The organism is Marinibacterium profundimaris, assembly GCF_002210095.1.
GTDB classification, from domain to species: domain Bacteria; phylum Pseudomonadota; class Alphaproteobacteria; order Rhodobacterales; family Rhodobacteraceae; genus Marinibacterium; species Marinibacterium profundimaris.
In genome coordinates, this window is record NZ_AQQR01000001.1 from 166532 (window position 1) to 281874 (window position 115343).

Here is a 115343-nt window from a genome sequence, read left to right on the forward strand (position 1 = left end):
CGCCCCGGCCAGGAACTCACGCCCCTCCATATGCGCCTCCACCGCCGTCAGCATCTGGCCCAAAAGCTTCACCGCGCGCTTCGCATGCACCTCGCTGCGCCGGTCCTCGGGCAGCAGCCGCGTCTCGACGACGATCTGGTTCATCGGCGGCATGATCATGCCCTCGGCATAGTGGAACCACTGCAGGTAGGGCCCGAACTCCGGATCCTCCACCGACGGCTGCAGCCGCCCATCGCCATACCGCGCCAGAAGGTACTGAATGATCGCCCCGGATTCGAACAGCACCTGGCCGCCGTCCTCCAGCACCGGCACCCGGCCCATCGGGTGGGTGCGGCGGAATTCCGGGTTGCGCATCTCGGGGCTGCCAAGCGCATACCGCGCGACGTCGTAGTCCAGCCCCAGCTCTTCCAGGGCCCAGGCCACGCGCACGGCCCGGCTGCCCGGTGCATAATGCAGTTTCACGATGATCTCTCCTCCACCCCCGGACCCGGTCCGGCGTCGTCCTGACATCTGTCCGGGCTTTCTGAGCAGACGCTATCCCGCTGCGTCCGCACCTGTCAAACCGGCTGGGAACACTCGACATTCGTCCCAATTCGCGGTCTCATCGGCCGAAAGGACAAAGACCGGGAGGGCAGATCATGGACATCGCGCAGCCATCGACATTGGGCTTCGATCAGGACCGGCTGGACCGGCTGGGGCGCTGGATGGACAGCTACGTGGACCGGCGCCGCTATCCCGGCGCTTCGGTGGTGGTGGCCCGCCACGGGCGCGAGGCGTACTTCCACAGCTGCGGACAGCGCAACATCGACGCCGGGCTTGCCTTCGACCGCGACACGATGGTGCGGATCTATTCCATGACGAAGCCGGTCACCTCGGTCGCGATCATGACGCTGGTCGAACAGGGGCTCTTTCCGCTGGACGCGCCGCTGTCGGATTTCATCCCCGCTTTCACGGAGATGCAGGCGCTCGTTCCGGGTGCCGAGCGGCTCGACCAGGTCGCGCCCTGCGCCACGCCGACGATCCACCAGCTGCTGACCCATACCTCGGGCCTGACCTACAGCTTCAACACCAACCCGGTGTCCGAGGCGATGAAGGAGCAGGAGCTGGACTTCAGCCCCGGCAACCGCACGATCGCAACGGTGGCCGACCAGCTTGCCGCGCTGCCGCTGGTCTTCGCGCCGGGCACGCGCTGGGAATATTCCGTGGCCATCGACGTGCTGGGCCGCGTGGTCGAGGTCGTCTCGGGCCGGTCGCTGGACCGGTACTTCGCGGATGAGATCTTCGCCCCCCTCGGCATGACCCAGACCGCCTTTCGCGTGCCAGAGGGCACCGGCGACCGCTTCGCCGCGCTCTACACCCCGCTGGAGGGCGATCCGATGTCCGTCGCGGCCCCCGACCGCGGCGCCGATCCGCTGCGGCTGTCCGATGCGCCGGACGAAAGCCGCTATCACACGACGCAGTGCTTTTCGGGCGGCGGCGGTCTTGTCAGCACGATCGACGACTACATGCGCTTCGCCGAGATGCTGCGCCGGGGCGGCGAGGGCAACGGCGCGCGCATCCTGTCGCCCAGAACGCTGGACTTCATGATGCGCAACCACCTGAAGGGCGAGATCGCCGACATGGGCCCCACAAGCTTTGCCGAACAGCCCATGCAGGGCACCGGTTTCGGTCTGGGCGGCGCCGTGGTGCTGGACCCGGGCCGCGCCCGCAGCCCCGGCACGGTGGGCGATTTCGGCTGGGGCGGCATGGCGTCGACCTATTTCTGGGTGGACAGGGTCAATAACCTGTCGGTGGTGTTCTTCACACAGCTAGCCCCGTCCAGCTCCTACCCGTCGCGCCCGGAACTGAAGGCACTGGTCCAGGCGGCGATGGTCGCATGAGCCAAAATCCCGTCCTCTGGACCCCGACCGAGGAGCGCGCGCAATCCAGCCGGATGGCCGCCTTCATCCGCTTTCTCGAGGCGCGCGGGCACCGGTTCGACGACTACCAGGCGCTCTGGCGCTGGAGCGTCACGGATCTCGACGCCTTCTGGGCCGCGATCTGGGATTTCGCCGACATCCGCGCGACGACACCTTACGACCGGGTGCTGGCAAAGCGCGTCATGCCCGGCGCCGAATGGTGCCCGGGCGCCACGCTGAACTTTGCCGACCAGGTGCTGCGCCACGCCGAAACCACGCCGGACAAGACCGCGATCCGCGTGCAGTCAGAGACCTTTCGGGACTGCGAGATGACATTTGCCGAGCTGCGCGACGCCGTGGCGAGCGTGGCGGGCGAGCTGCGGAAGATGGGTGTGGGGCAGGGGGACCGCGTCGTGGCGATCCTGCCCAATTCCGAGGTCGCGATCATCGCCATGCTGGCCACTGTGTCCATCGGCGCGATCTGGTCTCTCTGCGCGCCCGACATGGGGCATGTGGCGATCCTGGACCGGTTCCGCCAGATCGAACCGAAGGTGCTGATCGCTCAGGACGGCTATACCCATACCGGCAAGCCGGTGGACCGGCGAGATCTTGTGTCCCATATCAAAGACAACCTCCCGGAGTTAAGACACACCGTCTGGATTCCCGTCGCCGGCCCGCTGCCCGACGGCGCCCTCGCCTGGGACAGTCTTCTGGGCCATGACACGCCCCTGGATGTCACGCCGGTGCCCTTCGATCACCCGATCTGGGTGGTCTATTCCTCTGGCACCACGGGCAATCCCAAGCCCATCGTCCATGGCCACGGCGGCATCCTGCTGGAAGGCGCCAAGACCGCGCTGCACCTGGACATCGGCCCCGAAGACCGCTTCTGCTGGCTGACGTCCTCGGGCTGGATCATGTGGAACATCCAGTCCACGGCCCTGGCCCAGGGCGCCACGCTATCGGTCTTCGATGCGGCGCCGAACCATCCGGACATGATGGCGCTCTGGCGCTTTGCCGAAGGGCAGGGGCTGACCTACCTTGGCGCCGGCGCGGCCTTCTTCGATGCCTGCCGCAAGTCCGGGATCCGCCCGGTGGACGAGCTTGACCTTTCGGCGCTGCGCTCCATCGGATCCACCGGTTCGCCGCTGTCGTCGGACGCCTACGACTGGATCTACACCGCCGCGCGCCCCGATGTCTGGCTGGCCCCGATCTCGGGCGGCACCGACCTCGCCGGCGCCTTCGTCGGCGGCAACCCGATGCTGCCGGTCCGCGCGGGCGAGATGCAGTGCCGGTTTCTCGGCAATGCCGTCCGCAGCTTCGACGAGGCGGGCCAGGAGCTGATCGGCGCGGTCGGAGAACTGGTCTGTACCGAGCCGCTGCCGTCTATGCCACTGTTCTTCTGGGGCGATGATACCGGCGCGCGCCTGCACGAGAGCTATTTCGACACCTACCCCGGCATCTGGCGCCACGGCGACTGGATCGAGATTACCCAGGACGGCGGCACGATCATCTACGGCCGCTCGGACGCCACGATCAACCGCAAGGGCCTGCGCCTCGGCTCCTCCGAAATCTACCGCGCGGTCGAGGCGCTGCCAGAGGTCATGGACAGCCTGGTGGTCGATCTGGAATTCCTCGGCAAGGAGAGCTTCATGCCGCTCTTCGTGGTGCTGGCCGAGGGCGCGACGCTGGACGACGCGCTGACCGACCGGATCAATGCCGCGATCCGAGCCGAGGTATCGCCGCGCTTCGTTCCGAACGAGATCGTCGCGATCGCGGAGGTGCCGCGCACGCTGTCGGGCAAGAAGCTGGAAGTGCCGGTGAAGAAGCTGTTGCTGGGCGGCGATCCGGACACCGTGGTCAACCGCGATTCCATGGCCAACCCGGTGGCCTTCGACACGTTCATCGCCTATGCCGCTGACCGACGGGACAATTGAAGACGGGACCTGACATGATCGACGCGGCAAACCGGGATCTGCTGAACCTCCTCGACATAGAACAGCTTGAGGTCGATCTGTTCCGGGGGACGGGCGCCGGCGGCGAGACGCCCAAGCGCATCTTTGGCGGGCAGGTGATCGCGCAGGCGCTGATGGCGGCCTATCGCACGGTCGAGGACCGCCTGTGCCATTCGCTGCATGCCTATTTCATCCGGCCGGGCGATCCATCGATCCCCGTGATCTACCAGGTCGACCGTGCCCGCGACGGCGGATCCTTCACCACCCGCCGCGTCGTGGCGATCCAGCACGGCCGGCAGATCCTGAACCTGTCGGCGTCCTTCCAGGTGGAAGAGGACGGCTGGACCCACCAGCACGCCATGCCCGACGTGCCCGCGCCCGAAGAGCTGACCCCGGTGCAGGCGCGCCGCGAGGAAGCCGCCGCGCGGATCCCTGAAAAATACCGCGAGGAATTCCTGCGCCTGCGCCCGATCGAGATCTGCGAGGTCGATCCTCAGGATTTCTTTACGCCAGAGCCGGCGGATGACCGCAACCAGGTCTGGTTCCGCGTGCCGGGTGCTGCCGGAACATCGCCGGTGATGCAGCATTGCCTGCTGGCCTATGCCTCGGATCTCTACCTGCTGGGCTCGTCGCTGCGGCCCCACGGGCTGACCTGGCTGCAACCGCGGGTGATGACGGCCAGCCTGGACCACGCCATGTGGTTTCACGCGCCGATCGCCTTCGAGAACTGGCATCTCTACGTGATGGACAGCCCCAAGGCCGCCGGCGGGCGCGGGTTCAACCGGGGCTCGATCTACACCCGTGACGGCAACCTCGTGGCCAGCACCGCGCAGGAGGGGCTGGTGCGCCCCGTCGCCCCGCGCGGCTGAGCCGTCACGAGAGACCAGGCGGTTACCGCCAGCCCAGCTCGGGCGCGATCTCTTTCAGGATCGTCTCGATCACGTGGACGTTGTAATCGACGCCCAGCATGTTCGGCACGGTCAGCAGCAGCGTGTCGGCCTCGGCGATCGCCTCGTCGGCCTTCAGCTGCTCGATCAGCCTTTCCGGCTCGTCCGCGTAGCCGCGGCCGAAGACCGCGCGCTGATCGTCGATCACGCCGACCTGGTCGCTTTCCTTGCCGCCACGGCCGAAATACTGCCGGTCCATGTCGGTCTTCAGCGCAAAGATCGACCGGCTGACCGACACCCGCGGTTCGTGCGCATGCCCGGCCTCGGCCCAGGCCGCACGGAAGGCGCGGATCTGGTTGGCCTGCTGGACATGGAACGGCTCACCCGTCTCGTCCCATTTCAGGGTCGAGCTTTGCAGGTTCATGCCCATCTGCGCGGCCCAGCGGGCCGTCGCGTCCGAGGCGGCGCCCCACCAGATCCGGTTGCGCAACCCCTCGGAATGCGGCTCCAGCCGCAGCAGCCCCGGCGGATTGGGGAACATCGGGCGCGGATGCGGCTCGGCAAAGCCTTCACCCTTCAACAGTTCAATGAAGACCAGCGCGTGCCGCCGCGCCATCTCTGCGCTGTCCTCGCCTTCGGCCGGCGCGTATCCGAAATGCTTCCAGCCATCGACCACCTGTTCGGGCGAGCCGCGCGAGATGCCCAGCTGCAGCCGTCCGCCCGAGATAAGGTCGGCGGATCCCGCGTCCTCGGCCATGTAGAAGGGGTTTTCATAGCGCATGTCTATCACGCCGGTGCCGATCTCGATCGTCGAGGTTCGCGCGCCGACGGCGGCCAGCAACGGGAATGGCGAGGCCAGCTGCCGCGCGAAGTGATGCACCCGGTAATAGGCGCCATCCAGCCCCAGCTCCTCGGCGGCAACCGCCAGGTCGATGGATTGCGACAGCACCTCGGCGGCCGTCTTCACCCGCGATCCATGCGTGGGCGCCCAATGGCCGAAGGAAAGAAAACCGATCTTTTTCATGGGATTGCTCTTGTATCTGAAACCTTGTTACCGAGCAGATAGGCAGCACATCCCCCGTGCCACAAGCCCGGCCTCAGTTCATCAGGGCGCAAGTCCTGTGCAACCGGCGGCACCGTGTAAGGACAAACAGAGGGGCAGGGCGCGCCCTCCTCCCTTCTTCTTGGGCAAAATACTCCAGACTACCGCAGCCGACCGAATGACCGCCGGACAGCGCGGCATCACGTCAGCTTGTCCCCGTAAACCCTGTTGAGCTTGCGCATTCCGCCGATCCAGCGGTCGTAATTCTCGGTCTTGTTGCGCATGTAGCCCAGAACTTCCTCGTGCGGGAGCACCAGGAACGTCTCGTCCCGGATCGCCTGCACACAGGCCTCGGCGACCGGTTCCGGCTCAAGCATGCCATCCTGCGCGGCGACACCATCCTCGTGGCCTCTGGTCATCTCGGTGCGCACGGCCTGCGGGCACAGGACGCTCACCTTGATGCCATCGTCGCCATGGGTCATCGCCAGCCACTCCGCAAGCCCCACGGCGGCGTGTTTCGTCACGCCATAGGGCGCCGAGCCGACCTGGTTCAGCAGCCCCGCGGCCGAGGCGGTGTTCAGCAGGTAGCCGCCGCCGCGTTCCTTCATCAAGGGCACCAGGTGACGCGCGGCCCAGACATGGGCCATCACGTTGACCTCCCAGATCCGCTGCCAATCCTCGTCCGGCACCTCGGCGCCGCCGGGCGTCAGGATGCCGGCGTTCGAGCAGAACAGGTCGATCGGCCCGATGGCGCTTTCGACCTTTTCGATCATGCCCGCGATCTCGACCTCGCGCGCGACATTGACCTCGAACCCCGTGCCGTTCACCAGTTTCGCGGTTTCCGCGGCGCCCGAGCCGTTGAGGTCGGCGCAGACGATATGCGCGGGGCCGTCCTGCGCGAACCGAAGCGCCATCGCGCGTCCGATCCCGCTGGCCGCGCCGGTGATGACGATGATCTTGTCCTTCAATTCCATGGTCTTGCATCCGCCTCTTGAAACCAGCACCCGAAAGCACCGGGGGCCGCCAATGCTTGCCGGGGCCCCGGATCGCGGCCAAGGTCGCGCACAAGAAAGCGGAGTGCAAGCAGTCCGGTGGCTGTCGGCGGACATACGATATTTACATAATACTGATTACCGGCATTACGTATGGAAGCCTCGCGGCTGTCGAGAACCGCCTGAACCCGTACCCCGGCCGATGAGATCGCTCCCGCTCACCGGTCAGAGCTTTGGATGCTTCGGATACGCCAGAGCCTCGCACACCGACCCCGACACAAGACCACCGTTCCACCGGACAGTCCCCCGGGCGGATCGGTATCGCAATACAGGCCCCGCGCCGACCAGCGGGCGCGAGGCGTCAATCCGTTGGGACGCTGCTCAGAAGAACGCCTGCAGCCCGGTCTGCGCCCGGCCGAGGATCAGCGCATGCACGTCATGGGTGCCCTCGTACGTGTTGACCGTCTCCAGGTTCATCACGTGGCGGATCACCTGGAATTCCAGGCTGATGCCGTTGCCGCCATGCATGTCGCGGGCCATCCGCGCGATATCCAGGGCCTTGCCGCAATTGTTGCGCTTCACGATCGACACCATCTCGGGCGCGGCATTGGCCTCGTCCATCAGACGGCCGACGCGCAGCGCACCCTGCAGGCCAAGCGCGATCTCGGTCTGCATGTCGGCCAGCTTCTTCTGGAAGAGCTGCGTCTGCGCGATCGGCTTGTTGAACTGCTTGCGGTCCAGACCGTATTGCCGTGCCGCATGCCAGCAGAACTCGGCCGCGCCCATCGCACCCCAGGCGATGCCGTAGCGCGCGCGGTTAAGGCAACCGAACGGCCCCTTCAGCCCCTGCACATTGGGCAGCAGCGCATCCTCGCCGACCTCGACACCGTCCATCACCACCTCGCCGGTGACCGAGGCGCGCAGCGACATCTTGTTGGCGATCTTCGGCGCCGAAAGCCCCTTCATGCCCTTTTCCAGGATGAAGCCGCGGATCTTGCCGTCATGGGCGTCGGACTTGGCCCAGACCACGAAGACATCCGCGATCGGCGCGTTCGAGATCCACATCTTCGCGCCGGTGATCCGGTAGCCGCCGTCGATCTTCTCGGCGCGGGTCTTCATGCCCGCCGGGTCCGAACCCGCGTCGGGCTCGGTCAGGCCGAAACAGCCGATCCATTCGCCAGAGGCCAGCTTCGGCAGGTATTTCTCGCGCTGCTCTTCCGAGCCATAGGCATAGATCGGGTAGATCACGAGGCTGGATTGCACGGACATCATCGACCGATAGCCGGAATCCACGCGCTCGACCTCACGTGCGACCAGGCCATAGCTGACATAGCCCGATCCCAGCCCGCCGTATTGCTCGGGCAGCGACACGCCCAGAAGGCCCATCTCGCCCATCTCGGCAAAGATTTCGGGTTCGACCTTCTCGGAGGCATATGCCTCGGTGACGCGGGATTGCAGCTTTTCCTGCGCATAGGACCGCGCGCTGGCGGCGATCATGCGTTCGTCTTCGCTCAGCTGGTCGTCCAGGCGGAACGGATCGGCCCAGTCGAAGGATCCCAGGTCCGGGGCGTCCTTGGCCCGCAGCGACGGTTTCGGCGTGGATGGCGCGTTCATGGCATGGCTCCTGCGTGGATTTGCCCCCGATGTAGCGCAGCGGGCGGCGCGAAAACAGCGAGACTTTGTCAATCGCTTATGACATTCACTCATACATGGCCTATGCACGCAAGCTTTTGCCCTCGATGTCGGCGCTGAGGATGATCGAGGCGCTCGACCGGCTTGGCAGCGCCTCGGCGGCTGCCGAGGACCTGTCGCTGACACAGGGCGCGATCAGCCGGCAGCTGCAGGCGCTGGAGGCGCAGCTGGGCATCGAACTGGCGCGGCGCGAGGGCCGCAAGCTGGTGCTGACCGCGCAGGCCCGGGCCTATGCGGCCGAGGTGCGGACAGCTTTGGCACGGGTGGCGGAGGCCACGATGCGCCTGCAGGTGGCGCCACCGGGCGGCACGCTGAGCCTGGCGATCCTGCCGGCCTTCGGGATGCGCTGGCTGATGCCGCGGCTGCCGGATTTCTCAAGGCTGCACCCGGATATCACGATCAACATGACCACACGGCTGGAGGATTTCTCGTTTGAAATGGAGACCTTCGACGCCGCGATCCGCCACGGCACCGGCGCCTGGCCCGGCACGCGGCATCTGCTGCTGAAGCCGGAACAGCTGCTGCCTGTGGCCGCGCCCGGGCTGGTACCCGGGCACACACGCCCTGCCCGCGCGCTGGCGCAGCTGCCGCTGCTGCATATCCGCACGCGGCCCGACGCCTGGAAGGCCTGGTTCGCGCAGGATGGCATGTCGCCGCCGGAGCTGGAGGGCACGGTGCATGACCAGTTCTCGACCATCGTGCAGGCCGCCTGCCACGGGCTGGGTGCGGCGCTGGTGCCGACCTACATCGTGGAGCAGGAGCTGGCGACCGGGCAATTGCTGGCGCTGGCGCCGCGGCCGATGGAAACCGGGAGCGCCTATTATCTGGTCTGGCCCGAACAGAAGGCCCAGGACCCGGACCTGAAACGGTTCCGCGACTGGCTGGCGGACCAGGCCGAGCCGGAAGACCCCCTGCCCCGCTGACCCGCAGTTCAGAACCGCGCTGCCGGCTTTCCGAGACCAGGGGGTTGGGCACGATTTTCTTCGGCGAAGAAAATCCCCGCCCCGATATCACCCCAGCGCATATCCCGCGCCACGCACGGTGCGCACCGGATCGGCGCCGCCATGCATCGTGAGCGCCTTGCGCAGCCGGCCGATATGGACATCGACGGTGCGCGTATCGACATAGATGTCGCGGCCCCAGACCCGGTCCAGAAGCTGTTCGCGCGACCAGACGCGGCCGGGCTTTTCCATGAAGGTCGAGAGCAGCCGGAATTCCGTCGGGCCCAGCTTCAGCGGCTTCTCGGAGCGGCTGACCTTGTGGGTTTCGGCATCCAGCACGATATCGTCGAATTCCAGCCTGAGCCCAACGGTCGAGGGCCGCACGCGCCGCAGCTGCGAGCGGACTCGTGCCATCAGCTCGATCACAGAATACGGCTTGACCACGTAATCATCCGCCCCGGTTTCCAGCCCGCGCACCTTGTCGATCTCCTCGGACCGGGCCGAGAGCATGATGATCGGGATCGAGCGGGTCTCGGGCCGGGTTTTCAGCTGGCGGCAGACCTCGATCCCCGACACGTTCGGCATCATCCAGTCGAGCACGATGATGTCGGGAACGTCCTCTTCGACATGGAGCAGGGCCTCGTCACCGTTTCCGGCCTTGACCACGCGGAAGCCCTCGGCCTCCAGGTTGTAGGCGAGCACTTCTCGCTGCGCCAACTCGTCCTCAACAACAAGAACCGTGGGCTGGTCCGCGGACATCTTCGTCTTCTCCTAGTTCACGTTCGAGGTCGTGTCGGCCTTGGGCCGGGCCTCGTCGGGGCGTTCGCCGGACACCAGATACACGACACATTCGGCGATCGCGGTCGCGTGGTCGCCCATCCGTTCCACATTCTTCGCAATGAAGTGCATGTGCATGAAGGGCGTGATCGTGCGCGGGTCTTCCATCATGAAGGTCAGGAATTCCCGGAACAGCGCGTTGTAGATCTGGTCCACCTCGCGGTCGCGGTCGATGACGTTGCGGGCCAGTTCCTCGTCACGCTGGATATAGGCATCGAGCGCGTCGTTGAGCATGCGTTCCACCTCGCGCGCCATGCGGCGCAGCGATGAGGTGCCCGAGGGCATCGGCGGAAGTTCGGCCAGCACATGGGTGCGCTTGGCCATGTTCTTGGCGTAATCGCCGATCCGTTCAAGGCTGGACGAGACCTTCATCACCGTCAGGATCAGGCGCAGATCGACCGCGGTGGGCGCGCGCAGGGCGATCAGCCGCGCGACCTCCTGGTTGATCAGTTCGTCAAGCTCGTCGATCGTCAGATCGCGTTCGACGGTGGAATTCGCAAGCTCGATGTCCAGCTCTTCGAGCGCGGCGGCCGCGTTGCGGATCGCCTCTTCGACAAGGCCGCCCATGCGCATGATCTGCGCCTGGATGGACTCCAGCTCGCGGTCGTAGGCGGTCTGAATATGCTGTGATTGCATGATGTTGGATACCGATGACTGGGCAGATCAGGTCCCCTTACCCGATGCGGCCTGTAATGTAACTTTCGGTGCGCGGATCTTCGGGGTTGGTGAAGATCTGGCCCGTCTCGCCGAACTCGACCAGATTGCCGAGGTGGAAGAAAGCGGTTTTCTGGCTGACCCGTGCGGCCTGCTGCATCGAGTGGGTCACGATGACGACCGAATAATTCCCGCGCAGCTCGTCGATCAGCTCCTCGACCTGGGCGGTCGCGATCGGATCGAGCGCCGAGCAGGGTTCGTCCATCAGCAGGACTTCCGGCTCGGTCGCCACGGCGCGGGCAATGCACAGCCGCTGCTGCTGACCGCCCGACAGGCCGGTGCCGGGGGCGTGCAGGCGGTCCTTCACCTCGTCCCAGATGGCACCGCGGCGCAGGGACTTTTCAACGATCTCGTCCAGATCCGCCTTGTTCTTGGCCAGCCCGTGGATGCGGGGGCCGTAGGCGATGTTGTCGTAGATCGACTTGGGGAACGGATTGGGCTTCTGGAACACCATGCCGACCTTGGCGCGCAGCTGCACCGGATCGACCTTGGCATCGTAGATGTTCTCGCCGTCGAGGTTGATGTTGCCCTCGACCCGGCAGATGTCGATCGTGTCGTTCATCCGGTTGAGGCAGCGCAGGAAGGTGGACTTGCCGCAGCCCGACGGGCCGATGAAAGCGGTGACCATCTTGTCCTGGATCTCGACGTCGACATCCTTGATGGCGTGGGTGTCACCATAGAAAACCTGCACGCCGCGGGCCGAGATCTTCACTTCCCTGGCGTCGACATCCACGCCGGACTTCGGGGTATCATACATAGGTTCGGTCCTCATTTGCATCTTACCAGCGGCGTTCGAAGCGGCGGCGGAGGATGATGGCGATGATGTTCATGGTCATCAGGAACAGGAGCAGGATGATGATGCCGCCCCAGGCGCGTTCATAATAGGCCGGGTCGGCGCGTTTCGACCATTCGTAGATCTGCGCCGGCATCGACGAGTTCGGATCGAGAAAGCCGGAGGCGATCCCTTCGGGATAGTTGGTCGCAATATAACCCACCATGCCGATCAGAAGAAGGGGTGCGGTTTCCCCCAGCGCCTGGGCCAGGCCGATGATCGTGCCGGTCAGGATGCCGGGCGCGGCAAGGGGGAGCACATGGTGAAACACCGCCTGCATCTTCGAGGCGCCGACACCCAGCGCGGCATCGCGGATCGACGGCGGCACCGCCTTCAGCGAGGCCCGCGTCGAGATGATGATCGTCGGCAGGGTCATCAGCGTCAGCACCAGGCCGCCGACCAGCGGCGCGGATTGCGGCAGATGCGCGAACTGGATGAACACCGCCAGGCCCAGGATACCGAAGACGATCGACGGCACCGCGGCCAGGTTCGAGATGTTGACCTCGATCAGGTCGGTGAAGCGGTTCTTCGGCGCGAATTCCTCGAGGTAGATCGAGGCGGCGACACCGATCGGCAGCGACAGCACCAGCACCACCAGCATCATGAAGAACGACCCGATCATCGCAACGCCGATCCCGGCCTGCTCGGGCCGGTTCTCCGAGGCATCGGCGCCGGTGATGAAGTCCCAGTTGAACTCGCGCTTGATGGTGCCGGCCTCGACCAGCTGATCCACCAGATCCAGATGCGCGGCGTCGATGTTCTTGTCGCGCGCCACGCTTTCGCGGGTCACCCGGTCCTTCATGTAGCCATCCACCCGCGAGGCGGCGAGGATGCGGAAATCCACCGTCTCGCCGATCTCGTCGGGGTTGGCCAGCACGTAGTCGCGCAGGATCGCGGGCGCCGAGGCCGAAACCATCTTGCGCATGTCCGAGGCGTCCTCGAGCGTGGTGGTCAGCCCTTCGGTCTGCTGCACCTGGTTGAAAATCGCCTGATCGATCAGCGGTGCATAGCCGAAGGTCGAGACCCGGCGCAGGTCGTCGGGATCGCGGTTGCCGTTGGGGTCCAGCACCTCTTCGTTCAGGTAGACCGGGACCTCGATGAAGGTCTGGGTGAAGGCCGGCACGCCCGAGCGCACGATCGAGACCAGCAGGATCACCAGGAAGAAGATGCCGATCCCGATGGCGGCGATGCCGTACATCTGGAACCGTTTCTCGGCGGCGTTGCGCTTCTTGGTGCGGTCGTCCGTGCCATACAGGGAGGACTTGCGCGCCTTCTTGGGGACATCTGCCCCCATGGGTGCGGTTGCGTCGGTCATTAGTCGTACTGCTCCCGGTATTTCTGCACGATGTGCAGGGCGAGAATGTTCATGCCAAGCGTGATCACGAAGAGGGACATGCCGAGGGCGAAGGCCACCAGCGCCTCGGGCGAGGAGAAATCGCTGTCACCGGTCAGCTGGCTGACGATCTTGGCGGTCACCGTGGTCATCGCCTCGAACGGGTTGAGCGACAGCCGTGCCGCGGCCCCTGCCCCCATGACCACGATCATGGTCTCGCCGATGGCGCGCGAGGCGGCCAGCAGGATGGCGCCGACGATGCCCGGCAGGGCGGCCGGCAGGATCACCTGCTTGATGGTTTCGGATTTCGTGGCGCCCAGCCCCAGCGAGCCGTCGCGCATCGCCTGCGGCACGGCGTTGATGATGTCGTCCGACAGCGACGACACGAAGGGGATCAGCATGATGCCCATCACCAGCCCGGCGGTCATGACCGACGAGGCGCCGCCCATCCAGCCCAGCCCGTCGCGGCCGAAGACCGTCGTCAGCATGGGCCCGATCGTCAGCAACGCGAAGAGACCGTAGACAATGGTCGGGATCCCGGCCAGCACCTCGAGCGCGGGCTTGGCGACCGAGCGCACGCGCGGCGAGGCATATTCCGAGAGATAGACGGCGGCGAACAGCCCGATCGGCACGGCCACGGACAGCGCGATGAACGAGATGTAGAGCGTCCCCCACAGCAGCGGGACGAAGCCCAGCTCGGACGAGCCGCCGCGGCCGGAGAAGCTGGGTGACCAGTTCAGGCCGAAGAAGAACTCGGTGAAGGGATAGATGCGGAAGAATTCGATCGTGTTGAAGATCAGCGACAGGATGATGCCGATCGTGGTCAGGATCGCGACCGAGGCGGCGGCGATCAGGATCGCGAGAATCACACGCTCCACCACGTTGCGGGCGCGGAAGTCCTTTTCGGTGCGCCGGTAGCCGAAGGCGAAGCCGCCAAGCGCGATCACCAGGGCCATCACGATCATGCCGACGTGCAGGATCTTCGAGGTGGCGCGGTATTCCTGCGCGGCGGCCAGGATGTTGCCGGTCACCTCGCCGGTGATCACCTGGCCCGCGTCGCGGAGGCGCTGTGCCATGTCGCTGGCGTTGGCGCCGGCATTGCGGGCCATCTCGTCCGAGATCGCGCCCATCGCGACCGCATTGTCGAGACCCTCTGCCACGCGGCGGACTTCGGCCATCACCAGGCCAAGGCTGGACCCTTCGCCGATGTCGGCCTCGGTGATCATCGCCGAAACATGGGTGTCGATATAAAGCGGAATGACGATCAGAGCGATGATGATGAAGGCGAAGGCCGGCACCAGCACCGAGAGAAGAACGTTGGAGCCATAATAGACAGGCAGGGAATGCAGACCGCGGCTGTCACCGCCGGCCGAAGCCATGGCGCGCCGGCGGCCAAGGACATAGCCCACGACGCCAATGATCAGGATGATTGCAATAAGCAACGACAGGGGCATAGTCCACCGCCTTTGATCTGTCGGAATGGAATGGGGGCGGCGCGATCCGCACCGCCCCCCACAAGGTCAGGCGATCAGGAGCCCGAGCCCATGGTGGTCAGGTTCGACACCTTCTCCTGGGTCTCTGCCAGTTCCGGGTCGGACACCAGGCCGTAGTTCGACAGCGGGCCGTTCGGGCCTGCGATCTCGTTCGACACGAAGAACTCTGCATATTCCTGCAGGCCGGGGATGACGCCGACATGTGCCTTCTTGATGTAGAAGTACAGCGGGCGCGACACCGGGTATTCACCGGAGGCGATCGACTCCGTGGTCGGCTCGACGCCGGACATGGTGGCGACCTTCAGCGTGTCGGTGTTGTTCTCGTAGAACGCCAGGCCGAAGACGCCGATGCCGTTGCGGTTGCCGTCGATGCGGGCCAGCGTCTCGGTGTAGTCGCCGTCGATGTCGACCGAACGGCCATCGGTGCGGACTGCGAGGCAGGCGTCCTCGGCTTCGTCTTCCGACATGCCGCCTTCGATCATGGCTTCCATGGCGCCGGTGGCTTCACAGCCGGCCGCGACCACTTTTTCCTCGAACACTTCACGGGTGCCGTGCTTGGTGCCCGGGATGAAGGCCAGGATTTCGGCGTCCGGCAGGTCGGCGTTGAAATCGGACCACTTGGTGTGCGGGTTGTCGACCAGCTCGCCGTCGACCATGACCTTCGGCGCCAGGGCGTTGAAGATGTCGGCGGGTTCGAAGGCCGTGAAGTCGGGGCCGTCCAGCTGGCTGGCGAAGACGATGCCGTCATAGCCGATGCGGACTTCGACGATGTCGGTGACACCGGCGTCGGCACAGGCCTTGATCTCTTTTTCGCGAATGGCGCGCGATGCGTTCGCGATGTCGATGGTGTTCTCGCCCACGCCTTCGCAGAAGCGCTTCAGACCGGCCGAGGAGCCGCCGGATTCGACAACCGGCGTCGGGAAGTCAAAGTTCTCACCGAAAGCTTCGGCAACGATCGAGGCATAGGGCAGGACGGTCGAGGAACCGGCGACCTGCACATTGTCACGTGCAGCGGCAGCAGTGGCCGACACGGCTGCGATAGCCAGTGTGGAAGCCGTCAGTTTCACAAAGGACATGTGAGTCTCCTAAAGGGTATCAAGTCTGGTCCCCTGCGTTGAGGACCTTGGCGCCCTCCCTAGGGATGGCACGTGTGGCTTTTGTGAAAGAAACGTAACAGCTGGATGACACTCGGCCCGGTATCGGGGAATTTCGACAAATTCTTTTTCGCGCCCTGTTTGGCGGGCCGGCGCCCTGCCCCCGAAATCCTGGTTTATCCCGCTGTTTCCAAACAGATTTCGGCCGGAAATCCAGTCGCATGACGCCTGACCGTCGGTAAAGCTGGACAACCCGACAACTTGGTAAATTCTCCGGACACCGAACCGAGTCACCCACTCACGGCCGGGAATCACCCCGGTCCGGCCGGCTGCGCGCGCCGAATGTCATGAGCGCGGCAGAATCACCGTGAAGACCGACCCCTCGCCCAGCTCGCTGTCCAGCCGCAGACGCCCTCGGTGCCGGTTCACGATATGCTTGACGATCGCCAGCCCCAGCCCAGTGCCGCCCAGCTCGCGCGAGCGGTGGCTGTCGGCCCGGTAGAAGCGTTCGGTCAGGCGCGGCAGGTGCACCGGGTCGATCCCCGGCCCCTTGTCGATCACCCGCACCCGCGCCGCCGGGGCCCGCACCGCCGGGTCGCGTTCAGAAGTGGTCAGCTCCAGGTGCACGCTCTTGCCCGAAGAGGCATAGGTGATCGCGTTGACGATCAGGTTGGTGAAAACCTGCTGCAACTGATCCGCATCTCCGGTCACGATCACCGGGTCGTCAGGGGCGGACATGGTCAGCTCCATCCCCGCATCCTCGGCCAGCGGCCGGACCGAGCGCAACGTGCTGTCGAGGATGCCGGTGAGGTCCACCGTCTCGCGCGGGCGGATCCGTTCCTCGTCCTCGACGCGGCTGAGCGAGAGCAGGTCGCCCACCAGCCGGTTCATCCGCGCCGCCTCGCCCTCCATGATCTGCAGGAACCGGTCGCGGGCCGCGGCATCGTCCCGGGCCGGTCCGCGCAGGGTCTCAATGAAGCCCATGATCGCGGTCAGCGGCGTGCGCAGCTCGTGGCTGACATTGGCGACGAAATCGCGCCGCATCTTGCCGGCCTGTTCCAGGTGGGTGATGTCCTGAAAGCAGATCAGCAGGGCGCCGGCATTCACCGCGCCGATGCCGTTCACATAGCGGCATGTGACCTCGTACTCGATGTCGCGCACGCCATCGTTCGCCAGGTGCCGCGCGCTGCGCGGAAGCCTGTCGCGCAGGCTGTCCTCGACCACCTGAAGCACCTGCGGCTGGCGCAGGATGGTCGCAAAGTGCCGCCCCACGATCTGCTGACCGAGGAGCGACAGCGCCCCCGTGTTGGCCGCGATGATCCGTTCGGACTGGTCGATCACCACACCGGGCAGCGGCACCGCCGCCAGCGTGTCACCGATCAGGTCGGCCGTACTCATCGTCGTCTCTCCCCGTAGTTGCAACGTCCCGAGCCGGTCTGACCGATGATTGTAACCGTTATGCTGTGGCCGCGGCGATTGCGCGGGTAAAGACCGCCAGAAGCGCCTCGGGCTCCTCGAGCCCGACGGAGACGCGGAAGAAGCCCTCGGACATCCCCAGCGCCTCGCGCGCCTCGGCCGTCAGGCCTCGGTGCGAGGAGGAGGCGGGATGCGACAGCGTGGTGCCCGCATCGCCCAGCGTTGGCGCAAAGCTGAGCCCCTCGGCCGCGCGGGCAAAGGCATTGGCCGCCGCCCGTCCGGCCCGGGCACCGCCCTCGCCGAAGTCGAGCTCGAAGCTGACCATGTTGCAGCCGTGGCTATCCAGAAGCGCCATCGCGCCGGCATGATCGGGGTGATCGGCCCGACCGGGGTACAGTACGCGCTTCACCCCCGCCTGCGCCGCAAGGTGATCGGCCAGACGCGCGGCCGTCGCCTCGGCCCGGTCGAAGCGCAGGTCGAAGCTGAGCATCCCGCGCTCGGCCAGCCAGCAATCGAAGGGGCTGGGCGTCATGCCCGTGGTGACGGAAAAGATCCGCATCCGCTCGGTCAGCGCGGGATCCTTCGCCACGACATAGCCCAGCATCGCATCGGAATGGCCCGCCAGAAGCTTGGTGATCGAATGCAGCACGATATCGGCGCCATGGTCGAACGGCCTGAAGGCGCGCGGCGTGGTGAAGGTGTTGTCCACCACCAGCAGCAGCCCCTTCGCCTTGCAGAGCGCGGCCAGCCCGTCGATATCGGCCAGCCGCAGCGTCGGGTTCGACAGCACCTCGACCAGCACCATCTTCGTCTCGGGCCGGATCGCCGCCTCGACCGAGGCGACATCGCCGGGATCGGCCAGCGTCGTGGCGATGCCCAGCCGCGGCAGGTCCTCGGCCATCAGCCGCAGAGACCGGCCGTACAGCTGGTTGCCCCCGATCACGTGATCGCCCGTCTTCAGCAGCCCCATCAGAACGGCCGAAACCGCCCCCATGCCCGAGCCGGTGACAACCCCGCCCTCGGCGCCTTCCATGGCATCCAGCCGCGCGGCCACGACCTGCGCGTTGGGATGGCCCTCGCGCGAATAGGTAAAGCCCTGGGCGCGGCCCTCGTACTGGTCGTCCAGCGCGTCGGGGCTTTGAGAGGAATAGACCACCGACGGGCTCAGCGGTGTCACCACCGGCCAGCTGGAGCTTTCCGGCAGGCCCTCGGGCCGCATCAGCGACCCCTTCACGTTTCGTCTCATGCAACCCTCGTCAGTCCGCTGCGGAAGCGGCGCATGTTCTTCCGATACCCTTCGGCGGTCTTCGACAGCCGCGCGATCGCCTCGCCGTCCAGCTGGCGGACCACCTTGCCCGGCGCGCCCATCACCAGCGATCCCGGCGGGATCTCCTTTCCTTCCGTGATCAGGGCCCCTGCCCCGATCAGGCAATTGTCGCCGATCACCGCGTGGTTGAGGATGATCGCGCCCATGCCCACCAGGGTGTTGTTGCCGATGGTGCAGCCATGCAGCATCGCCTTGTGCCCGATCGAGCAATCGCGCCCGATGGTCAGCGGCGCGCCCATGTCGGTGTGGCAGACCACGTTTTCCTGCAGGTTCGATCCGGCGCCGACAATGATCGGCTCGTTGTCGCCGCGCAGGGTGCAGCCGAACCAGACCGAGGCCGCCTCTTCCAGCACCACGCGGCCGATCAGGTTGGCGTCGGGCGCCACCCAGCTGTCTTGGTGGAGGTCCGGGTGGATCCCGTCCAGGGCATAGATGGTCATGGCAGCTCCTCGAATTCCAGTTGCAGGGCGCGGACGTGGTCGGTCAGGTCGGGCCGCTGGATCCGGCGCAGGCGCGTGGCTTCGATGATGGTTTTCAGCCGCGCCTCGGTCGCGTCCAGGTCGTCGTTGACCAGAACGAAATCATAGCCGTCCCAGTGGCTGATCTCGTCCCAGCTTTTCTGCATGCGGCGCTTGATCACCTCGTCATCGTCCTGGCCGCGCGCCTCGAGCCGGCGGCGCAGTTCGGCGATGGAGGGCGGCAGCAGGAAGATCGACAGCGTGTGCTGGCCCAGGGCCGAGTTCCGGATCTGCTGGGCGCCCTGCCAGTCGATGTCGAACAGCACGTCCTGCCCGGCGTCGATCGCCACCTGCACGGGCTGGCGGGGCGAGCCGTAGAAATTGCCGAAGACATGGGCGTGTTCCAGCATGCCACCATCGGCGACCTGCGTCTTGAAGGCATGTTCCGTCAGGAAATGGTAATCCTGCCCGTCCACCTCTCCCGGGCGCGGCGGGCGCGTGGTGGCCGACACGGAAAAGACGATGCTGTCGTCCCAGTCGCGCAGACGCCGCGCGAGGGTGGATTTGCCCGCGCCCGAGGGCGAGGACAGGATGACAAGCAGGCCTCGGCGGCTGATCTTCGGGGGGGTCTGGGGCATGTCGCGCATTGTCATTCCACGTTCTGTACCTGTTCGCGGATCTGGTCGATCACCGCCTTGAGCTCCAGCCCCACCGCGGTCAGCTCGCTCGACTGCGACTTGGCGCAGAGCGTGTTGGCCTCGCGGTTGAACTCCTGCATGAGGAAATCAAGCTTGCGCCCCACCGGCCCGCCCTTGTCGAGCAGGTCGCGCGCGGCGGTCACATGGGCCGCGAGGCGGTCGATTTCCTCTGTCACGTCGGCCTTCACCGCCAGAAGCGCCAGTTCCTGCGCAATACGGTCGGGATCGGCGGCATCGGCGCTTTCCATCACCCGGGCGAGATTGCCGCGCAGGGCCTCGGCCATCAGCGACTTGCGCGCCTCGGCCAGGCCGGCGGCCTCGCGGGCCAGCGTTTCGACCCGGTCCAGCTGCTCCAGAAGCACCTTCTGCAGCGCGTTGCCCTCGGATTTGCGCATGGCCAGGAAATCGGCCAGCACGTCGGGGAATTCGGCCTTCAGCGCGGCGGCCAGCGGCGCGGCCTCGTCCTCGCCGCCGGCAGCTTCCCAGACGCCGCGCAGCGACAGCAGGTCGGACGCGCGCGAGGGCTGGAGAACCAGGCCCCGGTCCTCGGCGCGTCGTTCGGTTTCGGCCAAAGCCTCGATCACGGTGTCCAGCACCGCCATGTTCAGCTGCAGCGCCGCGCCGTCATCGCCGCGCTGCAGGCGCAGCGACAGGGCGATGTTGCCCCGCTTGACCGCTTTACCCAGGTCCGCGCGCAGGGCGGTTTCCAGCCCATCCAGCCAGTCCGGCACGCGCAGCCGCAGGTCGAGCCCCTTGGCATTGACGCTGCGCAGCTCCCACGCCCAGGTGAAGGCCCCCAGGGCGCCGCGCGCCGCGGCGAAACCGGTCATCGACATGATCATGGGGCGCATTTCCTTCACCTAGAATTGGGAGGCAGCTAAAGCAAAGCCTCCCCAAAGGGCAAGCCCCCCGCCCCGGCCCAGCCCTGTCTCGCCCCGGCGCCCACGTCTTGCGAGGCAGAGTGATTAACCAACCCTGAAGGAAACACTGAAAACTTTCCGCAACTCGTGGCACGTTAACACTTGGGTAATCATTTCGCCGGTAAGCTCTTGGGGGGCATCCTCCGGCGGGATGCACATGTGGTGGAAATCGAGGTAATAGAAGTGTTTAGACGCAATTCCGTGCCGCCGGGCAATGGAAAGGTGATTCAGTTGGATCGGTTCCTGGACGGGGTCAGCCTGTCACCCATTCGACAAATCGAAGCTTATTGGACAGCGCTTCGCGAGGATGGCGGGATCCCTATGCGCTCGCAGATCGATCCGCGAGGTATGAGCGATACGCTGGAATTCACTTTCATACTGGAACGCATCGCGCCGGGCATGGCCCGGTTTCGCATCGCCGGGCAGCACCTGTGCGGCCTTGCAGGGATGGAGGTGCGCGGCATGCCTCTGACGGCCTTCTTCACACCCGTTTCTCGGCCCGAGATCGCGGCCACGCTGGAGCATGTCTTCGATACTCCGGCTGTCGCGGAACTCGACCTGCGGGGCGAGGTCGCGCGCACCGGCGCGCCCTCGACCTCGGCGCGGATGCTGATGATGCCGCTGAAAAGCGATTTCGGCCGCGTGGACCGGATCCTGGGCGCATTGATGTCGACCGAAGGCCGACGGCCCACCCGCGCGCCGATCCGCTTCGAGGTGGCCTCGGTCCAGCTGCGCGAGCTTGACGGGATGCCGGCCGATACCTCCGGCCCGAAAACGCCAAACGGGTTCGACCCTTCGAAAGTGCCGCCGGGCTTCGGCGAGGCGACCGAGGAATTCGCCACCGCGCCGCGCCCCGAGATCGTGCATGACGCGGAGCCCGAGGTCGTGCATGAGGTGGACGCCTGTGCCACGCCGCAGGACCGCCCGGAGTTGCGCCCCGAGACGCTGAGCAAGCCCGCCGACAAGGATGAGACCGCCGCGCCGCGGCCCGCTCGCCCGGCCTGGGAAGATCCCGCGCTGCGCGCCGAGCGCCCCGTCGACCGTTTCGGCACCCCGCGTCAGCCGCGAAACGAGGCTGGCAAGGACGCAGGGGCAGAGCGTCCCGCCTCCTCCCCGCGCCGTGCCGGAAACGTGCCCTATCTGCGCCTGGTTAAGTCCGACGACTGAACGCCGCGACCCGGAAAGCGCCGGGTCCGGGCCATCGGGCACGCCGACCGACCCGCGAGAATGAAAAAACGCCGCGCATCCCTGCGCGGCGTTTTTCTCTTTTGTCTCGCCTGATTGCGACCTGCGCTCAGACTGCGGCGCGGGTCTGCCCGTCCTGCCGGCGCGAGGTCAGTTCCTCGGCCACGAGGAAGGCCAGTTCCAGCGACTGGCTGGCGTTCAGACGCGGGTCGCAGGCGGTGTGATAACGATCCGAAAGGGTGTCGTCGGTCACCGCATGCACGCCGCCGGTGCATTCGGTCACGTCCTGGCCGGTCATCTCGAAATGCACGCCGCCGGGGATCGTGCCCTCGGAGGAATGCACCTCGAAGAATTCCCGCACCTCGCGCAGCACGCTGTCGAAGGGCCGGGTCTTGTAGCCCGAGGACGACTTGATCGTGTTGCCGTGCATCGGGTCGCAGACCCAGACCACGTTGGCGCCCTCTTCCTCGACCGTCTTGATCAGGCGCGGCAGGTGATCGCCCACCGACCCTGCGCCGAAGCGCGAGATCAGCGTCAGCCGGCCGGCTTCGTTGTTCGGGTTCAGCGTGGCCATCAGGCGCTTGAGATCGTCCGAGGTCATCGACGGGCCGCACTTCAGGCCGATCGGGTTCATCACGCCGCGGCAATATTCCACATGCGCGCCGTCGGGCTGGCGCGTGCGGTCGCCGATCCAGATCAGGTGGCCCGACCCCGCCAGCCAGCGGCCGGAAGTCGAATCCTGGCGTGTCAGCGCCTCTTCGTACTCCAGCAGAAGGCTTTCGTGGCTGGTGTAGAAATCCACGGTCGAGAATTCATGGCTGGTCGCCTGGTCGATACCGGCGGCGGCCATGAAGTCGATGGAATCCTGGATCCGCGAGGCCATCTCGCGGTACCGCTCGGCCTCGGGGCCGTCGGTGAAGCCCAGCGTCCAGGCGTGGACACGGTGCATGTCCGCGAAACCGCCCGAGGAGAACGCCCGGATCAGGTTCAGCGTCGCGGCGGCCTGGGTGTAGGCCTGCAGCATCTTCGCCGGGTCCGGGATCCGGGATTCCGGCGTGAAGGCCAGGTCGTTGATGATGTCACCGCGGTAGCTGGGCAGCTCGACGCCGTTCACCGTCTCGGTCGGGGCCGAGCGCGGCTTGGCGAATTGCCCGGCCATGCGGCCGACCTTGATCACCGGCACCTTGGCGCCATAGGTCAGCACCATGGCCATCTGCAGCATCACGCGGAACGTGTCGCGGATGCCGTCGGCGCTGAATTGTTCGAAGCTCTCAGCGCAATCGCCGCCCTGCAGCAGGAATGCCTCGCCCCGGGCGGCCTTGCCCAGTTCGTCGCGCAGTTTGCGTGCCTCGCCGGCAAAGACCAGCGGGGGATATTTCGAGAGCTGTGCCTCGACCGCGTTCAACGCGGCGGCATCGGTATAATCCGGCATCTGCACGCGCGGTTTGTTGCGCCAGCTGCTCTTGAGCCAATCCGTCATGTCGTCCCCTCCGTCAGGTCCATGGCGCATCCCTATACAAAAGCTGTCCACAGGTTGCCATAACCGATTTGCGACACTTGACGCAGGCCAACAACCCGAAGCACCCTTGCCGCCATCCCGTTGACAGCGACGATCGCGGGGCGCGAATCAAGGACCAGCCGATGTCGAACGATCACCTGCAAAGCCTCGCATCCGGTACCGCGCCGCGCCCGGTCCCCACTGCACCGGACAAGCCGCGCCGCTTCGTCTTCCTGCTGCTGGACAGGTTCAGCATGCTGTCGTTCTCGTCGGCCGTGGAATGCCTGCGCATCGCCAACCGCATGAGCGAGCGCAATCTTTATGCCTGGACCCTCATCGGAGAAGGCGGAAACCTCGTCAGCTGCTCGGCCGGGACGACCTTCAAGCTGGACGACGACCTGATCGAGCTGACGCGCGACGACACCGTCCTGGTCTGCGCCGGGCTGGACGTGCAGACGGCCACGACGAAGAAGGTGCTGAACTGGCTGCGGCGCGAGGCGCGCAAGGGTCTGCCGATGGGCGGGCTGTGCACGGCGGCGCATTCGCTGGCCATGGCCGGGCTGCTGGACGGCAAGCGCGCGACGATCCACTGGGAAAATCAGGACAGTTTCGGAGAGGCCTTCGACGCGGTCGAGCTGACGAAGTCGGTCTTCGTGGTCGACGGCAACCGGATGACCACCGCCGGGGGGACCTCGTCGATCGATCTGATGCTGAAGCTGATCGCGGACGATCACGGAGAGGAGCTTGCCAATGCGGTGGCGGACCAGCTGATCTATTCCTCGATCCGCACCGACCAGGATACGCAGCGCCTGTCGGTCCCGACCCGCATCGGCGTGCGCCATCCCAAGCTGAGCCAGGTGATCCAGGTGATGGAACGCAACATCGAGGAGCCGATCAGCCCCGCGGTGCTGGCGCGCGAGGTCGGCATGTCCACGCGGCAGCTGGAACGGCTCTTCCGCCGCTACCTGAACCGCTCGCCCAAGCGTTACTACATGGAACTGCGCCTGCAGAAGGCGCGCAACCTGCTGATGCAGACCGACATGAGCGTGATCAACGTCGCGCTGGCCTGCGGCTTTGCCTCGCCCTCGCATTTCTCGAAATGCTACCGGTCGCATTACGACACCACGCCCTACCGCGAACGCGGTACCCGAGGCACGCGGCTGTCGGTCTGACATGGTCCGGACCGCGCGGCTGCTGCTGCGCCCGCCCGTTCCCGAAGACCTTGACCGGCTGCATGCGATCTACAGCGATACGGCCGCCATGAGACACTGGTCCTGCGCGCCCCACACGACACTGGATCAGACCGCCGGGCTCCTCGAGGACCTGATCGCCAACGAACGCGACCTCGGCCCGGAATGGGTGATCGAACGCGAGGGCGCGCTGATCGGTCGGATCGGGCTCTGGCAGCGGTGGGAATTCGGCTACATCCTGCATCCCGATCACTGGGGCCAGGGGCTGGCCACCGAGGCGGTCCGCGCCTTCCTGCCCCAGGCCTTCGCGCGCCACCCCGAGATGGAGACGCTGACCGCCGACATCGACCCGGTCAACATCGGATCGGCCCGGGTGCTGGAAAAGGCGGGCTTTGCCGTGACGGGCCATGCAACAGACACCTATTGCATCGACGGCGTCTGGTCCGACAGCACCTATTACGCGCTGCCGCGCAGCGCATGCTCATTGCCCTGACCTGTGCGTCTCAGCCCGGCGTCATCCGGTAGACCGCGCCGTCCATGACCGAGATGAACCAGATCGCGCCGTCGGGGCCTTCGACGATGTCGCGCACGCGGCCTGTCGTCTCGCCCTCGATCTGTTCGCGTTCGTCCAGCGGCGTGCCGTCCAGCCGCGAGATGTAATCGAACTTCAGCGAGCCCACGAAGAGATCGCCGCGCCAGTCCGGCCAGAGCGCGCCGGAATAGACCAAGAGCCCCGAGGGCGCCATGGAAGGATCCCAGTAATGCATCGGCTGCTCCATGCCCGGCTTCGACGTGCCCTCGCCGATCTTGGTGCCGTTGTAGTTCACCCCGTAGGAGATCACCGGCCATCCGTAATTGGCGCCCTTCTCAATCAGGTTGACCTCGTCGCCGCCGCGCGCCCCGTGTTCCGAAACCCAAAGCCGCCCCTGCGCGTCCAGCCCCGCGCCCTGCGGGTTGCGGTGGCCATAGCTCCAGATTTCCGGGCGCACGCCCTCCTGCCCGACAAAGGGGTTGTCCGAGGGCACGGTGCCGTCGCGGTTCACCCGGATGACCGACCCGTTGTAGGCCGAGCGGTCCTGCGCCAGCTGGCCCTGTCCGCGATCTCCGATGGTGACAAAGAGCCTGCCATCCGGCGCCTCGACCACGCGCGATCCGAAGTGGCGGCCGGCGGAACTGGCCGGGGTCATTTCGAAGATCGTGCGGACGTCGGTGAGGCGGCTTCCGTCCTCGCTTAGCCGTGCGACGGCAAGCGCGGTGCCGGCGCCGCCGCGCATGGGGCGGGAATAGGTCAGGAAGATTTCGCGGCTGGTGGCGAAGTCGCGGGCGACGGTGACATCGAGCAACCCGCCCTGCCCGCTGGCCCGCACATCCGGCACGCCCGAGACGCGGCGGCTTTGGCCATCCGCGATCAGCAGCAGGTCACCGCCGCGTTCCGTGACCAGCACGCCGCCCCCGGGCAGCAGGCCGATGGCCCAGGGCGTCTCCAGCCCCTCGACCATCGGATCGATCCGGACGGGACCGGCCGAGGTCTGCAGGGTTTCGGCCGCGGCCGGCAGGCCGAACGTGACCAGGGATAGAAGAGTGAGCGCGCGGCGCATGGCTTGGCCTCCTGCGGTCTGGGAACGGAATGTGCTTCGGGTCACGTGCAAGACTAGTGTCTTTCGCCTGCCCGTCTGCCGGGCTCGCGCCATTGTCATCCCCCCGTCATCCCCACGTCATCGCCCGTCATTGCGCCGGACCCTGCGTGAGGGGGCTTTTCTTTTGCAAACGGCTTGTTACGGTCTTCAGCGAACATCTGTTCCAACACGGGAGACAAAACAATGAAAAAGCTGCTTGCCGCCACTGCGGCTGCCGCTCTGACGGCCGGGGCTGCCCAGGCCGAGGACATCAAGATCGGCATCATCCTGGGCTTCACCGGCCCGATTGAATCGCTGACGCCGTCCATGGCCGACGGCGCCGAGCTGGCCATCAAGGAAGTGTCGGACAGCGGGCTGCTGCTGGATGGCTCCACCGTGACCCCGGTCCGCGCCGACAGCACCTGTGTCGATGCCGGCGCCGCGACGGCCGCGGCCGAACGCCTGATCACCTCGGACGGGGTCAAGGGCATCATGGGCGCGGATTGCTCGGGCGTGACCAGCGCGATCCTGTCGAATGCCGCGGTGCCGAACGGCGTCGTGATGATCTCGCCCTCCGCCACCTCGCCGGCGCTTTCGACCGCCGACGACAACGGCCTGTTCTTCCGCACCGCGCCGTCGGATGCCCGCCAGGGCGTCGTGATGACCGAGGTGCTGATGGAACAGGGGATCGAGGAAGTCGCGGTCACCTATACCAACAACGATTACGGCAAGGGCCTGGCCGACAGCTTCCAGGCAGCCTTCGAAGAGGCCGGCGGCACGGTGACGATCAACGCCGCGCATGAAGACGGCAAGGCGGATTACTCGGCCGAAGTCGGCGCGCTGGCATCCGCCGGCGGTGACCGGCTGGTGGTCGCGGGCTACGTCGACCAGGGCGGATCGGGCATCGTGCGCGCGGCTCTCGACACCGGCGCCTTCGACACGTTCCACTTCCCCGACGGCATGATCGGCACGCAGCTGGAGGCCAATTTCGGCGACGAGATCGAGGGATCGACCGGACAGCACCCAGGCACCGACAGCGAGGGCGCCACGGTCTTCGCCGAGATCGTCGGTGACGCCTTCGACAGCACATCGCCCTTCACGCCGGAAAGCTATGACGCCGCGGCGCTGATGCTTCTGGCGATGCAGGCGGCGGGATCGTCGGATCCGTCGGTCTACAAGGACAAGGTCATGGAGGTCGCCAACGCCCCCGGTGAGCCGATCCTGCCCGGCGAGCTGGGCAAGGCGCTGGAGATCCTCGCCGAGGGCGGCGATGTCGACTACGTCGGCGCCACCGCGGTCGAGCTGATCGGCCCTGGCGAAAGCGCCGGCAACTACCGCGAGATCGTGGTCGAGGATGGCGTCATCTCGACCGTGAAGTACCGCTGACCCGAGGTTACGGCCTCTGACCGCCGGCCCGGGTCTTGCGCCCGGGCCGGATTGATACGTAGACGCCGGAAAACGGCGCGGGGGATGGACGCATGATCGTCGTCGAGGATCTGCACAAGCATTTCGGGGGGTTCCACGCGGTGGATGGCGCCTCGCTGGAGATTTCCGGGGGCTCGATCACCGGGCTGATCGGGCCCAATGGCGCGGGCAAGACCACGCTGTTCAACGTGATCGCGGGCGTGCTGGAGCCGACCTCCGGCAGGGTGACGATGGATGGCGAGGACATCACCGGGCTGCCACCGCATGACCTGTTTCACAAGGGGCTGCTGCGCACGTTCCAGATCGCGCACGAGTTCTCCTCGATGACCTGCCGCGAGAACCTGATGATGGTGCCGGGCGGACAATCGGGCGAAACGCTGTGGAACACCTGGTTCGGACGGAAGCGTATCGCCGACGAGGAACGCGCGCTGGCCGCCAAGGCCGACGAAGTGCTGGAGTTTCTCACCATCGAGCACCTGGCCGATCACAAGGCGGGCCAGGTTTCGGGCGGTCAGAAGAAGCTGCTGGAGCTGGGGCGCACCATGATGGTCGACGCGCGGATCGTCTTTCTGGACGAGGTCGGCGCGGGCGTGAACCGCACGCTGCTGAACACGATCGGCGACGCGATCGTCCGACTGAACAAGGAGCGCGGCTATACCTTCGTGGTGATCGAGCATGACATGGATTTCATCGGCCGGCTTTGCGACCCGGTGATCTGCATGGCCGAGGGCAAGGTGCTGGCCGAGGGGACGCTGGACGAGATCAAGGCCAACGAGCAGGTGATCGAGGCCTATCTGGGCACCGGGCTGAAGAACAAGGCCGCCGCGGGCGCGGGCTGAGGGGGCGGGATTGGGTATTTCTGCAAAGATGAAGAATGGACGTGGCGCGTGAGCGGCGGGGCCTATGATGATCGCGGCAACCGGGATCGCTCGATTGCCAACCCGGACGGCGTGGGCACTCTGGTGGCGCGGCCGGGGACGAAGGGTGCGCGGCAGACGGCGGAGGCGTTCCTGATCGGGGACAGCATGACGGGCGGATATGGGGCTGGGCCCGACATCCTGCATGACTGCACGGTGGCGGTGAACCGGGGCGAGATCGCAGTGATCGTGGGCCCCAATGGCGCGGGCAAGTCAACGGCGATGAAGGCGATCTTCGGCATGCTGGACCTGCGGCAGGGGTCGGTGCGGCTCGACGGTCAGGACATCACCGATCTCAGCCCGCAGGACCGGGTGGTGAACGGGATGGGCTTCGTGCCTCAGACCTCGAACATTTTCACCTCGCTCACGGTTGAGGAGAACCTTGAGATGGGCGCCTTCATCCGGCGCGACGATTTTTCCGGAACCATGGCGCAGATCTATGACCTGTTTCCGATCCTGAAGGAAAAGCGCAATCAGCCGGCCGGAGAGCTTTCGGGCGGGCAGCGCCAGCAGGTGGCGGTGGGCCGCGCGCTTATGACGGAGCCCAAGGTACTGATGCTGGATGAGCCCACCGCCGGGGTCAGCCCCATCGTGATGGATGAACTTTTCGACCGGATCATCGAGGTGGCGCGGACGGGGATCCCAATCCTGATGGTGGAACAGAACGCGCGCCAGGCGCTGGAGATCGCGGACAAGGGATACGTGCTGGTGCAGGGGCGGAACGCTTACACGGGCACCGGCAAGGAGCTGCTGGAGGACCCCGAGGTGCGGCGGAGTTTCCTGGGCGGATGAGCGGTGCGGAACAGCGACGCGGTGGGGTGAACCCCACCCTACACAGCAAGGATGCGGTTGGGACTGACCGGCTGGGACGGGGCGCCTGCGTCCGGAGACCCCGGGGGACCACCGGGACAATGCGAGGCTTTCGAATGATGGCGTTCGACCAAATGACCGGCGACGGCGCCGCACGGGGACCGCGCTGATGGATCTGCTGAACGCGCTGGTGGCCTTCGCCAATTTCGTCTTTATCCCTGCCGTCGCCTATGGCTCGCAGCTGGCGCTGGGGGCGCTGGGGGTGACGCTGATCTACGGGATCCTGCGGTTTTCCAACTTTGCCCATGGCGACACGATGGCGATCGGGACCATGGTGACCGTGCTGGTGACCTGGTGGATGCAATCGGTGGGGATCTCCTTCGGGCCGCTGCCGACCGCGCTGCTGGCCCTGCCCTTCGGGATCCTGGGTTGCATGGCGCTGGTGCTGGTGACCGACCGGATGGTCTATCGCTTCTACCGGGCGCAGAAGGCCAAGCCCGTGATACTGGTGATCGTTTCGATGGGCGTCATGTTCATCTACAACGGGCTGACGCGCTTCATCATCGGGCCAGATGACCAGAGGTTCTCGGACGGGGAACGCTTCATCATCTCGGCCCGGACCTTCAAGGAGATGACCGGGCTGGACGAGGGGCTGGCCTTCAAGACCACGCAAGGCATCACCATCGTCACGGCGGTGATTGTCGTGGCGCTGCTGTTCTGGTTCCTGAACCGCACGCGCACCGGCAAGTCGATGCGCGCCTATTCCGACAACGAGGATCTCGCGCTGCTCTCGGGCATCAACCCCGAACGGGTCGTCATGTACACTTGGCTGATCGTGGCGGCGCTGGCGACGGTGGCGGGCGTGCTTTACGGGCTCGACAAGTCGTTCAAGCCCTTCGTCTACTTCCAGCTGCTGTTGCCGATCTTCGCCTCGGCCATCGTCGGCGGGCTGGGCTCGCCCATCGGGGCGATTGCCGGGGGCTTCATCATCGCCTTTTCCGAGGTCACGATCACCTATGCCTGGAAAAAGGTTCTGGGCTACACCCTGCCCGAAAGCCTTGAGCCCGACGGGCTCGTGCAGCTGCTGAGCACGGATTACAAGTTCGCGGTGAGCTTCATCATCCTGCTGATCGTGCTTCTGTTCCGTCCGACGGGCCTTTTCCGGGGGAAATCGGTATGAGCGCACCTGTGAAGAATACGCTGCTTTTCGCCCTGGTCGGCCTGCTGATCCTGCTGACCGGGGTGATGCAAAGCTGGAACTCGGCCCTGCTGATCCTGAACATGGGGCTGGTTTCGGCGGTGATGGCGATCGGGGTGAACCTGCAATGGGGCTTTGCCGGGCTCTTCAACGTCGGTGTCATGGGCTTTGTGGCCCTTGGCGGGCTGGGCGCGGTCCTGGTGTCGATGCCGCCCGTGGGTGAGGCCTGGGCCGCCGGGGGGCTGGGCGTGCTGGCCGGACTGCTGCTGGGCGCGGGGACCATCGTTGCCGCGATCATCGCCTACCGGCGCCTGCCGCGGGGCCGCGGACGGGCGCTGGCGATGGCGGGGATCCTTGTGGTGGGGTTCTTCGTCTATCGCGCGGTCCTCGATCCGTCGGTCGAGGCGGTCGAGGCGGTGAACCCGGCCGCCACCGGCTATCTTGGCGGGCTGGGCCTGCCGGTGCTGCTGGCCTGGCCGGTCGGTGGGCTTCTTGCGGCCGGGGCGGCCTGGCTGATCGGCAAGACGGCCCTGGGTCTGCGCTCGGACTATCTGGCGATTGCCACGCTGGGGATCGCCGAGATCATCATCGCCGTGCTGAAGAACGAGGACTGGCTGGCGCGCGGCGTGAAGAACGTGGTCGGCCTGCCCCGCCCCGTCCCGTACGAGATCGACCTGCAGAACGATCCGGGCTTTGTCGAACGCGCCGCTGGGCTTGGCATCGACCCGGTCACGGCCTCGACGCTTTACGTAAAGGTCGGCTATTCGATCCTGTTCCTTGTGGTGCTGCTTGTCCTGCTCTGGATGGCGCAGATGGCGCTCAAGAGTCCCTGGGGCCGGATGATGCGCGCGATCCGCGACAACGAGGTCGCGGCCGAGGCGATGGGCAAGGATGTCACCGGGCGGCACCTGCAGATCTTCATCCTGGGCTCGGCCGTCTGCGGGCTGGCCGGTGCGATGATGACGACGCTGGACGGCCAGCTGACGCCGGGCACCTACCAGCCGCTGCGCTTCACCTTCCTGGTCTGGGTGATGGTGATCGTCGGCGGCTCGGGCAACAATTTCGGCGCGGTGCTGGGGGCCTTGCTGATCTGGTTCCTCTGGGTGCAGGTGGAGCCGATCGGGCTGTTCCTGATCCAGGTCGTGACATCCGGCATGGCCGAAGACAGCGCCCTGCGTCTGCACCTGCTGGACAGTGCGGCGCATATGCGGCTGCTGACCATGGGTGTGGTGCTGCTCGTGGTGCTGCGGTTCAGTCCGCGGGGGCTGATCCCCGAGGCCTGAGAAAGCCCCCGCTGGCATCTGCCGAGCGCGTCCCACCGGCGGCGTGCCGGACGTCTTGCACGGGGTTGAAATCTTCCGCGCAAGCCAAAACCATGGTCCTTGCCTTCGGCCGGGCGCGCTGGGCGGCGGGCCAGGCAAGGTCCTCCTTCAATCTTGATGCAGGGTACGGGGCAGACCACGGAAAGTTAACCTTTGACTGCAATAGTGGCACCTGTTCGCGGTTGCGCTTGTCGTGGTCGCGGACGAACTTCCTCCCTGTCAGACTGGCCGTGCCTTCGGGCACGGCTTTTTTTCGCCCGGCACAGGGCGCGATGTCTAACGGGGAAATTGCGCTCACGGGACGGACCGCGCCACCCTTCAGCCTGCCTCCGTGTCACGCCACGTAGTCTGATGCTGATCGGAGCGCCCCTTTCGGGCCGTGATGCCGCGCAATATCCGCCTGTGCGAGGCGCACGAAGCACCCGAAGCGCGGTCGGCTTTATACGCTCCAAGAACAGATTTAAGCCACGAACTCGACCGGCGACGCCTTTCGCGAGCAAAGCCCTGCCGCCCTTGAAACAGGCCCGGACGTGCCGCCCGTTGCGTCCCGCGGGATGTGCCTGAAAGTTTGGCGGCGTCAGTATGGCAAGGGGATTGCCGCGGGGCGACAGGTCTTGTGTATTGACCGGCGTCACAGCCTTTCGTAACCTCCCCGACATAACTAAGTCGGCCGGTCCGACGGGGAGAAACTATAATGAAAAGGGGACCTTTGCGGTTCCCTTTTCGAATTTCGGGACCTTCCCATCCCCTTCCGCAACGGCAGGTTGCGTTCCGGATCGGCAAAGGCCAGGGCCATGAAATCGGCGCATTGACGGGCCGCGTTCGATAACCAGCCCAGGGGCATGCGCCGCCTTTCCTCCTTTGGTTGAGTTACGCAGGTCGCGCGCCAGCCCAGAGGGCGAGTGCCACCAACTCCTGCCTCTTTCCGGACAGCTGCCGCCCACAGCGGCCTCCGGCGCCAAAAATCGCGGCCGAGGGGCGCTTTCCGACGCTGACACGTCCCAGAGGGCGTGCTAGGTCATCGCCAAGCTCAAAACAGTTAACGCGAGGCTAGTATGTCGAGATCCCTGACCGCCCTGTCGCTGACCGCCCTGATGTTCGTGGCTGGCATGGCCACGGCGCAGCAGAGCGACGAGGCACCCGACCAGACCGAAGAGGCCGGCCAGACCACCCAAGAGACCGGCCAGGCCGCGCCGCAGTCGCCCGAACTGGACATGGGGCAACCTGTCCAGCAGGGCCCGGCCGTGGGCCAGCGCTATGTCAAGGAAACCCATGGCGACTGGAACCTCGCCTGCATCCGGACCGATACGGACAACGACCCCTGCTCTCTGGTGCAGGTGCTGCTTGACGACACCGACAACGCGGTCGCCGAGGTGTCGCTGTTCCGGCTTGAAGGCGCGCAGGCCGTGGCCGGCGCCACGGTGATCGTGCCGCTGGAAACCTTCCTGCCCGGGCAGCTGACGATCTCGGTCGATGGTGGCGCGGCAAAGCGCTACAACTACCAGTTCTGCAACCAAGTCGGCTGCATCGCGCAGATCGGCCTGACCCAGGCGGATGTCGATGCGTTCAAGGCCGGCCGCTCCGCCACCGTGACGCTGGTGCCCGCCCCGGCGCCGGACCAGCCGATCAACCTGACCATGTCCCTGTCGGGCTTCACCGCAGGGTTCGACGTGGTCGACGTGGTCAGCAACCAGTAAGAACGGACAGGCCGGGGGAAACCCCGGCCACCTTGCCCTGACACTCGCGTCGCCGGTCAGACCCGGCGCACCGCCAGAACCGCGTTCAGCCCGCCGAAGGCGAAGGCATTCGAAAGCGCGTAGTCGACCTTGACCTCCTGCGCCTCATTCGGGATCACGTCGAGCGCGCATTCCGGATCGGCCTCTTCATAGCCGATCGTGGGGGCCAGGACCCCGTCGCGCACGGCCATGATGCAGGCCAGAAGTTCCACCGCGCCGGTGCCGCCGATCAGGTGGCCGTGCATCGACTTCGTCGACGAGATCTTCAGGCAATCCGCATGGGGCCCGAAGACATCGGCGACCGCGGCGCATTCGGTCTTGTCATTGGCGGCCGTCCCCGTGCCGTGGGCATTGATATAGCCGATGCTGTCGCCTGAAATCCCCGCATCCTTCAGCGCCCCGGACATCGCCCGCGCCGCCCCCTGTTTCGACGGCATGACGATATCGGCCGCGTCCGAAGACATGGCCTGGCCCACCACCTCGCAGAGGATCTCGGCCCCCCGGGCGCGCGCGTGCTCGTATTCCTCGAAGACGAAGATGCCCGCGCCCTCGCCCTGGACCATGCCGTTGCGGTTGGCGCTGAACGGGCGGCAGGCATCCTTGGACATGACCCGCAGCCCTTCCCAGGCCTTGACCCCGCCGAAGCACAGCATGCTTTCGGCGCCGCCCGTGATCATCGCCGGGGCCATGCCGCGCCGGACCATGTCGAAGGCCAGCGCCATGGCGTGGTTCGACGAGGCACAGGCGGTGGAGACGGTGAAGGACGGGCCCTTGAGGTTGTATTCCATCGAGACATGGCTCGCGGCCGCATTGTTCATCAGCTTCGGCACGACGAAGGGATGCACGCGGTTCTTGCCGTCCTCGTAGACCGACCGGTAATTGTCGTCCCAGGTGCTGACGCCGCCGCCGGCGGTGCCCAGCACCACGCCCGACCGCGCCGCATCGTCGCCCACGAACTCGATCCCGGACTGCGAGATCGCCTCTTGCGCGGCGAAAAGCGTGAATTGCGTGAACCGATCGTAGAGCGTCATCTGCTGGCGGTTGAAGCGGCCCTCGGCCTCGAACCCGCGCACCTGCCCGCCGATCTGGATCGCCAGGCGTTCGACATCGCGGAATTCCAGCTTGCCGATGCCGCAGCGCCCTTCGCGCATCGCCTCGAGCGTGTCATCCACGGAATGGCCGAGCGCATTGATCGTGCCCGCACCGGTGATCACCACCCGTTTCATGCCTGTTCCCCGTCGCCTGCCCGGACCGTTTCACACCCCGGGGGACCCTGCACGGCCCCCGCTGCGGATGCGCACCCTGCCCCGGGTCTCGTCATTTCTGCTGCGCGATCAGCGCCTCGACCCCGGATATGATCGACGCAACGTTCGAGATGTCGAAATCGCTTTGCGAGGGTTCGTTGGCATTGAAGGGCACGTTGATGTCGAACTCTTCCTCGATGGCGAAGATGCTCTCGACCAGGCCCAGACTGTCGATGCCCAGGTCCTCCAGCGTGCTGTCGGGCGTGACGTCCGACGGTTCCAATACCGCCTGCTCCGCGATGATGCGGATGACCCGATCCTTGATGTTCATGCCCGTCCCCTGATTTCCGGTCCGGCCCCTGGCTGGGGGCGCCCCTGTCTCGAGGCGTGACTTAATCATTCGACGGTGACTTGAAAACCGCCTTTTGCAGCCTGGCAATTTCGTCCAACAGACGCGGCAGCCGGCGCATCGCCTTGTACATGGCGACCTGGGTTTCCATTTTCGTCGCCGGGTAGCCCATGATGACGCGGCCCGCCGGCACGTTTCCGGTGATCTTGGTGGCCCCGGCCGCGACAACGCCGTCGCCGATGAAGATATTGTCAGCCGCGCCCACCTGGCCGCCCAGAACCACGTTGTTGCCGACCCGGCAGGACCCGGCAAGCCCCACCTGACCGCACAGCAGCGTATCGTGCCCGACCGTGACGTTGTGTCCGACCTGGACCATGTTGTCGAGCTTGGTGCCGTTTCCGATCCTGGTGGGCCGGATCGTGCCGCTGTCGATCGTGGTATTGGCGCCAACCTCGACATCGTCGCCGATCTCGACCCCGCCCAGGGAATGGATCCGCAGATAGGCCTGGCCAGCGCTTCCCTCGGCTTCGGAGGTACCGAACTCTTCGCGCGCGGCCTCGACGCTGGATTTCTCGGGCGTAACGAAGGAGAACCCGTCGCTGCCGATCCGCGCGCCGGGCTGGACGACGAGGCGCGCGCCGGTGCGGACCCGTGCGCCGATGCTGACATGTTCGCGCAGGAAGCTGTCGGCGCCGATCACGCTGCCGGTTCCCACGTAGCAGAGCGGGCCGATCGTGGTGCGGTCGCCGATCCGGGCCCCGGCGGCGATGACGCTGAAGGGTCCGATCGAGACATCGGCGCCAATTTCCGCACCGGGATCGACCAGTGCCTGGGGATGGATGCCGGGGGCGAACCCCTGGCCCGGGTCGAAGATCCGCGTCAGCCCGGCCATGGTCACCCGCGCGCGCGGCGCGATGATCGCGGCCTCAAGCCCCATGGCTTGCCAGTCGGCGCCGGGCCAGACGATGGCGGCCCGCGCCTCGCCCTTCGACAGGGCCTCGGCATATTTGGGCGACATGGCCAGTGCCAGCGCGTCGGGACCCGCGGCATCGGGTTCCGCCGCGTGGGTGATGGTGATATCGCCGTCACCCTCGAGCGTCGCGCCAATGGCGGCGGCAATGTCTCCGACTCTGTGTGTCATCTGGAACCTCACCCGATCCTTGATCAGGTGCGGTCTTAGCTGCCCTGCGCCTGCAGAACCACCCCTCGCGCCGCCAGAGCCTCCCAGATCGCGGCGTCGCGGCCATAGATATCGCGGCGGTATTCGATCTGACCGCGGTCGTCGGCCAGGGCCGTGCGGTACACGATATGCACCGGCACCTTCTGGTCCAACTCGACCTTGGTCTCGCGCCCGGTGTCCAGGATCGAGTGGAACGTCGCCTTGGGGTCGTCGCTTTGCCGCGCAAGCAGCGTGTAGGCGAATTCGAACGGCTGGGCGAGGCGGATGCAGCCATGGCTGAAGGCCCGCACCTCGCGATCAAAGAGCGCCTTCTGCGGCGTGTCGTGCAGGTAGATGTTGTACTTGTTCGGGAACATGAACTTCACCAGCCCCAGCGCGTTGCGCCGCGATGGCGGCTGGCGCATCGAAAACGGGAAGGAGCGGGCCGAGTACGCGGCGAAGTTCACGGCGTTCCGGTTCACCCGGCGGCCCCGGCTGTCGGTGATCTCGATATGGCTCACCGCGTTGGGGTTGCGCTTCAGCTTGGGCAGGTATTCCTTGGTGACGATCGAGCGCGGGACATACCAGCTGGGGTTGATGACCATGTGCTCCATCTCGTCCGAGAATTCCGGGCTGCGCCGGTCCCCCCGGTCGGCGCCGATCACCGAGCGTGTCTCGAACGTCACCTTGCCGTCATCGATCACCTTCGCGCTGAAATCGGTCAGGTTCACCCAGATGTGGCGGTCGCCCCGGTCCATGTTGGTCCAGCGCTCACGCTCCATGGCCACGAGAACCGACTTCAGGCGCGCCTCCATCGAGACGTTGATTTCCTTCATCGTGTCAGCGCCGGCGACGCCGTCGACCGTCAGCCCGTGATCGGCCTGAAAGCGCTCCACCGCGCTGCGCATCTTCTGGTCATAGTCGCGCGACAGGCTGCGATCGAGGTAGCCCATGCGCACCAGCCGGTCGCGCAGCGCCACGACGCCATTGCCGCTATCGCCGGGCTCCAGCACCGAGGCATTGACCGTGGCGCCCCACCCGCCTTCGAGCATCTGCTGTTCAAAGATCAGCTTCTGCTTCATCAGCGCGCGGTATTCCGAGGTCTGCGGCGGCAGCGCGCGGAAGAAGGCAGCCGGCGTCATCTGCGCGAACTGCGACAGATAAAGCGTGCGATCGGTATAAGGCACCTCGCGCCGGATGTCCGGGACAACCCGCCCCGGGGTCAGCGCCCCGAACTGCAGGTTGGCGGCGAATTCGACGAGGGTCTCGCTCAGCTCCGCCTCGACCCGCGCCACATCGGCCATGGTGCGCGCCGAGGCCATGCGCGCGCGAAGGCCCGGCACGTCGTAGCGCGAGACCGGAAGCCCGTGCAGCGCGGCCTGGTCAAGCGCGTCGAAGAGCGCTGCACGCCGTTCGCGGGCCTCCTCGGACGGGCCGGTCCAGATCGGCTGATAGCCATTCGTGCGATAAAATGTCCCGACAGCGCTCTCTTCCGCGGAGGCAGCGGCAAGAACCTGCTGAAAGGCGGTAATCTGCTGAGCGGAAACGGATCCCGCGCAGATCGCCAGGGCAGCAACAGCCCCGAGCGTGCGGCAGGCAGAGAGAAAGCGGTTGGGTTTCATGCGTGAGACTCGACTGGAAACATCTGAATAAACTGTCAAAAGCGTGGGATATGCCGGGCGGCCTTGTCCACTCACTTTTAGGCCAGTGTAAGACCCGTCGCGGCAGGGCAACAAATCGGGGCATTGCTGTGACAATAGGGCAACTGAGCTCTTTTACTGCGCGAGAACTTGCCGAAAATCAGTGACACATAAACTTCAAAACAGTCGCGGCTTGGTCAAAACGCACGAGCGTGCCATAAGTTCCACGTCACTTGTGGGGATGAGTGAAAACAAAGCTCGCGTAACATCGCGGGCAGGCAGAAAAAGCGTACGGGACGACGCAGGTAATGAAACAAAGCAGCTCAGCGGGTTTCACCCGCCGCGCCCTTCTGGGTGCATTCGCGGCATCGGCCATCACGGTCGCGCCCACCTACTCCAGCGCAGCAGGCTTCCTTCGCGGAGGCGGGGACATCAGGCGCCTGCGCATGTATTCCGGCCGAACCGGCGAACGGATCGACATGGTGTACTGGATCGAAGGCAACTACATCAAGGATGCCCTCGAAGAGATCACGCATTTCATGCGTGACTGGCGGAACGACCAGCGCCTGACCATCGACAGCAGGACTGTCGACATCATGGCCGCCGCCCACAATCTCATGGATGTCAGCGAACCCTACATGCTTCTCTCGGGCTACCGCAGCCCCGAGACGAACGCGATGCTGCGCCGCCGGTCCTCCGGTGTCGCCAAGAATTCGCTTCACATGAAGGGCCAGGCCGCCGATCTTCGGCTTGCCTCGCGTTCGGTCAGCCAGATGGCCCGCGCGGCACAGGCATGCCATGGCGGCGGCGTCGGACGCTACTCGCGCTCGGACTTCGTGCATATGGACTGCGGACCGGTGCGCACCTGGGGCGGCTGACGCCCCGGACCTTCATCGGACTTTCCTTGTAGAACAAGGTTCTGTCAGGCTGACCCGGTCGGCCTGACCAGGATCCGCGTACCCTGTGTCCACTGGCCCCGGCACGACCGCGCGTTGTCCCGATCACGCGGTGTCGGGGCCATTTTTTCGCCAGACTGATCGGCGCGCCGTCAAAGGCGCTGCAAGCGGGGTCCCTTTGGGGCGCCGTTGCGCGTTTCAGGGCCCGGGACCTTCAGCCCTTGCCGGCGAGCGTAATGGCGTCGGCGGCCAGTTTCTCGATCTGGTCCCATTCCCCCGCATCGACCAGGGAGGCCGGGGCGACCCAGCTGCCGCCAGCGCAGAGAACGTTCGGCAAGCTTAGATAATCGTTGAGATTTCCGGTCGACACGCCCCCCGTCGGGCAGAACGAGATCTGCGGCAGCGGACCGCCGATCGCCTTCAACGCCGGGGCCCCGCCCGAGGCCTCGGCCGGAAAGAACTTCATCACGTCGTAGCCACGTTCCAGCAGCTTCATCGCCTCGGACGCGGTGGCGGCACCGGGCAGAAGCGGCAGGTCCTCGTCCTCGCAGGCCTTCAGCAGCGCGTCGGTCGCCCCGGGAGAAACCCCGAATTTCGCGCCGGCCGCCTTGGCCGCGCGCACGTCCGCGGGCGTCACCAGAGTGCCCGCGCCAACCACGCCGCCCTCGACATCGGCCATGGCCCGGATCGCGTCGAGCGCGGCCGGGGTGCGCAGCGTCACCTCCAGCGCGGGCAGGCCGCCCGCGACAAGCGCCTTTGCCAGCGACGCGGCAGAGCCCGCATCGTCGACGACAAGCACGGGGATGACGGGGGCGAGCAGACAGATCTCGCGGCTTTTCGCGCTGGCCTCTTGCGGGGTCATGCTGGGATCTCCGTGAAGATGGTGGCACCGCTGTCGGCGGTGCTGACAGTGTTGCGGAACATGGCGAACAATTCGCGGCCCGTTCCGGCCTGGACCGACGACAGGTCGGCCACGACATTCTCGCGGGCAAGCACGCCCTCGGTCAGGATCTCGATCGTGCCGGCCTTGGCGTCGACCCGAACGAGATCGCCATCCTGAAGCCGCGCGATCGGGCCGCCGTCCAGCGCCTCGGGCGAGACATGGATCGCGGCGGGCACCTTGCCGGAGGCGCCGGACATGCGGCCATCGGTGACCAGGGCCACTTTCTGTCCCCTGCCCTGCAGGATAGACAGCAGCGGCGTCAGCGAATGCAGCTCGGGCATGCCGTTGGCCTTGGGGCCCTGGAACCGGACGACGACGATCACGTCATCGGTGAACTCGCCCGCCTTGAACGCGGCCTTGACCTCGTCCTGGTCGTGGAAGACGCGCACCGGCGCTTCGACCACCTGGTGTTCATCGGCCACGGCAGAGACCTTCATCACCGCCACGCCCAGCGATCCCGCCAGACGCTTCAGCCCGCCGGTCGCCTGGAACGGATCGGCGGCAGAGCGCAGGATCTTCTCGTTCAGGCTTTCGCCGGACCCCGGCTCCCATGTCAGGGCGCCATCGACCAGCTTCGGCTCGGCCGTGTAGTTGTTCAGCCCGTCGCCCGCCACGGTGCGGGTGTCTTCATGCAGCAGCCCCTCGGTCAGGAGCGAGCCGATCATGTAGCCAAGGCCGCCTGCGGCATGGAAATGGTTCACGTCCGCGAGGCCATTGGGATAGACGCGCGCCATCAGCGGCACGGTTTCCGACAGCTCGGCGAAATCCTCCCAGTCCAGCACGATGCCCCCGGCCCGCGCCATGGCGACCATGTGGATCACCAGGTTGGTAGAGCCGCCCGTCGCATGCAGCCCGACGATCCCGTTGACCCAGGCGCGTTCGTCCAGGATCTCGCCCACCGGGGTGTAATCGTTGCCAAGCGCCGAGAGCGACAGCGCGCGCTTGGCGCCCTCGCGGGTCAGCGCGTCGCGCAGCGGCGTGTTCGGGTTGACGAAGCTGGCGCCCGGCAGGTGCAGGCCCATGAATTCCATCAGCATCTGGTTGGTGTTGGCCGTGCCGTAGAAGGTGCAGGTGCCCGGGCCGTGATAGGCGGCCATCTCGGCGCGCATGAGCTCCTCGCGCCCGACCTCGCCAGAGGCGAATTTCTTGCGCACCTCGGACTTCTCGTCATTGGGCAAGCCGCTGGTCATCGGGCCGGCCGGCAGGAAGACCGCCGGCAGGTGGCCAAAGGCCTGCGCCCCGATCACCAGCCCCGGCACGATCTTGTCGCAGACGCCCAGGAAGACCGCCGCGTCGAAGGTGTTGTGCGACAGCGCCACGCCGGTCGCCAGAGCGATCACGTCGCGGGAAAACAGCGACAGCTCCATCCCCGCCTCGCCCTGGGTGACCCCGTCGCACATGGCCGGCACGCCGCCGGCGACCTGCGCGGTGCCGCCCGCCTCGCGCGCGGCCTCGCGGATCAGTTCGGGAAAACGCTCGAACGGCTGGTGGGCAGAAAGCATGTCATTGTACGAGGTGACGATGCCGAGGTTGCCGGCGCTTTCCATCGCCAGCGCTTGTTGGTCGGCACCGGCCCCGGCATAGGCATGGGCCTGGCCCGAGCAGGACAGGTGCGCGCGCGCAGGCCCCTTGTCACGGGCGGCGCCGATACGCTGCAGATAGGCCTCGCGGCTCGGACGGCTGCGCGTCCGGATCCGGTCCGTCACCTTGTCTATCGTGGAATTCAGAGTCATGGTCCGGTTCCTTTCCGCTTTCCTGGCAAGCCGTCGGTCCCTGCCGGGCCGCTCCCGGGCCCTGTCGTGGAAGCCCTGTCAGGGCTCATGATTGCGCTAACATCGTTTCCTCGGAATTTCCAGAGGAAACACGCCCCAGCAGGTTCTGTTTCCCTCCGGGCCGGTTCGGGGATCTGCCACGTGGTCACGAGAGGCACTATGCCACGGCCACGTCCCGGGCGACAGGCTTCAAGCGCCGGGCCGGGCCGGTTAGGGATGCGCCCGTTGATCCTGATCACGGAGAATGCCGGGATGCCACGTATCGTGCAACTCACCGACAGCCATGTCACCGCCCGTGGAACGCTTTGGAAAGGACAGGTCGACTCCGCCGCGCGACTGCGCCGGCAGGTCGATGCAGTCAACGCACTGGCGCCCGACCTGGTGATCCACACCGGGGACGTGGTGGAGCTGGGCCCGCTGGCCGAAGGGCCCGCCGAATACGCCGCCGCGGCCGAGGTCCTGGCCGGTCTGACAGCGCCGCTGCGGATCCTGCCGGGCAATCACGATGGGCGCACCGCCCTGGCCTGCGCCTTCCCCGACCAGCGTTGGCAGGGTGCGCCCTGGCTCAATTTCTCCATGGACGTCGACGGGTTGCATGTCATTGGGCTCGACAGCATCGTCGAGCATGAGACCGGCGGCGCTTTCCCCGAGGATCAGGCAGACTGGCTGCGGTCGGTGCTGGACGACCGACCCACGCTAATCTTCCTGCACCATCCGCCCTGCCCCATGGGCCTGCCCTTCATGGACGGCTTCGGCTTTGACGGGGCAGACCGGCTGGCGGAGGTGCTGCGGGGCCACGACGTGCTGCGGCTGGCCTGTGGTCACGTGCACAGCGACACCGCCGTTCACTGGGCAGGTACGATCGTCGCGGCGGCCGAGGCAAGCTGTGTCTTCATCGATCCTGACATGCCGGCCTTCGATGCCCTGCCCGAGGGCAAACCGCGCACGGCCGGGATCGTTCCGCTGAAGCTGCGGTTGCACGATTGGGACGGCAGCCGGCTTTCCGTGAAGACGGTGCCGACCGATCCCCCTGCCGAGCAGGTGGTGATCTGAGCGCGAGCGCGATCGCAGCTCAGCAGATTGGCGTGCACCGCCCGACGTTCAGTCGATGTAGCGGGACACGTTGAACAGCGCCGCCTGGCTGGTGGTGCGGTCGATGGTAAAGCGCGGCCCGACCGGCAGCGCGGCCAGCCCCAGCCGCCGCAGCCAGCGCGAAAAGACGTAAGGCACAATGCCGATGACGTAGCGCGCGCCGGCATCGGCGGCGGTTCGGGCCATGGTATGCATCAGCAGCCCCTGCACGTCATGCCGGCGGTTGGCAGGCACCCCATCGGTCACGAAGAGGCGCGAGGCCTCCCACACCATGGGCAGCACAGGGGCGTCGAGGAACAGGCAATCGGACGGAATGCTGTCCAGCAACCCCTTCTGCGCGTCGCGCAGCATGTAGCTGTAGACCCCGCAGGCCGCCGTGGTCGGCAGCAGGCGGACACCGCCCAGGATCTCTCCGAATTCGTGGAGGATGATCCAGCGGCATTGCGGCGTGTCGTATTGGTCGAACTCCATCCCGTCCGCATGGGGCAGCTTCCAGTGCAGACGGTCGATGAACGTGGCCTTGCGCGCCCGCAGGTAGTTCACCAGCAGGTCGCCATGGTCGCCGACGGTTTCAAAGGACAGCACCGTCGCCTTGAGATGTCCCTGAGGCGCACGCCCGTTCAACCGGGCGAGGCTCGGCTGTACATCGGGCTGGGAATCTTGCTCCGGCGCATGTGCCGGAACAAGCTCGGGAAAGGTATCCGAGGACGATGCTGCCGCAAGTGTTTTGCGGGTATGTTTCAATTAGGTGGCTCTTTTCTCGTTTTTGGAACAAGAGTGGCGGTTTGCCCGCCGTCATGTCCACCCAATTTTGACTAATTTTCGCCTCATTCAATCATTCGTAGGCGAACCGTGTGCCTCGCGACACCAATAACCCTCACCTCACCCCAGGATGTGCGATTATTCGACAAGAACCCTTAATTTGTTAAGGGTCTATTCGTTAACGAATGTAACGATTTCAACAAAGTAGGGAGAATCAGTCGTCCTGAATATCGAGATCGATATAGAAGGTCGTTCCCTCGCCCAGGGCGCTGTCGTAATCGATGACCCCACCGTGGTGTTCGATGATCTGCTGCGAGATGCTCATGCCCAGGCCGGTGCCGCCGACCTTGCGCTGGTCCGAACTGTCGAGCTGGCTGAACTTGTCGAAAACCTTGTCGCGTGAATCCGCGGGGATCCCGACCCCCTGGTCGCGCACGAACAGCCGAACGCGGGTGCCGACGACGTCGTAGCCGGCCTGCACCTCGCCTCCCTCGTGAGAGAACTTGATCGCGTTGGACAACATGTTGGTCAGGACCTGCATCAGCCGGACCTCGTCACCGCGCACGTAAAGCGGTGCATCGGTCCCGGCCAGCAGCGTCAGCTGGATGTCGTAATTCTCGGCAAAGCCCTGGTTGGCCTCCACCGCCTCTTCCATCAGCGCGCGCACGTCGAGCGGTTCGAACCGATAGTTCATCTCGCCGGACTCGATCTTCTGCAGGTCGAGGATGTCGTTGATCAGCGCCGCCAGACGGCCCGAATTGCGCCCGGCGATGGCCAGGATCGGGGCCATCTTTTCGGGGATCTCCCCCAGCATGCCGGTGTTGATCAGGTCCAGCGAGCCCTTGATCGAGGTCAGCGGCGTGCGCAGCTCGTGGCTCACGGTCGAGACGAAGTCCGACTTCACCTTGTAGGCCGCCTTGGTGCGGCTGTGTTCCTGCGTGATCTTGTCGAGATGGGTCAGGTTCGCCCGGTAGAGCTGCAGGAAGACATAGGAACAATCGATGATGAAGTAGAGAACGAAAAGCGTCGTGAAGAAATGCAGCCACAGGATCGAATCCAGCGGTGGCCGCACCCGGATCAGGTCCAGGATCCCAATCGCCAGGAAGGTGACCCCGTAGATCAGCAGCCGCAGGATCAGCGCCTGGATCAGCTGGTGATTGTTCATCGCGGCAAAGAGGGCCGCGGCGAAGAGGAAGAAGAGAGGGGTGAAATGTTCGCCCGGCGGTTGCTGCATCGCCAGCGAGAACACGAAGGTGCAGATCGCCAGCGCGCTGAGCACCGTGTTCGCCAGCAGCCAGCGCAGGAAACTGCGGGCGCGCTCGGGGCCGATGGTGCCGTCGGAACAGGCCTCGACCTTGTAGGCCAGCACGTGGTCGACGATCTCGGTCGCCAGCACCGCCGCATATGTCGTGAAGGCGATCGAGGCGTCGTAATACGACGCGGCGAGGATGGTCGCCGCGAAGAAGATCGCCTGGCGTTGCCACACCAGCTTGCGCGTGATCGTCACGTAATCGCGAAGCTGGCGTTCCTGTTTCCGTTCCTGTGCCCGATCCCGAAGGCCCGGTTCTCTTTCAGTCTGCTCGATGAGGGCCATCGAAGTCTCCCCCTCTGGTGGGACCCGGGCCAGACTGCCTTTGCGAAAAGGTTACAATTCGCCCGAATTGGGGCAAATTTTGGTCCTTTCGTACCGGCGCTGGTGAAGGCGCGCCGGCCTCAGTAGCGGTTCAGCGACGGCTCCTCCGCAAGGAGATCCTGCAGGATCGCCTCATAGGCAAGACGGTCGTTACGCTGGCTCTGAGACTGTTTTGCCTGTCCACGACCCAGCCGCATCAGCTTGCTGCTGACGACACCGGGCGTCGCGTCGAGCGCCGTTGCCGCCTTGGCCAGCGAATAGAGCGCGCCGGACCGGGTGGTCAGCCGCAGCGAGACCGGCGGGCCGAATTCCAGCTCGAAGGTCACGTCGAACCGGCGGCTGGACATCATCGTCGCCAGCATGCGGTTCAGCGGCTCGTTCTGCTCGGGCGTCAGGACGGACGCCTTGCCGTGGCAGACACACAGGAACACACCGTTGCCTCGGTAGGACAGGATGTTGCCCATCTTGCGCGTGAATTTCGACAGCGCCCGGCCCGTCTCCTGGATCGCCTCGCGGAAATCGGCATTCGACATCTGGTCGAAGTGCTGTTCCACGTCGCGCACCCGGATCGCCATCACATGCGAGGTGAAGCGCTTGGTGCGGTTCAGCTGCATGATGTAGTTCTCGAATTCGGTAAAGCCGAGCATCCGGTCGATGCCATTCATCGCGATCGGGTCCGACAGGGCGATGGCCAGGTTGCTGTCCAGGTCCTGCTTCAGCTTGCGCGCGACCTCGACACTGTCATTGGCGCGGGCATGTTCCTGCAGGATCCGCTGGGCGGCGGACAGGCGGCTGCGAAGTTCGTAGAAGTCGAAAGGCTTGGTGACGTAATCCGTGGCGCCGGCGACGAAGCTCTCGTCGATGTACTTGCGTTCGGACATCGCCGTCAGCATCACGATCGGGGTCTTGTGATGGGCGCGCATGGCGCGGATCTCGCGGCAAAGCTCGATCCCGTTCATATGCGGCATCTGGATGTCCAGAAGGAAACAGTCGAACGGTTTCTCGGCACGCTCGATCTGGCGCAACGCTTCTTCGCCCGAATCTGCGATGCTCACCTCGAACAGACCCAGCGCCGACAACGCGGTCTGAAGCAATGCCAGGATGCTCTGATCGTCGTCCACGGCCAGGACACGCATCTTAGGAGCATTCCGGCGGGGCCTGCGCGCCCGCGTCGCGGACGGTTGGCCCGACATGTCATCGGTTAACGTCATCATTCACGCCCATTCGTTTACCATTGCCAGAGCAGGCTAGTTAAGGAATGCGACCGGAAAGGGGCGGGAAACGGACCGCCAAACGGCGATAGTTGGTAAATGATGTGTTAACGCTTCGGGAAACTGGTTAATTCAAACCCTACATTGGAGCGGGAAGCGGGCCGCACAAGCCGGCCTGCAAGGCTTATAAGGCCTTGACGCTATTGATGCTTCGGCGTCACCTAGCCAGCACAGGAGGAAGCAGATGCGCGTTGTCACGGTCATTTCGGCCGGCCTGACGGGAGTAATAACGGGATTGTTACCGCCCCTCCCCGCCACGGCGGATGTCCCGGCAGCCTGCGGCGATTCCGAACTGCGCGGCGCCTGCCTGAAAAGCTGCGCGGTTGCCTGCGAGGATCCCGGTTTCCTGCAGGAGAACGTGGGCTACTGCCTCGACAATGCCCTGGTTGGCCGGACGCCCGACATGGCGCCGCTGACCGATGCGCCGCACTGCGCGGCCCATTTCGACACCGCTGCGGCAGAGCCGGACGCCGCGGAATCCGACGCCGCCGACATCCCCGAGGAAACCGATTGCAGCACGCTCGACCGCCTGTCGGAGCGGCGCAAATGCGAGCTTGCGAAGGTCGCCCCGGCCTGCTCGTCCACCGTTTCTCAGCTGGTCGGCGAGGCGCAGCTTCTGGTGCGCGTGATTGACGACGAGGTTTCGCAATACGGCGATCTTCTGACGCGCGACTGGACCGACGTGACCAACCAGGAACTGCTCTGTTCGTTTACCATCGACGAACTGGACGAGAATTACGTCATCGCCACGGAAAACCCGGCGAAACTTCTGTCGATGAAGTCCCGCGCCACCGATATCCAGGCCTGCCAGACGGAATGGGAGGTCTTCGTACGTGACAATGCCGCCACAACGGGTTCGGACCGGTTGGTCGACCAGGTGACGCGCGACGCCGAGGACCGGCTGGACGCGCTGCAGGGCCAGATCGAGACGATCTCGACCTCGGTGGCGACGCTGGAGAACGCGGCCGAGATCATCGTCGGCATCGTCGATCTTCACATTATCTACTGCAACCCTGACGGCCCGACGCCGCCGGACTAAGTCAAGACCACCCTCAAGGAGAACGACCCAAATGCCCAGACGCTTCCTTTCCCGCCTCCTCACCGTGACGGCCCTGGGGCTATGGTCCGGCCTTGCCTCGGCACAGCCCACACCCAGCGAAAAGGCCCGTGTCGCCGAGATGGCCGGCGCGATCAACGAGCTGATGACCTCGCTTGAGCAGCGCGCCGAGGATTACCCGGCCTTCCTCGACCAGCTCGAACAGGGGTTGGTGAGCATCGACGAGGCCGACGCCACGGTGGCCGAGCTGATCGAGAACCTCAGCAACGCGACCGCTCAGATGGAGGACGGATCGGAGTTCGACACCGCCATCGACGATTACAAGACCCAGACGACCGAGCTGATCGCCGAGGCTGAGGCGTCGAACAATTCCATCATCAAGGCCGAGGTGCCGAACCTGCAGGCCGTGCTGGAAGGGCTCGAGGAAGACGACGAAGCCCGCGCCCGCACGGTGATCGAGGCGCGAAACCTGATCCGCACGCTGGAAGAGAACCGCGAGGCGATCGCCTTCTTCATCAAGGCCGACAGCGTGCAGCGCGCCGCCGAGCTGATCCGCGCCAACGTGGTCGATTTCTCCGAGATCATCGACAGCGGCAAGATGGTCGCCTCCAACCTCCTGGACGAAACCTCGCCCTGAGCCCGGAGCACAGAAGATGACCCGACCCGTATCCGAGGCACGGCTGGCGCTGGCCGGGCTGGGCGCGCTGCTGGTGGCATGCGGAGTGCTCTCGCTCGGCCTCGTGCTGGGCTGGTGGCAGGGGCTGCCCGCGGATGAGACGGCGGTGCTGGGCTACCTGCCCGGCCTGCTCGCGCGCAGCCTCGGGTCGGCCTATTCATTCGCGCTGCTGGCCGGGCTTTGTGCAGTGCCGCTGCACGGGCTTTTTACCGCGCTGCGCTATGGCGGCGCGGCGGCGCCAGCCTATGAACGCTTTGCCACCTGGGCGCAGACGCTTTTCACCTCGCTGGGGTTTCTCGGCACGATCATCGGGATTTCGCGGGCCGTGGCTGGCCTCGCCCCCGCCATGGCCGCCGGAGAGCCCGGGGACCTGATCGCGGGCCTGTCCACCGCGTTCGACACGACCTTCCTCGGCCTGACGGCGGCGATCCTGCTGCTGGTCCTGCGCAAGCTTTTCGGGTTGTCAGCCCCATGATGCGGTCGGGCGCCATCGGGATCGCGCTGACCGATCTTTTCGTGTCGGCCAGCGCCGCGCTGATGCTTGTGCTGGCCGTACTGCGCCCCGATCCGCCGGTCACCACGCCGCTGCAGGCCGACATCACCGCCCATTGCACCGAAACCGGCGGACTGCCCGCACTTGAGATCCCCGGCGATCCGCCGATCCTTGTCGAAAGCCCCGCCGACCTCGCCGCCCTGCCCGCCCGCCTCGACCTGCCGCCGCGGATGTTCTACGCGCTGGCGCTGGCCGGCGGGCCGGGCCGGACGGTGCCGGCCAGCTGCCTCGCCTGGGCCTCGGCCGATCTGGTGCGCGCGCTGAACCGTCAGGTCGCCAGCCCCGGCTACGACGGCCCGCCGGCGATCTTCTCCCTCGGTCCGCTGGCGCTTGATCCATGAGAGGCCAGCTGCAGGATCCGATGCCCGAGGAGGACGACACCGCCGCGCTCGACCTCTCCATCGCCTTCTTCAGCGCGGTGCTGATGCTCTTCGCCTTCGTCGCCTTCCAGCTCGCGCGCACCCCGCAGCCCGATCCGCCCGCCACCCTGGCCCAGCCCGACACCGCCCGCCCGGTTCTGCCGCCGACCTGGAGCGCCGTGGCCGAGCGCGGATCCTGGGCGGTCTATGACGGAGAGCGGCTGACGATCCTCGACATGGACGCCATCGCCGCCGGCATGCGCGACGTGCTTGAAGCCTATGACGGCGAGGACGGCTATCAGGCCCTGACCCTGCTCTCCGGCCCTGATCCCCGTGCCTTCGCCCTGCGGCTCAGCTTTCGGCCCGACGCCCTGCCCGCCCCCTGGCGGCGCGAGGTGACGCGGCCCGCGCCCGAGGCGCCCTGCCCCGAGACCAGCCGCCGCCTGCTGCGCACCTATGTCGCCGCCGATGTGGCCGACGTGACGCCGCTGGCCCGCTACCTGGACGCTTGCGGGGCGCAATTCGCCCCGCTGGTGCTGCGAGAGCCGGGCGACAGCGGCCGGGTCAGCGTGCAGATCGGCCTCGGGCCCGGCTCCTACTCGGAGGAGGCGATGTTTCGATGAGGCTGCTGGTGATCCTCCTTCTGCTGCTGCCGGGGCTGGCGCAGGCGCAATGGATGCGCACGGGGCTTGAATTCCACGGCCAACCGCCGCAGCCCGACCCGGTGGTCGACCGCGCCCGGGTCGAGGCGCAGCAGGCGCGCCGCTGCGAGGCCAGCGCGATCCGGTTCGGCGATACCGCCGCCATGCGCGGCGCGGTTGCGCCCCCGGACTGGGACGACCCCACCCGCACCAGCGCCGCCATCGCCGCCATTGCCGACCGGCCGGACACCGCGCTGCAGGCGCTGGACGCGGCGGCGCTGACCGCCACCACGGACGAGGCTGCCACGGTGCTGGAGGCACAGGCTGTTCTGACCGCGCTGCAATTCGGCCAGTCACCGACTGTGCCCACCAATGACCTGTCCGGCCCGCACCTGTCGGACCGGCTGTTCTGGCAGGCCCTGGCCCGGGCGCCCACGGCCACCCCGGGCCAATGGACGGATCAGATCCTGCCCGCGCTCGACGCGGCCTTCGCCGCCGATCCGACCAGCTTCCAGGTCCGCGCCTGGCGCGTCATCGCCTGGCTCGAGGCCCGACCGCCCGCCGCCGGCCAATGCGCGGCCCGGATCGCGGCCTTCTCGGACCGGCTGCTGGACCTGTCGGAGGCCAGCGCCTGCCCGCTGATGCTGGGCCACGTGACCCATGCGATCGACCGTGCCCTGGGTTCGCGGCCCGGAACCGACAGCGACCGCGCCCGCGCCACCTGGCGCCGCTTTGGCGAGGCGCTGCTCGCGCTGGTGGCCGGCGCCCCGGAGGTCGCCGCGCATCGCCGGGCCGAGCTGACGGGCGCGGGAGGCTGCGCCGCGATGATGGGCGCAGAACTGGATGCGCTGGCGCGGGAGGGCGAGCGATGATCACACCCTCGCTTCTGCCGGCCGGGGTTGCCGCTCTGGGTCTTGCGCTGCTCGACGGGCGGATCGCGCCCGCGCTGTGGCTTAGCCTGCGCGTCGGGCTGGGCATCGCGATGTGGCTGGTGCTGTGGCAGGCCGGCGGGGCCTGGATCGCCGCGTCCGGGCGGCTTTCGGGGCTGACCGCCGACGCCGGACATGCGCTTGCGCTGAATGCGGGGCTGGGGCTGATCGCGTCGCTGCCTTGCGTGCTGGCCCTGCGCCTGACGGCACGGGCGGCACCCTTGGGCGGCTTGCATGGGCTGGCCTGGTTCGGCGGGCTGATCCTGCCGCAGCTGGGTCAGGCCGGCGCCTGGCCACCGGCATCGCTGACCCTTGCCGTGGCGGGCGCGGGCCTTGCCATGGGGCTTGGCCGGCTTGCTGGCGGAGGATCCCCGTGATGTTCCGGCTGCGTCAACTCTCCTACCACCATTCCGCGCAAAGCGCCGATGGTCCGGTGCGCGGGATCGAGGTCTCTGACCTGGAGATCCCCGCCACCGGGGTCACCGCCATCATCGGCCCCTCCGGCTCTGGCAAGACCACGCTGCTGTCCGTCCTTGCCGGGTTCCTGCGCCCGGATATCGCCCCGGACGGCGGCGCGCTGGAGTTCGACGGCCAACCGATGACCGCCGAGGGGCACCCGCCCGGACGGGTCGCCTTCGTCTTCCAATCCTCCCTGCTGCTGGGCGCCGCCACCGGGCTGACCAACGCGCTGCAGGGCCATGTCGCCGCCCGCGCCGCCGACCCCGACCGCCGTCTGGATCCGGCCGAGATGCGCCACCTGCTGCGCCGGCTGGGCCTGTCGGACACGGGCAAGAGCCTGATCGCCCGCCGCGCCCGGCAGCTGTCGGGCGGCGAAGCGCAGCGGGTGGCGATCCTGCGCGCGCTGCTGACCGATCCGCAGGCCATCCTCTGCGACGAGCCGACCTCGTCGCTGGACAGTGCCAATGCCGATGCGGCGCTGGGGGCGCTGCGCGACTGGGCCGAACGGCGCCAGCGGCCGGTGGTCTGGGTGACGCACAACCTTCAACAGGCGGCGGCCTATGCCGATCACCACGTCTTTGTCGCCGGGGGCCGCATCGTGCCGGCGCCCGCCGAGGTGACCGAGGCGCTGGCCTCGTCCGACACCGGCCTGCGTCTGGCCGCGCTGCAGGCGATGACCGACGCGCTGAGCCCGCCGCCACGCGCGGCAGAGGACGCTGGCGCGGTTCCTGACACCGCCGAGGATCCCGGCCCCGGCACCTATGCCCACTGGATCGCCGCCGCGCTGTCGGCCGATGGCGCCACGGCCGAGGCGCTGGAACGCGACCGCGCCGCCGGGCTGGCGCCCGCGCGGGAACGCCACTGGCTGGCCGCCCTGTCGCCGGGCCTGCCCGAGCCGCCGCCGCGCATCACCCGGCTGCTGGGCCGCGTGGTCGCCTACAGCCGGCATGCGCTGATGCTGATCCTGCTGGTGCTGATGGCGCAGATCTTCGCCGCCGGCTTCTTCGGCGCGCTGGCCCAACGCTACAGCCGCGAACGGCTGGAGGACCCGTCCGTCGCGCGCATCGTCTTCGAACACGTGGTGGGCAGCAGCAGCCTGAGCGGCCGGGAGCCGGACCCGCTGTATCCCGGCCGCGGCATGACTGCGGTGCTGGAGGCGCTGGAGGGCGCGCTGCGGGCCGAAGGGCTCGACACCTCGCGGGCCTTCGTGTTCGGGCGGCGCACGATCCCAAACTCGGCGCTGCGCTTTCCGGATGCCTCCGACGCCTGTCAGGGCTGGCAGGGGTTCGAAACGGTGGCGCTGGACCGCGCCGATCCTCTGCTGGGACAGACCGTGCTGCGCCCCGAAACGCCGGGGCTGTCGGGTGACATCGGGGCCGTGCTGGCGCCTTCGGCCGATGCCCCGCGCAACGCCCTGCTGGACGGCCGCATCGTGGATCTGCTGCGCGACCGCTGCGGCCTGCCCGAGGGGCCGATCCTGGCCGACTGGGCCGCCGGTCAGGCCGGCACGCTGGAGCCGGTGCGCCTGCGTATCGCCGGCGCCATCGCCGAGCCGCCGCCGCTGTATCCGGTCTCCGCCGACCTGCTGGTCTTCGAAGAGGATTACCAGTTCGCCGCCAACCTCCAGGACGGCGCCGCGCCCGATCCGTTCCGCATCGCCACGGCCTATTTCCCGATCGACGGCTTCGACGCGGCGCGGGGCGCGATCGACGGGCTGGGCTACCGCATCCGCGACGACAGTGCCGCGGCCGTGGAAACGCTGCGCCGGGTCGCGCGCGCGGCGCGCGAGGTGCCGCGCGCGGTGATGATCCTGAACGCGACGGGCTGCGTCGTGGTGCTGATCCTGGTGATCGGCAATATCCTGGAGCTCAACAAGCGCGTCTTCGCGCTGTTCCAGGCGCATGGCTTCCGGCTGCGCGACATTCTCGCGGTCCTGGCGCTGCACCTGGCGCCCGCGCTGGCCTATGCGGTGGTGCTTCTGGGGCTGGCGCTGCTGCTGCTCTGGCCGCTGCTGATCCGGGCGCTGCCCGCCGATCTGGGCAACCTGGCGCTGCTGCGCAACGCCGCCTTCCTTGAAACCCTCGCCATTGCCATACTGGCGATGGCGGCCACAACGCTCGTGGTCGTGACGCTCTGGTGGCACCAGACCCGGGCACGGCTGACCCGCTACCTGCAGGAGTGAGACGCATGAGAGCACATCCGATCCGGACAGGCCCCCGCATCGCCGTCCTGGCGCTGGCGCTGCTGGCCGGCCCCGCACTGGCGCAGGACCCATCCGCCGCAAGTGGCGAGACCAGCCTGCAAGGGCTGGGCGAGCGCGCCGCCCCGACCGCTGCCCAGGACGATGGCCTCGCGGCCTGCATCGCCAACCGCGACCGGCTCGCCCGCTTCACGACCGACCTCTCCGCCCGCCTGGCCGACACACAGGCCGGCTGCGCGGCGCGCGTGACCGAGGAAACCGAACCGCTGACCCGCGCGTTGTCGATCTGCGAGGAAGAGGTCGACCAGCATCAGCGTACCAACATCACCCTCAACGACCGCCTGCTCGCCTGCGAGACCGCGCCCCGCACCGACCCGGACCGCATCGCCGCGCTCGAGGCCGAGGTGGCGCGCCTGACCGAACGGCTGGCCAATGCGGGCCTCGGGGCCGAGCCGGGCTATGGCTATGCCGGGGGCAGCGTCTGGTCCTCCTTCGTGGCCGGGGACGAGCTTGACCGGGTGCAGGGCAGCCTGCCCAGACTGCCGGTGGAGGATTGCCCCGCCGCGCTCGACTGGCTGGCCGCGCAGGACGGCGCCGACCGGGCCGTGCGGACCGAGGTCTGGGTCTGGGACGGCGAGACGCCGCAGATCTGCCGGCGTGGCGCAGATGAAACCCCCGGCCTGGCCCCGGCCCGGCCCCAGGATGAAGCCCACGTGGTGATCTTCAGGTGACAGGAGCCCGAACGACGTGATGCCCAGACCCGCCATTCGCCGGATTCCGATCGGCACCGATGCCCCTGCGCGCCGGATCGCCCGCCTGCCCGTCCTGCTGGTGGCGCTCCTGCTGACGCCGATGGCCGCGCGGGCCCAGCAGGACCTGCCGACCTTCGACTGTGCCGCGCTGCTCTCCGACACCGGGGCCGGAGAGGCCTCGGCCAAGACGCGCCAGCGGCTCAGCGCCGCGCCCCTGCGCTTCACCTGGGACGGAGAGACCACGCGCCCCGACCGCGCGGATCCGATCGTGCTGGTCCCGATGCGATCCGGCATCACCGCGCGGCTGGCCCGGTCCGAACCCGTACCGCTGGACGACGGCGTGATGAGCTGCACGCTGATCGGCATCTCCTTCCGCCCGGCGCTGGACGAGCCCGATCCCTACATGGTCCAGGATCTGCGCGAGGGCCCCCGCCCGGCCGAGCTGCCGCTGCTGCTGGTCGGCCGCCACGACACCGCCGCCGCCGCCGATGCCGCCTTTTCCGCCTGGGTGAACCGGGCCTATCCGATCCCGGTCGCGTTTCCCGAACCGATGCGCAATGCCACCGGCGCCGGCGTGACCGTCATCGGCGATCACCGCGCCTTCCTGCCCACGCCGCTTCTGGGTAACACCGACTGGAACGAGACCAACGTGCTGGCGCTGAACCCCGAACGCGCGCCGCAGGACACGCGGGTCTTCCTGCGCGCCGCCGGGCTGGACCGGGCCGGCGTGATCCTGGCGCTGTGCGGCAGCGCCGACTGCACCGATTTCCGCGCGGCACGGCCCGGCGTGGCGCCGGTGGCCGGGCCCGAGGTCGTCGCCCAGGGCAGTGACCAGCCGGAGGGCGACGATGCGCTCTGGCGCGACGACGACGCCGAGGCTCCGCGGCCGCCCTCCGCCCCCGCGACGAGCCCCCGCCCGGCCGACCGCGCGCTGCCACCCGAGGTCACGCGCGAGATGCCCGCCGGGCCCGACACCGAAACCGCCACGGCAACACCATCCCCGGACACACCGTCCTCGGACACGGCCCAACCGTCGGCACAGGGCGACACGATCGGCACGCAGACCAACCCCGCGCTTCAGGGGGCGGACCCTTCGGAACCGACCCGGCCCGGCGGGCTGCCGCCTCTGAGACTGACCTACCTGGGCACCGACGGGCGCGAAGAGGATCTGCCGCCCGCGCTGTCGGGGCGCTTCGATTGCGTGCTGACCGCGCTCGGGGCCGAGATCTTCACCGAAACGCCCGATTGCCCGGACCGCGCTTTCGAGGCGCTGCGCGACCGCCGCGCCCTGCTGCGCCGGGTGGACGAGGGCCACTGGCAGATCGTCGCCGGGGCCAGGGACCGGCCGCCGCGGGCGGTGATCGTGACCCTGCCGCCCGGCCAGTCCGGCGCCGCCTGCCGGATGGACCTGGATTACGACGGCCCCGACGGCGCGCCCGTGCGCCTGGCGCTGAACCCGGTGGCCGGCGCGACGCCGGCGCAGTTCACCGCGATCCCGGTCATCCCGCTGCCCGTCCGCAACGGCCAGGTCCGGATGCGCCTGTCGGTCTCCGCGGCCGCCGCCTGCGGCGCCCCGGGGCGCGAGATCTCGGTGCCCACCGAAGCGATCCTCTCGCTGGACCTGGCGGGCGAGGCCCGCGTGAACCGCGCCGCGCTGCACGTGGTGGCGATGGATGCCGGCGACCTCGAGGTTGCCCTGGGCCTCGACCCCGCCGGGCGCCTTCGGCTGGGCGCCCAGATCATCGGCGCGGTGGAATCCGCGCAGGCGCGGCTGGCCGCCGGCTGGGGACCCGAGGCGTGGTCGCTGTCCTCCGTGGGTCTTACCCGGCTGGACGAGACCGAGGGGCTGGTGCGCATCCTCGCCCTGCCCTCCGACGCCCTGCGCAGCGGCGCGGACACGCGCTTTGCCGCGATCCCCGCCGCCACCCGGTCGGAGCTGGCCGAGATGCGCCCGCGCGTCACCCCCGAAACCCTGGCCGAGGCGCTGGAGCCAGCGGTGGCCGATGCCGCCGCACGTGGCATCACGCAGCTGTCGCTGACCCTGATCGCGCCGGTCACGCCGCGCACCGCCGTGGCGCTGGCCGATCCCTGCACCGATCAGCGCTTTGCCTCCCTGGCGCGCGACCTTTCCCGGCCCGACGGACCCGAGATCTCGGTCACCGTCTTCCCGCTGGTCCGCCTGCGCCCGGGCGACGCGCCCGATCTCGAAACGCTGCAGCCGCTGTCCTTCGACCCGGACGCGCCCAGCCGCCCGGCGGGGCTGACCCGGTGCCGCGCGGCGCCCGGCGCGCCCACGACCTACCCCTTCTTCATCGAACCCTGGCGGCCCGACGGTGACATCACCGGGCGCTATGCCGCCACCCTGGCCGACCGGCTGGCCCTGCACCTGGCCGACCGGCTGACCGAGGACAAGGCCCGACCATGAAAGCTGTGACCATGCCCTGCCCGACCCGTTTCCGCCGCCCGTTCCACGCGGCCCTCGCCCTCTGTGCCCTGGCGCTCGCGCTGGTGCCGCCGCCGCTGCGCGCGCAGGGGCTGATCGACACCGGCCTGCTGCGGGTCGACGACCTGGCCGATTGCCGCGCGCTGTCGCGGATCTTCGAGGGGCGGGAAAGCGGCGGGCAATGGCTGATCGGGTCCGACATCGAGCTGTTCGGCCTGCCCAACGCCCGCCGCCCCTTCACCCGGCTGAACCAGAGCTTCGAGAGGGTCTCCTGCTATGGACAGGTCGGCGAGGGCGACGGCGGCCGGGTCTTCGTCGCAACCGAGGGGGGCCTGTGCGGCTGGGTCACGCGGCGGGCGCTGCTGGACCTGCACCGCAGTTCGGCCCTGTCTCCGTTCGAACGCCGGCAGGAGGCGATCTGCGAAACGCCCCAGGCGATGACCTTCGCCGACTTCTGCGCCAACCTGCCCTCGCTCACCGCCTCGGCCGAGGCCGCCTGCAAGGGCGTGCCCCAGGGCCTGCGCGCCAAGGGCGTGCTTATGGGCTCCACCGAAACCGCCCTGTCGGAACCCTATCCCTTTCTCACCGCGCCCACCGGCGGGGTCGAACGTGCCGCGCGCATCTTCTTCTCGGTCCTGGAAATCCACGACGTGGCACCCGGCGACAACGGGTCGGTCATGGTGCTGACCGGTGACGGCGAGGGGCAGATGTTCGGCTGGATCGACCTGGAGGCGATGGCGCTCTGGCCCACGCGGCTGGGGCTGTTCTATGATCCGCAGGCGCGCGGCGCGATGTTCCAGCGCCTGCGCGACCTGGTGCGCAACTGGCGCGAGGGGCGGCCCGAGCCCGACATCCTCGCCGGCCTGCCGCCCGCACAGCTTGTCGACTATATCCACGGCGGGCTGCAATTGCTGAGCTATCCGATCATTCGCACGGTCGATCCCTCGCGCGATCCGCTGGCGCCGGATCCGAATGACACCTCGTATCACGAGGTCATCTTCCTCGGGCAGACCGGCACCGGCTCGGCCTCGCAGCTGATGAGCCAGTCCGCGCTGGCCCGGCAGGTGGAGGCGCTGCAGCAGGTCAATGTGATGATCGTGACCGACACGACCGAGAGCATGCGGCCCTACCTGCCACTGATCCGCGACGGCATGGCCGAGTTCATCCGCGACTACGGGCAACGCAGCCTGGATGCCGCCAACCGCATTCCCGACCTGCGGCTGTCGGTGGTGGCCTACAGCGATTTCCTCGATCCCTCGCGCACCGGGCTCGACGATCCGATCCGCACCGAAGAGCTGATGCCGCCCACGCGGATCGGCCCGGGCTTCGATGTCTCCGGCCCGCTGGCGGCGATCACCGCGCATCCGGGCCTAGACGACCCGGTCGGTCTGCGGGATGAGAGCGCGCTGGAGGCGGTGGCCCAGCTGGCGCAGGGCTTCGAGACCGGGCGCGCCTGGTTCGAGGACGGGCCGCGGATCATCCTGCATATCGCCGATCATGGCTCGCGCCCCGGCGTGGCACCGAAATCCGTGCTGGAGCGGCTGGCCGGGCTGAACACCTATTATGTGCCAATCGCGATCCTGACCGACGACCAGGGCGACCCGCAGGCGACGATGTCGCGCGAACGCTTCATGGCGCAGGCGACCGACATGATGGCGCCGCTGGTGCAGGGCACGGCCGGGCCATCGGACGTGGCGCGGATCGATTTCCAGGAGGCCGAGAGCCGTACTCCGGAGGTGGTGCGCGACCAGCTGGAGCTGGTGCTGTCGGAGGTGATCCAGGCGGTGACCTCGCTGCGCGGGCAGATCCTGGGCGACGAGCTGGCGCAGACATCGGCCCGGGCGCAGGACCTGGCAAGCTCACGCGTGATCCTGGACGAAAGGCTGCTGGCCGACCGCGGGCTGGACCCGGATGCGGGAGAGCCGATCGTGCAGGCGGCCACCGGCTTTGCCCCGCTGCAGACGCGGGTGGACGGGCTGAGCCAGCCGGTGGACTGGACCTATACCGTATCGCTCGAACCCGGACAGGCGCGGTTCCTGCGCCAGAACTTCGAGGCGATGTGCGGGCTTGTCGGATCGCCGGAACAGCGCAGCGCCTTCCGGCAGCTGATCGTGCAGCTGGCCGAGGCCTTTTCCGGCGACACCGCGCAAAGCAACGATGACGTGCGCGCGATCCTGTCGGATCTGCGTGCCCTGCCCGGCGCCGACCGCTCGTTCCTGGCGCAACCGCCCGAGGTGCTGCTGTCGCGCGCCGACAGCACGGATCCGGCGATCATCGAAGAGCTGCGGCGCGATGTCTGCTGGATCAGCTACCACCTGGGCAACATGGACGCGCGGATCTACGCGCGCCCCGATCAGCTGCAGTGGACGGGGCGCGAATTCGCGCTGAAACCGGGCGAGGAAGTGATCCGCAGGCTGTATCGCTACAAGCCGGTGGTGGGGGCCGAGACGGTCTACCTGCCTAGCTTCTTCTTCGTGCTGCCCTCGATCGTGGAGGATCAGCCGGAGGCGGACGAGGCCTGCGAATTCTTCTGCAACTGAGCCATGGCGCCCGGGCCGGGGCCCGGGTGGTTCTTCTGCATCGGCAGGGTGTGTCGACGTGCGGGACGCGTGGAGATGGCGACCTGCCCTGCAATTTGTGGAGGCCGTCGCGGCGCGACCATGGCGCCGCGGCAGCGGTCAGCCTTGCCAGCGCACCTGCTGAACGAAGCGCGGGCTGGTGAAGACGAAGTTCTCAAGCTCGCGCGGACCCATGCCGACCCGGAACACCGGCTCATAGGTGTTTCGCGTTTCGACCAGGATCAGCCGTTCGGAATTGGACATGACCGGCAGTTGCGACGCGATATCCATCACGTTGCCATCGGTCAGATCGGTGCCCAGCGGCCATTTCCGCGTGGTCGACCAGTCCACGTAATAGCGATCGTCCGCGTCGCTCCACCGCAGCACGCTGATCCGCATGGCCGTGGGCGATCCTGTGCGGGTCAGGAACTGGAACAGCTCTTGCATTCCGTCGATATAGCCATTGTCCACCACGCCGGTCTCGCGCGAGAGGATGTCGGAGATCGTGTAGGCGGCCTTGAGGTTGATGGAGCTCTGGCGGTAGCCGTCGAAATAGACGTAGAGCGCCATGAAGGCCCAGAAGATAAGGGGCATCATTATGGCGAATTCGACTGTCACGCTGCCCCGGGTCTCGGCCCGGAAGCACCGGACACGGGTCCTGAGCCCTGAAAGCAGGCCCCGGCGACAACGCGTCCCCAGACGATGCAGTCCAGACCGCGCCATCCCACACACTCCTGATATCGAAGGACAAGGCACGTATGTGCAGACGATCGACAAAGCGATCCCGCCTGCGCCAAACCTTCGGCGCGCCCCCGGCAGGCTTATGACCGGTCTGGATCCGGATTTCTCCCCAAAAATGCGATGGTGGCAAAATTAGGCTTAACGCCGGTGGGGACACGCGACGATCCGGACGCGCATGGGGGTATTGTTTCCGCAGCGGCACCGCTGCGCGGCAACGCGTCCACTCAGCGCACGCGAATCGGAAGCCTTAGTTGCCGCCAAAGACGGTTCGATCCCGGGTGCACACCCCCCCGTATCGCCCGACCAAACCATGGCTCTCCACTGCGCCGCAGCGGCGTGAATGCCCCAGCGTCGCGCCTGCCGCCCCGCCCCGTCGCGGTCGCACCGCAAGGACCGGTATCGGAAAAAGGCCCGAGAAGCGGTCCCATGACGACACGCCCTTGCCCAGAATTTGCCGAAATCTCCCGGCTATCTGGCGCCAATCGCACCGGGGCGCCGGCCAGTCGCGCCAGGCAACCCGGGTTGGGAAGGATCTGGTCATGGGTGACAACATGCATCTCTCGGTCGTCGTGCCGTGCTATAACGAGGAGGCGTCGATCCCCCTGCTGGTCGATCGCCTCTGCGCCGTGGTGGCGCCCTGGGGCGACCGGGCGGAGATCATCCTTGTCGATGACGGCTCCTCCGATGGCACCTGGGACGCGATCGAGACCGCCCATGCCGCGGCGCCGCTGGTGCGCGGGCTGCGGCTGTCGGCGAACCGCGGGCACCAGGTGGCGCTGACTGCCGGGCTCGAGGCGGCGAAGGGCGAGCGGATCTTCATGCTGGACGCCGATCTGCAGGACCCGCCCGAGATCTTGCCCGACATGATGCGCATCGCGGACCAGGGCTTTGACGTAATCTATGGCCGCCGCGCCGTGCGCGAGGGCGAGACCGCCTTCAAGAAGCTGACCGCATGGGGCTTTTACCGGTTCCTCAACGCCATGTCCGACGTGCCCATACCAAACGACACCGGCGATTTCCGCCTGGTCAGCCGCCGCGCGCTGGATGCGGTGCTGGCCATGCCCGAGCGCAGCCGCTTCGTGCGCGGCATGTTCGCCTGGGCCGGGTTCCGGCAGGTCGCCCTGGAATACGTGCGCGAGCCCCGCGTCGCGGGCGAGACGAAATACCCCCTGCGCGCGATGCTTCGCTTCGCCACCGATGCGCTGACCGGCTTTTCGATCCGCCCGCTGCGCTTCGCCACGCGGCTGTCGTTTCTCAGCCTCTTCGTGACGCTGCTGATGGCGGTCTACGTGGCGACCTCGCTGGTTATGTTTTCCACCGCGCCCGGCTGGGCCTCGGTCGTGCTGGCGATCTCGTTCTTCTCGGGGGTGCAGCTGCTGACGCTGGGCATCCTCGGCGAATATGTCGGCCGGCTTTACATGGAATCGAAGCAGCGCCCGCTGTACTTCCTGTCGCAGGAAACCCGGCCCTTCGCCCGGACCCAGGGCCCCGGGGCCGCTGCCGGTGTGGCGCGCCCGGCCTTCCGCCGGCAGGCCTGACCGATGGCGCGGGCAGAGATTGCGCGCCTGCTGCGCTTTGCGCTGGTCGGGGGCACGGTGGCGGCCTTCTACGTCGCCCTCTTCGCGCTGCTGCGCGCGCAGGGCATGGCCGAAGGGCCGGCCAACACCATCGCCTTCGCCGCCGCGATCTGCCTTCAATATGTCGGCCAGACGCGCCTGACCTTCCGCCGCCCGCTGGCCGGTCTGGGGCAGATGTCGCGATTTGGCCTGACCGTCGGGCTGGGCTACGCCGTCTCACTGCTGGTGACGGGTGTGATCGGCCCGGCGCTCGGCTGGGCCGACTGGCAAAGCGCGGCCGTGGTGGCCGTGCTTCTGCCGCTGCAGAATTTCACGATCTTCCGGCTCTGGGTCTATACCGGCGCCCCCGCATGACGACCGCATCCGACACCGACACAGAAGACCAACAAGAGAGAGCAGACATGTCCACCGCAGCCGCCACCGCCGCCGTCTCCCCTGCCGCGGGTCACGTCTATTCCAACGCCTTCTACGATTACATCGACCAGGGCGCGCGGCGCTCGGCGCAGGCGATGATCTCGGTCCTGCAGCCCTGGCTGAACAGCCGCAGCGTGCTGGACCTGGGCAGCGGGCGCGGTGTCTGGCTGAAGGAATGGCAGGATGACGGGGTCGAGGACGTGGTGGGTGTCGACGGCGATTATGTCGACCGCTCGCGCCTGGCCATCGCGCCCGAGCGCTTTCACGCCGCCGACCTGACCCGGCCCTTCGACCTTGGCCGCCGGTTCGACCTGGCGCAAAGCCTCGAGGTGGGTGAACATCTGCCGCGGGCCGCCTCGGCCACGCTGGTCGACAGCCTGACGCGCCATGCCGACCGCGTGCTGTTTTCGGCCGCGGTGACCGGCCAGGGCGGGGAATTTCACGTCAACGAACAGCCGCTGTCCTTCTGGCAGGATCTCTTTGCCGAACGCGGCTACTCCGCCTTCGATTGCGCGCGCCCGATGCTGGCGGGAATGGAGGGCGTGGAGCCCTGGTATCGCTACAACACGATCCTTTACGTCAATGCCGCTGGCCGCACCGGCCTGCCCCGCGCCGTTCTTGACACCGAAATCCCCGCCGGCACGCCGGTGCCGCTGGCCGGCAGCCTTGGCTGGCGCATGCGCCGCGGCGTCGTCACGCTGATGCCGCGCAGCATGGTCACCGGCATCGCCAAGACCCGGGCCGCGATCATCGCCCGGCAGGCGCGGCGCGGCCTGGCATGACGAGCATCCCGATGGAGGCCACGGCGCAGCCCCGGCTGGCGCTGCCGTCGCTTGCCTGGCTGATGCTGGGCGTGCTGGCCGCGCTGATGCTGCCCTCTGTCACGATGATGTGGGACCCGCTGGTCCGGCATGACGATTACCCCGCGCTGCTGGGCGTGCCGGAACTTTTCTACGACAAGACCCTGAGCGAGGGCCGCTGGCTGAACTATGCCTGGCACCTGCGTGGTGTGATCACGCCGGCCTGGCTGAACTTCCTGGCCTATAACGCACTTTTCGCCCTCTACCTCGCGGTGATGGCCGACATGGCCATGGGCCCGCGCGGTGGGGCCTGGCGCAAGCTTTTCGTCGCCGCGATCGCCGGGCTTGCGGTGCCGCAGCTGGTGATCTCGCCTTGGTTCAACACGCTGATCCCCGGCATGGCGGTCGTGGCGCTTTATGCCGTGCTCTCGGCCAATCTTGGCAACCGGGCCAGCCGCGCGCTGCTGCCGATCTTCGTGCCCGTCGCGCTGATGGCCTACACCACCTATCCGTTCATGCTGCTGGCGCTGTGCCTGCTGCGGCAGGACGCCCGGCGCTCCTGGGCCGACCTGGCCGGGCTGCTTGGCCTGTTCCTGGTCAGCTTCGCGATTGGCATGCTGGCGATCTACGGGCTCAACAAGGTCGAACATGGTGTCTTCGGCATCGTCATGGCCGATTGGCGCAACCCGAACCCGCTGGATGGCCTGCCCGCGCTGTACGAGAACCTGTCGGTCGTGTGGGCCTACCTGCACGCGATCACGATCAATGCCTCGTTCAGCCACGCCGAACTGTTCCTGGCCCAGGCCGCGCTGTTCTGTGCAGGCGTCTGGATGGTGGCCCGGCGCGACCCGTTCCGCGCGATCTATCCGCTGGCCGGCCTCGTCCTGGGCCTGTCGATGCTGCTGGCGCAGGGCCTGCGCACGGGGATCGAGCTGCCGATGCGGACCAGCGGTTTCGCCTGGGCCTGTTACGCGGTCTTCGTCGGATGGCTGTCGCTGGAACTGCGGGACGCGGGCCGCGCGCGACTTGGCCGCAACCTGCTGTTCGTCGTCGCCGCGCTTTACGTGGCGATGGCGGGGATCGAGCGGCATCTGACGAACGCCTGGCAGACCTACAGCCACGCCCTGGCCGCCGAGATCGGCACCGGGCCCGAGCCTCTCCTGATCACCGGTACCTACCGGTCGCTGCCGCCGGCGCGGAAATCGCAGCTGCAGGGACCGCTTGCGGTGATCTTCCGGCTGGAGCACCTGACCGGCCGCGCCGTCTACCTGTGCGAGGCGGAGCCCGAGCCCTGCGCGGCCCTGCCCGCAAAGCTGCTGGAAGGTCTGGACGACCCGGCGCCCGGCCAGCTGCACGCAATCACGCGGCGCGAGGATGCGGTTGTCGTCAGCTTCCAATCGGAACCGATCATGGATCAGCGCGTCGATACATCGCTGTCGGACATGCCCCGGCCGATCGCCGGCGGATAAGCGGACCGGGCGTGACCGGCGCCCAGCCCATTGCTTGCGGCATGGCCTGCGGTGACATCGTGTCTGCCCCGCGAGCGCCCGGCCGGGCCGGAACGTTGCGCAAGATGCGTGGCTTCATGATCTGAAAACTCATCGCAACGCATGTCTGCGCTGCATGGGATGCACCAAGGTTGCGTACAATCGCCACAGCGCGGTCAGACCTGTCCCGACAAGTGGCCGAGACAGTCCTGGCACCGCGCGCGGTGATCCGGCGCTTCTGATGCATGGTCCCCGCGTCACCGTCGCGCGCGGGGACGTCGGACGGTGCGCCTAGGCCTTCTCCTCCAGCGGCACGTAAAGCGCTCCGCCTTCGCGGAACTTCTCGGCCATCCTGTCCATCCCCTCCTTCTGCGCCTCGGCGCGGATGTCGTGGGAAATCCGCATCGAACAGAACTTGGGCCCGCACATCGAACAGAAATGCGCGACCTTGTGCGCCTCTTTCGGCAGGGTCTCGTCATGCATGGACCGCGCGGTTTCTGGATCGAGAGAGAGGTTGAACTGGTCCTCCCAGCGGAACTCGAACCGCGCGCGTGACAGGGCGTCGTCGCGGGCCTGCGCCGCCGGATGCCCCTTGGCCAGGTCCGCCGCATGGGCCGCGATCTTGTAGGTGATGACGCCGGTCTTGACGTCATCGCGGTCAGGCAGGCCAAGGTGTTCCTTGGGCGTCACGTAACACAGCATCGCGGTGCCGAACCAGCCGATCATCGCTGCGCCGATCCCGCTGGTGATATGGTCATAGCCCGGCGCGATATCGGTCGTGAGGGGCCCGAGCGTGTAGAACGGCGCCTCGCCGCAGACCTCAAGCTGCTTGTCCATGTTGGCCTTGATCTTGTGCATCGGCACATGGCCCGGCCCTTCGATCATGACCTGACAATCCTTTTCCCAGGCGACCTGCGTCAGCTCGCCCAGCGTCTCAAGCTCGGCAAACTGCGCCTCGTCATTGGCATCGGCAATGGAGCCCGGCCGCAGTCCGTCGCCCAGAGAGAACGACACGTCATAGACGCGCGCGATGTCGCAGATCTCGTCGAAATGCTCGTAAAGGAAGCTCTCGCGGTGATGGTGCAGGCACCACTTGGCCATGATCGACCCGCCGCGCGACACGATCCCCGTGACCCGGTCCACCGTCATCGGGATCATGTGCAGCCGCACCCCTGCGTGGATGGTGAAGTAATCCACCCCCTGCTCGGCCTGTTCGATCAGCGTGTCGCGGAAGACCTCCCAGTTCAGGTCCTCGGCAACGCCGCCGACCTTTTCCAGCGCCTGATACAGCGGAACGGTGCCGATGGGCACGGGGCTGTTGCGCAGGATCCAGTCGCGGATGTTGTGGATGTTGCGCCCCGTGGACAGGTCCATGACCGTATCGGCGCCCCAACGGGTCGCCCACACCATCTTTTCCACTTCTTCCGCCATCGAGGAGGTCACGGCCGAGTTGCCGATATTGGCGTTGATCTTCACCAGAAAGTTGCGCCCGATCGCCATGGGCTCGGCCTCGGGATGGTTGATGTTCGCGGGAATGATCGCGCGGCCCTTCGCAATCTCGTCGCGGACGAATTCGGGCGTGATGACATCCGGGATTTCGGCGCCAAAGCTTTCTCCGTCCCGCGTCAACGCCTCGGCCTGCGCCTTGCGGCCCAGGTTCTCGCGGATGGCGACGAATTCCATCTCGGGCGTGACGATCCCGGCGCGGGCATAGGCCATCTGGGTCACGGCCCGGCCTTGCGTGGCGCGGCGCGGCGCATTGCGGACGGGGAAGTCCGGCACCAGCCGCGCCCCTTCGGCAAAGCCGTTGTCGGCGGGGGTCGTGTCGCGCCCCTGGTAGGCTTCGGTGTCACCTCGGGCCGTGATCCACCCCTCGCGGAGGCGCGGCAGGCCGCGGTCGATGGCGATCTCGGCGTCGGGGTCCGTGTAGGGCCCGGAACTGTCGTAGACGGTGACGGGCGGCTCGCCGGCCGTGGGGTGCAGGTCGATCTCACGCATGGGTACGCGGATCTCGGGATGGCGGTCGCCCGCGTGCCAGACGCGGCGCGAGGCGGGCAGCGGGCCCGTGGTGACGTTCGGGGTCAGGTCTTTCATCGGTCGGAGCCTCCATAGCTCTAAGCGTTGGAGACCCAGTTCCGCGTCGAATGGGATTGCCGGTGTGGTTCTCGCCCCCACGTGCGTCACGTGATCGGGGCCCGCGCGGCCAGTGCACCATCCCTACGCCAGTGTGAACTGGATCAGGTTCATCGGGTCACTGCGCTGCACTGGTGCCAGCAGTATCTCAGCCTCTTGTCGAGACCCCCCGGGTGAGTGGCGTCAGGCTGCGCGGGAAAGGGAGAGTTGTCAACATGCAAGATCCGCCGGTCTACCCGAACGTCCAAACCGCCAGTTCAGGTTCATCCGTTCTTCCGAAGCCTTCATTCTTTATCAAGCTTCGGACGCGACGGGATCCACGAGCAGGACATGATCCCGGCGCACTCTGGAGGCGCAGGCAGACAGCCCGTAGGCTTGGCGTTGGTCCGGTCACGACGAGGGATGACCCTGCGAGGACCCTTGCGGCGCGATCGCCGGGGCATGGCGGGACAGTTCACGACCAGGCGGGCAAGCATCAGGGCAGGCCCGGACACACCGGGTCTTGACCTCTGGCTATGGATTGATTTTGCGTTGAAGATCAGTGAGGTGCGGGTGAAGGGACTTAAACCCCCACGCCTTGCGGCGCCAGAACCTAAAATTCACGAAAGCGCTTTAATCTCAACAAGATGGAAGAATGATTTCGCAAGACATACGGTGAACATGCCGTGAATCTGCTAAACCACCGACGATCCCTTGAAGACGCCCGGTTCCGTTGAATACGCCGGGCTTTTGGAGAAACCTGAACAGAACGCCCCCACCCATTTTTCAATGACCTGCGAGGTCAGTTGTTCAGGCTTTCAAAGCCGACCTGCAGCTTGGTGTTCATGCCGTCCTTGGTTCGGCCAATCAGGCGTGCACACTCTCTTGGAAAGGACCTGGCGGAATTCAAGCAACGCGTCGCACCTGCCAATCGGATTGGTTTGGCTCAGGGCGAAGACGTCTTGGAACTCAGTGAGCCGGCCCGTCATTCGGCGCTGGCCTGTACCGCGCTCCGGGCCAGCGCAGCAACCAGATCCGTCCGAGTGACAATGCCAACGATCTTCCCGTATTCGAGCACCGGAACCGCGTCGGTATCTCCCTCGGCCATCATTGGCAGCAAGGCCCCGATCGGGGTGTCGGCGGTGGCTCGGGGGCCGGCGACGCTCATGATATCGGCGGCCGACACCGGTCTGTCCCGGTCCCGGTCCACCAACCGGCGGAATGCGGCGCCAAAGCCGCGGTCGAGGCGCAGGGCATCATCGCGCGCCTGGCTGATAAGGTGCATCTGGAAGATCACGCCAAGGAAGGTCTGATCTGCCCCGACAACCGGCAGCGATGTGAAACGATGGTGCCGGAACAGATCTGCGATCTCGCCAAGCGGGGTTTCAAGGGTGACCGTGACGAGGCCGCGCGACATGATATCCTGCGCGGTCAACGGACCCGAAGACTGAGCCGCAACCTGAAGCTCGGCCGCTCCGATCAGCCGGGCCAGATCCTCGACACCGAGGTTGAACGACTGGCGATAGCGTTCGAGGAGCCCGGTCAGATCCTCTTCGGAAAGGCCGAGGCGCTCGATCGGATTGCGATCTCTTGTCCCGTGGCTGCTCGGAGTGTCGAACTGCCGAAACGGGTAGTGGCGCCCTGTCAGCCGCGCATATCCTGTTGCCAGGACGACCAGCGCTACTGTCCCGACCGCGATGGGCGTCAGGGCGAACCAGAACCCCAGATGCGCGATCGCGTCGGGGGACATGGCCGCGGTCATGGCCACGGCCCCGGCGGGCGGATGGATCGCGCGGCACAGGATGGTCGCCGTGATGGCAAGCCCTACGGCAAGGGCGATGCGCAAGGCGGGGTCCGTCACGACAAGGCAGGCCGCCACCCCGACCAGGGCCGCGACGGTATTGCCGACAATCGCCGACCAAGGCTGTGCCAGAGGGCTGTTCGGAACGGCGAAGAGCAGAACCGAGGAGGCGCCGAAGGGGGCCACGAGGTAGAGACCGAGATCCAGGTCCACGGCGGGTGACAAGAGGAACAATCCGGTCAGCGCCAATCCGACCAGGGCGCCAAGCCCCGCGCGCAGCGCTTCCCAGGCTGGAACGCGGGCCACCGCCGGGCCAAGTGATCTCAGAATGTACAATGCGATGCCCCAACAGAAGAGTTTGCCGAAATTTTCATCGGTTTGAAGAGAGGTCAAGCCGCAGAGCACATGAAGAAACCATCAGCCATTGTCAGACCCATTTCGATAGTGAGCGGGCGTAGCACAGCCGTCTGAATAGCCCCGTGTATCGTGGACGCCTTCTTCGCTAATTTTGAGGCAAGGAGGCCATGATGAGCAGCAGCAAGTTCAGCGATGAGTTCAAGCGGGACGCGGTCGCGCAGATCACCGAGCGGGGCTACCCGGTCAGGGAAGTGTCGGAGCGTTTGGGGGTCAGCGCGTATTCGCTCTACGCCTGGAAGAAGAAGTTCGCGACTGGGTGTCGACTACCGTCAGGATGCGGAGCTTCTTGCCCATGGCGAGCTGGTCGCGGACGAAATCCATTGCCCAGACTTCGTTCGGACCCACCGCCTCCTGGCCATCTTCCCGAAGCTTTGCCTTCACCCCGCGCTTCGGGTGCTTGTTGCGCAACTGATGACCTAACTCGTTGTAGATCCTACGGGTCTTCTTCACGTTGATCACCCATCCTTCCCGTCGCAGCAGGACATGCACGCGGCGATAGCCATGGGACGCGTTGATCGTCAGCTATTACCGCAGCCCCCACTTTAGGAAAACTGTCCTCGGGGACGCGGGCCAATTATCGGCGCCACTGCGAGGCAATCCATAAAAAGAACGTCAGAAAGGATATGCGCGGGTTTCGCCGCAAGCACGCGATCGCCGCGCGGGATGCGCTTGCAGACACGTGGTCGAAAGCGAATGAGCGCGTGGCCGTGTTGTCGGTCCTGTGGCGCCATGGAGTCGATCTGGAATGGATCGATCTGAACCCTGTGATGGATATCGAGAAGCTGACCGGCGGCGATTACGAACCATGGCCGGAGGCGAAGCTGCAAGCATTTGAGAACGCCGCCGAGGGCATTGCTCGAACGGCGTTCAAACTGGGCATAGGGACCGGTGAGCGGACCGGGGATTGCTGCGCTATGGCATGGGACGATTTCGACGGGGAATACATCTGCGTTGTGCAGGAAAAGACCGGCGCCCGCGTCTGGATCTACTGCCCGGCCAGACTGCGTTCATACCTCGCCGCATTGCCCCGCGCGGGCCGCTATATACTCTCCAGGAACCTCACGCAGCCTTTGGGCAAGCGCGCTGTTCAACGGGCCGTGGCAAAAGTCAGGGAGGTCATCGGGGTAAAGGATGGGATGGACAGGCTGGTGCCGCATGGCTGGCGCTACACTGCCGCTGTTCAGCTTGCCGAGGCGGGATGCAGCGATGCCGAGATCCAATCCGTCACGGGACACAAGACGCTAGCGATGGTTGCGAAGTATCGGGCGCGAGCGAACCAGAAGGCTGCATCTAAGAGGGCCCAGCAGCGCCGGGAACGAAACAAGGACGGAACGTGAAACTGCGAAAAAAGTGCGAAACCTGCCGGCGCCAGCCGAAGGTGGCGCGGCGCATCTGTGCAAAAATGGAAGTGGTTTCAACATGGTGCGGGTGAAGGGACTTGAACCCCCACGCCTTGCGGCGCCAGAACCTAAATCTGGTGCGTCTACCAATTCCGCCACACCCGCACAGCGGCCCGAACGCGGGACGCCGGGGGTGATTACCAAGGCTCGGCGAGGGATGCGAGGGAAAATCGGCACAGACCCCGGCGAAGCACGGCCGATCTTTGGAAAGTGCAGGACTTTGACCGGCGCTTGTCCTAGTGTCGAAAGGACAAATCGGCAGTGGACGAGGCCAGAGATGTATCCCGACCGGATCGGGCCGACGGAGGGCGGTGCGCCGCTTTCGAGCCCACCAGATCTGACCTATCCGCTTGCCGCCGGCGCGCCGAGGCTCATGGCGGGGACCGGGGTGTGGACCCTGGACGGGGTGATGCCGGTGGAATACCTCTGCGCCGGCGACCGGATCGTGACGCGCGGCCGTGGCTACCTGCGCCTGCGCGCGACCGGGATCGTGTCGGCCGTGATACCTCTGGTCCGCGTGCCGGCCCATGCGCTGGGGCCGCAGCGCCCCGACCGTGACGTGATCCTGCCTGCCGACCAGGCGCTGCACCTGCGCGGAAGCCTGGCGCGCTCTCTATTCGGAACCGCAACGGCAACGGTTCCCGCCCGCGCGCTGGTGGCGACCGGGCGGGCCGAATTGCGAGGCATGCGGCCGGTCTCGGTCATCCGGCTGGACCTGGGCACGCCCGACATCCTCTATGCCGCGGGGCTGGAGATCGCCGGCCTGCCCGAGCCGGCCTAGAGCCCCAGATCGCGGAAGACACCCGGCAGCGCCTCGGGCAGATCCTCGGCGATCAGGCCGGGACCGAAGCGGCGCGCCGCCGCGGCATGGAGCCAGGCGCCCGACCACGCCGCGTCCTCGGGGGCGAAGCCGCGCGCCAGAAGACCGGCGATCAGGCCCGAAAGCACGTCCCCTGCCCCCGCCGTGGCCAGCCAGGGCGCGGCACTGGCGTAGCTTGCGGCATGAAGCCAGCAGCGCCCGTCCGGCGCGGCGATCACCGTGTCCGGCCCCTTGAACAGGACAACACAGCCCGCGCGGGCCGCGGCGGCGCGGGTGGCATCGGCCCTGGACCAGGCCGGCCCCTGGACCGGCGTGTCCGACAGGGGCGCGGCGAGATCGGGAAAGAGCCGCGCGAATTCGCCGCCATGCGGGGTCAGGACGCAGTCCGGATGAAGCATGGAGAACAGCGTTTCGGGCGCCTCGGCAAAGGCCGTCAGCGCATCGGCATCCAGCACCGTGGGCCGGCGCGCCGTCTCGGCCAGAGCCGCCGGCACCAGGTCGCGCGCCCGGTCCAGCCCCAGCCCGGGGCCAAGGCAGAGCGCGTTCAGCCGGCGATCCTTCAGCACCGTATCGAGCGCCACGCCGTCATCGATCCGGCGCAGCATCAGCGCGGTGATCTGGGTGGCGATCTCCATCTGCGCCGATCCCGGCGCGCCCAGCGTCACCAGCCCGGCCCCGACGCGCAGCGCCGCCCTCGCCGCCAGCCGGGCCGCCCCGCTGCGTCCGGCTCCGCCCGACAGCACCAGAGCATGGCCATGGCCGAACTTGTGCGCGCCGCCCTTGGCCAGCCGCGCCGCCTCCGGAGCGTCGATCAGAGTGATGCTCATAGCCCGATCCCCCGGATGTCGATGGCGCCACAGGCCGCCGGCCCGGACGACAGGAAATGACCGCATTTCGCCGCGTGGAAAGTGACCGTCAGGTCCGCGTGAAAGACATCCCCCGGCAGATCAATGTCCGGCGGCGCCCCGAGGTAACGCCCGGAATCCGCACAAAGACCCGACGGGATATCCACCGCGACCACGCGCGCCCCCTTCGCGCGCCAGGTCTCCATCTGCCCCACCAGCGCCGCCATGCCGTCGACGGGCCGCGTCAGCCCGGTGCCGAACAGCGCATCGAAGATCAGATCGGGGCACTCGGCCAGCCCAGGCGCCTGGTCCAGTGGCAGGACCGGCCCGATCGCGGCCCAGCGGGCGTGGTTTGTCTTTGCATCGGGCGGCAACCGCCCGGGATCGCCCATTGCATGAACCTGCACGCGCCAGCCCCGCGCCTCGAGCAGGCGCGCCACCACGTAGCCGTCGCCGCCGTTGTTTCCCGGCCCGCAAAGCACCAGCGCCATCCGCCCCGGACGGCCCTCGCCCGGCGGCGCCTCCAACGCGGACCAGCGGGCCAGCGCCGCCTCGACCACGCCGCGCCCGGCCCGTTCCATCAGCTCCAGCCCCGTCACCGCACCGCTGGTGATGGCTCTCTGCTCGGTCTCGCGCATTTCCGCTGCTGTCAGAAGCGTGTTCATTTTCCTCTCGATTTTATTCTGCCCATATTTTAAGCCATCCGCCCAGATTAAGGGCGGCAGCTGAGGAATCTCCGGGCACCTCCCGGCACCCCGACCTTAGTCGATTGTGGCCGCGTACAAGAAATGTTCTGCCGACCTCTACATGGTTGCGAGGAGACCCCCATGAAGAAAATCGAAGCGATCATCAAACCCTTCAAGCTCGACGAGGTGAAGGAGGCCCTTCAGGACGTCGGTGTGCAGGGGCTCAGCGTGATCGAGGTGAAGGGCTTTGGTCGGCAAAAAGGCCATACCGAACTCTACCGCGGCGCTGAATACGTGGTCGACTTCCTGCCGAAGGTGAAGATCGAGGTCGTGCTTGACGACGAGCTCGTCGACCCCGCGATCGAAGCCATCATCGGCGCTGCCAAGACCGACAAGATCGGCGACGGCAAGATTTTCGTCACGGCTGTCGAACAGACCGTGCGCATCCGGACCGGCGAGACCGGATCGGACGCGCTCTGACGAGCCCGGGCCAGCACTGACCAGCCCTGAATTTGCACGACATTCCAAACGAGAGGAACACAGGGAATGAGCAAGGACGCAGTTCTTAAGACGATCGCGGACGAGGACGTCGCCTATGTCGACATCCGGTTCACCGATCCGCGTGGCAAGCTGCAGCACGTGACGGTGATGGCCGACCAGGTGGACGAGGATTTCCTCGACGAGGGCTTCATGTTCGACGGCTCCTCCATCGCGGGCTGGAAATCGATCGAAGCCTCCGACATGAAGCTGATGCCCGACACGGAATCGGCCTATATCGACCCGTTCTATGCCGAGAAGACCCTGTGCATCCATTGCTCTGTCGTGGAACCCGACACCGGCGAACCCTACGAGCGTGACCCGCGCGGCACCGCCGAGAAGGCCGAGAAGTACCTGATCGAAAGCGGCATCGGCGACAGCGCCTTCATGGGCCCCGAAGCCGAATTCTTCCTGTTCGACGACGTCCGCTACTCGGTCGGGATGAACAAGGTCTCCTTCGAGGTCGACGCGACGGACGCGGCATGGAACTCGGACACCGAGTTCGAAACCGGCAACATGGGCCATCGCCCCGGCATCAAGGGCGGCTACTTCCCGGTCAACCCGACCGACGAAGCGCAGGACCTGCGTTCGGAAATGCTGTCGACGATGAAGCGCCTGGGCATGAAGGTCGACAAGCACCACCACGAAGTGGCGTCCTGCCAGCACGAGCTGGGCCTGATCTTCGGCACGGTCACCAAGCAGGCCGACGAGCTTCAGAAGTACAAGTACGTCATCCACAACGTTGCCCATGCCTATGGCAAGTCGGCCACCTTCATGCCGAAGCCGATCGCCGGCGACAACGGCACCGGCATGCACGTGAACATGTCGATCTGGAAGGACGGCAAGCCGCTCTTTGCAGGTGACAAGTACGCGGATCTCTCGGACGAGGCCCTGTGGTTCATCGGCGGCATCCTGAAGCACGCCAAGGCCCTGAACGCCTTTACGAACCCCTCGACCAACTCCTACAAGCGCCTGATCCCGGGCTTCGAAGCCCCCGTTCTGCGCGCCTATTCGGCCCGCAACCGGTCGGGCTGCATCCGGATCCCGTGGGCGGAATCGCCGAAGGCCAAGCGCGTCGAGGCCCGTTTCCCCGATCCGTCGGCAAACCCCTACCTGTGCTTCTCGGCGCTCCTGATGGCCGGCCTCGACGGCATCAAGAACAAGATCGATCCGGGCGAAGCCATGGACAAGAACCTGTACGACCTTCCCCCGGAAGAGCTGGCAGGTATCCCCACGGTCTGCGGTTCGCTGCGTGAGGCGCTCGAAGAGCTGGAAGCCGACATGGACTTCCTGCTGGCCGGCGACGTCTTCACCAAGGACCAGATCGAAGGCTACATCGAGCTCAAGATGGAAGAGATCGAAGCCTACGAGCACACGCCGCACCCGGTGGAATACAAGCTTTACTACAGCTGCTGATCCCCGTCGGGGATCACGGGAAGGGCGCCTTTCGGGGCGCCCTTTCGCGTTGCGGGGGCCCTTTCCATGCGGCCCCCGTTCCTTTGGACTTGCGCGGCGCATGGCCTTCGGCTACGTCGCTCGCCTTCTTCCTTCTGACCAGTGAAAGGAGCGGACCATGACAGGCCCCGCGACCTTGGGTATCGACTTCGGCACCTCGAACTCCGCCGCCGGCATCGCCGTCGACGGCCGGCCCCTCCTGATCGAACTGGAGCCCGGCGAACAGACCCTGCCCACCGCCGTTTTCTTCGAAGAGGACGGCACCGGCATGGACATCGGCCGCCGTGCGACCCAGGCACTGATCGAGGGCGACGAAGGCCGCTTCATGCGCTCGCTGAAATCCGTGCTGGGCACCGCGCTGATGCACGAGGAACGCCGCATCCAGGGCCGGCGGATGACCTTCGTGCATATCATCGCAGGCTTCCTGGCCGAGCTGAAGACCCGGGCCGAGGTGGCCACGGGGCAGGAATACACCCGCGCACTGTCGGGGCGGCCGGTGCGCTTTCATACCGGCGATGACGCGCGCAACGCCCGGGCCGAGGAGGATCTGCGCGCCTGCTACCTGGCCGCGGGGTTCGACGAGGTGCGGTTCATGTACGAACCCGAGGCCGCGCTGCGCGCGACGCCGCCCGCGCCCGGCACGGGCCTGATCGTCGATATCGGCGGCGGCACCTCGGATTTCACCGCCTTCGAACAGGGCGCCAGCGGCGATGCCATGATCCTGGCCAGCCACGGCGTGCGCATCGGCGGCACCGATTTCGACCGCCGGATCTCGATCGACCATGTCATGCCAGAACTTGGCCGCGGCAGCGCGATCCGCAACACCATGGGCAACGAGACCCTGCCCGCCCCCGCGCGGATCTTCAACGACCTGGCCACCTGGGCGATGATCCCCTTTCTTTACACCGCAGACACCCGGCGCATGGCCCGTGAGCTGGCCCATCAGGCGGTCGAACCGCAGAAGCTGAAGCGGCTGGTCACGGTTCTGGAGGAAGAGCTGGGCCATGATCTTGCCTTTGCGGTCGAGCGCGGGAAGATCGCCGTGAATGCCGGAGAGTCCACGCGGATCCTGCTGGACATGGTGGAACGCGGCCTGTCGGTGCCGCTGAGCCCCGAGGCGATGCAGAACGACCTGTCCGAGGCGATGCGCGGCATCGCGGAGGCCGCGGCCGAGACGCTGCGGCTGGCCCAGATAGCACCGGGGGCGGTGGACCGGATCGTGCTGGTGGGTGGCTCGTCGCTGATGCATGCGGTGCAGGACGCGGTCGCGCAGGTCTGCCCGAACGCCCGCGTGGACAGCGGCAAGGCGCTGACCGGCGTGGCCGACGGGCTGGCGCTTTCGGCGGATATCGCATTCGCCTGAATAGGGCCGAAGGGACTTTCGGGGCGTCCACGGGGCTGTGAACATGCGCTTGCGGTGCCTAGGCGACGATTGTTCTAGGTTAACTGCGGTCGTCAGTAACTTGATTTTAAGTATATTTCATGCAGATGCCCGACGCCGGACCGGGCCCGCAGTCTTGACGACCTCGTCGGCCCGCACAAATTTCGCTTGGGCGGTCCGGTGACCCTGCGATACCGTCGCTTCAAGGACAATTCGTCAAGGATATGGTCATGCGTTTCATTGTTTCCGCCCTTATTGTCAGCCTCTCCGGTCTTTTCGCCGGTGGCGCCATGGCCCAGAGCTGTGGCAACACCAGCGCCGGGTTCAACGCTTGGAAGACCGATTTCGCCCGCGTGGCCCAGGCCAACGGTGTCCGACAACCCGGGCTCAACGCCCTGGCGCAATCGCAATATGCCTCGCGCACCATCTCGGCCGACCGCAACCAGAAAAGCTTCCGCTACTCGCTTGAGAAGTTCATGGAGATCCGCGGCGCCAACGTGATCGCCAGCCAGGGGCGCCAGCGCAAGGCCGCAAACCCGCAATTCTACGCCTCGCTCGAACGGATCTACGGCGTGCCGGCAGGCGTTCTGATCACGATCCACGGGATGGAAACCGGCTTTGGCCGCTTCATGGGCGACAGTCAGGTCGTCTCGGCCATCGTGACGCTGGCCTATGATTGCCGCCGCTCCGAATTTTTCATCCCCCATGCCATCGGCGCGCTGAAGCTGGTCGACATGGGCTCGATCTCTCAGCAAACTCTGGGCGCCCGGCACGGAGAGCTGGGGCACACCCAGTTCCTGCCCGGCAATGCGCTGACCTATGGCGTGGACGGCAACGGCGACGGCAAGGTGGATTTCTACAATCTCAGCGATGCCATGGCCTCGACCGCGAATTACCTGCGGCAGAAGGGCTGGCAGCCGGGCCAGGGCTATCAGCAGGGGCAGCCCAACTACCGCGTGCTGCAGGAATGGAACGCGGCCACCGTCTATCAGCAGACCATCGCCATCGTCGCCGCGCAGATCGACGGCTGACGCGATCCGCCAGCCGGGCCCGGGGCTCTAGCCCGTCGTGGGGCCCCCGGCCTATTCCAGCGCGTCCGTCGCCAGCACGTAGGTGTGGATCGTGAAGGCCACGGCGCGGGTCCGTGGCAAGCGGACAAGGCTCTGCCGCTCTGAACGCAGGTAGGGAAACGGCCCCTTGCGCCGGTGATCCCGCTTGGCGGATTCGCTCAGAGGCTGGAACAGCGTGGGATCGGCATAATTCAGCACGTTGAACCGCCAAAGCGGCCGCCCCGGCTGGATCCCGTCGAACAACCGCTGCACCCGCCGCGCGATGCCGTCGTCGTAGGACGCGACCGGCACGTGGATGCGGACGAGCGGCCGCATGAACTTCTCCGACAGCGTCCAGCTGGCCGGAAAGCACAGCACTCCGGCGGTCAGCACATGCTCCGCCTCGGCCTCGCCCCGTTCGAGTATGCAGAAATCCTCTTGCACCAGCCGGCCCAGCGTCCCCATCGGATCGCCGCGGTCGATCGCCACGGTGACGCCATCGGCCCGGGTCACGACTTCGCCGGCCCCGGGAAACTGGTCGTCCAGCACCATGTCCAGCAGCTCTTTGGCCGCCGGGCGGGCGCGTTCGTCCATCAGGCAGACCTTGTCGCGGTGGTCGCGCAAAAGCCTGTCGCGCTCGGCCATCTGGCCGGCATGGGCCTCGTCCCGGATCAGCCAGGGCGCGTCGCCCAGTGGCTTGATCCCCGGAAGCGGGGGCCGCGCGCGGTGATCATAGGGCAAGGAGGTCTGAAGAACGGCTGTCATGCAGGTGTTCTAGGCGCACCGGCCAAGGCCCGCAATCGCGACCCGACGCGCCTTGGCCCCGGCGCGTCGCAAGGTCGCGAGGGTGCCTGTTTACAGGACGGTCACGCCGCGCCCATCCTTGGGACGCAGGCGCACATTCCCTGCGCAGGTCAGCCCTTACGGCCGCACTCCAGACTGCATACAAAGGTATACATTACGTTCTGGTCATGCTTCATGCGGTAAACCACGCAAGAGCATCGATTCCCCCAAGCCCAAAGGGACCAGGCCAATGACCAAGATCAAGGTGGACAACCCCGTCGTCGAGATGGACGGGGACGAGATGACGCGCATCATCTGGCAATTCATCAAGGACAAGCTGATCCTGCCCTATCTCGACCTCGACCTGCTGTATTACGATCTGGGCATCGAGGAACGCGACCGGACCGAAGACCAGATCACCATCGACGCGGCAGAGAAGATCAAGGAGGTCGGTGTCGGCGTGAAATGCGCCACGATCACCCCGGACGAGGCGCGGGTCGAGGAATTCGGCCTGAAGCAGATGTGGCGCAGCCCCAACGGCACGATCCGCAACATTCTGGGCGGCGTCGTCTTCCGCCAGCCGATCATCTGCAAGAACGTGCCGCGGCTGGTGCCCGGCTGGACCTCGCCCATCGTGGTCGGCCGGCATGCCTTTGGCGATCAGTACAAGGCCACCGATTTCCACTTTCCCGGCAAGGGCCGGCTGACGATGAAATACGAAGGCGAAGATGGCCAGGTGATCGAAAAGGTCGTCTTCGACGCGCCGTCTGCCGGGGTCTATCAGGCGATGTACAACCTTGACGACAGCATCATGGATTTCGCCCGCGCCTCGCTGAACTACGGGCTGTCGCTGGGCTGGCCGGTGTATCTGTCGACCAAGAACACGATCCTCAAGGCCTATGACGGCCGGTTCAAGGACCTGTTCCAGAAGGTCTACGAGGAGGAATTCGCCGAGAAGTTCAAGGATGCCGGGATCTGGTACGAACACCGGCTGATCGACGACATGGTCGCCTGTGCCCTGAAATGGAACGGGAAATTCGTCTGGGCCTGCAAGAACTACGATGGCGACGTACAGTCGGATACCGTGGCGCAGGGCTTTGGCTCGCTGGGGCTGATGACCTCGCAGCTGATGACGCCGGACGGAAAGATCGTCGAGGCCGAGGCCGCGCATGGCACCGTCACGCGGCATTACCGGCAGCACCAGGAAGGCAAGTCGACCTCCACCAATTCCATCGCCTCGATCTACGCCTGGACCGGCGCGCTGAAGCATCGCGCCAAGCTGGACGAGAACATCGCGCTGATGTCCTTCGCCAAGACGCTGGAAAACACCGTGGTGCAGACCGTCGAGGACGGGTTTATGACCAAGGACCTCGCGCTGCTGGTCGGTCCCGACCAGGGCTGGCTGACCACGATGGGCTTCCTGGAAAAGGTCGACGAGAACCTCAACCGCGCGCTGGCGGGCTAAGTCGGGCACCCGGTCCCGGCAGGCCCCCCTGTCGGGACACCAAAGCGCCGCGTCACGGCGACGGGGACTTGACAGGTCAGCAAAGCTGTCCCAATTTCTGCGCATGCAAACGGAACATTCTGAACCTGTCGATCATACGCTGCTGGACGATGTCCAGGGCCTGGGCATCGGGCTGTTTCTCAGCTCTCTCGGGATCCAGTTTCTCACCACCGCCGGGCTGATCACAGGTCAGACGGCGGGGGTGGCCGTGATCCTGTCCTATCTTACGGGGTTCAGCTTCGGCACGGTGTTCTTCGCGATCAACCTTCCGTTCTACTTCTTCGCCTGGAAACGTCTGGGCCTGGAATTCACTTTGAAATCATTGATTTCCGTGACGCTCTTGTCGGTTCTGACAGACCTCATGCCGCTTGGGCTGACGTTCGAGAAACTCGATCCGCTGCTGGCGGCGGTGGCCTTCGGGACGACCGTGGGCATCGGGCTGCTGGCGATGTTCCGGCACAATGGCTCGCTTGGCGGGCTGGGGGTCGTTGCGCTTTACGTGCAGGACAGCACCGGGTTCAAGGCGGGTTATGTTCAGCTGATCGTCGATGCGGTGATCTTCGCGGTCGCAGCACTGTTGTTTCCGCTGGAAGCGGTGGCCTGGTCGCTGCTGGGCGCCGTGGTGCTGAACCTGGTGATCACCTTCAACCACCGGCGCGACCGGTACATCGCGACATAAGAACCCGCCAAAGGTGAATATCGCCCTGCAAGTGACTGGATTGAATAAAAAAGGGCGCGCGGTCAGGTTCCACGCGCCCAGTCCGTGAGTGCCTTCGGGTCAGTATCGACGAGACATGACAGCCCTGCCCCCGTCCTTCTGGGGAATGACGGCCAGCCTGGCTCCGGCTTCCGCCCCCGCTTGCAAAAAAGCCGTAGAGAACGGTCACCGATGACACCATGCCTCGTCTTGGGTCCGGATCGCACGATACCTGACCCGTGGTCTTGTGATTGGCAGACAGTTTCTTGCCTTTTGCTGCCATGCGGGGGCATGAGGGCAGCACATCACCGTGAACAAGGCCCGGTTCCATGCACTACATCTTCCTCGTTATCGCAGTCGTCTGCGAAACCATCGGCACCTCGGCCCTGCAGGCCAGCCAACAGTTCACGCGGCTCGTCCCGTCCCTCCTGGTGGTCGTGGGTTATGCCGGGGCGTTCTATTTCATGTCGCTGACATTGCGGACCATGCCCGTGGGGATCGTCTATGCCATATGGTCCGGGCTGGGGATCGTTCTGATCGCGGTCATCGGATGGGTGATATTTGGTCAGAAGCTGGACCTTCCGGCCGTGCTTGGCCTGGCTCTGATCCTGGCCGGTATCGGCGTGATCCACCTTTTTTCCGATAGCTCGACGCACTGACCCGCCGATGACAACCCCCTGATCCGGAACGGGATCCGCGCGAAAGCCGGCCCGTCCCGACCCGCGAAGATGACCCTGCAGAAGGCCGATCCCGGCAGATTGGTCGGAACCATGTCGCAGGACAAGACGTTGCCCAGATGATCGCGGCCCACGTCCGCGCAACCTAGCAATCTGGGGAGAATTCCAATGCATTCAATCATCTATCTGGTTGGCCTCGTCGTCGTCGTGCTCGCCGTCCTGTCGCTTATCGGCCTCGCCTGAGCGCATCGGAGCACATTTCATGACTGATATCAGCACCAACCACATGGCCGCCGAGACCGCGCCAGCGCGCACGCTCCCCGGCTCATACGTGGACTGGCCAGCCATCATCGCCGGCGCCGTCGTCGCCGCGGCGATCGCCTTCGTCTTCGCCGGTTTCGGCGCGGCACTCGGGCTGAGCACCGCCTCGCCCTATCCCAACGAAGGCTGGGGCATCGCCGGCATGGTGATCACCGGCCTCTGGCTCGTTCTTACGCTTATCGCCAGTTACGGCGCCGGTGGTTATGTCGCCGGACGCATGCGCCGCCGCATGGACGGCGCCTCGGGCGACGAAGTGAAGGCCCGTGACGGGCTGCACGGTCTCATCGTCTGGGCACTCGGTGCTCTTCTGGGCGCCGTTCTGATCGGTTCCGTCATCTCGGGCACCGCTCGGCTCGCCGGCAATGTCGCCAGTGGCGCCGCGCAGGCCGTGGGCACCGCCGCCTCCGCCGCAGCCGACGGCGCAAGCGCCATGGCACAGGGCGACGGCTCGCTGTCGGACTACCTGCCGGAAGGTCTGCAGCAGAACCCGGCCGAATACATCAACTCGCGCCTGCTGCGCGGTGTGCCGGCCCAGGTCCCCGAGACGACTGACGCCGCCGGCGATCCGCTGACCGACGAAACGCGCCAGGTGATCTATGAGGTCATCCGCACCGGCGAGATCAATCCCGACGACCGCGAGTATCTTGTCGCCGAGATCGCCGACCGCACCACGCTGAGCCAGGACGAGGTCAACACCCGCATCGACGAGGCCGTTGCAGCCGCACAGGAGATGCGGGCCGAGGCGCAGGCCGCCCTGGACGAGGCCGAGGAAACCGCGCGCGAAGCGGCCAACACCGCCCGCATCAGTGCTGTTCTGTCCGGCTTCGTGCTGACCGCCGCGATGTTCGTCGCCGCCGCCGCCGCCTTCTTCGGCGCCCGCTCGGGCGGTTCGCATCGCGACGAAGGCCGCTTGTTCGGCGGGTTCTCGCACCACAGCTAAGTCGAAAGGGCGCGCGTTCCGCCGCCCCAAGGCCGATAACCGCACGCGACGTCGGGGTCCCTTTGCCGGGGCCCCGACTTTCTTCTGGCCTTTTCTGCAACTGCGAGGTATCCGCCGGGCAACCCTCGATAAGGCCGTTTTTCATGGATCTCCGCAACATCGCGATTATCGCTCACGTCGACCACGGCAAGACCACGCTGGTGGACGAGCTTCTCAAACAATCCGGCGCGTTCCGCGAAAACCAGGCCGTGGCCGAACGGGCCATGGACAGCAATGACCTGGAACGCGAACGCGGCATCACCATTCTCGCCAAGTGCACGAGCGTCGAATGGAAGGACAAGCGCATCAACATCGTCGACACCCCCGGCCACGCCGATTTCGGTGGCGAGGTGGAACGGATCCTGTCGATGGTCGATGGCGTCGTCCTGCTGGTGGACGCGGCCGAAGGGCCGATGCCGCAGACGAAATTCGTGACCTCGAAGGCGCTTGCCCTTGGCCTTCGCCCGATCGTGGTGCTGAACAAGGTCGACAAGCCTGACGCCGAACCCGACCGCGCGCTGGACGAGGTCTTTGACCTTTTCGCGAACCTGGGCGCCGATGACGACCAGCTTGATTTCCCGGTGCTTTATGCCTCGGGCCGCGCCGGCTGGGCCGTGGCCGACCTGGACGATCCGCACGAGAACCTGGATGCGCTGTTCAGCCTTGTCGTCGATCACGTGCCTGCTCCGAAACAGGTGGCGCAGCGCAATGACCCCTTCCGCATGCTGGCAACCACGCTGGGCGCCGATCCCTTCCTGGGCCGGATCCTGACCGGCCGCGTCGAAAGCGGCACGCTGAAGACCGGCGACACGGTCAAGGCCCTGTCGCGCGACGGCACGCAGATCGAAAGCTTCCGCGCCTCCAAGATCCTTGCCTTCCGCGGCCTGGGCCAGCAGCCAATCGACCAGGCCGAGGCCGGCGACATCGTCTCGCTCGCGGGGATGTCCAAGGCGACCGTGGCCGACAGCATCGTCTCGCCCGAAGTGACCGAGGCCCTGCCCGCCCAGCCGATCGATCCGCCGACCATCACGGTGACCTTCGGCATCAACGATTCGCCCCTGGCGGGCCGTGACGGCAAGAAGGTGCAAAGCCGCGTCATCCGCGACCGCCTGATGAAAGAGGCCGAGCTGAACGTCGCCATCCGCGTGACCGACACGCCCGGCGGCGAGGCCTTCGAGGTCGCCGGCCGCGGTGAACTGCAGATGGGCGTCCTGATCGAGAACATGCGCCGCGAAGGGTTCGAGCTGTCGATCTCGCGCCCGCAGGTCCTGCTGCGCGAAGAGAACGGCCAGAGGCTGGAGCCGATCGAGGAAGTCACCGTCGACGTGGATGACGAATATTCCGGCACGGTGATCGAGAAGCTGACCGGCGTCCGCAAGGGCGAACTGGTCGAGATGCGCCCGGCCGGCGCCGGCAAGACCCGGATCATCGCGCATGTCCCCTCGCGCGGGCTGATCGGCTATCACGGCGAATTCCTGACCGACACCCGCGGCACCGGCGTGCTGAACCGGGTGTTCCACGACTGGGCCCCGCACAAGGGCGCCATCCCGGGCCGCCGCGCGGGCGTTCTGATCTCGATGGAGAACGGCCAGTCGGTGGCCTATGCGCTGTGGAACCTGGAAGAGCGCGGCAAGATGTTCATCGGCGCGCAGGCGGATGTCTACACCGGCATGATCATCGGCGAACATTCCCGCGACAACGATCTGGAAGTGAACCCGCTGAAGGGCAAGAAGCTGACCAACGTGCGCGCCTCGGGCACCGACGACGCGGTACGTCTGACCACCCCGGTGACCATGTCGCTGGAAGAGGCGATCGCCTATATCGACGACGACGAGCTGGTCGAGGTCACGCCGAACGCGGTGCGCCTGCGCAAGCGGTTCCTCGACCCGCACGAGCGCAAGCGGGCGGCCAAGGCAGCAAGCTGAGGCCAACCTCGCAAAGCAGAGAACAGCAGCGTCCCCACGTGGGGCGCTGTTTCCGTTTCAGGCGAATGTGGTGTGGGTTGAAAGCGCTCTGGGGGCTCTGCCCCCGTCCGCCGCTGGCGGACTCCCCCGGAGGTATTTCGGCCAAGAAGAAACAGGGGGCGTGGTGCCCTGCCTCTTCGGTCGGACTTATTCGGTGATTTCAACGACCAGAAGATCGCGTTCCGAGGCACCGCGCGCGTGGTCGAGCGCGGCCTGGTATTCCGGCGAGTTGTAGCACTCCACCGCCGCCTCGACCGAGGGGAAGCGGGCCACCACGTTGCGCGGGCGATCGGTGCCTTCGAGCTGCACGTAGCGGCCGCCGCGGGCAATGAAGGTTCCGCCGTGTTGCGCGATGGCCGGTCCGGCCAGTTCCGCGTATTTGCCGTAGGCCTCCGCGTCGGAGACCGTCACATGAGCAATCCAGAGCGCCGCCATTATCCCTCCAGCACCTTTTCCGCCGCGGCGATGGCCGCCTCGGCATTGTCGGCGCTGGGGCCGCCGCCCTGCGCCATGTCCGGCCGGCCGCCGCCACCCTTGCCGCCCAGCTCCGCCACCGCGGCGCGGACAAGGTCCACGGCCGACAGGCTGCCGGCCAGGTCCGCAGACAGGCCCGCCGCCACTGCGGCCTTGCCACCGGTATCGGCGATCAGCAGCACCGCCGCCTTGTCGCCAAGGCGGGACTTGTGTTCGTCGATCAGCGCCGGAAGATCCTTGCCCGTCACCCCGTTCAGGACCTGGGCGATGAGTTTCACACCGTTGATCTCGCGGGCCTCCGGCGCAGCGGAGCCGCCGCCGGCCATGGCGAGATCGCGCCGCAGCTGCGCGACCTCGTTCGCCAGGCTGCGCCGTTCTTCAAGCAGCGCCTGGACCCGTGCGGGCACATCACCCGGCTGAGTTTTCAGCGCGACGGCCGTGGCGTTCAACTGACGGTCCTGCGTTTCGAAATAGCGAAGAGCGGCCTGTCCGGTCAGCGCCTCGATCCGGCGGACGCCAGCGCTGGAAGCGCTGTCGCCCAGCATCATGAAGAGGCCGATATCGCCGGTCTGGCGCACATGGGTGCCGCCGCACAGTTCGATCGAATAGGTCGCACCATTGCCGCCCTTGCCGCTTTCGGGGTCAAGCCCCATGGATACCACGCGCACCTCGTCGCCGTATTTCTCGCCAAAGAGCGCCTGCGCCCCGATGGAGCGCGCGTCATCCGGCGTCATGATCCGGGTCTCGACGGTGGAATTCTGGCGGATGAAGGCGTTCACCTCTTCCTGGACCTGCTGCATCTCTTCCGCGCTCAGCGCCTTGGCGTGGCTGAAGTCAAACCGCAACCGGTCCGGCGCATTGAGAGAGCCGCGCTGTGCGACGTGATCGCCCAGGGCACGGCGCAGAGCCTCGTGCAGCAGGTGGGTCGCCGAGTGGTTCGCGCGAATCGCGCTGCGGCGATGGTGGTCGACCTCGAGCGCGACCGGATCGCCCTTGCTGAGCGTGCCGCGTTCGACCGTCACCCGGTGGGCCGTGATCTTGCCATCGGCGAATTTGCGCGTGTCCTCGACCGCGGTGACGTCGTCACGGTCATCGATCCGACGGATCAGGCCGGTGTCGCCCACCTGCCCCCCGGATTCGCCGTAGAACGGGCTTTGGTTGGTGACGACCCAGCCGGTTTCACCCTGCTTCAGCGCGGGCACCAGGGCGCCGTCCCCGACAAGTGCCAGCACCTGGGCCTCGGCCGCTTCGGTATCGTAGCCCAGGAAATCGGTCGCGCCGTGGTCATCCAGTATGTCGAACCAGACGGCATTGTCCGCCGCCTCGCCCGAGCCTGACCAGGCCGCGCGCGCCTTGGCCTTCTGATCGGCCATGGCCGCATCGAAGCCCGCGACATCAACCTCGCGCCCCTTTTCGCGCAGGGCATCCTGCGTCAGGTCGAGCGGGAAACCATATGTATCGTAAAGCTTGAACGCCGCTTCGCCCGGCAGCGCGGCGTCTTCGGCCAAGCCGCCAAGTTCGTCGTCGAGCAGCTTCAGCCCGCGATCGAGCGTCTGCTTGAAACGGGTTTCCTCCAGCTTCAGCGTCTCTTCGATCATCGGCTGCGCGCGGCCAAGTTCCGGATAGGCGGCGCCCATCTGATGCACGAGCGCCGGCACCAGCCGGTGCATCAGCGGATCCTTGGCGCCCAGCAGATGCGCGTGGCGCATGGCACGGCGCATGATCCGGCGCAGCACATAGCCGCGCCCGTCGTTCGACGGCATCACGCCATCGGCGATCAGGAAGGAGGTCGAACGCAGGTGGTCGGCGATGACCCGGTGATGCATCTTGCCCGGCCCGTCCGGATCGGCGCTGGTCGCATCGGCGCTGGCCTCGATCAGGGCGCGCATCAGGTCGGTGTCGTAATTGTCGTGCTTGCCCTGCAGCAGCGCGCCGATCCGTTCCAGCCCCATGCCGGTGTCGATCGATTGCATGTCGAGCGGACGCATGGAGCCGTCCTCGAACTGTTCGTTCTGCATGAAGACGACGTTCCAGATCTCGATGAACCGGTCGCCGTCCTCCTCCGGGCTGCCCGGAGGACCGCCCCAGATGTGATCGCCGTGGTCGTAGAAGATCTCGGTGCAGGGGCCGCAGGGGCCCGTGGGACCCATCTGCCAGAAATTGTCCGACGTCGCGATCCGGATGATCCGGTCTTCGGGCACGCCGACCTTCTTCCAGATCTCGAAGGCCTCGTCGTCCGTGTGGTAGACGGTGGTGTAAAGCCGCTTCGGATCGATCCCGAAGTCCTCCGTCACCAGCTCCCAGGCGAAGGGGATTGCGTCGTCCTTGAAATAATCACCGAACGAGAAATTCCCCAGCATTTCAAAGAAGGTATGGTGGCGCGCGGTATAGCCGACATTGTCGAGATCGTTGTGTTTGCCGCCGGCGCGCACGCATTTCTGCGAGGTGGTCGCGCGCTGGTAGTCACGGGTTTCGACGCCCGTGAACAGGTTCTTGAACTGCACCATTCCCGAATTGACGAACATCAGCGTCGGGTCGTTGCGCGGCACAAGCGGGCTGCTCGCGACGATCTCGTGGCCGTTGCGCTGGAAGTAATTCAGGAAGGTGGACCGGATGTCGTTGAGTGAGGCCATGGGTCTGGGTCGCCGCGAAGAAATTGAGGGGCAGAAAGGTCGTCTCGCGACGGTTTATCTGCCCCGTCCCCTCAAGTCCATGGCACTTGGGTCCGATCCTGGCCCAGAGTGAAACCCGATCTGAAATCCGGGGGCATCCGAACGCCCCCGGCGGGTCTCAGGCTTCGAGGATGTCCTCGTCGTCGCCGGGCTTGCCGACATCGAATTCCAGCCCGTGCGATGCGCGGATCTTGTCCTCGATTTCAAGCGCCATGGCCTGGTTTTCGCGCAGGAACTGCTTGGCGTTCTCACGCCCCTGCCCGATGCGTTCATCGCCATAGCTGAACCACGATCCGGATTTCTGCACCACCCCGGCCTTCACGCCCAGGTCGAGAAGCTCGCCCATCTTGGAGATGCCTTCGCCATACATGATGTCGAATTCCACCTCGCGGAACGGCGGTGCGACCTTGTTCTTGACGACCTTCACCCGGGTGGCGTTGCCGACCACCTCGTCGCGGTCCTTGATCGCGCCGATGCGACGGATGTCCAGCCGGACGGAGGAGTAGAACTTCAGCGCGTTGCCGCCCGTCGTCGTCTCGGGCGAGCCGAACATGACGCCGATCTTCATCCGGATCTGGTTGATGAAGATCACCATGCAGCGCGACTTGCTGATCGAGCCGGTCAGCTTGCGCATCGCCTGGCTCATCAGCCGGGCCTGCACACCGACGCTGCTGTCGCCCATGTCGCCTTCAAGCTCGGATTTCGGGGTCAGCGCCGCGACCGAATCGACCACGACCAGGTTGACCGCGCCGGAGCGCACCAGCGTATCGGTGATCTCGAGTGCCTGTTCGCCGGTGTCGGGCTGCGAGATCAGGAGTTCATCCAAGTCCACGCCCAGCTTGCGCGCATATTGCGGGTCCAGCGCGTGTTCGGCGTCGACAAAGGCGCAGACGCCGCCCTTTTTCTGCTGTTCGGCCACGCAATGCAGGGTCAGCGTGGTCTTGCCCGAACTTTCGGGGCCGTAGATCTCGACGATCCGCCCCATCGGCAGGCCGCCGATCCCCAGCGCGATATCGAGCCCCAGCGAACCGGTCGAGCTGGCCTCGATCTCCTGCACGGCACCTTCGTCGCCGAGCTTCATGATCGAGCCCTTGCCGAACTGCCGCTCGATCTGGGCCAGGGCGCTGTCGAGCGCCTTTTGCTTGTCCGCGCTTTTCTTGCCGGTCATCGTGAGAAGGTCCGCCATCCTGTTCGATCCTTGTCTTTCTTGTCACACGCATTGCCGGGCGGCAATCGCTGGTTTGTTCGCCTCTTGTTCTTTATGGGATCAAAGGGGGAACATTTCAATAGAATTCTCCACATCCCACTTTCTCGCAGCAGTGTTAAAGAGTAGTTTACGACCGATCGCTCCCGTGCCCCGGGGCGGAAAGGAGGCGCCAGGTGCTTGTTTTCTTTAAGGAACGTCTGGTGTTCCTGTCGGTCCCCAAGACCGGGACGACGGCCTATGAACTGGCCTTGCGCGATCGCGCCGATATCGTCGTCTCTGATCCTCCCGAGCTGAAACATGCGCCGGTCTATCGCTACAACCGCTTCTTCCGCCCGATGTTCGAAAAGGTCTGTGGCGTCGAGATGGAGACGCTGGCGGTGATGCGTGAACCGGTCTCGTGGCTGGGCAGCTGGTACCGCTACCGCAGGCGGGATTTCATGACGGGCAAGCCCAACGCGACCCACGACGTGTCATTCGACGATTTCGTGCGGGCCTATATGAAAGGGGACCCGCCGGGATTCGCCAATGTGGGGCGGCAAAGCCGGTTCCTCGAGCCGCGGCCCAACGGCACCGGCGTCACGCATATGTTCCGCTATGAAGATCGGGCGCGGCTGGATGCCTTCCTGGCCGAACGGCTGGGGCAGACATTCGCGACGACATCCGAAAATGTCTCACCCCACATGGAGCTGACCCTGTCGCCGGGGGTGGAGAAGCGGCTGCGGCAGAAATTCCACGAGGAATTCGAGCTTTACGACTCGATCCCCTGAAAGGCGCCCGGCGCCCCTGCCCGCTCAATTCAGCTGCCGGTGCACCGTCTCGGCCAGCTCACTCAGCGAGAACGGCTTGGGCAGGAAAACGGAATTGGGGATCGCGGTGTCCTCCTCGCCCAGGGCGCCCTCTGCATAGCCGGAAACGAAGACCACGCGCACGCCCGGCCGGTCCTCCAGCGCCTTTTTCACCCAGCTTGGGCCATCCATGCCGGGCATCACCACGTCGGTGACAAAAAGATCCACGGTCACGTTCGGGTCATCCAGCGTCTTCAGCGCGTCCTCGGCCGAGGCCGCCTCCAGCACCGTGTAGCCGCGCAGGCGCAGCGCGCGCGAGGCAAAGGCACGTACCGGCGCCTCGTCCTCGACCAACAGCACGACACCCTCTCCATGTTTGGCGGCCTGCGCGGCGGCGGGCTGGACGGACCGGGCCGGCTGCGTGGACGGCATTTCCTCGTGCACCGGCAGGTAGATGGTAAAGACGGACCCCTGCCCCTGACTGCTGTCGACGAAGATGTAACCGCCGGTCTGCTTGATGATGCCATAGACGGTGGAGAGACCAAGGCCGGTGCCTTCGCCGGTGCGCTTTGTCGTGTAGAAAGGTTCGAAGATCTTCTGCAGCTTGTCGGGCGGGATGCCCAGGCCGCAATCGCTTACCTTCACCGTGACGTATTCTCCCGGAGGGACGGTCGCCCGGTTGCGCTCGATCGCGTTGTCGAGGTTGACCATCTCCGTCTCGATCCGGATCTCGCCGCCCTGGGGCATGGCATCGCGGGCATTGACGACAAGGTTCATCAACACCTGTTCCAACTGCCGCTTGTCCGCGCGGATCGAACGCAGCACCGGGTCGTGGCTCAGCGTCAGCGTCACCTTCTCGCCCACCAGACGGTTCAGCAGGTGTGTCAGGTCCGACAGCGTGTCGCGCAGGTCCAGCACCTCGGGCCGCAGGGTCTGCTTGCGCGAGAACGCCAGCAGCTGGCTGACAAGCGCCGCCGCGCGGTTGGCGTTCTGGTGGATCTGCACGAGGTCGCCGTAATCCTGGTCACCCTGGTCATGGCGCAGCAGCAGAAGGTCGCAATGGCCCGAAATCGCGGTCAGAAGATTGTTGAAATCATGGGCCACGCCGCCTGCAAGCTGGCCGATGGCCTGCATCTTCTGGCTTTGCACGAACTGCGCCTCGAGCGTCTTCAGCTCTGTCGCGTCGTTCAGCACCGCCATCAGCGCCGCCTCGCCGCCCTCCTGGATCGGGTTCAGCGTGACCTGGACAAAGACCTCGCGGTCCGAGCGCGACAGGCGCAGGAATTCCGAGGAGCCTGAGGCCCCGCTGCTCAGCGTTTCGCGCAGCCACTCGCGGATCGGGCGGCCCAGCCCCTGCATGACATCACTGAGCCAGGTCGCCTCTGCCGCCTGTTCGCCCAGCAGGCGCATGGCACCGCGGTTGCAGGCCAGGATCTTGCCGTCGCGGCCCAGTTTCATCAGAGCGACGGGCATCGTCTCGAACGCGGCTTCCTGCGCGCCGACAAGGTCCTTCAGGCTGGTCAGGTAGATCTCGCGCCGCCCCGCGCTGGCCTCGAACTCGGAAACGACGACCTGCGCCGGGCCACTGGCAGTGGTGATCGTGTTGACCTCCCCCTGACGCGGCGGGCTTTCCTGGAACAGCCGGTCGAGCGACTTGATCCGTTCGCCGATCAGACGGCGCGCGGCCTCATTCATGTAGAGCACGGTGTTGTTGCGCCCCACCGTCAGCACCGGGACGGGCAGCGAATCCGCACTGCGGCCCGACGCGACACGGTCGGGCATGTCCTCGATCCGCCAGAGATACTGGTCCGGCTCCAGCCGGTGGACCGACAGGCGCAACACGCCCGTACGTGTCGCGATGTCCTCCTTCGCGGCGCCGGCCTCCTGTGCGCGGGTCTGCAGGCGAAAGAACACGGCAGCCGGGTTGGCAAAGGTGGCGCGCAGGGCGTCGGCAAAGGTATTGGCGTCAAAGTCGGTGAACCGCCTGCGCGCGGCGGGGTTGCGGGACCGGATCTCGCCCTTGGTGGTGACGAGAAAGGCCGGCGTGGTGTCGTCGGCCATGAACCGTTCCAGCATGTCGATCGCGATGCGCCGGGCGCGGCCATCGATCAGACGGATCACGCCGATCACGGCGCCGGTCAGCACCAGCGTGCCGCCGATGGCCAGAGAGGCGCGGCTGATCACCAGGTTGGGTGCGGCCAGCGTGGCATAGGCGACAAGGGCAATGGCCAGGGCAAAGAGGATTACGGCCCGGCCCCGCTCGGGGACCATCGCGTTCAGGTTGGTCAGGGTCGCCGGGTCGCGACTGAACACGCATCTGCCTCCTGGGCCAGAGAATCATGCTTCGTTCTTTCTGGGCCAGTGGCAATTAATTGCGTCTTAACATCAGCCTCGCACGTGCGACGCCGTGGCGCGGCCTCAATCCCCTCCGGCATTCCACCTGAGATTGTATTTTGATCAGCTCTTTCGCGTCAATACGGACAAATGAAAGCCGTCGGTGCCAAGATCTCCTTCGGTCACGGGCCAATCCCGGGTCGATTGCACGGACCAGTCGCCGTGACGGACAAGGAAACCGGCGATCTGGTCGCCGTTTTCGGGCCGCAGGACGGAACATGTCGCGTAGGCCAGCACGCCGCCGGGCGCCACAAGCGGCACCGCGGCATCGAGAATTTCGGCCTGAAGTGCGCAGAGGTCGTCCAGCCGGTCCGGCGTCAGGTCCCACTTGGCATCCGGGGCGCGCCGCCAGGATCCGCTGCCGGAACAGGGCGCGTCGCACAGGACAAGGTCGAAGGGGCCGAGGTCGGCCAGACTGCCGGTCTCGGCCAGCCCGATCGCGGCACCGGCGCGATCGGCGCGCGCAGGCAGATCGCGCATGCGGCGGGGATCGGCGTCATGGGCCGTGATCGTCAGACCGCCCGTCGCGGCCATCGCCAACGCCTTGCCGCCACCGCCGGCGCAATAGTCCAGAACGCTTTGGCCGGGGCGCAGGGGCAAAGCCTCGACCAGAGCCTGGCTTGCGGCGTCCTGCAGTTCCACCAACCCCTCGGCATAGGCCCTGCCCTGGCGGATGCGGCGGGCGCCTTCGGTGACGGCGAGCGCAGTCGTGGCGGCGGGATGAGGCTGGGCCGTGACACCGTCCTCGGCCAGCCGGGCGATGGCGCTGTCGCGGTCGCCGCACGCGGTGTTGACCCGCAGATGCACGCCCGCGCGGCCGCGCAGGGCCAGGGCGGCGGGTTCGGCGGCGTCGCCGAGGCTTTCCTGGAACAGCGGCCAGAGCCAGTCCGGCAGGTCAAGCCGGTCCGTACCTTCGGGGGCGTGGCCCGCGGCGCGTTCCGCCGCGCTCAGAGGCGCCGGTGCGTGCGGAGCGCCGGAAAACATCTCGTCCAGCGGCAGTCCGGCGGCGCGCAGGGCGCCGATCATGATCGACCGGCCATCCGTTCCGCCACCAAGCGCGGCGAAGGACCGGCGGCAGCGGATCGCGCCGAAGACATGGTCGCGCACGGCGGCGCGGTCCTTGGACCCGGCATAGCGCGCCCCCCGCGCCCAGGCGGTCAAAGCCTGTTCGGTGGCGGCGCCAGACCCGATCCGGTCGAGCACCTCGATGGCGGCCTGGACCCGCGCGGCCGGGGTCACCGGCTTACATCGCGCGGTAATTGGGCGATTCGCGGGTGATCTGCACGTCGTGCACGTGGCTTTCCTTCAGCCCCGCGCCCGTGATCCGGACGAATTCGCACTTGCTGCGCATCTCTTCGATGGTACCGCAGCCGGTGTAGCCCATGGCCGCGCGCAGACCGCCGACCAGCTGGTGAATCACGGCGCCGGCCGAGCCCTTGTAGGCCACCTGCCCCTCGATCCCCTCGGGCACCAGCTTGTCGCTGGCGGCATCCTTCTGGAAATACCGGTCGGCCGAGCCCCGCGCCATGGCGCCAAGCGAGCCCATGCCGCGATAGGATTTGTAGCTGCGGCCCTGGTAGAGGATGACCTCGCCCGGGCTTTCGTCGGTGCCCGCGATCATCGAGCCGACCATGGCGCAGGAGGCGCCGGCGGCGATGGCCTTGGCGAAGTCGCCCGAGAACTTGATGCCGCCATCGGCGATGACCGGCACGTCCCCGGCCGCGGCGGCGCAATCCATCACGGCCGTCAGCTGCGGCACGCCGACCCCCGCGACCATCCGCGTGGTGCAGATGGAACCCGGGCCGATGCCGACCTTGATCGCATCGGCGCCGGCATCGATCAGGGCACGTGTGCCTTCGGCGGTGGCGACGTTTCCGGCCACAACCTGGACCTCGTTCGACAGCATCTTGGCGCGGCGCACCGCATCGGCCACGCCGGCGGAATGGCCATGGGCGGTGTCGATGACGATCATGTCGACGCCGGCATCCACCAGCGCCTCGGACCGGGCAAAGCCGGCGTCGCCCACGGTGGAGGCGGCAGCGACACGCAGGCGGCCAAGCTGATCCTTGCAGGCGGTGGGGTTCAGCACCGATTGCTCGGTGTCCTTCAGCGTCAGCAGGCCGGTCAGCTTGCCGGAGCCGTCGGTGATCAGCAGTTTCTCGATCCGGCGCGCCTTCATGAGCGAGATCGCCTCTTCGCGGTCGGCCGGTTCGTGCAGGATCGCCAGGTCCTTGGTCGTCATCATCACGTTGACGGGCGTGCGGTCGTCCGAGGCGAAGCGCATGTCGCGGTTGGTCACGATGCCGACCACGCGGCCGGCCTCGTCCACCACCGGAAAGCCCGAGACGTTGTAGCGTTCGCGCAGCGCCTGGGCATCGGCCAGGGTCTGGTTGGCGGTCAGGGTCACCGGGTTGTAGACGATGCCGCTTTCGAACCGCTTCACCCGGCGGACCTCGTCGGCCTGGGTGTCGATATCCAGGTTGCGATGGATCACGCCGATCCCGCCGGCCTGGGCCATGGCGATGGCCATGCGGCTTTCGGTGACCGTGTCCATCGCGCTGGACAGCAACGGTATGTTCATCCGGATATCCCGGGTCACCTGCGTGGAGGTGTCGGCGTCAGCCGGCAGCACGGAGGAGGCCGCAGGAACCAGGAGCACGTCGTCAAAGGTGAGGGCCTCGCGAATCTGCATCTGTCTCGTCCCATGCAATAGCTCGTTTGGCGGCGACCCTATGGCATGATTTCGAGGGCGGGAAAAGAGGCGGCTCAACATATTGTCGTGCTTGGGCGGAAATGCAGAACGGCTATGCGTTTTCGCGGTGCTGGCGAAATGCCCCTGGCGCGGCGCGGGTCGACAGCGCGGGATCGAGGTATTTGGGCAAAGGTGAAGACAGGGGCGCGGCACACCGGACCGGCCGGCAGGCGCGAGGTCGGCCCTGGGGAGCCGCTGCGGCGACCTTGGGCGCCACCGGCCCGATCGCACGCGTGTGGCGGGTGCGGGATGGAGTATTTGGACCAAGAAGAACCAGGGGACGTGGCGCGGGAGGCCGCGGAGCGGGCCATGGCAAGGGGCATGCGGCGGCGCCCGCCCGGGGGGCCCGACGGGGTGCTGATCGGCTCGGCACGGGCGGGAAAAAGGCGCGGACGGGCGAGAAAGTGGCGGCTGCCGCCTTTTCACCGGAGCGCAGGTGACTATGGTCCGGCAGACCCAGACCCACGGAGCAGACATGTCCCAGGATCCCCTCGTCGTCTTCACGCCATCCGGAAAACGCGGCCGGTTTCCCGCCGGAACCCCAGTTCTGACGGCGGCCCGGCAGCTTGGCGTCGACCTGGATTCGGTCTGCGGCGGGCGCGGGATCTGTTCGAAATGCCAGGTCACGCCGGCCTACGGGGATTTCTCCAAGCACGGGGTGACGGTACGGGACGACGCGCTGTCGGAGTGGAACAAGGTCGAGCAGCGTTATGACGAAAAGCGCGGGCTGAAACAGGGCCGCCGGCTGGGCTGCCAGGCGCAGATCATGGGCGACGTCGTAATCGATGTGCCGCAGGAAAGCCAGGTGCACCGCCAGGTGGTGCGCAAGGCGGCCACGGAACGGGTGATTGCCATGGATGCCGCCACCCGCCTGCATTTCGTCACCGTGGCCGAGCCGGACATGCACGAGCCTTCGGGCGATTTCGAACGGCTTCAGAAGGCCCTGGCCGAGCAATGGGGCGTGGAGGGCACCACCGCCGATCTGACCCTGCTGGCCAAACTGCAGGGCGTGCTGCGCAAGGGCGGCTGGCAGGTGACCGTGGCGGTGTTCCAGGATCACACGGCCACCGCGCCGAAGATCGTCGAGATCTGGCCCGGCCTGCATGAAGGCGGGCTTTACGGGTTGGCGATCGACCTTGGCTCGACCACCATCGCGGCGCATCTGACCGACCTGGACAATGGCGCGGTCGTCGCCTCCTCGGGCCTGATGAACCCGCAGATCCGCTTTGGCGAGGACCTGATGAGCCGGGTGTCCTACGCGATGATGAACCCCGGCGGCGATGCCGAGATGACGCGCGCCGTTCGCGAGGCGCTCAACGACCTGATCACCGCCATCGCCCAAGAGGCCGAGATCGACCCGGCGCTGATCCTCGAGGTGGTCTTTGTCTGCAACCCGGTGATGCACCACCTGCTGCTGGGGCTCGACCCGGTGGAACTGGGCCAGGCGCCCTTTGCGCTGACCACCTCGCAGTCGCTCTCGCTGCCCGCATCAGAGCTGGACCTGTCGGCGATGAACGCCCGCGCGCGGGCCTACATGCTGCCCTGCATCGCAGGCCACGTGGGCGCCGACGCCGCCGCGGTGGCACTGTCGGAGGAGCCGGGCAAGTCCGAGGACCTGGTCCTGGTCGTCGACGTGGGCACCAATGCCGAGATCCTGCTGGGCGACACCAGCCGCGTGCTTGCCTGTTCCTCGCCCACCGGGCCGGCCTTCGAGGGGGCGCAGATCTCGTCTGGCCAGCGCGCCGCGCCCGGCGCCATCGAAAAGATCGAGATCAACCCCGAGACCAAGGAGCCGCGGTTCCGTGTCATCGGCTGCGACCTGTGGTCGGACGATCCGGGGTTCGAGGCCGCGGTCGGCAAGGGAGGCATCACCGGCATCTGCGGCTCCGGCATCATCGAAGCGGTGGCCGAGATGCGCATCGCCGGGATCCTGGATCCGGGCGGGCTGATCGGCTCGGCCGAGCAGGTCGGCACGCCGCGCTGCGAGGCGGACGGGCGGACCCATGCCTATCTGATCCATGACGGATCGGCCGATGGCGGGCCGCGCATCACCGTGACCCAGGGCGACATCCGGGCGATCCAGCTGGCGAAATCGGCGCTTTATGCCGGCGCGCGGCTGCTGATGGACGAGATGGGCGTCGACAAGGTCGACCGCGTGGTACTGGCCGGGGCCTTCGGGGCGCATATCTCGCCCAAGCACGCGATGGTGCTGGGCATGATCCCCGACGCGCCGCTGGACAAGGTCACCAGCGCCGGCAATGCCGCCGGCACCGGCGCGCGGATCGCGCTGTGCAACCGCGCCGCCCGGGCCGAGATCGAGGATGTCGTGGGCAAGATCACCAAGGTCGAGACCGCGATCGAGCCGCGCTTCCAGGAACACTTCGTGGCCGCCAACGCGATCCCCCATGCCACCGACACCTTCCCCGAGCTCGCCTCCATCGTGACCCTGCCGAAGGTGTCGTTCAACACCAGCGGCGAAAGGGAAGGCCGTCGCCGGCGGCGGAAGAGCTGAGCCGCCCTAGCGCGCGCCGGAGCCGCTGGCCACGACCGTGACGGTCCGCAGCAGGATCCGCAGGTCCAGCGCCAGCGAGGCGCGGGCGACGTAGATCTCGTCATAGGCCGCCTTGCGCGCGGTGGCCTCGACCCCCTCGGCATAGCCTGCCTCCACCTGCGCCAGCCCGGTGATCCCGGGGCGCGCGGCGTAGCGGGCGGCGTAATGGGGGATCTGCTCAAGGAAGTGGCGAGCATGATGCGCGGCATCCGGGCGCGGGCCGATCACGCTCATCTCTCCGGTCAGCACGTTGAGGAAATTCGGCAATTCATCGATCCGGTAGGTCCGCAGCACGGCGCCCAGCCGGGTGATGCGGTCGGTCTCCACCCCGGTGTCGGCCGCCCGCTGCAGGCCCGGCGCGGCCGGGGTCATGGTGCGGAACTTCCACATGGTGAAGGTCACGCGGCCGCGGCCCATCCGCTCCTGGCGGAAGAACAGCGGGCCGGGATTGAGGACGGGGTTCAGCACCAGAAGCGTCGCGCCCACCACGAGGATCAGCGGCAGGGCCAGCAGCGCCAGGACCCTGTCGATGACGAACTTTCCCGAACGGTAGAGCCACCCGCCCTGCCCCGTCCGGGGAACGCCCCCGGCCAGGTGACGCCCGTACGGGATGGATTCGGGTGCAGTCAACGGCACGATGAAATCGGACATCGCAAGACCTCGGTTTTCTACCAGGAAAACGGCCGGCCTTTCCGGCTGGCCCGGGTCTTCGATAAATACACTATCCCAGGTTGTAAAAAGGACATAAGGAGAACACACGAAATGTCGCACCCATTACAGTTTTGGTAATTATTGTTAAAATTCCGTTAATTAGGGAATCGCAAAATGGGGGAATTGAGTGAATATTTCATTAACGCCCAACGCAATTCCCGCCCCTGCTACGGGCTCGAAATCGTCAGGTCCGACACATAGGTCTGGGGCAAGGGCACAAAGGTCGAAAACGCCTCGACCGCGTCGCGGAAGCTGGCGGCCAGGTACAGGATGTCGCCATCCGCCACCTCGAAGGATTTCGCCGCAAAGAACGACTCCGGCGTCGACAGGTCGAAGCGGAAGACGGTGGGCACCGTCGGGCCGGGGTAGCCCCGCGCGTCGACCCCCAGCGCGGCCATGGCCGGCGCGGGTGTGTCACGGTAGAGGAACACGCCGGTGCGGTCGGCGGTGCGATTGGCCAGCCCCCCGGCCCCGCCCAGCACATCGACCAGGGTATCGTCGGGGCGGTTGAGCAGCAGCGTCTCGTTGCTGCGCCCGCCGGCGCCCAGGATGGTGACCCGGTTCTCCGGCGTCTCGACCTCGATCACGTCGCCGGGCCGGACATAGACATTCAGCCCCGGCGCGCCCAGCACGTCTTCGAGCAGCGCGGTCCGCGTCACCCCCCGGCGCGACAGCCGCACGCGCAGGTCCTCGGACCGGTCGGTCGGCCCGCCCGCGGCGGTGATCATGTCCAGCAGCCTCAGGTTGGCATCGTCGATCGAGATCCGCCCCGGAACCTCCACCTTGCCGACCACCGCGACCTTGGCGCTTTGCCGGTCGACGATCTCGACGATGGCGGCGGGGTCCACCAGGACGGTTTGCAGCTGTTCGGTCAGCGCCTGCTCGAACTCGTCCACCGTCATGCCGGCGGCGCGCACCAGGCCCAGCGGCGGCACCCGCAGCTCGCCGTCGCGGCCGACCTGCTGCGGCACCAGAGAGGTCTGGTTGATCGGTGACAGCGAGGCGGTGGTGAAGTCGACATAGCCCGTCTCGCTCGAAGACACGATCGAGATCTGCACCACGTCGCCCCGCCCGATGGCCACCCGTTCGGGCCCGCCCACGTCGTGGAAGGCGCGCGCCTGCAGGTCGCGGGTGGCGCGGGTGACGGACTGGGCGATGGAGCGGTCGACCTCGACCAGCACGTAGGAGGCCGCGGGATCCGGCGTGCCGGCCGCGCGGCTGCCGATGACCTGGCCTGCCCCGGCGACGATCGCCTCGGTCGTGGGCCCGCCGCCGCCGCAGGCCGACAGGCCCAGGCAGACGGTGGCGGGTAAGGCAAACCATTTGATCACGCGACCGCTCCACTCAACTTCAGATAGTAAAGTCTTGCCGAAGACGCCGCGTCGGGCAAGGGCGTATTCGCGATATCCCGGGCCTGACAAGACGCCCGCGCCCCGACGGCCGGACAGGCGCCGCACATGTCTCGATCACCCGAGCGAGGTTAAGACTTCGTTAATGAATACAGGGTATTTGCCTCGGCTCACCTGGCTCACGCACGGAATCGCCCATGCGCCATAGAGCGACCAGTTTCCCGGCCCCGATCCTGAGCTTCGGGCTTCTTGTCCTGGTCTGGACTCAGATCGTGACGACCACGGGCAGCGCGCCGGCATTCAACCGCACGCTGCAAAGCAAGGCGGTCACCGGGGGCAATCGGCCGGTGGCCCTGCCGGCTATGTACGACCGGGCGGAATATGAATACCAGATCGCCTATGGCGCGGCCCGTGCCGACCTTCTGCGCCTGGAAAGCCCGACGCTTTATGCGGCCAGCCCGGCGTCGGACCCCGGCGCGGCGCGGCAGATCGCGCGCGCCTCGGCGCGGGCCAGCCTGTCGCAGGCGCCGGCCAATGCCTACGCCTGGCTCGTGCTGGCGGAGGCCGAGATGGCCGCGGGACAAGACAGGCAGGCGGTTCAGGCGCTCGCCGCGTCCGCCATGTTCGCGCCCAACAGCTGGGACATCGCCGAACGCCGCGCCAGCCTTGGCGCGATGCTGCACCGGACCGCGCCGGACCATGCGGCGGCGCTGCGCCCGATCCTGGACCGGGACATCGCGCTTTTGTCAAAGCACCTGCCCGACGCGCTGAGCGACCTGGCGGACATCTTCCCCGACATCGCGAAGCCTTCTGCCGCCAGCCTGTCGCCCATAGCCCCGGACTGACCGCTCGGGCGATCCCTGGCGGCCTGCCCCGCCGCTTCGCCGCCCGGCCCCGCCGGGACGGCCCGCCCGATATGCGGACACCGCCGGTTCTGAGCTCAGCCGCCGACGGGCAGGATGCAGCTGTCCGGCCGCGTCCCCGACGGCACGGTCGGGTTGTTGCACAGGCAGCTGTTCTGCCCGATCGCCGACACCCTGCGACAGCAGGCGGCCAGCCCGCGCCGCTCCGCCAAAAGGGTGCGGGCCTCGACGAAGTCGAACCCGCGCAGCGCGTCACGGATCCCATCCGACAGGGTCTGATAATAGGAAGAGCCGGGTCCGTAATCGCCGCAGAAGGCGTCGAACCCCTGCGCCCGGGCGCCGGGCGTGCCGGCCAGAAGAAGAACCGCGGCGCCGGTGGCAGCGCAGGTGCGGAGCAGTCCAAGATCCATGTAAATCGCGTCCTTTCCGATCAGGAGCACCGGGGCGAGCACGGGATCCGATCCCGACGCGCCCGGCCTGTCATCTGCCCCCACGCGGGCCATGGCGCAGTCCCGCCATGCCACCTGCCCACCGATCGGCCCGATATCCTCAATTCGGGACCCGGGCCGCGAACATCCATTGGCCTCATCCCGGCTCCAATTCGGAAAATGGGGCTGAAACTGCGACATTCCTACCAGATACAATTTCCCCGATCCAGTATAATACAACCATGGGTGGCAAATAAAAGGATACAAATGTCAGGGCAATCGGGCTTTCGACATATCCTGTCTGTGACACAGACCGGGCTTGGCTGGCTGACCCTGGCCGCGCTGGCCGGCGCCACGCTGACCGGGGGCGCGGTGCAGCCGCTGGGCTACACGCTGCTGGCGCTTGGCGTCGCACTGATCTTTGCGGCGCAGGTGCCTCTGGATGCGCTGCGCGGCGTGCCGGTGGCGACCCATCGGGCGCTTATGCCCATCGCCCTGCCCTACGCGGCGGTGATGGGCTGGCTCTGGCTGCAATGTCTGCCCGGCCTGCCCGCCGCCTGGGTGCATGCGGCTTGGGCCTTTGCGCCCGATCCCGCCGCACGGGCGATCTCGGCCGATCCGTCCGAGGGCCGGCTGATCACCATGCGGCTGATCTGTTACGGGCTGGTCTTCCTGCTGCTTGTCCGCAGCGCGCGCAGCGGGTGGCATGCCACGATGTTCCTGCGCGCCTTCGCGCTGCTCTCCGCCCTGCTGGCGGCGCGCGGGCTTGTCGATGCCCTGTCCACCGGGGAGCCGGTGACCGCCAGCCTCGTGAACCGAAATTCCTACGCGACACTGGCCGGGTTCGGCGCGCTCGCCAATCTCGCGGTGCTGCGGCAGATGTCCGGGCGGGCCGGGACCGGCGATCCGGCGGCCGCGCTGCGCCGCGTCCTCGACGGGCTGGTCCGAGGCGGCTGGCTTCCGGCCCTGGGCACCCTGCTGTGCCTGAGCGCCCTGGCGCTGACCGCGTCGCGCGCGGGCCTTGTCTGCAGCCTGGCCGGGATCCTGGTCTTTGCCGCCGTCCTGCGCCCACGCCGGCGGCAAGCGGCCGGGATGCGCTGGGTGCTACCGGGGCTGATCCTCGGCTTCGTGATGCTCTTCCTCGGTTCGGACGTCGCCTCGCGCCTTGGCCGCCTCCCCGAGGACGCGCGGCTGCGCATCTACCCCGCGGTGCTGGAGGGCATCGCCGAACGTCCATGGACAGGGCATGGGGCCGGCGCCTTCCGCGACACGTTCCGCGCCCATGTGCCGGCAGAGATGGGCTTTGCCGACTGGGACATGGCGCACAGCAGCTACCTTGAAAACGCCTATGAATTCGGGCTGCCGGCGGCGCTGGTCTTCTACCTTGGGCTGGGGGCGATCGGCGTCAGGCTGCTGCTGGGAGTCCGACGGCGGCGGGCCTGCCGGGTGATCCCGGCCTTTGCCCTGGGCTGCTTCACGCTGGCCGCCCTGCATGCGGCGGTGGATTTCTCCCTGCAGATCCCGGCCATCGCGGCGTCTTTCGCCGCCATCCTGGGGATCGGCTGGGCGCAGAGCTTTCCCGGCGCCGCCACCCGGACCCCGACCCGCCGCACGGCGGCAACGACCGCTCAGCGTCCGGTGGCACCGACCTCGATCACCTCGACATCGTCGTCCATGCGCACCGCCGTCAGCCGCCCCGAATAATACGCCCCGGTATCGACGCAGATCCGTCTGCGCGTGAGAACAGGCTGCAGCGCATCGTAATGGCCGTGCACCACGCGCATGCCCTCGATCCCGCCGCGCTCGATAAAGCTCGATTGTCCCCAGAGCACGGCGCCATTGTCTTCGGCCTCCGGATCCTCGGGATCCAGACCGGCATGCGCAAAGACCACGGGGCCCGAGCGGTGGATCTTCGGAAGCGACCGCAGGAACGGCAGATCCTCGCCCATCGCCTCGGCCAGCGCGCTGGCCGTGTCCTTCAACGCCTTGTGGTCCGATTGCGGCCCTGCAACGCGCACGCGATAGCTCGCCAGGGTCTGCAACCCGCCGAACTGCAGCCAGCGGCGCCCGACCACCGGGTCCTCGATGAAACCGAGCAGGGCGTCCTCGTGATTACCCATCAGGCAGGTCAGACCGACCGGGTTGTCGTCGCGCGTGGCGTCGTCGCAAAGCTTGCGCAGCTCCTCCACCACCTCGCGCGACTGGTCGCCCCGGTCGATGTAATCCCCAAGGAAGATCAGGCGCACGGGCCGGTCCGGATCCTCCAGCCGGTCGATATCCGTCCGGATCCGCTCGACCATGCGCAGCAGCAGGTCATGCCTCCCGTGAATGTCACCCACCGCATAAATCCGCTCATGCGGCAGGGGTCCGTCGGTCTCCTCCTGCACGACACCGACCTTGCGCCGGAGCCAGTCAAACATCTTCATCCTGTTCCCGAGCCGCCCGCGGCGCGCTGCGCCTCAGGCCTCGTAGTAGTCGCGGTATTGTCCCTTGTGATACCCGTATCCATCATATGCGTATTGGGCGGCCTTCGTTTCATTGACCATGGTCATGACCAGCCCGGTTATCTTGGCCTCTACCGATGTCAGTTCGCGCAGACCCTCCAGCACCGCAGAGCGTGGCGTGTGGTCCCAGCGGACCGCATAGACCACGGCATCCGCCATCGCCGCAATGATACGCGCATCCGTCACCACCAATGTAGGTGGCGTATCGAGAATGACGATATCATATGTGCTTCGCAACAGAGTGACCAGATCCCGGAACCGGTGCGAGGCCAGCACATCGGCGGCATTTATCTTGGCGTTGCGCTCCGACGCCTTGGTCATCAGCACATGCAGTCCGGTGTCCGGATCCAGGTGCAGCGCATCCTCGATCGGCGCGCTGCCATTGATGACCGACAGCAGCCCCGCCTCGGCCTCGTCCACATGCAGCACCTTGCCAAGCGCCGGGCGCCGCAGGTCGCAATCGACGATCACCGCGGATTTGCCCATCTGCCGGCTGGTCAGCGCCATCAGCGCCGAGGTGGTCGACTTGCCCTCGCGCGGGACGGAGGAGGTGAACATGATCACCTGCGGCGGGTTGTCCACGTTGGAAAACAGGATCGAGGTCCGCAGGTTGCGGATCGCCTCGGCCAGCGCGGAGCTGGGCTTTTCGCGCAGGATCTCGATCACCTCGTGGCGCCGCATCCGGCTGCCGCCCTGGGGGATCGTGCCCAGCATCGTCTTGCCCGACATCTCTTCCAGCTGGGCAGGCGCGCGGAAGGTGTTGTTCAGCCGGTCCAGCAGCACCACCAGAGCCACGCCCGCCAGGATCCCCGCCGCCGTCGCCAGCAGCCGGATTCGCGCAAGCGAAGTGTTGCGCGGCCCGTTCGGGATCTCGGCCGGGGAAATCACCCGCGCATCGGCGCTCAGCAGGCTTTCCTCGGCGCTGCTTTCCTGCAAGCGCGACAGAAGGTTTTCATAAAGGATGCGCGACGCCTGTGCCTCGCGCTCCAGCTGCCGGATCTCGACCGCGCGGCGGGACTGGTCGGCGACCTTGTCCTCAAGCAGGCGCAGCTCCGCGGCAAAGCTCGTCTCGGACGCGCGCAGGGCCTCGATGTCGATCTCGATCGCCTGCAGGATGCGCCCGGCCTCGCGCCGGATGTTGGCGCGGACCTCCTCAAGCTGCGTCGCCAGGCGCTGCATCGCGGGATGATCGTCGGTCACGCTGGCGCCGACCGCTGCAAGCTGGGCCGAGAGATCGGATTCCCGGTTGCGGAACGCGCTGATGATCGCCGATTGCCGGAACTCGCTCAGCGCGCCCAGGTCGCGCCCGTCGGCCACCGCGCGCTGCAGGCGCGTCAGCTGCGCCTCGCGCGTCGACAGATCGTTGCGCACCCGCGCCAGCGACGCCGCGACCGCCTGAACCTGCTGGCGCGTGATCTCGGGGCTCTGGCCGCTGTCCTGCGACAGCCGCGCCGTCGCCGTTTCCACCGCGCGCTCGGCCGCGTTCACCCTGATCTTCAGCTGCTCGACCCGGTCCGACAGCCAGCCCACGGCCGAGCGCGTGGTCTCCAGCTTTCCCTCCAGCTGATCGACCAGGTATTGCTCGGTGATCTCATTGGCGATGGCCGCGGCCAGCCGGGGATCGCCGGCGGTGTAGGAGACCCGGATCACCCGGCTTCCCCGCACCCCTTCGACCGTGGTGTGATCCGAAATCTGCTGCACCAGCGCCAGCCGGTGCCGGCGGTGCGCCTCGGCCTCCGGCAGAGGGACCGGACGGGGGCCCAACAGGCCCAGGTCGCGCAGCATGTCGTCCAGCTCGGGCGGCAGGGCGATCCGCGCGCCCATCCAGCCCGAAACGCCATCCATGACCCCGCGCCACCCCGGCCGGGGCGCCTCCGGATCGAAGGCGGGATGATCGACCAGCCCCAGCGTGTCGATCACCCGGTTGACCAGCTTGGTCGATCCCAGGATCTCGATATGGGTCAGCAAGGTGTCCGAGCTGAATCCCGGCTCTGAAAGCACGCCTTCGCCCTCGCGCAGGACATTCACGTCGGGCGTGCCGATCAGCAGCTTGGCCGTGGCGCGGTACGACGGATCGGTCTGCGAGGCGACAAGCGTGCCCAGAAGGGCCCCGATCCCCGCGCAGACAAGGATGATCCACTTGCCCCGCCATAGCGTGCGAAGCACCGCGCGCAGATCGATCCGGTCATCGTCGTCGATGTCCTGCACCGGCTGCAATTGCCAGGCCTGGTCCGAGGTCATCTTCATCCGGTCAGACCCTCCGGCCCGGCGGCCGTCCGGTTGGGACCGGCCAGCCGAAGCCATTGACGACGGGCAGAAATTTCAGAAGCGCCGCGCATCGCCCCTCAGACCGCGCGCAGCTGATCGGCACCGACGGTGACGCGGGTCTGCCCGCCCATCATCGTCATCAGCAGCCGCACCCGGCGATCCGGCTCCAGCCGCTCGATCTCGGCCAGGGTATCGGCGAAGGGACCGGAGGCCAGCCGCACCGTCTGCCCCGGCGCCAGCCCACCCGGCGGGCGCAGCCGTCCTTTCCCGTCGCAGCGTGTGATAAGGCCGTCGACGATCCCCTCGGGCACCGGCACCGGCCCCCGCCCGAAGGCCACAAGGCGCTGCACGCCGAAGGTCGAATTCACCGCCCGCCAGACGGAGGCCGCCGGATCCAGGCTGACGAAGACATACCCCGGAAAAACCGGCCGCTCGGCCGAGACAAAGCGCCCCCGGGACCGGATCATCCGCTCTTCCAGCGGCAGGAAGGTTCCGAAGCCCTGGCGCCGCAGGTTCCGTTCGGCCGCGCGGGCGCCGTTGGGCTTCAGCTGGGCCAGGAACCACGCTGCATTTCGCTCGCGCCGGACCGGCCTCGGGGGCCTTTCCCCCGGGGCCCTTGCGGATCCCGAGCCATCCTCTGTCGCAATTTCATAGAGATCGTTCATTTGGCTGCATCCCGCTAAGACAGTGACACCTGCAACCCACACCCTTAGGTTGATATCAACGCTGTTAGAATGAAAACTCAAGTCGTTTCTGCAGCGCACGGCCGGCGTCGCCTGCGCCACGACCCACTTGAAAAATCAATATTTCCAGCTTGATGAAGGCCATAGAGCGCCTGTCGGCCTGCGACAAAACCTCCCGATCGAAGCCTCACAGCAACAATGGATGCTTCAACCCGAAGATTAACGAAATATTCACCAATTAATGGGCTAACACCCAATTCCGAAAAACAGAACTTTAAATCGGGATTCCCGGTTGCCTTGCCGCCCAAATCCCGGCTTTCCTGATCCTATTCGAATCCACGGATTCGTGCGGTCATGCCCCCAGGGACCCAAAGCCATGTCGGCAGTCCTTGTGCGGTAGCTTTGGGTGCCGCCCAACCGGCTCCGCCGCGCCCTCCTGATCCGACCCCAGCCTGCGCTCCCGACCTTTCGCGTCCCGATCCATCCGATGACACATCTGCGCACACGCAATTACCTGACCCAGGTGAAATGGTCCGGCGTCTTCAAGATCGTCACGACGATGGCCACGCTGCTGTCCACCTCGCTGCTGCTTAACATGCTGGGGCCGGCGCGCTACGGAACGCTGTCGCTGATCCTGTCCCTGCAGGCCTGGATCGTCCTGTTCGACCTGGGCATCGGCAAGGGGCTGCGCAACCACGTGGCACGGTCCCTGGCCCGGGACGACCTGCCAGGCGCGCGTGCGGCGATCGGCACGGCCTATGCGCTTTTCGGCCTGATCTGCCTGGCGCTGGCGGCGCTGTCCCTGCCGCTGCTGGGCCGCGTCGACTGGGCCGGGCTGCTGAACGCCGGCGCGGTGTCCGGCGAGGACCTGAGGCTGGCCGTCATCTCGGCGCTGCTTTTCGCTCTGGCCGGGCTTTGGGTCGGGATCGTGACCCAGGTCTGCGGCGCGTTGCAGCGCAGCGCCCTGCCGGCGGGATGTGCCGCGCTGAACACCGGGGCCTTCGCGGTGGCGATCGGCATCTTGGCACTGACCGGTGGCGGATCATTGGCCCTGATCGTCACGCTGCAGGGCACGCTGGCCCTGCTCAGCGGCCTGTTGCTGACCCTGCACGTCTTCCGCCTGCGCCCGGACCTGCGGCCGCGCGGGCTGCGCATCGGCCCCTCTGCCCGGACGCTGCTGCACAGCGGAGGCCGCTTCCTGTCGATCCAGCTTTGCCTGCTGCTGATCTTCGCCACGGACAAGCTGCTGGTCGCCCGGCTGCTGGGCACGGCCGAGGTGGCGCAATACGACGTGGTCTTCAAGATCTTCGCGCTGCTCACCACCGGTCACCTGCTGGTCGTCGGCCCGCTCTGGTCCGCCTTCACCGAGGCCTATCATCGCGACGATACCTCGTGGATCCGGCGCACGCTTCTGGCTCAGGGTCAGGTGCTGGTGCTGCTGGTCTGCGCGGCGCTGCTGCTGGCGGGGCTGACCCGGTGGATCGTGGGGATCTGGATCGGCGACGGGCTGGCCGTGGACGGCATGCTGCCCTGGGCCATGGCCGCCTTCGCGATCCTGCTGATGTGGAACAACCTGTTCGGCGCCCTTCTCAACGGCATCGGCGCGCTGCGGGCGCAGGTGATCGCCTCGGCCCTGGGGGCCGCGGTGAACATCCCGCTGTCGATCCTGCTGGTGCGATGGGCGGGCATGGGGGTGTCGGGCATCGTGCTGGCCACCGCGCTCAGCATCGCGATCCAGTCGCTGATGATGCCGCTGGCGGCGCTGCGCGCCCTGCCCCTGACTGCCGCGCCCCTGCGCCTGCGCCACTGGCGCGTCTATCTTCGGAAACTGGCGTCATGGCCCTGAGCCCGGCCCGCCAATCCAGCACGAGGCACCGATGACCACCCATTTCATGACCTACGGCACCGCCGCCTTCACCGACCGCGCGCGCAACCTGGCCGACAGCGCAAGCGCCGTCGGCTTCGACACGATCCACGTCCTGTCGGCCGGGGATCTCGCCGACAGCGCCTTTGCCCAGCGCAACGCCGCCACGCTTTCGGCCCCGCGCGGCGCAGGCTACTGGCTGTGGAAGCCCTACCTGATCCGCCGCCTGCTCTCGCGGCTGGGCCAGGGCGATGTGCTGGTCTATTCCGACGCCGGGCGCGACGATTACTACCGCTTCTCGCGCTTCCCAGAACGCCTCGTCGCGTCCCTGCGCGCGACCCGGCAGGGATTTGTCGCCGGCACCACCATCGGCCATCTGGGCGACATCGGCACCTGGACCAAGCGCGACTGCCTTGTCCTGATGCAGGCCGACGACCCCGAAACCCTGCGCCAGCCGATGGTTCAATCCACCTGGAGCCTCTGGACACCAAGCCGGGCCGCGCTGGCCTTCCTGGATGCCTGGCTGGAGCTTTGCCAGGATCCGCGCTGCCTGACCGACCAGGACAACGTGCTGGGGCAGGACAATCGCGAGGGCTTTATTGACCATCGGCACGATCAGTCGATCTGTTCGATCCTGGCACACCGGATGCGGGCGCCGGTGCTGGATTTCTCGCGCACGGTGGTCCACCGGGTGCTGGAACGGCGGCCGCGCAGCGCGCTGGGCGGGCTGTTCTACAAGCGGCTGGAGAATTGCGACGACCTGATGGGCTGCGACACGCCCTGGCTGCTGATGCGCGAATACATGCGGCTGAGGCACAGGGCTTGAAGGTGCGGGCATGAGGGTCCAGGCATGAAGGTGTCGGAACACGCGGGCCGGGTGCACGTGGCCTACCGGCTGGGCCATCGCGACGATTACCTGCGGCTGTTCTCGGGGCTTTTCGGGCTGCAGCCCTCGGTCGGCATGGTCGGGCGGCGCAACCTGCGCCCCCTGCTGCGGGCCGAGGCGCTGCTGTTCGGGACGATCGACGACGATTACGCCGGCTTTATCGTGGTGGCACTGCTGCGCGCGGCGCTGGGGCGGCGGACGGCCGGGGTCTTTTTGCGACCGCAGACCTGCTTTGGCCGCAAGGGGCTGATCTACGGGGCCAAACGCCGGATCTTCGCGGCGCTGAAACGGGTGCCCGGGGTCTCTGTCTTCACGATCGTGCCCTTCTCGGTCGCGCCCGATTTCGCCGCCGTCGCCCGCGACGGGCTGGTCGATCCGCAGATGTGGGACCTGGACACGGCAAGGATCGCGCCGGATCCCGACCTGACCCGCCGCATCACCGACGAGGCCGCGGGCCGGCGGGTCATCGCCTTCATCGGCTCGGCGCATCGTTCCAAGGGGATCGACATGCTCTGCGACGCGATCAGCCACCCGGACTGGCCGCGCGACCGGATCCTTGCCGTCATCGGCGGACGCATCCCCGACAATCAGGCGCCCGTGGTCGGGGCGCTGCCGCCCGGCGCCGCGATGGTGCTGCCGCGCTTCCTGGCCGAGGCCGAGCTGATGGCGCTTTACGCGGCCGCCGATCTGGTCTGGGCCTGCTACCGGCCGGAGTATGACCAGGCCTCGGGCATCTTCGGGCGGGCCGTGCAGCTGTCCCGCCTGCCGGTGGTCCGCGCGGGATCGCTTGTCGCCCGTTTCGCCCGGCACTTCGGCCTGCAGACGGTGGAACTGTCCGACGAACTCCCCGCAGCCGCCCTGCTTGACCCGGACCCCTCGGCCGAGGCGCCGAACCTCGCCGCCCTGCGCGATCTCTGGCGGCGCGATTTCATCGACAGGGTGCGCGCCGCGCTGTGACGCACCGGGGCACATGGGGCACACGGGGGCGCATGGATCTGAAATCCGCCTCGCTCTTCGCCGCGATCGTGATCTGGCCGGTCGCGGGCTATCCCCTGCTCGCCGCGCTGACCAGCAGCTTGGGCGGCAACAACACGGCGCTCTCGATCGCCGGACGCGGGCTGGTGGCGCTTGCCGCGCTGCTGCTGCTCAGCCGCTGGCGGCCCCGGGCGACCTGGGTGCTGGTGCTGTTCGGGGCCTTCTGGCTGGCCTATGCGCTGCGCCTGGTGATCAGCCTGCATATCCGGGGCGAGCCGGTCTCGCGCACGGCCGAGACCTTCTGGATCTGGTCCCTGGGCGCCTGCCTTCTGCCCGCACTGGCGGTGCATGTCGGCTTCAGCCCGACCACGGCGCTGCGCCTGCCCCGCCCGCTGCTGGTGATCTCGCTGATCAGCATCGGGCTCTTGCTGCTGAGCGGCGGCACCGCCTTCCTGCGCGAGGACGGCACGATGGCCCAGATCGACCGCTGGAACGTCGGCGCGCTGAACCCGATCTCCATGGGGCATCTGGGCGTGACGGCGATCCTGCTGGGCCTTTCCATCCGGGTCACCCGGGGCCATGACCGCCGCATGCGGATGCTGGCGCTGGTCTCCATCGGCGCCGGGGCGGTGATCGCGGTGCTGGCCAATTCGCGCGGGCCCTTCGTGGCCCTGGCGCTCGCCTTCTCCGTGCTGCTCATCGCGCGGGCCCGGCACCGCCGCGCTCTGTGGATGGCGATCGCCACCGCCATGGGCGCGCTCTGGCTGGCGCTTAGCGCGCCCGACCTGCTCTTTGGCCCCACCGGGGTCCTCGCCCGGTTCACCGCCATATCCGAAGGCACCGACATGTCGGCCGAAGGCCGCACCATAGCCTTTGCCGGCGCCCTGCGGCAATTCCTCTCCGCCCCGCTCTTCGGGGACGCGCTGGAGGAACGGATCACCGGCTACTACCCGCACAACGTCACGCTCGAGGCCTTCATGGCCACCGGGCTGATCGGCGGCCTGCCCTTCCTGCTGCTGACACTGGGCACCCTGCGCGCGGCCTGGGGGCTGGCGCGGATGGGATCGACCTTTACCTGGATCGGGCTTCTGGCGGTGCAATACCTTGTCGCGGCGCAGTTTTCCGGGGCGATCTACCAGTCGCCCGCGATGTGGGTCATGGCGCTGCTGTGCCTGGCCGCCCATCGCGACCAGCTGCGCCGCCGCAGGCTGGCGCGGATGATGCGCCGCCGTCTTACGCACAGCGGGCTGAGAGCGCCCCGCCGCAGACCGCCAGCCCCCGCAGCGCCGCCCCCGCAAGGAGCCTCCCATGCCTGATCCCGATTGCCGCCATACCTCTCCGGCAGGAAACGATGGCCCCGCGGTGCCGCGCGTCGCCGTGATCTACACCCATTTCCCGCATTACCGCGAACCGGTCTTCCGCGCCCTGGCCCGTGCCGAGGATCTTGACTGCCGCTTCTTCTACGACCCCTCCGGCATCGCCGAAACCATCCGCAGCGGCGCCACCGCCCAGCGCCATGCCGCATTGCCGGTCCGCCGGATCGGGCCCCTGATGCTGCAGCCCGGCACCCTGCGGCTGGCCCTGAGGGGAGAGTTCGACGCCTTCATCCTGCTGGGCAACCCGTTCATCCTGACGTCCTGGCTGGCCGCCGCGATCCTGCGCCTGCGCCGCCGGCCTGTGCTGTTCTGGACCCACGGCTGGCTCCGGCCCGAAACCGGGGCCAAGGGACGCCTTCGCCGCGCCTATTACCGGCTGGCGGACGCGCTTCTGGTCTACGGCGAGCGCGCGCGCGGCCTTGGCACCGCCGCCGGCTACCCGGCCGGGCGGATCCACGTGATCTACAATTCGCTCGACTACGACCGGCAGAAGGCCCTGCGCCTGGCGTTGGGCCCGGCCCGGCCGCCCGAGGACCCGGGACGCCCCGTGCGCTTCCTGACCGTCGCGCGGCTGGTCGAGGGGCTGGATCTTCACATCGCGCTGGACGCCATCCGGCGCCTGCGCGACCAGTCCGACCCGCCGGTCAGCCTGACCATAGTCGGCGACGGCCCCCTGCGGGGCGCGCTGGAACGCCAGGCCGCGCGCGAGGACCTGCCGGTACAGTTCACCGGCGCGATCTACGACGAGGCGCGGCTGGCAGAGCTCTTCCTCGACAGCGCCGCGGTGGTCTCTCCCGGTAAGGTCGGGCTTCTGGCGATGCATGCGCTGGCCTACGGCATTCCGGTGATCACCCATGACGACGCCGACCACCAGATGCCCGAGGTCGAGGCGATCGAGGATGGCCGCACCGGCGCCTTCTTTCGCCGGGGCGATGCCGCCGACCTGGCCGCCAGGATGCACGCGCTGTCGCGGCGCGGCATCGACGCCGACGCCCGTGCCGCCGCGATCACCCGGATCGAGACCGATTACACGCCCACCCGCCAGGCCGATCGCATCACCGCGGCGGTCCATGCCCTTCTGACCAGACCGGAGGCCCACGCATGACCCTGAACCCCAGCCTTGCCGCGCCGCCTGCCCTGCGGCCCCTGTCGCCGCCCCGCGCGGCCTTCCGCAACCTGAAGATCGCCGTGAACCGTTTGCGCTACGGCGCCTTCGGCGTCGACCGCACCACCTACCTGACCGGCGGCAGCCGGATCCACCGCTCTCTGGTGATGGGGCCCTACGGCTATGTCGGCCCCGGCGCCCAGATCCCTTCGGGCGTGCGGGCGGGCAAATACGTCATCATCGGGCCCGAGCTTCTGGTGACCGGCGACGACCACCTCTTCGACCGGCCCGGCACGGCGATCATCTTCTCGGGCCGCCCCGAACAGCGCGCGCTGGTGATCGGCGACGATGTCTGGATCGGTGCGCGGGTCACGGTGATGAAGGGCCTGCGCATCGGGCGCGGCGCGGTCATCGCCGCCGGCGCCGTCGTGACCCGCGACGTGGCCCCCTACACAATCGTCGGCGGCGTCCCCGCCCGGCGCATCCGCACCCGGTTCACGCCGGACCAGCGCGCGGTCCACGACGGCTTTCTCGACCGCCCCGCCGCGCGCGGCGACTTCTGCGGACCCGTCTGAGCCAGGAGACCCCCATGACCGACACCGCCAACCGCAGCTTCCCGTCCACACCTCCCCGCCCGGCGGATATCCGCGCCAACCGTGCCGCCCGCAAATGGAGCCGGAAAGAGCTCCTCCTGCGCCTGCTCTGGGCGCTGGCCCATCCCGCCTTCCGCCTCAGCCCGCGCCCGATGTGGGGCTGGCGGCGCGGCCTTCTGCGCCTGTTCGGCGCGCGGATCGGACAACAGGTGCATGTCTATCCCACCGCGCGGATCCTGATCCCCTGGACGCTGACTATCGACGACGAGGCCTCGGTGGGCGATCGCGCGATCCTATATGCCCTGGGCCCGATCCGCATCGGCGCGCGGGCCACGGTCTCGCAGGGGGCGCATCTGTGCGCGGGCAGCCACGACACCACGCGGCCCGACCGGCCGCTGGTGAAACCGCCGATCCGCATCGGTGCGGATGCCTGGATCGCGGCCGAGGCCTTCGTCGGCCCGGGCGTGACCATCGGCACCGGCGCCATCGTCGGCGCGCGGGCCGTGGCGATGGCGGATGTGGGCCCGGCAACCACCGTCGTCGGCAACCCCGCCCGCCCGGTCCGGAGGCGCGCATGACGCTCACACAGCCCCCGCAAAGCGGCGATCTTGCCATCGCCGACCCGCCGGAACCTGCCGCTGCCCCTCTGCCGCCGCCACGGCCCGCGCCGCAGCGGCCCGGCCCCCCCGACCTCACCGTCCTGATCCTGACGCGCGACGAGGCCCGCCATATCGGCCGCGCGCTGGCCTCGGTCTCGCGGATCGCGCGGCGCATCGTGGTGGTCGACAGCGGCTCCACCGACGACACGATCCGCATTGCCCGCGCGGCTGGCGCTCGGGTGCTCCGCCATCCCTGGACCAACTATGCGACACAGCTCAACTGGGCGCTCGACCAGCTGCCGCCCGAAACAGGCTGGGTCCTGCGGCTGGACGCGGACGAGATCGTCACGCCCCCGCTTGCGCATGAAATCGCCCGGCAGCTGCCCCTGCAATCGCCCGACACCGACGGGATCTATGTCTCGCGCCGGATGACCTTCATGGGGCGTCCGATCCGCTGGGGCGGGGTGTTTCCGGTGCGTGTCCTGCGGCTGTTCCGCCATGGCCGCGGCCGGTGCGAGGCGCGCTGGATGGACGAACATGTCCTTGTCTCCGGCCCCACCGGCGATTTCGGCGGCGAAATCCTGGACGACAACCGCAACACGCTGGGCTGGTGGACCGACAAGCACAATGCCTATGCCGCGCGCGAGGTGGTGGACCTGCTCAACCTCGAACACCGCTTCCTTGCGCATGAAACCATCGCCGGGCTGCAGCGCGGCCGGCCCAGCGGCGTCAAGCGCTGGATCAAGGAACATCTCTATGCCCGCCTGCCCGGCGGCTGGCGGGCCGGGGCCTATTTCCTCTACCGCTACGTGGTTCGGCTGGGCTTTCTCGACGGGCGCGAGGGGGCGGCGTTCCACGTGCTGCAGGGCTTCTGGTACCGCTACCTGGTCGACGCCAAGCTCTACCAGGTCCGCCGCCACATGCGCGAGACAGGCGCGGATGCGCCCACGGCGATTGCCGAGGTTCTCGGCATAAGGGTGCTGGACTGATGCCCGCCCGCAGCACGGCGCGGTGGCCCGTTTCCGACAGGCTTGAGAGCAGGACGGCAGGGCCGCTTTCCCGGCCCGGACCGGGCGATGCAGGGGCCGGCCAGGGGTCAAGGTTCCGCCGTTTGCCCATGCGGAATGACCTGCATGATGCAAAACTACAATTGCCGCGCGATTTGCGGCACCTGAACGGCCACTAGGCGTTGCAGAGAAAGCCGAAAAAACCGCAATATCCGGTCGTGATCCCGCGGCCGGCCCGGATGCCTGCCGCGCAGTCAGAGGAAACCCCTGTCCTTGCGCCGCCTGCCCAATCCCCTGCCCCCGGCCAACCTCAGGCTTGCATCGAAGGGTCACGGACAGGATGGTCCGGCCGGGCGCCGAACCCGTCCGTGCCGCCCTCCGCTCAGGGTCACCGGACCCGCCCGCGTGTCGATTCGCCCCCGTCCCTGTCGATCTCCATCGTCACCGCCGTCTTCAATCGCCGCGACACGATCGGCCAGGCGCTGGATAGCGTGGCCGCGCAATCCTTCGCCGCGGCCGAACACCTTGTGCAGGACGGTCTGTCGCGCGACGGCACGGCCGAGGTCGTGCTGCGCCGCCGCGACGCGCGGATCCGCCTGGTCTCCGAGCCGGACACCGGCATCTACGACGCGATCAACCGCGCCATCGCCCGCAGCCGGGGCGAGATCATCGGCCTGCTGCATTCCGACGATGTCTTTGCCAGCGCCAGGGTGCTCTCGCGCGTCGCAGATGCGCTGTCGGATCCGGCCGTCGATGGCGTCTATGGCGATCTCGACTATGTCTCGGCCGCCGATCCGGGCCGGATCCTGCGCCGCTGGCGCTCGGGCGATTGGTCGCCCGACCGGCTGGCGCGCGGCTGGATGCCGCCGCATCCGACGCTGTTCCTGCGCCGCCGGGTCTATGAGCGCTACGGGCTCTACGATCCCGGCTACCGGATCTCGGGCGATTACGACGCGATGCTGCGCTATCTCACACGCGGACACATCCGTCTGGCCTATATCCCCGAGGTCCTCGTCCGCATGCGCACAGGCGGTGCAAGCAACGGCTCTCTCGGCCGGATCCTGCGCAAATCGCGCGAGGATTACCGCGCCATCCGATCAAACGGCGTTGGCGGGTTGCGGACGCTGGTGATGAAGAACACAACCAAACTCAGACAGTTTCTCTGAAAGGAACCCCATGACCAAGACCGCCTTTATCACGGGAATCACGGGCCAGGACGGCTCGTATCTCGCCGAGTTCCTGCTTGGCAAAGGCTACGAAGTGCATGGGCTCAAGCGCCGCGCCTCGTCCTTCAACACCCAGCGGGTCGATCACATCTACCAGGACCCGCACGAACCCAACCCCAAGCTGCGGCTGCATTACGGCGACCTGACCGACAGCTCGAACCTGACCCGCATCCTGCAGGAGGTCCAGCCCGACGAGGTCTATAACCTCGGCGCGCAATCCCATGTCGCCGTCAGCTTCGAATCGCCCGAATACACCGCCGATGTCGACGGGCTCGGCACCCTGCGCCTGCTGGAGGCGATCCGCTTCCTCGGGCTCGAGGACAAGACCCGGTTCTACCAGGCGTCGACCTCGGAACTCTACGGCCTGGTGCAGGAAAAGCCGCAGAAGGAAACCACCCCCTTCTACCCGCGCTCGCCCTACGCGGTGGCCAAGCTCTATTCCTACTGGATCACGGTGAACTACCGCGAGGCCTACGGGATCTATGCCTGCAACGGCATCCTCTTCAACCACGAGAGCCCGCGCCGCGGCGAGACCTTCGTGACGCGCAAGATCACCCGGGGCCTGGCGAATATCGCCCAGGGGCTCGAGGATTGCCTTTACATGGGCAACATCGACAGCCTGCGCGACTGGGGCCATGCCAAGGATTACGTGCGCATGCAGTGGATGATGCTGCAGCAGGACGCGCCCGAGGATTTCGTGATCGCCACCGGCCAGCAATATTCGGTCCGCGAATTCATCACCTGGTCCGCCCGCGAACTGGGGATCGAGCTGCTGTTCTCCGGCACCGGCGTGGACGAGATCGCGACCGTCTC

96 protein-coding genes, 1 tRNA gene, 4 pseudogenes and 1 riboswitch (2 of these 102 running past the window's edge) are annotated in these 115343 nt (G+C 66.9%); of the genes and pseudogenes, 56 read left to right on the forward strand and 45 right to left on the reverse strand.

Annotated elements, in window-relative coordinates:
• Positions 1–462: the 5' portion of a glutathione S-transferase family protein gene (locus ATO3_RS00835; RefSeq protein WP_198963183.1), read on the reverse strand. 144 nt of this gene lie to the left of the window's left edge; the window shows 462 of its 606 coding nt (coding positions 1–462); its start codon is at positions 460–462; its stop codon lies off the left edge, out of view.
• A 176-nt stretch (positions 463–638) separates the two neighbouring features.
• Between ATO3_RS00835 and ATO3_RS00840 the strand changes: the two genes are divergently transcribed.
• From ATO3_RS00840 to ATO3_RS00850, 3 genes are read left to right on the forward strand one after another with little or no spacing between them, the layout of a single operon-like run.
• Positions 639–1880 (forward strand): serine hydrolase domain-containing protein, encoded by a 1242-nt coding sequence (locus ATO3_RS00840; RefSeq protein WP_088647904.1) that lies wholly within the window; start codon positions 639–641, stop codon positions 1878–1880.
• Complete coding sequence (locus ATO3_RS00845; protein WP_088647905.1) at positions 1877–3832, forward strand: acetoacetate--CoA ligase; 1956 nt, start codon at positions 1877–1879, stop codon at positions 3830–3832. The genes ATO3_RS00840 and ATO3_RS00845 overlap by 4 nt, the downstream gene beginning before the upstream one ends.
• A gap of 14 nt (positions 3833–3846) precedes the next feature.
• Complete coding sequence (locus ATO3_RS00850; protein ID WP_088647906.1) at positions 3847–4719, forward strand: acyl-CoA thioesterase; 873 nt, start codon at positions 3847–3849, stop codon at positions 4717–4719.
• A 22-nt stretch (positions 4720–4741) separates the two neighbouring features.
• Here ATO3_RS00850 and ATO3_RS00855 read toward each other — a convergent pair whose 3' ends face one another.
• The 3 genes from ATO3_RS00855 to ATO3_RS00865 all read right to left on the reverse strand — a co-directional run bounded on the left by ATO3_RS00855 (position 4742) and on the right by ATO3_RS00865 (position 8385).
• A complete protein-coding gene (locus ATO3_RS00855; RefSeq protein ID WP_088647907.1) occupies positions 4742–5761 on the reverse strand; it encodes an LLM class flavin-dependent oxidoreductase in 1020 nt (339 codons plus the stop codon).
• 218 nt (positions 5762–5979) lie between these two features.
• Entirely contained in the window at positions 5980–6753 is a 774-nt protein-coding gene (locus tag ATO3_RS00860) for an SDR family oxidoreductase (protein WP_088647908.1), read from the reverse strand.
• A gap of 399 nt (positions 6754–7152) precedes the next feature.
• Positions 7153–8385 carry an acyl-CoA dehydrogenase gene (locus ATO3_RS00865; RefSeq protein ID WP_088647909.1) on the reverse strand — a complete coding sequence of 411 codons (1233 nt, stop codon included), beginning with the start codon at positions 8383–8385 and terminating at the stop codon, positions 7153–7155.
• Between the two features lie 95 nt (positions 8386–8480).
• On the opposite strand from ATO3_RS00865, the gene ATO3_RS00870 reads away from it, so the two are divergent.
• Positions 8481–9386, forward strand: coding sequence for a LysR substrate-binding domain-containing protein (locus ATO3_RS00870; protein ID WP_088647910.1), 906 nt, complete (start codon positions 8481–8483; stop codon positions 9384–9386).
• Positions 9387–9473: 87 nt separating this feature from the next.
• Here ATO3_RS00870 and phoB read toward each other — a convergent pair whose 3' ends face one another.
• The 11 genes from phoB to ATO3_RS00925 form a co-directional block, all read right to left on the reverse strand.
• Positions 9474–10163, reverse strand: a complete 690-nt coding sequence (phoB, locus tag ATO3_RS00875; RefSeq protein WP_088647911.1) for a phosphate regulon transcriptional regulator PhoB — start codon at positions 10161–10163, stop codon at positions 9474–9476.
• A 12-nt stretch (positions 10164–10175) separates the two neighbouring features.
• Positions 10176–10877: a phosphate signaling complex protein PhoU gene (phoU, locus tag ATO3_RS00880; protein WP_088647912.1), complete on the reverse strand. Its 702-nt coding sequence runs from the start codon at positions 10875–10877 to the stop codon at positions 10176–10178.
• Between the two features lie 37 nt (positions 10878–10914).
• On the reverse strand, positions 10915–11712 hold the full coding sequence (gene pstB / locus ATO3_RS00885; protein WP_088647913.1) for a phosphate ABC transporter ATP-binding protein PstB: 798 nt from the start codon (positions 11710–11712) through the stop codon (positions 10915–10917).
• Between the two features lie 22 nt (positions 11713–11734).
• Positions 11735–13102: a phosphate ABC transporter permease PstA gene (pstA, locus tag ATO3_RS00890; RefSeq protein ID WP_088647914.1), complete on the reverse strand. Its 1368-nt coding sequence runs from the start codon at positions 13100–13102 to the stop codon at positions 11735–11737.
• Positions 13102–14574: a phosphate ABC transporter permease subunit PstC gene (gene pstC / locus ATO3_RS00895; RefSeq protein ID WP_088647915.1), complete on the reverse strand. Its 1473-nt coding sequence runs from the start codon at positions 14572–14574 to the stop codon at positions 13102–13104. Before pstC ends, pstA begins: the two co-directional genes overlap by 1 nt.
• A 74-nt stretch (positions 14575–14648) precedes the next feature.
• On the reverse strand, positions 14649–15689 hold the full coding sequence (locus tag ATO3_RS00900; RefSeq protein WP_088647916.1) for a substrate-binding domain-containing protein: 1041 nt from the start codon (positions 15687–15689) through the stop codon (positions 14649–14651).
• Between the two features lie 363 nt (positions 15690–16052).
• On the reverse strand, positions 16053–17105 hold the full coding sequence (locus tag ATO3_RS00905) for a sensor histidine kinase (RefSeq protein WP_088647917.1): 1053 nt from the start codon (positions 17103–17105) through the stop codon (positions 16053–16055).
• A gap of 58 nt (positions 17106–17163) precedes the next feature.
• Positions 17164–18369 carry a trans-sulfuration enzyme family protein gene (locus ATO3_RS00910; protein WP_233151986.1) on the reverse strand — a complete coding sequence of 402 codons (1206 nt, stop codon included), beginning with the start codon at positions 18367–18369 and terminating at the stop codon, positions 17164–17166.
• Positions 18366–18890 carry a gamma carbonic anhydrase family protein gene (locus tag ATO3_RS00915; RefSeq protein WP_088647918.1) on the reverse strand — a complete coding sequence of 175 codons (525 nt, stop codon included), beginning with the start codon at positions 18888–18890 and terminating at the stop codon, positions 18366–18368. The genes ATO3_RS00910 and ATO3_RS00915 overlap by 4 nt, the downstream gene beginning before the upstream one ends.
• Positions 18887–19546, reverse strand: a complete 660-nt coding sequence (gene gmk, locus ATO3_RS00920) for a guanylate kinase (protein WP_088648678.1) — start codon at positions 19544–19546, stop codon at positions 18887–18889. Before gmk ends, ATO3_RS00915 begins: the two co-directional genes overlap by 4 nt.
• Positions 19547–19557: 11 nt before the next feature.
• Entirely contained in the window at positions 19558–20448 is an 891-nt protein-coding gene (locus ATO3_RS00925; RefSeq protein WP_088647919.1) for a YicC/YloC family endoribonuclease, read from the reverse strand.
• A 300-nt stretch (positions 20449–20748) separates the two neighbouring features.
• Here ATO3_RS00925 and ATO3_RS00930 point away from each other — a divergent pair, with 300 nt between their 5' ends.
• The gene (locus ATO3_RS00930) at positions 20749–21693 is read left to right on the forward strand and encodes a PAS domain-containing protein (protein WP_269845397.1); all 945 of its coding nucleotides are present in this window, start codon (positions 20749–20751) and stop codon (positions 21691–21693) included.
• A gap of 127 nt (positions 21694–21820) precedes the next feature.
• Here the strand turns inward: ATO3_RS00930 and ATO3_RS00935 are convergent, their stop codons facing one another.
• A complete protein-coding gene (locus ATO3_RS00935; protein WP_088647921.1) occupies positions 21821–23191 on the reverse strand; it encodes a class II 3-deoxy-7-phosphoheptulonate synthase in 1371 nt (456 codons plus the stop codon).
• 161 nt (positions 23192–23352) lie between these two features.
• On the opposite strand from ATO3_RS00935, the gene ATO3_RS00940 reads away from it, so the two are divergent.
• Together ATO3_RS00940 and ATO3_RS00945 are read left to right on the forward strand one after the other, a co-directional pair.
• Complete coding sequence (locus ATO3_RS00940; protein WP_088647922.1) at positions 23353–24381, forward strand: GlxA family transcriptional regulator; 1029 nt, start codon at positions 23353–23355, stop codon at positions 24379–24381.
• A 1-nt stretch (position 24382) separates the two neighbouring features.
• Positions 24383–24892, forward strand: coding sequence for a GNAT family N-acetyltransferase (locus ATO3_RS00945; protein WP_088647923.1), 510 nt, complete (start codon positions 24383–24385; stop codon positions 24890–24892).
• A 10-nt stretch (positions 24893–24902) separates the two neighbouring features.
• Here ATO3_RS00945 and ATO3_RS00950 read toward each other — a convergent pair whose 3' ends face one another.
• Positions 24903–25997 (reverse strand): PQQ-dependent sugar dehydrogenase, encoded by a 1095-nt coding sequence (locus tag ATO3_RS00950; protein ID WP_088647924.1) that lies wholly within the window; start codon positions 25995–25997, stop codon positions 24903–24905.
• A gap of 222 nt (positions 25998–26219) precedes the next feature.
• On the opposite strand from ATO3_RS00950, the gene ATO3_RS00955 reads away from it, so the two are divergent.
• From ATO3_RS00955 to ATO3_RS00980, 6 genes are all read left to right on the forward strand, one after another.
• A complete protein-coding gene (locus tag ATO3_RS00955; protein ID WP_088647925.1) occupies positions 26220–27401 on the forward strand; it encodes an ABC transporter substrate-binding protein in 1182 nt (393 codons plus the stop codon).
• Between the two features lie 92 nt (positions 27402–27493).
• Entirely contained in the window at positions 27494–28279 is a 786-nt protein-coding gene (locus ATO3_RS00960) for an ABC transporter ATP-binding protein (protein WP_088647926.1), read from the forward strand.
• Positions 28280–28327: 48 nt separating this feature from the next.
• Positions 28328–29149, forward strand: a complete 822-nt coding sequence (locus ATO3_RS00965) for an ABC transporter ATP-binding protein (protein WP_088647927.1) — start codon at positions 28328–28330, stop codon at positions 29147–29149.
• 187 nt (positions 29150–29336) lie between these two features.
• Positions 29337–30347, forward strand: a complete 1011-nt coding sequence (locus ATO3_RS00970; RefSeq protein ID WP_088647928.1) for a branched-chain amino acid ABC transporter permease — start codon at positions 29337–29339, stop codon at positions 30345–30347.
• The gene (locus ATO3_RS00975; protein ID WP_088647929.1) at positions 30344–31648 is read left to right on the forward strand and encodes a branched-chain amino acid ABC transporter permease; all 1305 of its coding nucleotides are present in this window, start codon (positions 30344–30346) and stop codon (positions 31646–31648) included. The genes ATO3_RS00970 and ATO3_RS00975 overlap by 4 nt, the downstream gene beginning before the upstream one ends.
• 1094 nt (positions 31649–32742) lie before the next feature.
• A complete protein-coding gene (locus ATO3_RS00980) occupies positions 32743–33384 on the forward strand; it encodes an invasion associated locus B family protein (protein ID WP_088647930.1) in 642 nt (213 codons plus the stop codon).
• A gap of 56 nt (positions 33385–33440) precedes the next feature.
• On the opposite strand, the gene ATO3_RS00985 is transcribed toward ATO3_RS00980, so the two are convergent.
• The 4 genes from ATO3_RS00985 to ATO3_RS01000 form a co-directional block, all read right to left on the reverse strand.
• Positions 33441–34649 carry a beta-ketoacyl-[acyl-carrier-protein] synthase family protein gene (locus ATO3_RS00985; RefSeq protein WP_088647931.1) on the reverse strand — a complete coding sequence of 403 codons (1209 nt, stop codon included), beginning with the start codon at positions 34647–34649 and terminating at the stop codon, positions 33441–33443.
• Between the two features lie 91 nt (positions 34650–34740).
• Entirely contained in the window at positions 34741–34998 is a 258-nt protein-coding gene (locus ATO3_RS00990; protein ID WP_088647932.1) for an acyl carrier protein, read from the reverse strand.
• A gap of 61 nt (positions 34999–35059) precedes the next feature.
• Positions 35060–36157 (reverse strand): UDP-3-O-(3-hydroxymyristoyl)glucosamine N-acyltransferase, encoded by a 1098-nt coding sequence (gene lpxD, locus ATO3_RS00995; RefSeq protein WP_088647933.1) that lies wholly within the window; start codon positions 36155–36157, stop codon positions 35060–35062.
• Between the two features lie 35 nt (positions 36158–36192).
• Positions 36193–37797 (reverse strand): L,D-transpeptidase family protein, encoded by a 1605-nt coding sequence (locus ATO3_RS01000; RefSeq protein ID WP_088647934.1) that lies wholly within the window; start codon positions 37795–37797, stop codon positions 36193–36195.
• Between the two features lie 326 nt (positions 37798–38123).
• On the opposite strand from ATO3_RS01000, the gene ATO3_RS01005 reads away from it, so the two are divergent.
• Positions 38124–38693 carry a YcbK family protein gene (locus tag ATO3_RS01005; protein ID WP_088647935.1) on the forward strand — a complete coding sequence of 190 codons (570 nt, stop codon included), beginning with the start codon at positions 38124–38126 and terminating at the stop codon, positions 38691–38693.
• Between the two features lie 232 nt (positions 38694–38925).
• On the opposite strand, the gene eda is transcribed toward ATO3_RS01005, so the two are convergent.
• Together eda and edd are read right to left on the reverse strand one after the other, a co-directional pair.
• Entirely contained in the window at positions 38926–39573 is a 648-nt protein-coding gene (gene eda / locus ATO3_RS01010) for a bifunctional 4-hydroxy-2-oxoglutarate aldolase/2-dehydro-3-deoxy-phosphogluconate aldolase (protein ID WP_088647936.1), read from the reverse strand.
• Positions 39570–41387: a phosphogluconate dehydratase gene (gene edd, locus ATO3_RS01015; RefSeq protein WP_088647937.1), complete on the reverse strand. Its 1818-nt coding sequence runs from the start codon at positions 41385–41387 to the stop codon at positions 39570–39572. The genes eda and edd overlap by 4 nt, the downstream gene beginning before the upstream one ends.
• A 264-nt stretch (positions 41388–41651) precedes the next feature.
• Between edd and ATO3_RS01020 the strand changes: the two genes are divergently transcribed.
• The gene (locus ATO3_RS01020; RefSeq protein ID WP_158217879.1) at positions 41652–42479 is read left to right on the forward strand and encodes a metallophosphoesterase; all 828 of its coding nucleotides are present in this window, start codon (positions 41652–41654) and stop codon (positions 42477–42479) included.
• Between the two features lie 48 nt (positions 42480–42527).
• Here the strand turns inward: ATO3_RS01020 and ATO3_RS01025 are convergent, their stop codons facing one another.
• The 3 genes from ATO3_RS01025 to ATO3_RS01035 form a co-directional block, all read right to left on the reverse strand.
• Positions 42528–43262: an acyl-homoserine-lactone synthase gene (locus ATO3_RS01025; RefSeq protein WP_233151988.1), complete on the reverse strand. Its 735-nt coding sequence runs from the start codon at positions 43260–43262 to the stop codon at positions 42528–42530.
• 232 nt (positions 43263–43494) lie between these two features.
• On the reverse strand, positions 43495–44874 hold the full coding sequence (locus ATO3_RS01030; RefSeq protein ID WP_088647940.1) for a sensor histidine kinase: 1380 nt from the start codon (positions 44872–44874) through the stop codon (positions 43495–43497).
• Between the two features lie 119 nt (positions 44875–44993).
• Entirely contained in the window at positions 44994–46049 is a 1056-nt protein-coding gene (locus tag ATO3_RS01035) for a response regulator (protein WP_158217880.1), read from the reverse strand.
• A gap of 319 nt (positions 46050–46368) precedes the next feature.
• Between ATO3_RS01035 and ATO3_RS01040 the strand changes: the two genes are divergently transcribed.
• From ATO3_RS01040 to ATO3_RS01090, 11 genes are read left to right on the forward strand one after another with little or no spacing between them, the layout of a single operon-like run.
• Positions 46369–47223, forward strand: a complete 855-nt coding sequence (locus ATO3_RS01040; protein WP_143747199.1) for a hypothetical protein — start codon at positions 46369–46371, stop codon at positions 47221–47223.
• Between the two features lie 31 nt (positions 47224–47254).
• Positions 47255–47878, forward strand: coding sequence for a hypothetical protein (locus ATO3_RS01045; protein ID WP_088647943.1), 624 nt, complete (start codon positions 47255–47257; stop codon positions 47876–47878).
• A 16-nt stretch (positions 47879–47894) separates the two neighbouring features.
• Positions 47895–48392, forward strand: a complete 498-nt coding sequence (locus ATO3_RS01050; RefSeq protein WP_088647944.1) for a MotA/TolQ/ExbB proton channel family protein — start codon at positions 47895–47897, stop codon at positions 48390–48392.
• Entirely contained in the window at positions 48389–48811 is a 423-nt protein-coding gene (locus tag ATO3_RS01055) for a hypothetical protein (RefSeq protein ID WP_088647945.1), read from the forward strand. The genes ATO3_RS01050 and ATO3_RS01055 overlap by 4 nt, the downstream gene beginning before the upstream one ends.
• The gene (locus ATO3_RS01060) at positions 48808–49452 is read left to right on the forward strand and encodes a hypothetical protein (protein ID WP_143747200.1); all 645 of its coding nucleotides are present in this window, start codon (positions 48808–48810) and stop codon (positions 49450–49452) included. Before ATO3_RS01055 ends, ATO3_RS01060 begins: the two co-directional genes overlap by 4 nt.
• Positions 49449–50342: a hypothetical protein gene (locus tag ATO3_RS01065; protein ID WP_088647947.1), complete on the forward strand. Its 894-nt coding sequence runs from the start codon at positions 49449–49451 to the stop codon at positions 50340–50342. The genes ATO3_RS01060 and ATO3_RS01065 overlap by 4 nt, the downstream gene beginning before the upstream one ends.
• A complete protein-coding gene (locus ATO3_RS01070) occupies positions 50339–50776 on the forward strand; it encodes a hypothetical protein (RefSeq protein WP_088647948.1) in 438 nt (145 codons plus the stop codon). Before ATO3_RS01065 ends, ATO3_RS01070 begins: the two co-directional genes overlap by 4 nt.
• Positions 50776–53040 (forward strand): ABC transporter ATP-binding protein, encoded by a 2265-nt coding sequence (locus ATO3_RS01075; protein WP_088647949.1) that lies wholly within the window; start codon positions 50776–50778, stop codon positions 53038–53040. Before ATO3_RS01070 ends, ATO3_RS01075 begins: the two co-directional genes overlap by 1 nt.
• Positions 53041–53045: 5 nt before the next feature.
• The gene (locus ATO3_RS01080) at positions 53046–53789 is read left to right on the forward strand and encodes a hypothetical protein (protein WP_088647950.1); all 744 of its coding nucleotides are present in this window, start codon (positions 53046–53048) and stop codon (positions 53787–53789) included.
• Positions 53790–53805: 16 nt separating this feature from the next.
• Complete coding sequence (locus ATO3_RS01085; RefSeq protein WP_143747201.1) at positions 53806–56235, forward strand: hypothetical protein; 2430 nt, start codon at positions 53806–53808, stop codon at positions 56233–56235.
• On the forward strand, positions 56232–58793 hold the full coding sequence (locus ATO3_RS01090; protein ID WP_088647952.1) for a hypothetical protein: 2562 nt from the start codon (positions 56232–56234) through the stop codon (positions 58791–58793). The genes ATO3_RS01085 and ATO3_RS01090 overlap by 4 nt, the downstream gene beginning before the upstream one ends.
• Positions 58794–58931: 138 nt before the next feature.
• On the opposite strand, the gene ATO3_RS01095 is transcribed toward ATO3_RS01090, so the two are convergent.
• Positions 58932–59408 (reverse strand): pilus assembly protein, encoded by a 477-nt coding sequence (locus ATO3_RS01095; RefSeq protein ID WP_233151989.1) that lies wholly within the window; start codon positions 59406–59408, stop codon positions 58932–58934.
• 695 nt (positions 59409–60103) lie between these two features.
• Between ATO3_RS01095 and ATO3_RS01100 the strand changes: the two genes are divergently transcribed.
• The 4 genes from ATO3_RS01100 to ATO3_RS01115 are packed head-to-tail and all read left to right on the forward strand — an operon-like array spanning position 60104 to position 63812.
• Positions 60104–61090: a glycosyltransferase family 2 protein gene (locus tag ATO3_RS01100; RefSeq protein ID WP_088648680.1), complete on the forward strand. Its 987-nt coding sequence runs from the start codon at positions 60104–60106 to the stop codon at positions 61088–61090.
• 3 nt (positions 61091–61093) lie between these two features.
• The gene (locus ATO3_RS01105) at positions 61094–61483 is read left to right on the forward strand and encodes a GtrA family protein (RefSeq protein WP_088647953.1); all 390 of its coding nucleotides are present in this window, start codon (positions 61094–61096) and stop codon (positions 61481–61483) included.
• A 47-nt stretch (positions 61484–61530) separates the two neighbouring features.
• Positions 61531–62325: a class I SAM-dependent methyltransferase gene (locus ATO3_RS01110; RefSeq protein ID WP_088647954.1), complete on the forward strand. Its 795-nt coding sequence runs from the start codon at positions 61531–61533 to the stop codon at positions 62323–62325.
• Positions 62322–63812, forward strand: coding sequence for a hypothetical protein (locus ATO3_RS01115; RefSeq protein ID WP_143747202.1), 1491 nt, complete (start codon positions 62322–62324; stop codon positions 63810–63812). Before ATO3_RS01110 ends, ATO3_RS01115 begins: the two co-directional genes overlap by 4 nt.
• A gap of 309 nt (positions 63813–64121) precedes the next feature.
• Here ATO3_RS01115 and thiC read toward each other — a convergent pair whose 3' ends face one another.
• Together thiC and ATO3_RS01125 are read right to left on the reverse strand one after the other, a co-directional pair.
• Positions 64122–65924 carry a phosphomethylpyrimidine synthase ThiC gene (gene thiC, locus ATO3_RS01120; RefSeq protein WP_088647956.1) on the reverse strand — a complete coding sequence of 601 codons (1803 nt, stop codon included), beginning with the start codon at positions 65922–65924 and terminating at the stop codon, positions 64122–64124.
• A gap of 102 nt (positions 65925–66026) precedes the next feature.
• Positions 66027–66145: riboswitch (TPP riboswitch) on the reverse strand.
• A 782-nt stretch (positions 66146–66927) separates the two neighbouring features.
• Positions 66928–68079: an HPP family protein gene (locus tag ATO3_RS01125; protein WP_088647957.1), complete on the reverse strand. Its 1152-nt coding sequence runs from the start codon at positions 68077–68079 to the stop codon at positions 66928–66930.
• A gap of 188 nt (positions 68080–68267) precedes the next feature.
• Here ATO3_RS01125 and ATO3_RS01130 point away from each other — a divergent pair.
• Positions 68268–68408, forward strand: a pseudogene (locus ATO3_RS01130) (transposase); the annotation flags it as partial.
• Here ATO3_RS01130 and ATO3_RS01135 read toward each other — a convergent pair.
• Positions 68407–68664, reverse strand: a pseudogene (locus ATO3_RS01135) (IS3 family transposase); the annotation flags it as partial. The pseudogenes ATO3_RS01130 and ATO3_RS01135 overlap by 2 nt on opposite strands.
• A 119-nt stretch (positions 68665–68783) precedes the next feature.
• On the opposite strand from ATO3_RS01135, the gene ATO3_RS01140 reads away from it, so the two are divergent.
• Complete coding sequence (locus tag ATO3_RS01140; RefSeq protein ID WP_088647958.1) at positions 68784–69497, forward strand: tyrosine-type recombinase/integrase; 714 nt, start codon at positions 68784–68786, stop codon at positions 69495–69497.
• Between the two features lie 83 nt (positions 69498–69580).
• Here ATO3_RS01140 and ATO3_RS01145 read toward each other — a convergent pair.
• Positions 69581–69665, reverse strand: a tRNA-Leu gene (locus ATO3_RS01145).
• Positions 69666–69837: 172 nt separating this feature from the next.
• On the opposite strand from ATO3_RS01145, the gene ATO3_RS01150 reads away from it, so the two are divergent.
• Positions 69838–70341 carry a Hint domain-containing protein gene (locus ATO3_RS01150; RefSeq protein ID WP_158217881.1) on the forward strand — a complete coding sequence of 168 codons (504 nt, stop codon included), beginning with the start codon at positions 69838–69840 and terminating at the stop codon, positions 70339–70341.
• Here ATO3_RS01150 and ATO3_RS01155 read toward each other — a convergent pair.
• Positions 70338–71890: pseudogene (locus ATO3_RS01155) on the reverse strand (NAD(P)H-hydrate dehydratase). The gene ATO3_RS01150 and the pseudogene ATO3_RS01155 overlap by 4 nt on opposite strands.
• 162 nt (positions 71891–72052) lie before the next feature.
• Between ATO3_RS01155 and ATO3_RS01160 the strand changes: the two are divergent.
• From ATO3_RS01160 to ATO3_RS01175, 4 genes are all read left to right on the forward strand, one after another.
• On the forward strand, positions 72053–72391 hold the full coding sequence (locus ATO3_RS01160; RefSeq protein WP_088647960.1) for a P-II family nitrogen regulator: 339 nt from the start codon (positions 72053–72055) through the stop codon (positions 72389–72391).
• A gap of 66 nt (positions 72392–72457) precedes the next feature.
• Positions 72458–73864 carry a type I glutamate--ammonia ligase gene (glnA, locus tag ATO3_RS01165; protein ID WP_088647961.1) on the forward strand — a complete coding sequence of 469 codons (1407 nt, stop codon included), beginning with the start codon at positions 72458–72460 and terminating at the stop codon, positions 73862–73864.
• Positions 73865–74021: 157 nt separating this feature from the next.
• The gene (locus tag ATO3_RS01170) at positions 74022–75266 is read left to right on the forward strand and encodes an Hsp70 family protein (RefSeq protein ID WP_088647962.1); all 1245 of its coding nucleotides are present in this window, start codon (positions 74022–74024) and stop codon (positions 75264–75266) included.
• Between the two features lie 248 nt (positions 75267–75514).
• Complete coding sequence (locus ATO3_RS01175; protein WP_088647963.1) at positions 75515–76315, forward strand: lytic murein transglycosylase; 801 nt, start codon at positions 75515–75517, stop codon at positions 76313–76315.
• Between the two features lie 51 nt (positions 76316–76366).
• On the opposite strand, the gene ATO3_RS01180 is transcribed toward ATO3_RS01175, so the two are convergent.
• Positions 76367–77098 carry a heme-dependent oxidative N-demethylase family protein gene (locus ATO3_RS01180; RefSeq protein WP_088647964.1) on the reverse strand — a complete coding sequence of 244 codons (732 nt, stop codon included), beginning with the start codon at positions 77096–77098 and terminating at the stop codon, positions 76367–76369.
• A 268-nt stretch (positions 77099–77366) separates the two neighbouring features.
• Here ATO3_RS01180 and ATO3_RS01185 point away from each other — a divergent pair, with 268 nt between their 5' ends.
• The 5 genes from ATO3_RS01185 (at position 77367) to typA (ending at position 83219) form a co-directional block, all read left to right on the forward strand.
• Positions 77367–78581, forward strand: a complete 1215-nt coding sequence (locus tag ATO3_RS01185) for an NADP-dependent isocitrate dehydrogenase (RefSeq protein ID WP_088647965.1) — start codon at positions 77367–77369, stop codon at positions 78579–78581.
• A gap of 103 nt (positions 78582–78684) precedes the next feature.
• Entirely contained in the window at positions 78685–79299 is a 615-nt protein-coding gene (locus tag ATO3_RS01190) for a YitT family protein (RefSeq protein ID WP_088647966.1), read from the forward strand.
• 347 nt (positions 79300–79646) lie between these two features.
• Complete coding sequence (locus tag ATO3_RS01195) at positions 79647–79976, forward strand: DMT family transporter (protein WP_088647967.1); 330 nt, start codon at positions 79647–79649, stop codon at positions 79974–79976.
• 280 nt (positions 79977–80256) lie between these two features.
• Positions 80257–81255, forward strand: a complete 999-nt coding sequence (locus ATO3_RS01200) for a hypothetical protein (RefSeq protein ID WP_233151990.1) — start codon at positions 80257–80259, stop codon at positions 81253–81255.
• 143 nt (positions 81256–81398) lie between these two features.
• The gene (gene typA / locus ATO3_RS01205) at positions 81399–83219 is read left to right on the forward strand and encodes a translational GTPase TypA (RefSeq protein WP_088647969.1); all 1821 of its coding nucleotides are present in this window, start codon (positions 81399–81401) and stop codon (positions 83217–83219) included.
• 186 nt (positions 83220–83405) lie between these two features.
• On the opposite strand, the gene ATO3_RS01210 is transcribed toward typA, so the two are convergent.
• The 3 genes from ATO3_RS01210 to recA all read right to left on the reverse strand — a co-directional run bounded on the left by ATO3_RS01210 (position 83406) and on the right by recA (position 87590).
• A complete protein-coding gene (locus ATO3_RS01210; protein ID WP_088647970.1) occupies positions 83406–83693 on the reverse strand; it encodes a DUF1330 domain-containing protein in 288 nt (95 codons plus the stop codon).
• Positions 83693–86365: an alanine--tRNA ligase gene (gene alaS, locus ATO3_RS01215; protein ID WP_088647971.1), complete on the reverse strand. Its 2673-nt coding sequence runs from the start codon at positions 86363–86365 to the stop codon at positions 83693–83695. The genes ATO3_RS01210 and alaS overlap by 1 nt, the downstream gene beginning before the upstream one ends.
• Before the next feature lie 157 nt (positions 86366–86522).
• Positions 86523–87590: a recombinase RecA gene (gene recA / locus ATO3_RS01220; RefSeq protein ID WP_088647972.1), complete on the reverse strand. Its 1068-nt coding sequence runs from the start codon at positions 87588–87590 to the stop codon at positions 86523–86525.
• A gap of 194 nt (positions 87591–87784) precedes the next feature.
• Between recA and ATO3_RS01225 the strand changes: the two genes are divergently transcribed.
• Positions 87785–88378: a gamma-glutamyl kinase gene (locus tag ATO3_RS01225; protein WP_088647973.1), complete on the forward strand. Its 594-nt coding sequence runs from the start codon at positions 87785–87787 to the stop codon at positions 88376–88378.
• A gap of 24 nt (positions 88379–88402) precedes the next feature.
• On the opposite strand, the gene ATO3_RS01230 is transcribed toward ATO3_RS01225, so the two are convergent.
• The 3 genes from ATO3_RS01230 to guaB all read right to left on the reverse strand — a co-directional run bounded on the left by ATO3_RS01230 (position 88403) and on the right by guaB (position 93482).
• Positions 88403–90709: a hybrid sensor histidine kinase/response regulator gene (locus ATO3_RS01230; RefSeq protein ID WP_408630794.1), complete on the reverse strand. Its 2307-nt coding sequence runs from the start codon at positions 90707–90709 to the stop codon at positions 88403–88405.
• 144 nt (positions 90710–90853) lie between these two features.
• Positions 90854–92029: an RsmB/NOP family class I SAM-dependent RNA methyltransferase gene (locus ATO3_RS01235; protein WP_088647974.1), complete on the reverse strand. Its 1176-nt coding sequence runs from the start codon at positions 92027–92029 to the stop codon at positions 90854–90856.
• Positions 92030–92033: 4 nt separating this feature from the next.
• On the reverse strand, positions 92034–93482 hold the full coding sequence (guaB, locus tag ATO3_RS01240) for an IMP dehydrogenase (RefSeq protein WP_088647975.1): 1449 nt from the start codon (positions 93480–93482) through the stop codon (positions 92034–92036).
• A gap of 535 nt (positions 93483–94017) precedes the next feature.
• Between guaB and ATO3_RS01245 the strand changes: the two genes are divergently transcribed.
• Positions 94018–96054 carry an ASKHA domain-containing protein gene (locus ATO3_RS01245; protein ID WP_088647976.1) on the forward strand — a complete coding sequence of 679 codons (2037 nt, stop codon included), beginning with the start codon at positions 94018–94020 and terminating at the stop codon, positions 96052–96054.
• Positions 96055–96060: 6 nt separating this feature from the next.
• On the opposite strand, the gene ATO3_RS01250 is transcribed toward ATO3_RS01245, so the two are convergent.
• Positions 96061–96744 carry a sugar transferase gene (locus tag ATO3_RS01250; RefSeq protein WP_088647977.1) on the reverse strand — a complete coding sequence of 228 codons (684 nt, stop codon included), beginning with the start codon at positions 96742–96744 and terminating at the stop codon, positions 96061–96063.
• A 227-nt stretch (positions 96745–96971) separates the two neighbouring features.
• A complete protein-coding gene (locus ATO3_RS01255; protein WP_158217882.1) occupies positions 96972–98135 on the reverse strand; it encodes a polysaccharide biosynthesis/export family protein in 1164 nt (387 codons plus the stop codon).
• A 215-nt stretch (positions 98136–98350) separates the two neighbouring features.
• Here ATO3_RS01255 and ATO3_RS01260 point away from each other — a divergent pair, with 215 nt between their 5' ends.
• The gene (locus ATO3_RS01260; RefSeq protein ID WP_088647979.1) at positions 98351–98998 is read left to right on the forward strand and encodes a hypothetical protein; all 648 of its coding nucleotides are present in this window, start codon (positions 98351–98353) and stop codon (positions 98996–98998) included.
• A gap of 95 nt (positions 98999–99093) precedes the next feature.
• Here ATO3_RS01260 and ATO3_RS28735 read toward each other — a convergent pair whose 3' ends face one another.
• Complete coding sequence (locus ATO3_RS28735) at positions 99094–99426, reverse strand: hypothetical protein (RefSeq protein WP_158217883.1); 333 nt, start codon at positions 99424–99426, stop codon at positions 99094–99096.
• A gap of 285 nt (positions 99427–99711) precedes the next feature.
• Between ATO3_RS28735 and ATO3_RS01265 the strand changes: the two genes are divergently transcribed.
• On the forward strand, positions 99712–101148 hold the full coding sequence (locus ATO3_RS01265) for an O-antigen ligase family protein (protein ID WP_158217884.1): 1437 nt from the start codon (positions 99712–99714) through the stop codon (positions 101146–101148).
• Here ATO3_RS01265 and ATO3_RS01270 read toward each other — a convergent pair.
• The 3 genes from ATO3_RS01270 to nusG all read right to left on the reverse strand — a co-directional run bounded on the left by ATO3_RS01270 (position 101073) and on the right by nusG (position 104881).
• The gene (locus tag ATO3_RS01270; RefSeq protein WP_158217885.1) at positions 101073–101864 is read right to left on the reverse strand and encodes a metallophosphoesterase; all 792 of its coding nucleotides are present in this window, start codon (positions 101862–101864) and stop codon (positions 101073–101075) included. The genes ATO3_RS01265 and ATO3_RS01270 overlap by 76 nt on opposite strands.
• A 39-nt stretch (positions 101865–101903) precedes the next feature.
• Positions 101904–104195, reverse strand: coding sequence for a GumC family protein (locus ATO3_RS01275; protein ID WP_158217886.1), 2292 nt, complete (start codon positions 104193–104195; stop codon positions 101904–101906).
• A 98-nt stretch (positions 104196–104293) separates the two neighbouring features.
• The gene (nusG, locus tag ATO3_RS01280; RefSeq protein ID WP_088647983.1) at positions 104294–104881 is read right to left on the reverse strand and encodes a transcription termination/antitermination protein NusG; all 588 of its coding nucleotides are present in this window, start codon (positions 104879–104881) and stop codon (positions 104294–104296) included.
• 505 nt (positions 104882–105386) lie between these two features.
• On the opposite strand from nusG, the gene ATO3_RS01285 reads away from it, so the two are divergent.
• The 10 genes and pseudogenes from ATO3_RS01285 to gmd form a co-directional block, all read left to right on the forward strand.
• On the forward strand, positions 105387–106745 hold the full coding sequence (locus ATO3_RS01285; RefSeq protein ID WP_088647984.1) for a lipopolysaccharide biosynthesis protein: 1359 nt from the start codon (positions 105387–105389) through the stop codon (positions 106743–106745).
• 31 nt (positions 106746–106776) lie between these two features.
• Complete coding sequence (locus ATO3_RS01290) at positions 106777–107589, forward strand: hypothetical protein (protein ID WP_088647985.1); 813 nt, start codon at positions 106777–106779, stop codon at positions 107587–107589.
• A gap of 24 nt (positions 107590–107613) precedes the next feature.
• Entirely contained in the window at positions 107614–108606 is a 993-nt protein-coding gene (locus ATO3_RS01295) for a glycosyltransferase family protein (RefSeq protein WP_088647986.1), read from the forward strand.
• Between the two features lie 32 nt (positions 108607–108638).
• Positions 108639–109940, forward strand: a complete 1302-nt coding sequence (locus tag ATO3_RS01300) for an O-antigen ligase family protein (protein WP_088647987.1) — start codon at positions 108639–108641, stop codon at positions 109938–109940.
• Positions 109933–111105 carry a glycosyltransferase gene (locus ATO3_RS01305; protein WP_088647988.1) on the forward strand — a complete coding sequence of 391 codons (1173 nt, stop codon included), beginning with the start codon at positions 109933–109935 and terminating at the stop codon, positions 111103–111105. The genes ATO3_RS01300 and ATO3_RS01305 overlap by 8 nt, the downstream gene beginning before the upstream one ends.
• Before the next feature lie 338 nt (positions 111106–111443).
• Positions 111444–111605, forward strand: a pseudogene (locus ATO3_RS29565) (DapH/DapD/GlmU-related protein); the annotation flags it as partial.
• 89 nt (positions 111606–111694) lie between these two features.
• On the forward strand, positions 111695–112276 hold the full coding sequence (locus tag ATO3_RS01315) for an LbetaH domain-containing protein (RefSeq protein WP_088647990.1): 582 nt from the start codon (positions 111695–111697) through the stop codon (positions 112274–112276).
• A complete protein-coding gene (locus ATO3_RS01320; RefSeq protein WP_088647991.1) occupies positions 112273–113286 on the forward strand; it encodes a glycosyltransferase family 2 protein in 1014 nt (337 codons plus the stop codon). Before ATO3_RS01315 ends, ATO3_RS01320 begins: the two co-directional genes overlap by 4 nt.
• A gap of 386 nt (positions 113287–113672) precedes the next feature.
• Positions 113673–114470 carry a glycosyltransferase family 2 protein gene (locus ATO3_RS01325; protein WP_233151991.1) on the forward strand — a complete coding sequence of 266 codons (798 nt, stop codon included), beginning with the start codon at positions 113673–113675 and terminating at the stop codon, positions 114468–114470.
• A 10-nt stretch (positions 114471–114480) separates the two neighbouring features.
• Positions 114481–115343, forward strand: partial view of a GDP-mannose 4,6-dehydratase gene (gene gmd / locus ATO3_RS01330; RefSeq protein WP_088647992.1) — the 5' portion only. 259 nt of this gene lie beyond the right edge of the window; 863 of the gene's 1122 nt are visible here — the first part of the coding sequence; it begins with the start codon at positions 114481–114483; the stop codon falls past the right edge of the window.

What these genes read in the sequence shown, in the direction of transcription:
- phoB (WP_088647911.1), bottom strand. Translation starts at nt 10,163, where the DNA reads ATGTCCGCGGACCAGCCCACGGTTCTTGTTGTTGAGGACGAGTTGGCG.
- ATO3_RS00860 (WP_088647908.1), bottom strand. Translation starts at nt 6,753, where the DNA reads ATGGAATTGAAGGACAAGATCATCGTCATCACCGGCGCGGCCAGCGGG.
- ATO3_RS00865 (WP_088647909.1), bottom strand. Translation starts at nt 8,385, where the DNA reads ATGAACGCGCCATCCACGCCGAAACCGTCGCTGCGGGCCAAGGACGCC.
- lpxD (WP_088647933.1), bottom strand. Translation starts at nt 36,157, where the DNA reads ATGACACACAGAGTCGGAGACATTGCCGCCGCCATTGGCGCGACGCTC.
- ATO3_RS01070 (WP_088647948.1), top strand. Translation starts at nt 50,339, where the DNA reads ATGATCACACCCTCGCTTCTGCCGGCCGGGGTTGCCGCTCTGGGTCTT.
- ATO3_RS00900 (WP_088647916.1), bottom strand. Translation starts at nt 15,689, where the DNA reads ATGTCCTTTGTGAAACTGACGGCTTCCACACTGGCTATCGCAGCCGTG.
- ATO3_RS00975 (WP_088647929.1), top strand. Translation starts at nt 30,344, where the DNA reads ATGAGCGCACCTGTGAAGAATACGCTGCTTTTCGCCCTGGTCGGCCTG.
- ATO3_RS00925 (WP_088647919.1), bottom strand. Translation starts at nt 20,448, where the DNA reads ATGATCATGTCGATGACCGGTTTCGCCGCGGCGCGCGGCGCCCTGGGG.
- ATO3_RS01095 (WP_233151989.1), bottom strand. Translation starts at nt 59,408, where the DNA reads ATGATGCCCCTTATCTTCTGGGCCTTCATGGCGCTCTACGTCTATTTC.
- ATO3_RS00845 (WP_088647905.1), top strand. Translation starts at nt 1,877, where the DNA reads ATGAGCCAAAATCCCGTCCTCTGGACCCCGACCGAGGAGCGCGCGCAA.
- ATO3_RS01320 (WP_088647991.1), top strand. Translation starts at nt 112,273, where the DNA reads ATGACGCTCACACAGCCCCCGCAAAGCGGCGATCTTGCCATCGCCGAC.
- ATO3_RS01000 (WP_088647934.1), bottom strand. Translation starts at nt 37,797, where the DNA reads ATGAAACCCAACCGCTTTCTCTCTGCCTGCCGCACGCTCGGGGCTGTT.
- ATO3_RS01160 (WP_088647960.1), top strand. Translation starts at nt 72,053, where the DNA reads ATGAAGAAAATCGAAGCGATCATCAAACCCTTCAAGCTCGACGAGGTG.
- ATO3_RS00945 (WP_088647923.1), top strand. Translation starts at nt 24,383, where the DNA reads ATGGTCCGGACCGCGCGGCTGCTGCTGCGCCCGCCCGTTCCCGAAGAC.
- ATO3_RS01195 (WP_088647967.1), top strand. Translation starts at nt 79,647, where the DNA reads ATGCACTACATCTTCCTCGTTATCGCAGTCGTCTGCGAAACCATCGGC.
- ATO3_RS00960 (WP_088647926.1), top strand. Translation starts at nt 27,494, where the DNA reads ATGATCGTCGTCGAGGATCTGCACAAGCATTTCGGGGGGTTCCACGCG.
- ATO3_RS00970 (WP_088647928.1), top strand. Translation starts at nt 29,337, where the DNA reads ATGGATCTGCTGAACGCGCTGGTGGCCTTCGCCAATTTCGTCTTTATC.
- ATO3_RS01060 (WP_143747200.1), top strand. Translation starts at nt 48,808, where the DNA reads ATGAGAGGCCAGCTGCAGGATCCGATGCCCGAGGAGGACGACACCGCC.
- ATO3_RS00910 (WP_233151986.1), bottom strand. Translation starts at nt 18,369, where the DNA reads ATGAGACGAAACGTGAAGGGGTCGCTGATGCGGCCCGAGGGCCTGCCG.
- phoU (WP_088647912.1), bottom strand. Translation starts at nt 10,877, where the DNA reads ATGCAATCACAGCATATTCAGACCGCCTACGACCGCGAGCTGGAGTCC.
- ATO3_RS01050 (WP_088647944.1), top strand. Translation starts at nt 47,895, where the DNA reads ATGACCCGACCCGTATCCGAGGCACGGCTGGCGCTGGCCGGGCTGGGC.
- ATO3_RS01305 (WP_088647988.1), top strand. Translation starts at nt 109,933, where the DNA reads ATGCCTGATCCCGATTGCCGCCATACCTCTCCGGCAGGAAACGATGGC.
- ATO3_RS01105 (WP_088647953.1), top strand. Translation starts at nt 61,094, where the DNA reads ATGGCGCGGGCAGAGATTGCGCGCCTGCTGCGCTTTGCGCTGGTCGGG.
- ATO3_RS01115 (WP_143747202.1), top strand. Translation starts at nt 62,322, where the DNA reads ATGACGAGCATCCCGATGGAGGCCACGGCGCAGCCCCGGCTGGCGCTG.
- nusG (WP_088647983.1), bottom strand. Translation starts at nt 104,881, where the DNA reads ATGAACGATCTCTATGAAATTGCGACAGAGGATGGCTCGGGATCCGCA.
- ATO3_RS01290 (WP_088647985.1), top strand. Translation starts at nt 106,777, where the DNA reads ATGACCACCCATTTCATGACCTACGGCACCGCCGCCTTCACCGACCGC.
- ATO3_RS01295 (WP_088647986.1), top strand. Translation starts at nt 107,614, where the DNA reads ATGAAGGTGTCGGAACACGCGGGCCGGGTGCACGTGGCCTACCGGCTG.
- ATO3_RS01245 (WP_088647976.1), top strand. Translation starts at nt 94,018, where the DNA reads ATGTCCCAGGATCCCCTCGTCGTCTTCACGCCATCCGGAAAACGCGGC.
- ATO3_RS01285 (WP_088647984.1), top strand. Translation starts at nt 105,387, where the DNA reads ATGACACATCTGCGCACACGCAATTACCTGACCCAGGTGAAATGGTCC.
- ATO3_RS01180 (WP_088647964.1), bottom strand. Translation starts at nt 77,098, where the DNA reads ATGACAGCCGTTCTTCAGACCTCCTTGCCCTATGATCACCGCGCGCGG.
- thiC (WP_088647956.1), bottom strand. Translation starts at nt 65,924, where the DNA reads ATGAAAGACCTGACCCCGAACGTCACCACGGGCCCGCTGCCCGCCTCG.
- ATO3_RS01315 (WP_088647990.1), top strand. Translation starts at nt 111,695, where the DNA reads ATGACCGACACCGCCAACCGCAGCTTCCCGTCCACACCTCCCCGCCCG.
- ATO3_RS28735 (WP_158217883.1), bottom strand. Translation starts at nt 99,426, where the DNA reads ATGGATCTTGGACTGCTCCGCACCTGCGCTGCCACCGGCGCCGCGGTT.
- ATO3_RS00855 (WP_088647907.1), bottom strand. Translation starts at nt 5,761, where the DNA reads ATGAAAAAGATCGGTTTTCTTTCCTTCGGCCATTGGGCGCCCACGCAT.
- ATO3_RS01045 (WP_088647943.1), top strand. Translation starts at nt 47,255, where the DNA reads ATGCCCAGACGCTTCCTTTCCCGCCTCCTCACCGTGACGGCCCTGGGG.
- ATO3_RS01110 (WP_088647954.1), top strand. Translation starts at nt 61,531, where the DNA reads ATGTCCACCGCAGCCGCCACCGCCGCCGTCTCCCCTGCCGCGGGTCAC.
- ATO3_RS01005 (WP_088647935.1), top strand. Translation starts at nt 38,124, where the DNA reads ATGAAACAAAGCAGCTCAGCGGGTTTCACCCGCCGCGCCCTTCTGGGT.
- ATO3_RS01075 (WP_088647949.1), top strand. Translation starts at nt 50,776, where the DNA reads ATGTTCCGGCTGCGTCAACTCTCCTACCACCATTCCGCGCAAAGCGCC.
- ATO3_RS00950 (WP_088647924.1), bottom strand. Translation starts at nt 25,997, where the DNA reads ATGCGCCGCGCGCTCACTCTTCTATCCCTGGTCACGTTCGGCCTGCCG.
- ATO3_RS01100 (WP_088648680.1), top strand. Translation starts at nt 60,104, where the DNA reads ATGCATCTCTCGGTCGTCGTGCCGTGCTATAACGAGGAGGCGTCGATC.
- ATO3_RS00980 (WP_088647930.1), top strand. Translation starts at nt 32,743, where the DNA reads ATGTCGAGATCCCTGACCGCCCTGTCGCTGACCGCCCTGATGTTCGTG.
- ATO3_RS00905 (WP_088647917.1), bottom strand. Translation starts at nt 17,105, where the DNA reads ATGAGTACGGCCGACCTGATCGGTGACACGCTGGCGGCGGTGCCGCTG.
- edd (WP_088647937.1), bottom strand. Translation starts at nt 41,387, where the DNA reads ATGACTCTGAATTCCACGATAGACAAGGTGACGGACCGGATCCGGACG.
- ATO3_RS01080 (WP_088647950.1), top strand. Translation starts at nt 53,046, where the DNA reads ATGAGAGCACATCCGATCCGGACAGGCCCCCGCATCGCCGTCCTGGCG.
- ATO3_RS00870 (WP_088647910.1), top strand. Translation starts at nt 8,481, where the DNA reads ATGGCCTATGCACGCAAGCTTTTGCCCTCGATGTCGGCGCTGAGGATG.
- guaB (WP_088647975.1), bottom strand. Translation starts at nt 93,482, where the DNA reads ATGCAGATTCGCGAGGCCCTCACCTTTGACGACGTGCTCCTGGTTCCT.
- ATO3_RS00840 (WP_088647904.1), top strand. Translation starts at nt 639, where the DNA reads ATGGACATCGCGCAGCCATCGACATTGGGCTTCGATCAGGACCGGCTG.
- ATO3_RS01200 (WP_233151990.1), top strand. Translation starts at nt 80,257, where the DNA reads ATGACTGATATCAGCACCAACCACATGGCCGCCGAGACCGCGCCAGCG.
- ATO3_RS01260 (WP_088647979.1), top strand. Translation starts at nt 98,351, where the DNA reads ATGCGCCATAGAGCGACCAGTTTCCCGGCCCCGATCCTGAGCTTCGGG.
- ATO3_RS01270 (WP_158217885.1), bottom strand. Translation starts at nt 101,864, where the DNA reads ATGTTTGACTGGCTCCGGCGCAAGGTCGGTGTCGTGCAGGAGGAGACC.
- ATO3_RS01185 (WP_088647965.1), top strand. Translation starts at nt 77,367, where the DNA reads ATGACCAAGATCAAGGTGGACAACCCCGTCGTCGAGATGGACGGGGAC.
- ATO3_RS00990 (WP_088647932.1), bottom strand. Translation starts at nt 34,998, where the DNA reads ATGAACATCAAGGATCGGGTCATCCGCATCATCGCGGAGCAGGCGGTA.
- ATO3_RS01175 (WP_088647963.1), top strand. Translation starts at nt 75,515, where the DNA reads ATGCGTTTCATTGTTTCCGCCCTTATTGTCAGCCTCTCCGGTCTTTTC.
- ATO3_RS01140 (WP_088647958.1), top strand. Translation starts at nt 68,784, where the DNA reads ATGCGCGGGTTTCGCCGCAAGCACGCGATCGCCGCGCGGGATGCGCTT.
- ATO3_RS00850 (WP_088647906.1), top strand. Translation starts at nt 3,847, where the DNA reads ATGATCGACGCGGCAAACCGGGATCTGCTGAACCTCCTCGACATAGAA.
- ATO3_RS01170 (WP_088647962.1), top strand. Translation starts at nt 74,022, where the DNA reads ATGACAGGCCCCGCGACCTTGGGTATCGACTTCGGCACCTCGAACTCC.
- typA (WP_088647969.1), top strand. Translation starts at nt 81,399, where the DNA reads ATGGATCTCCGCAACATCGCGATTATCGCTCACGTCGACCACGGCAAG.
- pstC (WP_088647915.1), bottom strand. Translation starts at nt 14,574, where the DNA reads ATGCCCCTGTCGTTGCTTATTGCAATCATCCTGATCATTGGCGTCGTG.
- glnA (WP_088647961.1), top strand. Translation starts at nt 72,458, where the DNA reads ATGAGCAAGGACGCAGTTCTTAAGACGATCGCGGACGAGGACGTCGCC.
- ATO3_RS01275 (WP_158217886.1), bottom strand. Translation starts at nt 104,195, where the DNA reads ATGAAGATGACCTCGGACCAGGCCTGGCAATTGCAGCCGGTGCAGGAC.
- ATO3_RS01190 (WP_088647966.1), top strand. Translation starts at nt 78,685, where the DNA reads ATGCAAACGGAACATTCTGAACCTGTCGATCATACGCTGCTGGACGAT.
- ATO3_RS01030 (WP_088647940.1), bottom strand. Translation starts at nt 44,874, where the DNA reads ATGGCCCTCATCGAGCAGACTGAAAGAGAACCGGGCCTTCGGGATCGG.
- ATO3_RS01265 (WP_158217884.1), top strand. Translation starts at nt 99,712, where the DNA reads ATGTCAGGGCAATCGGGCTTTCGACATATCCTGTCTGTGACACAGACC.
- ATO3_RS01150 (WP_158217881.1), top strand. Translation starts at nt 69,838, where the DNA reads ATGTATCCCGACCGGATCGGGCCGACGGAGGGCGGTGCGCCGCTTTCG.
- ATO3_RS01040 (WP_143747199.1), top strand. Translation starts at nt 46,369, where the DNA reads ATGCGCGTTGTCACGGTCATTTCGGCCGGCCTGACGGGAGTAATAACG.
- ATO3_RS01300 (WP_088647987.1), top strand. Translation starts at nt 108,639, where the DNA reads ATGGATCTGAAATCCGCCTCGCTCTTCGCCGCGATCGTGATCTGGCCG.
- ATO3_RS00955 (WP_088647925.1), top strand. Translation starts at nt 26,220, where the DNA reads ATGAAAAAGCTGCTTGCCGCCACTGCGGCTGCCGCTCTGACGGCCGGG.
- ATO3_RS01055 (WP_088647945.1), top strand. Translation starts at nt 48,389, where the DNA reads ATGATGCGGTCGGGCGCCATCGGGATCGCGCTGACCGATCTTTTCGTG.
- gmk (WP_088648678.1), bottom strand. Translation starts at nt 19,546, where the DNA reads ATGCCCCAGACCCCCCCGAAGATCAGCCGCCGAGGCCTGCTTGTCATC.
- pstA (WP_088647914.1), bottom strand. Translation starts at nt 13,102, where the DNA reads ATGACCGACGCAACCGCACCCATGGGGGCAGATGTCCCCAAGAAGGCG.
- ATO3_RS00985 (WP_088647931.1), bottom strand. Translation starts at nt 34,649, where the DNA reads ATGAAACGGGTGGTGATCACCGGTGCGGGCACGATCAATGCGCTCGGC.
- ATO3_RS00935 (WP_088647921.1), bottom strand. Translation starts at nt 23,191, where the DNA reads ATGACGGATTGGCTCAAGAGCAGCTGGCGCAACAAACCGCGCGTGCAG.
- ATO3_RS00940 (WP_088647922.1), top strand. Translation starts at nt 23,353, where the DNA reads ATGTCGAACGATCACCTGCAAAGCCTCGCATCCGGTACCGCGCCGCGC.
- ATO3_RS01210 (WP_088647970.1), bottom strand. Translation starts at nt 83,693, where the DNA reads ATGGCGGCGCTCTGGATTGCTCATGTGACGGTCTCCGACGCGGAGGCC.
- eda (WP_088647936.1), bottom strand. Translation starts at nt 39,573, where the DNA reads ATGACCCCGCAAGAGGCCAGCGCGAAAAGCCGCGAGATCTGTCTGCTC.
- pstB (WP_088647913.1), bottom strand. Translation starts at nt 11,712, where the DNA reads ATGTATGATACCCCGAAGTCCGGCGTGGATGTCGACGCCAGGGAAGTG.
- recA (WP_088647972.1), bottom strand. Translation starts at nt 87,590, where the DNA reads ATGGCGGACCTTCTCACGATGACCGGCAAGAAAAGCGCGGACAAGCAA.
- ATO3_RS01035 (WP_158217880.1), bottom strand. Translation starts at nt 46,049, where the DNA reads ATGCGTGTCCTGGCCGTGGACGACGATCAGAGCATCCTGGCATTGCTT.
- alaS (WP_088647971.1), bottom strand. Translation starts at nt 86,365, where the DNA reads ATGGCCTCACTCAACGACATCCGGTCCACCTTCCTGAATTACTTCCAG.
- ATO3_RS01065 (WP_088647947.1), top strand. Translation starts at nt 49,449, where the DNA reads ATGAGGCTGCTGGTGATCCTCCTTCTGCTGCTGCCGGGGCTGGCGCAG.
- ATO3_RS01090 (WP_088647952.1), top strand. Translation starts at nt 56,232, where the DNA reads ATGAAAGCTGTGACCATGCCCTGCCCGACCCGTTTCCGCCGCCCGTTC.
- ATO3_RS01250 (WP_088647977.1), bottom strand. Translation starts at nt 96,744, where the DNA reads ATGTCCGATTTCATCGTGCCGTTGACTGCACCCGAATCCATCCCGTAC.
- ATO3_RS00915 (WP_088647918.1), bottom strand. Translation starts at nt 18,890, where the DNA reads ATGACCATCTATGCCCTGGACGGGATCCACCCGGACCTCCACCAAGAC.